This window comes from Streptomyces sp. NPDC039465, from assembly GCF_055639315.1.
Genome location: NZ_JBVKAP010000005.1, coordinates 445,606 through 542,314, shown reverse-complemented (window position 1 = coordinate 542,314; position 96,709 = coordinate 445,606). Strand labels below are relative to the sequence as shown.

General features: G+C 71.7%; 92 protein-coding genes (1 of these 92 cut by a window edge). 40 read left to right on the top strand and 52 right to left on the bottom strand.

Annotation, left to right across the window (positions count from 1 at the left end; genetic code table 11):
- Positions 1 to 130 precede the first annotated feature (130 nt).
- The 5 genes from ACZ7LT_RS20470 to ACZ7LT_RS20450 all read right to left on the bottom strand — a co-directional run bounded on the left by ACZ7LT_RS20470 (position 131) and on the right by ACZ7LT_RS20450 (position 5,804).
- On the bottom strand, positions 131 to 826 hold the full coding sequence (locus tag ACZ7LT_RS20470; protein WP_471237450.1) for a hypothetical protein: 696 nt from the start codon (positions 824 to 826) through the stop codon (positions 131 to 133).
- Complete coding sequence (locus ACZ7LT_RS20465; RefSeq protein ID WP_471237449.1) at positions 823 to 2,211, bottom strand: AI-2E family transporter; 1,389 nt, start codon at positions 2,209 to 2,211, stop codon at positions 823 to 825. The genes ACZ7LT_RS20470 and ACZ7LT_RS20465 overlap by 4 nt, the downstream gene beginning before the upstream one ends.
- 97 nt (positions 2,212 to 2,308) lie before the next feature.
- Complete coding sequence (locus tag ACZ7LT_RS20460; protein ID WP_471237448.1) at positions 2,309 to 3,007, bottom strand: aggregation-promoting factor C-terminal-like domain-containing protein; 699 nt, start codon at positions 3,005 to 3,007, stop codon at positions 2,309 to 2,311.
- 366 nt (positions 3,008 to 3,373) lie between these two features.
- Entirely contained in the window at positions 3,374 to 4,696 is a 1,323-nt protein-coding gene (locus ACZ7LT_RS20455; RefSeq protein WP_471237447.1) for a PhoH family protein, read from the bottom strand.
- Positions 4,697 to 5,042: 346 nt separating this feature from the next.
- The gene (locus ACZ7LT_RS20450) at positions 5,043 to 5,804 is read right to left on the bottom strand and encodes an isoprenyl transferase (protein ID WP_471237446.1); all 762 of its coding nucleotides are present in this window, start codon (positions 5,802 to 5,804) and stop codon (positions 5,043 to 5,045) included.
- Positions 5,805 to 5,914: 110 nt separating this feature from the next.
- Here ACZ7LT_RS20450 and mgrA point away from each other — a divergent pair, with 110 nt between their 5' ends.
- Entirely contained in the window at positions 5,915 to 6,952 is a 1,038-nt protein-coding gene (gene mgrA, locus ACZ7LT_RS20445; RefSeq protein WP_471237445.1) for an L-glyceraldehyde 3-phosphate reductase, read from the top strand.
- Positions 6,953 to 7,206: 254 nt separating this feature from the next.
- Here mgrA and ACZ7LT_RS20440 read toward each other — a convergent pair whose 3' ends face one another.
- The 3 genes from ACZ7LT_RS20440 to ACZ7LT_RS20430 all read right to left on the bottom strand — a co-directional run bounded on the left by ACZ7LT_RS20440 (position 7,207) and on the right by ACZ7LT_RS20430 (position 10,036).
- Positions 7,207 to 7,572, bottom strand: coding sequence for a winged helix-turn-helix transcriptional regulator (locus tag ACZ7LT_RS20440; protein WP_471237444.1), 366 nt, complete (start codon positions 7,570 to 7,572; stop codon positions 7,207 to 7,209).
- Positions 7,573 to 7,641: 69 nt separating this feature from the next.
- A complete protein-coding gene (locus tag ACZ7LT_RS20435; protein ID WP_471237443.1) occupies positions 7,642 to 9,189 on the bottom strand; it encodes a DUF2079 domain-containing protein in 1,548 nt (515 codons plus the stop codon).
- A 61-nt stretch (positions 9,190 to 9,250) separates the two neighbouring features.
- Entirely contained in the window at positions 9,251 to 10,036 is a 786-nt protein-coding gene (locus ACZ7LT_RS20430; RefSeq protein WP_471237442.1) for a prepilin peptidase, read from the bottom strand.
- A gap of 104 nt (positions 10,037 to 10,140) precedes the next feature.
- Between ACZ7LT_RS20430 and ACZ7LT_RS20425 the strand changes: the two genes are divergently transcribed.
- Entirely contained in the window at positions 10,141 to 10,518 is a 378-nt protein-coding gene (locus tag ACZ7LT_RS20425) for a DUF192 domain-containing protein (protein ID WP_471237441.1), read from the top strand.
- Positions 10,519 to 10,530: 12 nt separating this feature from the next.
- On the opposite strand, the gene ACZ7LT_RS20420 is transcribed toward ACZ7LT_RS20425, so the two are convergent.
- From ACZ7LT_RS20420 to ACZ7LT_RS20395, 6 genes are all read right to left on the bottom strand, one after another.
- Positions 10,531 to 11,292 carry a hypothetical protein gene (locus tag ACZ7LT_RS20420; RefSeq protein ID WP_471237440.1) on the bottom strand — a complete coding sequence of 254 codons (762 nt, stop codon included), beginning with the start codon at positions 11,290 to 11,292 and terminating at the stop codon, positions 10,531 to 10,533.
- Positions 11,293 to 11,358: 66 nt separating this feature from the next.
- Entirely contained in the window at positions 11,359 to 12,453 is a 1,095-nt protein-coding gene (locus tag ACZ7LT_RS20415; RefSeq protein ID WP_471237439.1) for a hypothetical protein, read from the bottom strand.
- Positions 12,454 to 12,487: 34 nt separating this feature from the next.
- Positions 12,488 to 13,333 carry a hypothetical protein gene (locus ACZ7LT_RS20410; protein WP_471237438.1) on the bottom strand — a complete coding sequence of 282 codons (846 nt, stop codon included), beginning with the start codon at positions 13,331 to 13,333 and terminating at the stop codon, positions 12,488 to 12,490.
- A complete protein-coding gene (locus ACZ7LT_RS20405) occupies positions 13,330 to 15,132 on the bottom strand; it encodes a HEAT repeat domain-containing protein (RefSeq protein WP_471237437.1) in 1,803 nt (600 codons plus the stop codon). Before ACZ7LT_RS20405 ends, ACZ7LT_RS20410 begins: the two co-directional genes overlap by 4 nt.
- A complete protein-coding gene (locus ACZ7LT_RS20400; protein ID WP_471237436.1) occupies positions 15,129 to 15,563 on the bottom strand; it encodes a DUF7674 family protein in 435 nt (144 codons plus the stop codon). Before ACZ7LT_RS20400 ends, ACZ7LT_RS20405 begins: the two co-directional genes overlap by 4 nt.
- Positions 15,563 to 17,206, bottom strand: a complete 1,644-nt coding sequence (locus ACZ7LT_RS20395) for a polymorphic toxin-type HINT domain-containing protein (protein WP_471237435.1) — start codon at positions 17,204 to 17,206, stop codon at positions 15,563 to 15,565. The genes ACZ7LT_RS20400 and ACZ7LT_RS20395 overlap by 1 nt, the downstream gene beginning before the upstream one ends.
- A 118-nt stretch (positions 17,207 to 17,324) precedes the next feature.
- Between ACZ7LT_RS20395 and ACZ7LT_RS20390 the strand changes: the two genes are divergently transcribed.
- Positions 17,325 to 18,266 (top strand): hypothetical protein, encoded by a 942-nt coding sequence (locus ACZ7LT_RS20390; RefSeq protein ID WP_471237434.1) that lies wholly within the window; start codon positions 17,325 to 17,327, stop codon positions 18,264 to 18,266.
- 986 nt (positions 18,267 to 19,252) lie between these two features.
- Here ACZ7LT_RS20390 and ACZ7LT_RS20385 read toward each other — a convergent pair.
- The 15 genes from ACZ7LT_RS20385 to ACZ7LT_RS20315 form a co-directional block, all read right to left on the bottom strand.
- Positions 19,253 to 20,470 carry a hypothetical protein gene (locus tag ACZ7LT_RS20385; RefSeq protein ID WP_471237433.1) on the bottom strand — a complete coding sequence of 406 codons (1,218 nt, stop codon included), beginning with the start codon at positions 20,468 to 20,470 and terminating at the stop codon, positions 19,253 to 19,255.
- 94 nt (positions 20,471 to 20,564) lie between these two features.
- Complete coding sequence (locus ACZ7LT_RS20380) at positions 20,565 to 21,203, bottom strand: OmpA family protein (protein WP_471237432.1); 639 nt, start codon at positions 21,201 to 21,203, stop codon at positions 20,565 to 20,567.
- 12 nt (positions 21,204 to 21,215) lie between these two features.
- Positions 21,216 to 21,794 carry a hypothetical protein gene (locus ACZ7LT_RS20375; RefSeq protein ID WP_471237431.1) on the bottom strand — a complete coding sequence of 193 codons (579 nt, stop codon included), beginning with the start codon at positions 21,792 to 21,794 and terminating at the stop codon, positions 21,216 to 21,218.
- Between the two features lie 32 nt (positions 21,795 to 21,826).
- Positions 21,827 to 22,510, bottom strand: a complete 684-nt coding sequence (locus ACZ7LT_RS20370) for a pilus assembly protein TadG-related protein (RefSeq protein WP_471237430.1) — start codon at positions 22,508 to 22,510, stop codon at positions 21,827 to 21,829.
- A complete protein-coding gene (locus ACZ7LT_RS20365) occupies positions 22,510 to 22,764 on the bottom strand; it encodes a Flp family type IVb pilin (RefSeq protein WP_471237429.1) in 255 nt (84 codons plus the stop codon). The genes ACZ7LT_RS20370 and ACZ7LT_RS20365 overlap by 1 nt, the downstream gene beginning before the upstream one ends.
- Positions 22,765 to 22,977: 213 nt before the next feature.
- A complete protein-coding gene (locus ACZ7LT_RS20360; RefSeq protein ID WP_471237428.1) occupies positions 22,978 to 23,958 on the bottom strand; it encodes a response regulator in 981 nt (326 codons plus the stop codon).
- Positions 23,959 to 24,014: 56 nt separating this feature from the next.
- Positions 24,015 to 25,250 carry a sensor histidine kinase gene (locus tag ACZ7LT_RS20355; protein ID WP_471237476.1) on the bottom strand — a complete coding sequence of 412 codons (1,236 nt, stop codon included), beginning with the start codon at positions 25,248 to 25,250 and terminating at the stop codon, positions 24,015 to 24,017.
- A gap of 280 nt (positions 25,251 to 25,530) precedes the next feature.
- Positions 25,531 to 26,418 carry a DUF5936 domain-containing protein gene (locus ACZ7LT_RS20350; RefSeq protein ID WP_471237427.1) on the bottom strand — a complete coding sequence of 296 codons (888 nt, stop codon included), beginning with the start codon at positions 26,416 to 26,418 and terminating at the stop codon, positions 25,531 to 25,533.
- A 32-nt stretch (positions 26,419 to 26,450) separates the two neighbouring features.
- Entirely contained in the window at positions 26,451 to 27,392 is a 942-nt protein-coding gene (locus tag ACZ7LT_RS20345) for a type II secretion system F family protein (RefSeq protein ID WP_471237426.1), read from the bottom strand.
- Positions 27,393 to 27,402: 10 nt separating this feature from the next.
- Positions 27,403 to 28,740 (bottom strand): CpaF family protein, encoded by a 1,338-nt coding sequence (locus ACZ7LT_RS20340; RefSeq protein WP_471237425.1) that lies wholly within the window; start codon positions 28,738 to 28,740, stop codon positions 27,403 to 27,405.
- 60 nt (positions 28,741 to 28,800) lie between these two features.
- Complete coding sequence (locus tag ACZ7LT_RS20335; protein WP_471237424.1) at positions 28,801 to 29,175, bottom strand: TadE/TadG family type IV pilus assembly protein; 375 nt, start codon at positions 29,173 to 29,175, stop codon at positions 28,801 to 28,803.
- 1 nt (position 29,176) lies between these two features.
- A complete protein-coding gene (locus tag ACZ7LT_RS20330) occupies positions 29,177 to 29,533 on the bottom strand; it encodes a TadE/TadG family type IV pilus assembly protein (RefSeq protein ID WP_471237423.1) in 357 nt (118 codons plus the stop codon).
- Between the two features lie 231 nt (positions 29,534 to 29,764).
- Positions 29,765 to 31,027: an AAA family ATPase gene (locus ACZ7LT_RS20325; protein WP_471237422.1), complete on the bottom strand. Its 1,263-nt coding sequence runs from the start codon at positions 31,025 to 31,027 to the stop codon at positions 29,765 to 29,767.
- Between the two features lie 7 nt (positions 31,028 to 31,034).
- Entirely contained in the window at positions 31,035 to 31,742 is a 708-nt protein-coding gene (cpaB, locus tag ACZ7LT_RS20320; protein WP_189204102.1) for a Flp pilus assembly protein CpaB, read from the bottom strand.
- A gap of 87 nt (positions 31,743 to 31,829) precedes the next feature.
- Entirely contained in the window at positions 31,830 to 32,684 is an 855-nt protein-coding gene (locus tag ACZ7LT_RS20315; RefSeq protein ID WP_471237421.1) for a hypothetical protein, read from the bottom strand.
- Positions 32,685 to 33,180: 496 nt separating this feature from the next.
- Here ACZ7LT_RS20315 and ACZ7LT_RS20310 point away from each other — a divergent pair, with 496 nt between their 5' ends.
- From ACZ7LT_RS20310 to ACZ7LT_RS20275, 8 genes are all read left to right on the top strand, one after another.
- Positions 33,181 to 34,734, top strand: a complete 1,554-nt coding sequence (locus ACZ7LT_RS20310; protein ID WP_471237420.1) for a hypothetical protein — start codon at positions 33,181 to 33,183, stop codon at positions 34,732 to 34,734.
- A 46-nt stretch (positions 34,735 to 34,780) separates the two neighbouring features.
- On the top strand, positions 34,781 to 35,353 hold the full coding sequence (locus ACZ7LT_RS20305; RefSeq protein WP_471237419.1) for a hypothetical protein: 573 nt from the start codon (positions 34,781 to 34,783) through the stop codon (positions 35,351 to 35,353).
- A 2-nt stretch (positions 35,354 to 35,355) separates the two neighbouring features.
- Positions 35,356 to 35,778 carry a DUF3592 domain-containing protein gene (locus ACZ7LT_RS20300; protein ID WP_471237418.1) on the top strand — a complete coding sequence of 141 codons (423 nt, stop codon included), beginning with the start codon at positions 35,356 to 35,358 and terminating at the stop codon, positions 35,776 to 35,778.
- A gap of 36 nt (positions 35,779 to 35,814) precedes the next feature.
- Entirely contained in the window at positions 35,815 to 36,264 is a 450-nt protein-coding gene (locus tag ACZ7LT_RS20295) for a hypothetical protein (protein ID WP_471237417.1), read from the top strand.
- Between the two features lie 173 nt (positions 36,265 to 36,437).
- Positions 36,438 to 38,162 (top strand): chitinase, encoded by a 1,725-nt coding sequence (locus tag ACZ7LT_RS20290; RefSeq protein ID WP_471237416.1) that lies wholly within the window; start codon positions 36,438 to 36,440, stop codon positions 38,160 to 38,162.
- Between the two features lie 150 nt (positions 38,163 to 38,312).
- Positions 38,313 to 39,662: a M14 family metallopeptidase gene (locus ACZ7LT_RS20285; protein WP_471237415.1), complete on the top strand. Its 1,350-nt coding sequence runs from the start codon at positions 38,313 to 38,315 to the stop codon at positions 39,660 to 39,662.
- A gap of 117 nt (positions 39,663 to 39,779) precedes the next feature.
- Entirely contained in the window at positions 39,780 to 41,756 is a 1,977-nt protein-coding gene (locus ACZ7LT_RS20280; RefSeq protein ID WP_471237414.1) for a serine/threonine-protein kinase, read from the top strand.
- Positions 41,738 to 42,517, top strand: a complete 780-nt coding sequence (locus ACZ7LT_RS20275; protein ID WP_471237413.1) for a hypothetical protein — start codon at positions 41,738 to 41,740, stop codon at positions 42,515 to 42,517. The genes ACZ7LT_RS20280 and ACZ7LT_RS20275 overlap by 19 nt, the downstream gene beginning before the upstream one ends.
- Positions 42,518 to 42,521: 4 nt before the next feature.
- Here the strand turns inward: ACZ7LT_RS20275 and ACZ7LT_RS20270 are convergent, their stop codons facing one another.
- The 3 genes from ACZ7LT_RS20270 to ACZ7LT_RS20260 are packed head-to-tail and all read right to left on the bottom strand — an operon-like array spanning position 42,522 to position 44,814.
- On the bottom strand, positions 42,522 to 42,932 hold the full coding sequence (locus ACZ7LT_RS20270) for a RidA family protein (RefSeq protein ID WP_471237412.1): 411 nt from the start codon (positions 42,930 to 42,932) through the stop codon (positions 42,522 to 42,524).
- A complete protein-coding gene (locus ACZ7LT_RS20265; RefSeq protein ID WP_471237411.1) occupies positions 42,929 to 43,693 on the bottom strand; it encodes an IclR family transcriptional regulator in 765 nt (254 codons plus the stop codon). Before ACZ7LT_RS20265 ends, ACZ7LT_RS20270 begins: the two co-directional genes overlap by 4 nt.
- Complete coding sequence (locus tag ACZ7LT_RS20260) at positions 43,690 to 44,814, bottom strand: sugar kinase (RefSeq protein WP_471237410.1); 1,125 nt, start codon at positions 44,812 to 44,814, stop codon at positions 43,690 to 43,692. Before ACZ7LT_RS20260 ends, ACZ7LT_RS20265 begins: the two co-directional genes overlap by 4 nt.
- 136 nt (positions 44,815 to 44,950) lie before the next feature.
- Between ACZ7LT_RS20260 and ACZ7LT_RS20255 the strand changes: the two genes are divergently transcribed.
- On the top strand, positions 44,951 to 46,216 hold the full coding sequence (locus tag ACZ7LT_RS20255) for an alanine racemase (RefSeq protein ID WP_471237409.1): 1,266 nt from the start codon (positions 44,951 to 44,953) through the stop codon (positions 46,214 to 46,216).
- 9 nt (positions 46,217 to 46,225) lie between these two features.
- Positions 46,226 to 47,839 carry an N-acyl-D-amino-acid deacylase family protein gene (locus tag ACZ7LT_RS20250; protein WP_471237408.1) on the top strand — a complete coding sequence of 538 codons (1,614 nt, stop codon included), beginning with the start codon at positions 46,226 to 46,228 and terminating at the stop codon, positions 47,837 to 47,839.
- Here the strand turns inward: ACZ7LT_RS20250 and mptB are convergent.
- Positions 47,778 to 49,247 (bottom strand): polyprenol phosphomannose-dependent alpha 1,6 mannosyltransferase MptB, encoded by a 1,470-nt coding sequence (gene mptB, locus ACZ7LT_RS20245; RefSeq protein ID WP_471237407.1) that lies wholly within the window; start codon positions 49,245 to 49,247, stop codon positions 47,778 to 47,780. The genes ACZ7LT_RS20250 and mptB overlap by 62 nt on opposite strands.
- Positions 49,248 to 49,392: 145 nt before the next feature.
- Here mptB and ACZ7LT_RS20240 point away from each other — a divergent pair, with 145 nt between their 5' ends.
- Both ACZ7LT_RS20240 and ACZ7LT_RS20235 read left to right on the top strand, forming a co-directional pair.
- The gene (locus ACZ7LT_RS20240; RefSeq protein ID WP_471237406.1) at positions 49,393 to 50,604 is read left to right on the top strand and encodes a pyridoxal phosphate-dependent aminotransferase; all 1,212 of its coding nucleotides are present in this window, start codon (positions 49,393 to 49,395) and stop codon (positions 50,602 to 50,604) included.
- 101 nt (positions 50,605 to 50,705) lie between these two features.
- On the top strand, positions 50,706 to 51,098 hold the full coding sequence (locus ACZ7LT_RS20235) for an SCO4983 family protein (protein WP_471237405.1): 393 nt from the start codon (positions 50,706 to 50,708) through the stop codon (positions 51,096 to 51,098).
- A gap of 212 nt (positions 51,099 to 51,310) precedes the next feature.
- On the opposite strand, the gene ACZ7LT_RS20230 is transcribed toward ACZ7LT_RS20235, so the two are convergent.
- Positions 51,311 to 53,134 (bottom strand): phosphoenolpyruvate carboxykinase (GTP), encoded by a 1,824-nt coding sequence (locus ACZ7LT_RS20230; RefSeq protein ID WP_471237404.1) that lies wholly within the window; start codon positions 53,132 to 53,134, stop codon positions 51,311 to 51,313.
- 195 nt (positions 53,135 to 53,329) lie between these two features.
- Between ACZ7LT_RS20230 and trhA the strand changes: the two genes are divergently transcribed.
- Positions 53,330 to 54,016 carry a PAQR family membrane homeostasis protein TrhA gene (gene trhA, locus ACZ7LT_RS20225; protein ID WP_471237403.1) on the top strand — a complete coding sequence of 229 codons (687 nt, stop codon included), beginning with the start codon at positions 53,330 to 53,332 and terminating at the stop codon, positions 54,014 to 54,016.
- A gap of 8 nt (positions 54,017 to 54,024) precedes the next feature.
- On the top strand, positions 54,025 to 54,636 hold the full coding sequence (locus tag ACZ7LT_RS20220; protein WP_471237402.1) for a TetR/AcrR family transcriptional regulator: 612 nt from the start codon (positions 54,025 to 54,027) through the stop codon (positions 54,634 to 54,636).
- A gap of 70 nt (positions 54,637 to 54,706) precedes the next feature.
- On the opposite strand, the gene ACZ7LT_RS20215 is transcribed toward ACZ7LT_RS20220, so the two are convergent.
- Both ACZ7LT_RS20215 and ACZ7LT_RS20210 read right to left on the bottom strand, forming a co-directional pair.
- Positions 54,707 to 55,372 carry a vitamin K epoxide reductase family protein gene (locus tag ACZ7LT_RS20215; RefSeq protein ID WP_471237401.1) on the bottom strand — a complete coding sequence of 222 codons (666 nt, stop codon included), beginning with the start codon at positions 55,370 to 55,372 and terminating at the stop codon, positions 54,707 to 54,709.
- 13 nt (positions 55,373 to 55,385) lie between these two features.
- A complete protein-coding gene (locus tag ACZ7LT_RS20210) occupies positions 55,386 to 55,889 on the bottom strand; it encodes a DUF5949 family protein (protein WP_471237400.1) in 504 nt (167 codons plus the stop codon).
- A 206-nt stretch (positions 55,890 to 56,095) separates the two neighbouring features.
- Here ACZ7LT_RS20210 and ACZ7LT_RS20205 point away from each other — a divergent pair, with 206 nt between their 5' ends.
- Together ACZ7LT_RS20205 and ACZ7LT_RS20200 are read left to right on the top strand one after the other, a co-directional pair.
- On the top strand, positions 56,096 to 56,503 hold the full coding sequence (locus ACZ7LT_RS20205; RefSeq protein ID WP_471237399.1) for a tyrosinase family oxidase copper chaperone: 408 nt from the start codon (positions 56,096 to 56,098) through the stop codon (positions 56,501 to 56,503).
- Complete coding sequence (locus tag ACZ7LT_RS20200; RefSeq protein WP_471237398.1) at positions 56,487 to 57,350, top strand: tyrosinase family protein; 864 nt, start codon at positions 56,487 to 56,489, stop codon at positions 57,348 to 57,350. Before ACZ7LT_RS20205 ends, ACZ7LT_RS20200 begins: the two co-directional genes overlap by 17 nt.
- A 72-nt stretch (positions 57,351 to 57,422) precedes the next feature.
- Here the strand turns inward: ACZ7LT_RS20200 and ACZ7LT_RS20195 are convergent, their stop codons facing one another.
- From ACZ7LT_RS20195 to ACZ7LT_RS20180, 4 genes are all read right to left on the bottom strand, one after another.
- Positions 57,423 to 57,695: a chaplin gene (locus tag ACZ7LT_RS20195; protein WP_471237397.1), complete on the bottom strand. Its 273-nt coding sequence runs from the start codon at positions 57,693 to 57,695 to the stop codon at positions 57,423 to 57,425.
- Between the two features lie 293 nt (positions 57,696 to 57,988).
- Positions 57,989 to 58,495, bottom strand: a complete 507-nt coding sequence (locus ACZ7LT_RS20190; RefSeq protein WP_471237396.1) for a hypothetical protein — start codon at positions 58,493 to 58,495, stop codon at positions 57,989 to 57,991.
- A gap of 224 nt (positions 58,496 to 58,719) precedes the next feature.
- Positions 58,720 to 58,983: a hypothetical protein gene (locus ACZ7LT_RS20185; RefSeq protein ID WP_471237395.1), complete on the bottom strand. Its 264-nt coding sequence runs from the start codon at positions 58,981 to 58,983 to the stop codon at positions 58,720 to 58,722.
- 381 nt (positions 58,984 to 59,364) lie between these two features.
- Entirely contained in the window at positions 59,365 to 59,604 is a 240-nt protein-coding gene (locus ACZ7LT_RS20180; RefSeq protein WP_471237394.1) for a chaplin, read from the bottom strand.
- A gap of 446 nt (positions 59,605 to 60,050) precedes the next feature.
- Between ACZ7LT_RS20180 and ACZ7LT_RS20175 the strand changes: the two genes are divergently transcribed.
- From ACZ7LT_RS20175 to ACZ7LT_RS20140, 8 genes are read left to right on the top strand one after another with little or no spacing between them, the layout of a single operon-like run.
- Positions 60,051 to 61,223 (top strand): glycosyltransferase, encoded by a 1,173-nt coding sequence (locus ACZ7LT_RS20175; RefSeq protein WP_471237393.1) that lies wholly within the window; start codon positions 60,051 to 60,053, stop codon positions 61,221 to 61,223.
- A complete protein-coding gene (locus ACZ7LT_RS20170; RefSeq protein ID WP_471237392.1) occupies positions 61,220 to 62,695 on the top strand; it encodes a sugar transferase in 1,476 nt (491 codons plus the stop codon). Before ACZ7LT_RS20175 ends, ACZ7LT_RS20170 begins: the two co-directional genes overlap by 4 nt.
- A 2-nt stretch (positions 62,696 to 62,697) precedes the next feature.
- Positions 62,698 to 64,050 (top strand): O-antigen ligase family protein, encoded by a 1,353-nt coding sequence (locus ACZ7LT_RS20165; RefSeq protein ID WP_471237391.1) that lies wholly within the window; start codon positions 62,698 to 62,700, stop codon positions 64,048 to 64,050.
- Positions 64,043 to 65,746: a lipid II flippase MurJ gene (locus tag ACZ7LT_RS20160; protein WP_471237390.1), complete on the top strand. Its 1,704-nt coding sequence runs from the start codon at positions 64,043 to 64,045 to the stop codon at positions 65,744 to 65,746. Before ACZ7LT_RS20165 ends, ACZ7LT_RS20160 begins: the two co-directional genes overlap by 8 nt.
- Positions 65,715 to 66,434: a polysaccharide deacetylase family protein gene (locus ACZ7LT_RS20155; RefSeq protein WP_471237475.1), complete on the top strand. Its 720-nt coding sequence runs from the start codon at positions 65,715 to 65,717 to the stop codon at positions 66,432 to 66,434. Before ACZ7LT_RS20160 ends, ACZ7LT_RS20155 begins: the two co-directional genes overlap by 32 nt.
- Entirely contained in the window at positions 66,431 to 67,582 is a 1,152-nt protein-coding gene (locus ACZ7LT_RS20150) for a glycosyltransferase (protein WP_471237389.1), read from the top strand. The genes ACZ7LT_RS20155 and ACZ7LT_RS20150 overlap by 4 nt, the downstream gene beginning before the upstream one ends.
- Positions 67,579 to 68,232 carry a YveK family protein gene (locus ACZ7LT_RS20145; protein WP_471237388.1) on the top strand — a complete coding sequence of 218 codons (654 nt, stop codon included), beginning with the start codon at positions 67,579 to 67,581 and terminating at the stop codon, positions 68,230 to 68,232. The genes ACZ7LT_RS20150 and ACZ7LT_RS20145 overlap by 4 nt, the downstream gene beginning before the upstream one ends.
- Positions 68,229 to 69,365 carry a GNAT family N-acetyltransferase gene (locus ACZ7LT_RS20140; protein WP_471237387.1) on the top strand — a complete coding sequence of 379 codons (1,137 nt, stop codon included), beginning with the start codon at positions 68,229 to 68,231 and terminating at the stop codon, positions 69,363 to 69,365. Before ACZ7LT_RS20145 ends, ACZ7LT_RS20140 begins: the two co-directional genes overlap by 4 nt.
- Positions 69,366 to 69,396: 31 nt before the next feature.
- On the opposite strand, the gene ACZ7LT_RS20135 is transcribed toward ACZ7LT_RS20140, so the two are convergent.
- From ACZ7LT_RS20135 to ACZ7LT_RS20120, 4 genes are all read right to left on the bottom strand, one after another.
- On the bottom strand, positions 69,397 to 70,623 hold the full coding sequence (locus ACZ7LT_RS20135; protein WP_471237386.1) for a glycoside hydrolase family 26 protein: 1,227 nt from the start codon (positions 70,621 to 70,623) through the stop codon (positions 69,397 to 69,399).
- Between the two features lie 218 nt (positions 70,624 to 70,841).
- Entirely contained in the window at positions 70,842 to 71,078 is a 237-nt protein-coding gene (locus ACZ7LT_RS20130; RefSeq protein WP_471237385.1) for a chaplin, read from the bottom strand.
- Positions 71,079 to 71,310: 232 nt separating this feature from the next.
- Complete coding sequence (locus tag ACZ7LT_RS20125) at positions 71,311 to 73,350, bottom strand: thioredoxin domain-containing protein (protein ID WP_471237384.1); 2,040 nt, start codon at positions 73,348 to 73,350, stop codon at positions 71,311 to 71,313.
- A gap of 189 nt (positions 73,351 to 73,539) precedes the next feature.
- On the bottom strand, positions 73,540 to 73,941 hold the full coding sequence (locus tag ACZ7LT_RS20120) for a rodlin (RefSeq protein ID WP_471237383.1): 402 nt from the start codon (positions 73,939 to 73,941) through the stop codon (positions 73,540 to 73,542).
- Between the two features lie 284 nt (positions 73,942 to 74,225).
- On the opposite strand from ACZ7LT_RS20120, the gene ACZ7LT_RS20115 reads away from it, so the two are divergent.
- The gene (locus ACZ7LT_RS20115) at positions 74,226 to 77,459 is read left to right on the top strand and encodes a tetratricopeptide repeat protein (RefSeq protein WP_471237382.1); all 3,234 of its coding nucleotides are present in this window, start codon (positions 74,226 to 74,228) and stop codon (positions 77,457 to 77,459) included.
- A 107-nt stretch (positions 77,460 to 77,566) separates the two neighbouring features.
- On the opposite strand, the gene ACZ7LT_RS20110 is transcribed toward ACZ7LT_RS20115, so the two are convergent.
- A complete protein-coding gene (locus tag ACZ7LT_RS20110; protein WP_471237381.1) occupies positions 77,567 to 77,812 on the bottom strand; it encodes a hypothetical protein in 246 nt (81 codons plus the stop codon).
- Complete coding sequence (mca, locus tag ACZ7LT_RS20105; RefSeq protein ID WP_471237380.1) at positions 77,805 to 78,686, bottom strand: mycothiol conjugate amidase Mca; 882 nt, start codon at positions 78,684 to 78,686, stop codon at positions 77,805 to 77,807. The genes ACZ7LT_RS20110 and mca overlap by 8 nt, the downstream gene beginning before the upstream one ends.
- 98 nt (positions 78,687 to 78,784) lie before the next feature.
- Between mca and ACZ7LT_RS20100 the strand changes: the two genes are divergently transcribed.
- The 4 genes from ACZ7LT_RS20100 to ACZ7LT_RS20085 all read left to right on the top strand — a co-directional run bounded on the left by ACZ7LT_RS20100 (position 78,785) and on the right by ACZ7LT_RS20085 (position 84,673).
- Positions 78,785 to 79,186: a DUF4307 domain-containing protein gene (locus ACZ7LT_RS20100; RefSeq protein ID WP_471237379.1), complete on the top strand. Its 402-nt coding sequence runs from the start codon at positions 78,785 to 78,787 to the stop codon at positions 79,184 to 79,186.
- Between the two features lie 177 nt (positions 79,187 to 79,363).
- Positions 79,364 to 79,861 (top strand): transcription elongation factor GreA, encoded by a 498-nt coding sequence (gene greA, locus ACZ7LT_RS20095; protein WP_471237378.1) that lies wholly within the window; start codon positions 79,364 to 79,366, stop codon positions 79,859 to 79,861.
- 114 nt (positions 79,862 to 79,975) lie between these two features.
- Entirely contained in the window at positions 79,976 to 82,360 is a 2,385-nt protein-coding gene (locus tag ACZ7LT_RS20090) for a protein kinase domain-containing protein (protein WP_471237377.1), read from the top strand.
- A gap of 21 nt (positions 82,361 to 82,381) precedes the next feature.
- Positions 82,382 to 84,673 (top strand): protein kinase domain-containing protein, encoded by a 2,292-nt coding sequence (locus ACZ7LT_RS20085; RefSeq protein WP_471237376.1) that lies wholly within the window; start codon positions 82,382 to 82,384, stop codon positions 84,671 to 84,673.
- 14 nt (positions 84,674 to 84,687) lie between these two features.
- Here the strand turns inward: ACZ7LT_RS20085 and ACZ7LT_RS20080 are convergent, their stop codons facing one another.
- The 3 genes from ACZ7LT_RS20080 to ilvA all read right to left on the bottom strand — a co-directional run bounded on the left by ACZ7LT_RS20080 (position 84,688) and on the right by ilvA (position 87,978).
- Positions 84,688 to 85,533, bottom strand: coding sequence for an ABC transporter permease (locus ACZ7LT_RS20080; protein ID WP_471237375.1), 846 nt, complete (start codon positions 85,531 to 85,533; stop codon positions 84,688 to 84,690).
- On the bottom strand, positions 85,530 to 86,567 hold the full coding sequence (locus ACZ7LT_RS20075; protein WP_471237374.1) for an ATP-binding cassette domain-containing protein: 1,038 nt from the start codon (positions 86,565 to 86,567) through the stop codon (positions 85,530 to 85,532). The genes ACZ7LT_RS20080 and ACZ7LT_RS20075 overlap by 4 nt, the downstream gene beginning before the upstream one ends.
- 181 nt (positions 86,568 to 86,748) lie before the next feature.
- Positions 86,749 to 87,978, bottom strand: coding sequence for a threonine ammonia-lyase (ilvA, locus tag ACZ7LT_RS20070; RefSeq protein ID WP_471237373.1), 1,230 nt, complete (start codon positions 87,976 to 87,978; stop codon positions 86,749 to 86,751).
- A gap of 146 nt (positions 87,979 to 88,124) precedes the next feature.
- Between ilvA and ACZ7LT_RS20065 the strand changes: the two genes are divergently transcribed.
- The 4 genes from ACZ7LT_RS20065 (at position 88,125) to ACZ7LT_RS20050 (ending at position 89,664) form a co-directional block, all read left to right on the top strand.
- Positions 88,125 to 88,637 (top strand): MarR family winged helix-turn-helix transcriptional regulator, encoded by a 513-nt coding sequence (locus ACZ7LT_RS20065; protein WP_471237372.1) that lies wholly within the window; start codon positions 88,125 to 88,127, stop codon positions 88,635 to 88,637.
- 79 nt (positions 88,638 to 88,716) lie between these two features.
- Positions 88,717 to 89,172, top strand: a complete 456-nt coding sequence (locus ACZ7LT_RS20060) for a sigma factor-like helix-turn-helix DNA-binding protein (RefSeq protein WP_471237371.1) — start codon at positions 88,717 to 88,719, stop codon at positions 89,170 to 89,172.
- Positions 89,169 to 89,420 (top strand): hypothetical protein, encoded by a 252-nt coding sequence (locus tag ACZ7LT_RS20055; RefSeq protein ID WP_471237370.1) that lies wholly within the window; start codon positions 89,169 to 89,171, stop codon positions 89,418 to 89,420. Before ACZ7LT_RS20060 ends, ACZ7LT_RS20055 begins: the two co-directional genes overlap by 4 nt.
- A gap of 52 nt (positions 89,421 to 89,472) precedes the next feature.
- Positions 89,473 to 89,664 (top strand): DUF1059 domain-containing protein, encoded by a 192-nt coding sequence (locus ACZ7LT_RS20050; protein WP_028797892.1) that lies wholly within the window; start codon positions 89,473 to 89,475, stop codon positions 89,662 to 89,664.
- Between the two features lie 88 nt (positions 89,665 to 89,752).
- On the opposite strand, the gene ACZ7LT_RS20045 is transcribed toward ACZ7LT_RS20050, so the two are convergent.
- Positions 89,753 to 90,907, bottom strand: a complete 1,155-nt coding sequence (locus tag ACZ7LT_RS20045) for a cystathionine gamma-synthase (RefSeq protein WP_471237369.1) — start codon at positions 90,905 to 90,907, stop codon at positions 89,753 to 89,755.
- 58 nt (positions 90,908 to 90,965) lie between these two features.
- Between ACZ7LT_RS20045 and ACZ7LT_RS20040 the strand changes: the two genes are divergently transcribed.
- The 4 genes from ACZ7LT_RS20040 to msrA all read left to right on the top strand — a co-directional run bounded on the left by ACZ7LT_RS20040 (position 90,966) and on the right by msrA (position 95,759).
- Positions 90,966 to 92,072 carry a hypothetical protein gene (locus tag ACZ7LT_RS20040; RefSeq protein WP_471237368.1) on the top strand — a complete coding sequence of 369 codons (1,107 nt, stop codon included), beginning with the start codon at positions 90,966 to 90,968 and terminating at the stop codon, positions 92,070 to 92,072.
- A gap of 164 nt (positions 92,073 to 92,236) precedes the next feature.
- Positions 92,237 to 93,874: a M48 family metallopeptidase gene (locus ACZ7LT_RS20035; protein WP_471237367.1), complete on the top strand. Its 1,638-nt coding sequence runs from the start codon at positions 92,237 to 92,239 to the stop codon at positions 93,872 to 93,874.
- A gap of 78 nt (positions 93,875 to 93,952) precedes the next feature.
- Positions 93,953 to 95,026, top strand: coding sequence for a hypothetical protein (locus tag ACZ7LT_RS20030; protein ID WP_471237366.1), 1,074 nt, complete (start codon positions 93,953 to 93,955; stop codon positions 95,024 to 95,026).
- Positions 95,027 to 95,096: 70 nt separating this feature from the next.
- Positions 95,097 to 95,759, top strand: coding sequence for a peptide-methionine (S)-S-oxide reductase MsrA (gene msrA, locus ACZ7LT_RS20025; protein WP_471237365.1), 663 nt, complete (start codon positions 95,097 to 95,099; stop codon positions 95,757 to 95,759).
- Between the two features lie 31 nt (positions 95,760 to 95,790).
- Here the strand turns inward: msrA and ACZ7LT_RS20020 are convergent, their stop codons facing one another.
- Both ACZ7LT_RS20020 and ACZ7LT_RS20015 read right to left on the bottom strand, forming a co-directional pair.
- The gene (locus ACZ7LT_RS20020) at positions 95,791 to 96,267 is read right to left on the bottom strand and encodes a hypothetical protein (RefSeq protein ID WP_471237364.1); all 477 of its coding nucleotides are present in this window, start codon (positions 96,265 to 96,267) and stop codon (positions 95,791 to 95,793) included.
- A gap of 95 nt (positions 96,268 to 96,362) precedes the next feature.
- Positions 96,363 to 96,709: the 3' portion of a response regulator gene (locus ACZ7LT_RS20015; RefSeq protein WP_471237363.1), read on the bottom strand. 289 nt of this gene lie beyond the right edge of the window; only the last 347 of its 636 coding nucleotides appear in the window; the start codon falls outside the window, past its right edge; it ends in the stop codon at positions 96,363 to 96,365.

Below are 96,709 nucleotides of genomic sequence, written 5' to 3'. Positions count from 1 at the left end.
AACGCTCGGCTGGGAAACCCCAGCCGAGCGCCTGCATAAACTGCTCGCGGCCTGATCAACACGACCACGTGTTGCAACGACCCCTAGAAACCGCCATGTGTCCCGGGGCCCTTCCGTCATCCACGCCGCGTCACTTCTTCAACTTCGTCATCAGGGCCCGGGCGTCCTCCATCAGGAACTCCTCGATGCCGCTGAGATCGACGGGCTCGGCCGGCGGCTTGACCTCGCCGTCCTCCCACTGCTCGATGACGCTGATGCTCAGCGAGAGCTCCGCCTGCCCGTCCAGGATGTCCAGCCCGGCTGTCTTGCCAGCCTCGTCGTACGGGGTCTTGAACGCCGCTTCCCCCAGGCCCTCGACCCGATCCGCCGACGTACTGCCCTGGAACTCCTCCAGTCGGACCTGGAATTCGGGCCCCGGGTCGGTCACCTTGTGCAAGATGTACGACACCGTCACCGTGTAGCCGAACTCATCGGTCCCCAGCGTCAGCGAACAGTGCGCCCGGTCGAGCACCGGATGCTCATCCATCTCCGGGCTGCTGGCGGTCACCTTCTTGCCGAGGGCGGTGGAGACGGCCTTCAGGTCGGTCTCCAGGCAGAGGTTACGGATGGAGCGGTAGCCGCCGAGGTCCACGCCCCGGCTCTCGTACGCGTACAGCCCGCCCGCCCACACGGCGGAGGCGACCACCGCGCCGCCGACCGCCCACAGCCACGGCCGGCGCGGCCGCGGGGCCGGCGGGGTCTCCGTGTCGAGGGTGTCGGGGCCGCCGGACGCGGTGCGCGGCTCGGGGAAGGTGACGCCGCCGACGAGTTCGGGCTCGGATATCACTCGCCGTTCCTCTCGGGGGATCCGGGCGGCGGGGTCGGCGCCACGTCGAGCGCGGTCGCCCCGCGCGGCTCGGGCGCGGCCCGCAACGCCTGCTCCTCGCTGTACGCGCGGAGGTAGCCGACCACGGTGTTGGTGACCGCGACCAGCGGCACCGCCACGACCGCGCCGCCGATACCCGCCGTCAGACCGCCCGCCGCGACGGCGAGCACCACCGCGAGGGGATGGACCCGTACCGCCCGGCCCAGGATGAACGGCTGGAGCACATGGCCCTCGATCTGCTGCACGGCCAGCACCACGACCAGCACCATCAGCGCCGTGAACACGCCCTCGGTGACCAGGGCCACGACGACCGCCAGCGCACCGGAGACCACCGCGCCGACCAGCGGGATGAAGGAGAACAGGAAGATGAAGACCGCCAGCGGCACGGCCAGCGGCACACCGAGGAAGTAGATGCCGACACCGATGAAGATCGCGTCGATGAGCGCCACGATCACCGTGCCCCGCACATAGGCGGTGAGCGTGCGCCAGGCCCGCGGCCCCGCGCCCGCGACACCCGGCCGGGCCTGGGCGGGCACCAGCTTGAGCACCCACTGCCACACCTTCTTCCCGTCGTAGAGCAGGAAGAGCGTGGAGAACATCGCGAGCAGGATCCCCGTCAGCGCCTCGACGACGACGGTCACACCCTGGAGACCGGCGGTGGTGATCTGCTCCGTGTTGGCACCGATGGCGTCGCTGAGGTTCTTGGCGATGTCGTTGATCTGCTGCTCGGTCACATGGAACGGACTGTCGAGCAGCCAGCGCTTGAGCTCCTCGATACCGTCCCTGACCCGGTCGGAGAGCGTGTCGACGTTGTCCATGACCTGCCACACCACGAACCAGCCGACCAGCCCCATCACGACGAAGCCGAGGACGGCGGTGACGGCGGTGGCCAGCCCCCGCGGCAGCCCGTACTTCCTCAGCCGGGACACGGTGGGCTGGAGCATGGCGGTGACGAGCAGCGCGGCGACGAACGCGAGGACGACGAGCTGCACGGAGCTGATGGCCTTCATCAGCACCCAGAGCGTCCCGGCCAGGACGAGCAGCCGCCAGCCGGCCTCGGCGGCGACCCGCATCCCCCAGGGGATGGCGGCCGCGGGATCGGGGCGGGCCGCGACGGCCGGCGCGTAGGCGGGCGGCGCCGGAACACGTCCGGCTTCGGAGCCGCCCGGGGCGCCGCCTTCGGTGGCGGACGGCTCCTCCGGCGCGGGAACGGCGGGGGCTCTCGCGGGGACGGGCGGGACGTCGAGCTCTTCCTCCGCCGCGGCGGCGCGGCGCTCTTCCAACCGCTTGCCCATCCGTGACAGTCCGGCGCCGAGCCGGTCCAGCCACCCTGGCAGTCTCGCCATGATCTTCCTTCTTCCCCCTGCCATGTCCCCGGAACCGTACACGCACGGAGCCCCTCACCGTAGGACGGCAAGGGGCTCCGGGACGTTGAGCGTGGGCCTAGTACCAGTGGTTGGCCTGCCAGAACGACCACGCGCCACAGGGGCTGTCGTAGCGGTTGTTCATGTAGTTGAGGCCCCACTTGATCTGGGTCGCCGGGTTGGTCTGCCAGTCGGCGCCCGCGGAGCTCATCTTGTGGCCCGGCAGCGCCTGGACGAGACCGTAGGCACCGGAGGACGCGTTCTGCGCCCGGTAGTTCCAGCCGGACTCGCGCTCCACGATGTTGCTGAAGCACTGGAACTGGTCGCCGGGGATCATCTGGCGAGCGATCGCCTTGACCTCAGCGATGCTGTAGGAGCCCTGCGCGGCGAAGCTGGACGCGTCACGGACGGAGTCGCGGTTGGCCCGCTCCTCCTTCTCCTTGCGGTCCTTCTCCGCCTTCTCCGCGGCTTCCTTCTTGGACTTGGCGTCCTTGGCGGCCTGCAGACGGGCGGCTTCCTCGGCGGACTTCTTCGCGGCCGAGTCGGCCGCGGCGGCCTGTGCGTCGGCCTGCTGCGACAGCGACGAGACCTGAACCTGCGCCTGCTCGCCGCCGGGAATGTCCGCCAGGAGCGTCGTGTCGGCAGCGGCCGCCTCGAAGTTGTCGCCATTGGCGTCCGAGGCCTGCGTGTTGCCCGCGGCAACACCCACGACAGCGCCGACAGTGGTGACCGCAGTGGCAGATGCCACCGCGAATCCCCGGACCGAGATCCGGCTCACACGGTTTCCTTCCAGCATCGCCCGCACGGGTGACCTCGCGGGCGAAATCGTGCCCCTTGCGCTGGTCTTCGACGTACTTGGGTCACTGAAGACACGGGCCCGTGGTGCTGTGGGCGGCATACGGCTAACGCTTGTTGAGTTGTGTGGTGCGGCACCCCTGAGGGTGCACGTGTGCCGTATGCGGGGCCTGACGGAAGCAAGACTCTGCCGGAAGCCGACGCCGCGAGGCAATTCTGTCTCGCGTGGGAAAGCTCACACCCCGCCGACCCCAGGGATTTCGCCGAATCGGGCGCACAACACGACGCCGCCCGGCTAAGCTGCTGCGCTTCGCCGGGCGGCGCCAACTCCCAAACGGGAGAAGGAAGGTCAGATCTGGCCGTCCTCCAGCATTTCGGTCACGAGCGCCGCAATCTGGGACCGCTCGGACCGGGTGAGGGTGACATGCGCGAAGAGCGGATGCCCCTTCAGTTTCTCGACGACGGCGACGACTCCGTCGTACCGGCCGACCCGGAGGTTGTCCCGCTGGGCCACGTCATGGGTCAGAACAACCCGGGAATTGGCCCCGATCCGGGACAACACGGTCAGCAGGACGTTCCGCTCCAGCGACTGCGCCTCGTCCACGATGACGAACGCGTCATGCAGCGAACGGCCCCGGATGTGCGTCAGCGGCAGCACCTCCAGCATCCCGCGGCCCAGCACCTCCTCGATCACCTCACGGCTCGCCACCGCCGAGAGTGTGTCGAAGACCGCCTGCGCCCACGGGCTCATCTTCTCGGCCTCGGTGCCCGGCAGGTACCCCAGCTCCTGCCCGCCCACCGCGTACAGCGGACGGAACACCATCACCTTCTGGTGCTGCCGGCGCTCCAGAACCGCCTCCAGACCGGCGCAGAGCGCCAGCGCCGACTTACCCGTACCGGCCCGGCCGCCCATGGAGACGATCCCGACCTCCGGATCGAGCAGCAGATCGAGCGCGATGCGCTGCTCGGCACTGCGGCCGTGGATGCCGAACGCCTCACGGTCCCCACGGACCAGCCGGACATTCTTGTCCGGCGAGATCCGGCCGAGCGCCTTGCCCCGTTCCGACTGGAGCACCAGGCCCGTGTGGACGGGCAGCTCGGCCGCCTCCGGGACGTACAGCGTCTCCTGGTCGTAGAGGAGGTCGATCTGATCGGCGGAGAGAGCCAGCTCGGACATCCCCGTCCAGCCGGAGTCCGTGATGGCGAGCTCCGCGCGGTACTCCTCGGCGAGCAGCCCGACGGAGGACGCCTTGATACGGAGGGGCAGGTCCTTGGAGACGACCGTGACGTCGTACCCCTCGGCCTGGAGATTGCGCGCTACGGCCAGAATCCGTGAGTCGTTGTCCCCCAACCGGTAGCCGGCGGGCAGAACGCCGGGGTCGGAATGGTTGAGTTCGACACGGAGGGTCCCGCCCAGGTCCCCCACGGGGAGCGGGGCGTCGAGGCGGCCGTACCGGACCCGGAAGTCGTCCAGCAGGCGCAGCGCCTGCCGGGCGAAGTACCCGAGCTCGGGGTGATGCCTCTTGGCCTCCAACTCGGTGACCACGACGATCGGGAGCACGACCTCGTGCTCGTCGAAGCGGGCCATCGCGTTGGGGTCGGCCAGCAGGACGCTGGTGTCGAGAACGTAGGTGCGCCTGTCGGACATGCGGCGCTTTGTGCTGGTCACCACGGAAGGACGTACCCCCTCGGCTGAGGTCGGGGAGCAACTGCGACGGCGTCGCAGGGGGATGGGGCCGGGCTCTGGCCACGATGCGCGGGCCGCGAGCCGGCCCACCGCTTCGTCCGTACTCGTCCTGCACGGTCGTCCTGGTGCAAAGGGCCTCCCGGGTGGGCGGTCTCCATGCCGCTCACTCTGCAGGTGGTATTCCCTCGAACAAGCTCAGCCATGCCATGGCATATGACGACGCGTTGGTGAACAGGCGGTGACCTGCGCCGCAGGTGCTCCGGGGGTCCCGTGGGACGCGGTGGATCAGGCGCCGATCAGACGGCGATCCGATGCCCGATCCGATGCCCGATCAGGTGCCGTACCGCCGGTGCCGCGCCGCGTAGTCACGCAGCGCGCGCAGGAAGTCGACCTTGCGGAACGCCGGCCAGTGGACTTCGCAGAAGTAGTACTCCGAGTGGGCGCTCTGCCAGAGCATGAACCCGGACAGCCGCTGCTCCCCGCTGGTACGGATCACCAGATCCGGGTCGGGCTGACCGCGCGTGTAGAGGTGCTCGGAGATGTGATCGATGTCGACGACCTCGGCGAGCTCCTCGAAGCTGGTGCCCTTCGACGCGTGCTCCAGAAGAAGGGAGCGGACGGCGTCCGCGATCTCCTGCCGGCCGCCGTAGCCCACGGCGACGTTCACGAGTATCCCCGTGTTGTCGTGGGTGGACTGCTCAGCCTCCTTCAGCACGGCCTGGGTACGGGCGGGCAGCAGGTCGAGCGTGCCGACGTGGTGCACCCGCCAGCGGCCGTCGGCCGCCAGGTCGCGGACGGCGTCCTCGATGATGCCGAGCAGCGGGACGAGCTGCTCCTCGGGCCGGTTCAGATTGTCCGTGGAGAGCATCCAGAGCGTGACGACCTCGACGTCGGTCTCGGCACACCAGCCGAGCAGCTCCTGGATCTTGCTCGCACCGGCCTTGTGCCCCTGCTCGGGAGTACCGCCGGACGCCTTGGCCCAGCGACGGTTGCCGTCGAGGATGACACCGATGTGCTTGGGCACCTGGTCGTGATCGAGACGGCCTTCCACCCGGCGTGCGTAGAGCCCGTACACCAGGTCGCGCAGGTTCACTGTTCCTAACCCCTCCATGCTGCGGCGGCCCCCGAAGCCGCCACATTACTGCGCAAGGGCGGAATGCTCCCAGCCCGGTCCTGTCACAAGTCCGTGATAAGGAGAGATACGTGACTGATTACCCGCTCTACCGCGCCGCCGCACAGCGCTACGACTCCATGGAGTACCGCCGCACCGGCCGCAGCGGCCTCAAGCTCCCGGCGATCTCGCTCGGCCTCTGGCACAACTTCGGCGACGACCGCGCGCTCGAGACGCAGCGCGCGATCCTGCGCCGCGCCTTCGACCTCGGGGTGACCCACTTCGACCTGGCGAACAACTACGGGCCGCCCCCCGGCTCCGCCGAGCTGAACTTCGGCAAGATCTTCGCGCAGGATTTCGCGACGTACCGGGACGAGCTGGTCATTTCGACCAAAGCCGGCTATGAGATGCACCCGGGGCCGTACGGCGAGTGGGGCTCACGCAAGTACCTGCTGTCCTCGCTCGACGCCTCCCTGAAGCGGATGGGCGTCGACTACGTCGACATCTTCTACTCGCACCGCTTCGACCCGCACACTCCGCTCGAGGAGACGATGGGGGCGCTGGCCTCCGCCGTACAGCAGGGCAAGGCGCTGTACGTGGGCGTGTCCTCGTACAACAGCGAGCAGACCGCCGAGGCGGCCCGGCTGCTCACCGACATGGGGGTCCGTCCCCTCATCCACCAGCCCTCCTACTCGATGATCAATCGCTGGACCGAGGAGGACGGGCTGCTCGACACCCTGGAGGAGGCGGGCATGGGTTGCATCTCCTTCGTGCCGCTCGCCCAGGGTCTGCTCACCAACAAGTACCTGGGCGGCATCCCGGAGGGATCGCGCGCCACGCAGGGCAAGTCCCTCGACCCGAACCTGCTCTCCGACGAGGTGCTGCGGCGGCTGCGCGGGCTCGGTGAGATCGCCGAGCGACGCGGCCAGACGCTGGCTCAGCTCGCGCTCAACTGGGTGCTGCGCGACGAGCGGATGACCTCCGCGCTGATCGGCGCGTCGAGCGTGGCGCAGCTGGAGGAGAACGTGGCGGCGCTCGCCGGATCGCCGCTGTCCGCCGAGGAGTTGAAGGAGATCGACACCTTCGCCGTGGACACCGAGGGCACCAACATCTGGGCCGGGCGCGGCTGAAACGAAAAACGGGCCGGTCCGTGGGGGGGATACGGACCGGCCCGAGGGGGGGTTTCCACCATAACCCTTCGTAAGTGATGCTGGGTGCCACCGTGCGCCGCCAATACGCTCTGGAATATGCGCACCCCGTGGGAACACCGGCTTCCGGGCCGGTAAAACCGTCCGCGGCCCGGGCGTGGCGCCCGGCGTGTCCCTCCCAGGAGGGACCCGGGACCGGATGCGCCCGGTTGACGGCGGAATACGGGCGGCTACGGTCAGGCGGCCGGTTCCCCGGCCCGTTGTGCCGCCTTGGCCGCGAGGATCTGGGTCATGAAGGTGTCACCCCACTGGCCGAGCGGCTCCAGGGCCTTGTTGAGGGCCTCACCGAGCTCGGTCAGTGAGTACTCCACCCGCGGCGGCACCTCGCGGTAGACCTCGCGGTTCACCACACCGTCCGACTCCAGCTCACGCAGCTGCTGGATCAGCATCTTCTCGCTCACCCCGGGCAGATTCCGGCGCAGCTCACCGAAGCGCAGGGTGCCCTCGTGGAGCGCCCACAGGATCATCGGCTTCCACTTGCCGCCGACGACATCGACCGCCGCGTCGAGACCGCAGTGGTACGCCACCTTGCCCTTGGCCATCGCCAACTCCTCAGCTGCGCACGACACTTTCCGGATCGACAGTACGCCGTCGCGTTCATCGGTCATCCGTCAGCGGTCGGCCGTCGGTGGGGTACGGCGCAGGAGCGTGATGCCGTCGCGGCGGGCGACGACCTTGTAGCCGTACTTGTCCTGGGCGGCGGCCAGCTCTGCCTGTTGCTGTTCGATCGGGTAGGGCCAGTGACCCGTCTTGTACGGCCATGCCTCCGGGGCCTTGCTGTCGTGGACGATCCACTCGGTTGTGGGGGGCGGGAACTGCTTGAGGTCGTACCGGTAGAGCTTGCTGTCCACCGGGAAGGTCGGGAAGACGACGACCGTGCAGCGTGAGGTGAGCTGGGGGATCAGCCGGTTGGAGGCGGCGACGCTCGCTCCGTCCGGGATCTTCGCCAGCAGCGCCCGGGCGGCCTCGATGTGCGGGGTGGTGCGCCAGGTGGCCCGCTGGGCGAGCTGGGCCAGGGGGAAGGCCGGCAGCAGCAGGACCGTGACGCCGAGGACGGTGAGCAGCGAGGCGCGCAGGTGGCGGGCGGCGAGGGGATGGTCGCTGCGGCGCCAGACGGAGAGGGCGTCGATGAGGCCGGCGAAGACGATGGGCATGAGGACCGCGCTGTAGTGGAAGGCGGTGCCCCAGTGGAAGCCGTTCTGCGACAGCATCCGCCAGGCGAGCGTGGGGACGGCGAGGAGCGCGAGCGGGGAGCGCAGGGCGAGCAGGGCGGACGGGGCGAAGACGAGGACGAGGGTCATCGGCTTGATGTCGGGCCGTAGGGCGTCGAGCGGGGCGTGGGCGAGCAGGCTGAGGAACGAGCCGTAGTGGTCGGAGAGGTTCTCCCCGTGTGCGTAGGAGCCGCCGGGGTTGAAGGCTGGCAGCAGGTAGGTGATCTCGATGTAGGAGCCGAGGAGTCCTGCGGCGGCGGTGGCGAGGCCGAGTCGGCGGGGTCCTTTGACGGCGATCAGGATGCCGAGGGCGGCGAGGGTGAGGCCGAGGTCCTCCTTGACGAGGAGGAGGGGGGCGGCCCAGGCGACGGCCGGGATCCAGCGTCGGCGGGCGAGTGCTTCGAGGGCGAAGGCGAGCAGGGGGACGGCGAGGGCGACCTCGTGGAAGTCGAAGGCGGCGGCGGAGGCGATGCCCCAGCTCAGTCCGTACCCGGCGGCGACGGTGTGGGCGGCGGGGCGGCCGAGGGCGCGGGCGGCCCAGCGGGCGAGGGGGACGACGGCGACGGCGAGGAGGGCGGACTGGGCGAGGAGGAGGCAGAGGGGTGAGGGCCAGAGGCGGTAGAGGGGGGCGAGGGTGGCTACGAGGGGGTGGAAGTGGTCGCCGAGGAGGTTGAAGTGTTCGCCGCGCAAGGGGACGACGGGGGCGCGGAGTTGGGCGTAGGCGCGGAGGGCTTGTTCGAAGATGCCGAGGTCGTAGCCGGTGGTGCGCATGAGGAGGTGGCGGCGTACGGCGACGGTGGCGTAGAGCGCGCAGAGGGTGGCGGCCCATCCCCAGGGGAGGAGGGCCGCCGTTAGCCGGGTGCCCGGACGTTTCGAGGTGGGGCGGGCCGGAGGTGGGGTGGTGCTGCCGGTCCCCTGCCTGGCCTCATTGTCTGGGATTGTCCGCATACGTCCGGATGGTATGCGGGACCGTCCCGGGGTTGGTGTCCTCGACTCGCCCGTAGGCGGGTCAGGGTGTGGGGGTGGCGGCCAGGGCGCCGAGCAGGAGTCCGGCGAAGGCGCCCGCGATCATGAAGGGGCCGAAGGGGATCGCGCTCTTTCGGCCGGCGCGGCGCAGGAGCACGAGGGTGAGCCCGTAGAGGGAGCCGAGCAGGAAGCCCGCGAAGGCGCCGAGGAAGAGGATGCCCCAGCCGTACCAGCCGAGGGTGACGCCGAGGGAGAGGGCGAGTTTGACGTCGCCGAAGCCGAGGCCGTTGGGGTTGATGAGGAAGAGCGCGAAGTACGCGGCACCGAGGGCGAGTCCGCCGAGCAGGGCGGTGGGCCAGGAGCCCGCCTCGCCGGGGAGCAGTTCGGCGGCGCCGAGGAGCAGGGGCCCGGCGGCGGCGAGGGGCAGGGTGAGCTGGTCGGGGAGGCGGTGGACGCGCCGGTCGACGGTGGCGAGCAGGACGGCGAAGGGGGTGAGGACCAGCCAGACGGCCAGTTCGGGGCGGGGTCCGGTGGCGGCGGTGAGGGCGGCGCAGGTGACGGCGGTGAGCAGGGGGACGAGGAGGGGGGTGCGGGTGGCGGGTGGCGCGGTGGTGGTGAGGGGGTGTCCGGCGGGGACGGGTGTGGTGCAGGCGGTGCAGTGGGCGCGGCCGAGCCAGCCTCGGGCGGCGCCGGTGAAGGGGTGCCCGGCGGGGCAGGTGTCCCGCCATGGCTCGTCAGGCTCGACGGAGAGGCGGTACGCGGCGCGGGGTACGAGCAGCCCGGTGACGGCGCCCCACAGGGCGGCGAGGGCGATCAGCGTGACGTACACGGGGCGATCTTAGGGCCGGTCGGCGGGCCGGGTCATGGGTCCAGGGGCCCACTGTGCGTGAAGCGGGGCCCAGGGCCGGGGCGGTGGCGCTACCTTCGTCCCCCATGGGGAACTGGCGTAATGGCATGGGCACGATGACGGTCCAGGGGCAGGGCGACGCTCGGGAGGGCGGGGGTACGGGCGCGGTGCCGGTGGAGATCGCGGCGTCGTACCGGGCGCGTTCGCGTGGTCTGCTGGGCCGGGACGGGATCGACGGGGCTCTCATGATCACCCCGTGCAACAGCGTGCACACCTTCCGGATGCGGTTCGCCATCGATGTGGCGTATCTGGACAAGGAGTTCCGGGTCGTCGATGTGGTGACGATGAAGCCGGGCCGGCTGGGCATGATCCGGCCGCGCGCCCGCCATGTGCTGGAGGCGGAGGCGGGCGCGATGGCGGGCTGGGGGCTGCGGCGGGGGGTGCGGGTGACGGTCCGGCCGTAGGGGCCGGGGCGGCTAGCGGAGTTTGCCGGTCTGGGCCGTCAGGAGCGCGACGGGGATGGTGGGGGTGGCCGGGCCTTCGAAGTTCGCGGTGTAGAAGGTGGCGACGGTGGGTCCGGAGCGGACGATCTGGAAGACCAGCGGTACGGCTTCGCCTTGGAAGTCGGCGGTGAGCTGGTAGGCGAAGCTGTCGTCGCCGGCCTTGGGGAGCGGGAGTTCCTTCACCTTCTTGTACGTGGAGGTGGTGGCGCCGTCGCGGGTGAGGAACCCGCCCGCGCAGGCGGTGGCGGCCGCGCGCACCCGGCTGAGGACGGTCGCGGCGCCCGCGCCGTGGCTGGTGAGGAATTCGGAGACGGCGGGGCGGCCGTTCTTGACGCCGACGATCTGGCGGTACGCGGAGGCCTGTGCGGCGGGCTCCGGTTTGCCGTTGAGGACGGCGATGAGCGGGGCGCACTCGGCCTTCTCGGCGATCTCGCCCTGGGCGGGCGGGCCCTCCATGGTGGTGACGGTGTAGCCGGGGACGTCGGCGGTGGCGAGGATGGCCTTGTCCAGCTGGGCCTTGGTGAGTGGGGTGCCGGTGGCGGCGGGCGCGGGTGCGGTGGTGCTCGGCGAGGCGCTCGGCGGCTGCTCGGTGGTGCGGGGCCCGGTGCTCGCCTTGCCCGTGTCGGACGGGCCGGTGTCGTTCTTCCGGTCGCCGTCCTCGCAGCCGGCCGTGAGTCCCATGGCGAGCGCGACGGCCGCGGCCGCCGTGATGATCCGCGTGCTCCGTCGTGTCATGCGCGGCACGCTAACAGCGCGCTTCCGGCGGCCGCATGGGCCCAGGGGCCCAACGTCCGCCGCCGGTCAGGGCGGGCCGGAGCCGAGGAGGGTGAAGGCGCCGTACGCACCGGAGGCGAGGGCGAGAGCGGCGAGGACGGGGATCCGGGTGCGGAGCCGGGCGAGGGCCACGGCGGCGGGGAGCAGCAGGGGGAAGGCGGGCATGATCAGGCGCGGCCGGGAGCCGAAGTAGGCGGCGCCGATGAGGGAGATGACGACGACGGCGATGGTGTAGACGAGGACGGGCAGCGGCTGTCTCTGGCGTACGCACAGGGCCACGAGCCAGCCGAGGAGGGCGAGCGCGGCGGCCAGGCCGAGGGCGGCGAGGGGCGGCTGGTTCCAGATGAACCGGGCGAGGGCGGCGCCGCCGTCGATGCTGTTGCCCCAGGCGGCCTGGACGTCGAAGTAGGCGGTGGGGCTGTTCTCGCGGATGCCGACGTAGACGATGTACGCGAGCCAGCCGAGGGGTGCGAGGAGGACTCCGGCGACCGTACGGGCGCGGAGGCGGCGTTCCTTGACGAGGCCGGCCAGGGCGGTGACGCCGAGGGCGGCGACGAGCGCGGCGGCGGAGGGGCGGGTGAGTCCGGCGAGCGCGCTCAGGGCGCCGGCGAGGATCCAGCGGTCGCGCAGGACGGCGTACAGCGACCAGGCGGCGAGGGCGGTGAAGAGGGTCTCGGTGTACGCCATGGACTGGACGAACGCGGTGGGGTACACGCCCCAGAGGACGGCGAGCACGATCCCGGCGTCGCGTCCGGCGATGTGGGCGCCGACGGCGTAGATGCCCCAGGCGGCGGCGAGCGAGGCGGCCCAGGCGACGAGGAGTCCGGCGGTGGCGGCGTCGAGCGGGAGGAGTGTGGACAGGCCACGTTCGAGGGCGGGCAGGAGGGGGAAGAAGGCGAGGTCGGAGTGGCGGCTGCCGTCGGGGAGGGTGGTGGTGTGGCCGTAGCCGTGTTCGGCGATCCGGACGTACCAGACGGAGTCCCAGCGGCCCTTGAGCAGGTGCAGTGCGTCCTTGCCGGCGTGGGCGGCGGCGACGGCGAGGACGGCCAGGCCGGTGAGCCGTACGGCGGCGTACCCCCACAGGGCGGGGGCGGCGCGGGTGAGCGAGGGGGCCTGGGGCATGCGGTCGATTATGTCCGGGTGGTGCGGGAGGGGATTACGGCCAGGGGGTGCGGCGGGGGGTGCGGGTGCGCCACCAGGGGCCGGCGGGATCGGTGCCGTCGAGGGTGCCTTCGGCGGTGCCTTCCGTCGTGTCGACCGTGAGCGTGCGGAAGAGGGCGTCGATCCGGGCGACGGCGGCGAGCAGCGGTGTGCGTTCGTGCTGCGGGCAGGTGGCGATCTCGCGCGCGAAGTGGTCACGGGCGGCGAGGTCGTGTGCGTACAGCTCGGGGAGGTAGCGGCCGGCCGGGGGCCAGCCGGCGGCCATCCGGCGCACCATCCGTTCCCAGATGGTCAGGGACACGGCGGCGGGGGTGGACAGGCCGATGGCGTCGGCGAGGGGCGTGGGACCGGGGTACTCCCGCAGGATTTCGGCGAGGGGGGTGACCTCGGCGTGCGGGAAGGCGAGGGAGGACGCCTCGACGGCGTCGACGGTGTGGACGGGCGGGTCGTCGTCGGTGGTGGCGAGCCGGGCGCGGGTGACCACGCCGCTCGGGTCGGCGAGCCAGTAGGTCTGGGGGTCGATGCGGTCGTCGGGGTAGAGGATTCCGGCGCCGGTCCGGTGGGCGAGGGCGGCGGCCAGTTCGGGCTCTCCGGCGGGTACGGCAGCATCGTCCCGTACCCGCTCGTCCCCCTGTACCTGGATGTCGAGGCTCAGCGCGAGGTCGCCGCGCAGGTCGTGGTAAGTGCACAGGACCGGGGCGTGCCAGTCGCGGCCGTCCTGGTCGGCGTCGGCGTGGCGGAGGTCGACGTGGGTGGGGGGTACGTGGAGGGCGGCCGCGATGGCGGCGGTGAGCGCGGGCGGGTCGAGGTGCCGGCTGAGCAGCAGGTTGGCGATCATCATCGGTTCAGCGGTCCGGCCGGCCCGGGGCGCGCGTGGTCGAGGACGGCCGTGGCCAGGGCGCGGGCGGTGTAGTCGATGTGCGGGGTGCCATTGTCGAAGAGCTGGGAGGCCGCCCGGCGGGGTGAGCGGGCGATCCGTTCGACGGCGGGGCGGGCGATGTCCGGCAGGAGGTGCATTTCGGCGAGCGCGCGCAGGGCGTCGAAGTGGGGTTCGTAGAGGTTCTGGGCCTGGGCGAGCAGTGTGGCGAGGGGGCCTGCCGTGTCGTGTGTACGGCCGGTGATGCGCCAGAGCGCGGCGGCGGCCGCGGCGCGGGTCTCGCGTGATCCGGTCGTGAGGTGGGGTTCGATCAGCGGCAGCAGCTCGGTGGCGGCGGGGCCGAGCCGGCCGGCGACGTGCAGGGCCCAGCGTCCCTTCTCCTCGGTCAGTTCCTGGCGGGCGAGGGCGAGGGCGGGTGTGTGGTCGCCGGTCAGGCGGGCGTATGCGGTGGCCGCGCGGGTGCTGCCGTGGTGGGCGGCCTCGCGCAGGGTGTCGACGGTGGCGGGGGTGGCGGCGGCGCCGAGGACGGCGAGGGCGTCGGCCGAGTGCGGCAGGAGCCGGACCAGTGCGCTTTCGCAGTGGGCGACGAGCGCCGGGAAGGGGATGAGGGCGTCGGCCCAGGCGGCGCGGGGGCGGTCGGCGGCCTTGGCGGCGACCGGTTCGGCGGCGGCGCCGAACACCTCGACGGCCGCGGTGAGGACGGCGGCGGTCATGTCGTGGTCCGGAAGGTCGTCGAGCAGGCGCAGGACGTGGCCGAGGGCGTCGGGTGTGCGTAGCCGTACGGCGGCGAGGGCGGCGGCGACGCGCAGGTCCGCGTTGGCGGTGTGGCCGGCGTGCTCGGCGTCGAGGAATGGGGCCAGGTAGGGGGCGTCGGCGCCGCCGGGGAGCTGGGCGGCGAGCCGGGCGATGGTCTGGAGCTGGTACGGATGCTCGATGTCGGCGGTGAAGTGGGGCAGCAGTTCGCGTTCGCGGTCCCGCCAGGTGGCGTCGACGTCCATGGCGAGGGGCAGGCCGCGGTCGATCCCCCGCAGGGCGGCGTCGGGATCGTCGAGGAGCCGGTCGCCGAGGGTGCGGTAGGGCGCGGGCCACACCTCGCCGTACTGCTGGACCGGGTGCTCGCCGTACGCGTCGAGCGCGGCGTCGACCAGGTCGGCGGGGAGCGGGAGGGGGGCGGTGCGCAGCAGGTCGGTGGCGGCGGCGAGGCGGACGCGGGGCTCTGGGTCGTCGAGCAGGGCCCGGTCGCGTGCCGTGCGGGTCCGGTCGTCGAGGTCGAGGAGGCCGAGGGCAGTGGCGAGGTCGGCGCGTACGTCCGCGTCCTGTTCGATGTCGAACCGGGCGCGCAGCAGAGGCATCAGGGGCAGCGCGGCGTGCCCGGCGGCGGCGATGAGCCAGACCATGGCCTGGCGTACGCCGGGGTCCTCGTCGGTGACGAGGGGGAGCAGCGTGGGCAGGGTCTCGGCGACGGCGCGGTCCATGGCGGCCCGCTCGTCGCGGTAGGCGGCGCCGTCGGCGCAGCCGCCGATGAGCCAGAGGAGTTGGGTGCGGTGGCCCGGGCCGTGGAGGGCGAGGCGGGCGAGTTCGGGCAGCGCGGCGGCGCTGGCGGAGTAGATGTCTCCCTGGTGGAAGAGGGAGGAGACGAGCTCCTCCATGGCCTGCTCGCGCACGGCCTCGTCGTCGGAGCCCATGTCCTTGAGGAGGCCGGGTATGTCGTCGGCGGGGCCGTAGGCGTGCGTCAGGGCGGACCAGTCGGGGGTGTCGGTCACCCCTTGGGCCTGATCCGGGCGAAGGTGGCGGCCATGCGCGGGGGGAGGTGGCGGACGATGTCGTGGCCGGGCCGTCCGGGGTAGGGCAGATCGTTGAGGAACGAGGTCACGATCACGGCCTGGACCTCGGGTGTGTCGCTGCCGGTGCGCTCCTCGAGGAAGTCGAGAGTGCGTCGCCAGTCGGGTACGTCGGACTCCTGGCCCAGGAAGGCCTGGACGGTCTCCTCGACGACGTCCATGAAGAAGACGTGGGGCAGCACGCCGTTCTCGTTGAAGACGTGGGCTTCGTAGGCGTCGGCGAAGCCGGGGAGTTCGGCGACGAGCTCCTCGACGAGGCGCACGTCGGGAGAGGGGGCCGGGGCGGGGCCCCCCGGCGCGCCGGGGGGCTGGGGGGTGGTGCCGTTCGTCGGGGGCACGTCGGGGGTCGTCATCAGCAGTCCAGTCCGGGGTAGTTCTTGTGGCCCTTGTACTTACCCTCGATGGCGTCGTCCAAGGCCTTGATCAGCGTCCTGGCCAACTGCTCGTCCTCGGGCGTCCGGATCAGGGGTTCCTTACGGGCGCCCTTGCGGGGCTTCCACTCGGTGGCGGTGAGGAAGTTCTTCAGCGAGTCCCTCATCTCCTTCGCCTTGCCGACGTGGTCCTTGCCCTCGACCTTGGGGCCGCCGTTGGCCTCGTAGTCGGCGGCGGCCATCGCGCTTCCGTCACCGATCTGGTCCGGGCTGCCCACCCCCTTGTAGAGGGTGTTGATGATGTTCTGCAGCTTCTGGTGCTGGGCCGTCGGTGTCGGCGCGCCGTCCTGGTTGTGCACCAGGATTCCGCTGGCCGCGGCCACCACATAGTACGTATGGATGTCGGCGACGGTCAGGTCGTGCGTGGTCTGCCGCTCGGTGAACCGGGAGACCGCGACGACCGGGAGCGCGACCCCCTTGTCGCTGCGCAGCGTGTCGCCGCGCCGGATCTCGCCGGCGTCGCGCCAGCGTCCCTGGTCCATGACCCAGAAGGGGTGGGTGTCGGTGACGGTGAGCACGGCCGGGCCGCCGACGGTACGGACGGTGAGCCGGGTGAAGTCCTTGTCGTCGTGGGTGGTGATGGCCTGCTCGACGGGGCGGGCGGCCGTACGTCCCGTGTACGGCTCGGTCGCCAGGACCTGGTCGCCGACCTGGACCCGCTCGATGGCGATGCGGCGGCCGTCGGCGAGGAGTACGGGGGTGCCGGGCGGGAAGCTGTGCCGGACCGGGCAGGTGGTGGGCTTGTTGCCCGGCTTCTCATCCTCCTTCGGAGGATCCTTCTTCTCGGCGTCGAGTTTCCTCTTGGCGTCGTCGGCCTTCTTCTGCGCGTCGCTGACCTTGTTGCGGTTCTTGATGAGGTTCTTGAGGCTGTCGTAGAGGTCGCCGCCGTGCTTCTTGAGCTTCTTGATGAGCTCGGCGGCCTTCTTCCACTTCCAGGGCGCGCCGTACTTGGCCGCGAGTTTGCCGATGGCGCCGCCGATGAGGCTGGTGAGGACGTTGATGAGCGTTTCGGTGCAGGCGCCCATGTCGCCCTTGGTGATGCAGTCGAACGCCGCCTTGATGCCGAGCTCCTCGGCGAGGATCTTGGCGAGTTCCTCGGCGGCCTGCTTGGCCTTGTCGGTGTCGGCCTGCTGCTGCTTCTTGGCGTTCTCCAGGTCCTGGAGGGCCTTTTCGTAGTCGATCTGGGCCTGGGACTTGGGCTGCGCGCTGCCGTTGCCGTCGGTGGCGGGTTTGGTGGCGCCGGGGTCGTCGCCCTGGGCCTGGGGGCCTTCGCCGCCACAGTTGCCGCTGCTGGTGACCTTGCAGACCTGGGTGCCGATCTTCTGGGTCAGCTCGGCGCCGAGGCCGGTCGCCACGAGGGCGCCGACGATGGCGGTGACGATGACGACCAGGCCGAGGTACTCCAGGGCGCCCTGGCCGCGTTGCCCGTGCCTGAGGCGGCCGAGGCGGCCTCGCCCGCGCGGGCGGCGTGGCCGCGTGCGCAGGCCGAGCAGCCTGGCTTCCGTGCGCGGCCCGTGCCGGCGCCACCATCGATCGACCGAACGCACCATCCCCGTAGGCGACATGCACACGACGCTAGGGGCGTGGCGCGGTTTCGTCTTGGGCCTGCGGGCCCAAGGCTGGGCCCAACGGCGGTTGTCCACAGGGGATGCGGTGGCGGACGAGAGCCGGGATCGTTGGTCCATGGCAGAACTGACGGCGGTGGCCCGGGGTGGTGTGCTGCTCACCGCGCGCGCCCTGGAGGCGGGCTGGTCCCAGGGGCGGTTGAGGAGCGCGCTGCGCCGCGAGGGGCGGGAGCGGGTCTGCCCGGGGGCGTGGGCGGCTCCGGGCCGGCCCGTGGACTGGCTGACGCGCGCGAGGGCGTTGCAGGCGGTGCGGCCGACGCTGGTGTGCAGCCACCGCTCGGCGGCGTACGTACACCGGATCGAGGTGCTGGGCGGCGACCGGCGGCCTCATGCGCGTTCGTCCGTCGTCGAGCTCACGTCCCTGGGGGTGAGTGGCGGTCACGGCCAGGACATCCGTGTGCACCGGGGCGCGCTTTCGCCCGGCGACTGGTCGCTGCGCCGGGGCCTGCGGGTGACGACCCCGGCTCGTACGGTCGCGGATCTGATACGGCGCGGCTCACGCGAGGAGGCGGTCGTCGCGGCGGACTCAGCGCTCTCCCGTCGCGTGGTGGGCGGCGTCCGCCGCCCGGCGCCCGTCCACCCCGACGAGCTGCGCACGGAACTCGCGTCCCGACGCCCGGGCGCCCGCCGGGCCCGCCGGTGGCTGCGCCTGACGGACCCGGCGGCGGGCTCCCCGGCGGAGACCCTCGCCCGCCTGCACATGCACGACGCGGGGCTCCACCCCGAGTCCCAGCCACGGCTCCACACCCCGGACGGCCGTGGCATCCGCCCCGACTTCCTCTTCCGCGCGGCGGGCCTGGTGGTGGAGATCGAGGGCCACCCCTTCCACGGCACCCGCGAGGCACACGAACGCGACACCCGCCGTTTCAACGCCCTCCCCGACTGCCCGGGCGTCCGCCGCGTCCTGCGCTTCACGGCGACGGAGGTCTTCCACCGCCCGGCGGCCATGATCGCCACGATCCAGGCGACGCTGAGGCGGTTGGGGGAGGCGGGGGCATGAGGGGTTACCGCTTCTTTGGCGGTCGGGGTGGGCCGGGGGCGTGAGCTTCTGGTGGGTCCGCCCTCTTTCCGAGCGTGGCTCCCTCCGGTGCCCTTTCAAGGGCGCTCCCTTCGGTCGCGTCGCTGCGCGATGGGCTGCGCCCACCCTTGGCAGGCCACCTCCGTCCGCCTTTTCACACTCGGAGGGCGGCCCGGGGGGTGGGGTCCCCCGCCCAGCGATGTTTGTGCCTGGGGTGGGATGGGCGTCTGCGGGTCAGAACTGCGCATGAGTGGAATGGGGCTTCTGGGCTGCGCTTAGCGGCGACCGGCCGTCGGTTGGTTGGGGCACAAGCACTGGGCTGATGCCCGGTGGGGGGCCGGCCCCGGGTCGAGGGCGTCGTTGGGCGCGGGCGACGCAAACCGCACGCTAAGTGAGCCCGGTCGGCGAGTGGCCGCCTCTGGCGTCACACAAGACGCCCCTAGCCTCTTGAACGGTAAACCGGGGGACGTAATGCGCCGCAGTTCAACCGTGAAGGGGTTCAGGGTGCCTCCTGTGACGCAAGAGGCACCCATCCGACGGGGGTCTTCATTCCGCGCGCGTTTTTGTTCGCCTGACGCTCATCGGAGGCCTTCGCCTCGGGCCGGGCCACCCACCGGGCACCAGCCACGTGCCTGCACCCCAGCCAACAACGGGCCGAGCCCGCTTAGCTGAGCCCAGAAGCCCCATTCCACTCACGCGCATCACTGACCCGCAGACGCCCATCCCACCCCCGGCACGAAGCAAGGCCCCGCGTGGGACCCCACCCCTCGGACCGCCCTCCGTGTGTGAAAAGGCGGACGGAGGCGGGCGGTCAAGGGTGGAGCGAAGCGACATCGGCGAAGCCGACGCCGAAGGCGCCCTTGAGGGGCCGCCGGAGGGAGCCACACTCGGAAAGAGGGCGGACCCACCAGAAGCTCACGGTCCCGGCCCACCGCGACCCCCAAAGAAACCCGCACCCCCGCCCCCGCTCACCCCCGGCGGCGGGCCAGGAGCCACCACGCGGCGAGGCCTGCCACCAGGGCCGTACCGACCCCGATGCCCGTCAGGCCGAAGGCCCGCATCGCAGGGTCGTCCGCGCCACGAGCCTCGTCTCCGAGGGCGAAGCCGGCCGCCTCCGCGTCTCCGTCGTACGCGGGTCCCGCCCCGCCTTCGCCCTTGACGGACACGTCCAAGGTCAGCGGTACGGCGTCGGGCACCGTGCGGTCCAGGGAGACCTGTACGTAGTACCAGCCCTCGAACCGCATGGCCCGGACCGCGTCCGACCCGCCCTCGGTGCGGTTCGCGTACGCCGCCGGAGCCGTGCCGAGCCCGACCGACGCCGGTTTGCCCGTGTAGTTGTCCTTCTTGCCCTCGACCAGGCCACGGGCGGGGTTGTAGAGCTCGACCCGGAAGCCGTTGATGGCGGCGAAGCGGTCCGCCCCGGGCAGATTGGCCAGCTGCGCGTTGACGAACAGCTGCTGCCCCCACGTCACGGGAACCCGGTAGAAGCGGCTCTCCCCCGGCTTCATCTCGTCCCGCCAGGCCCCGCCTTTCACCGCCGCCGCGTCGTTGAACCCCGTCCCACCGGTGATCCCCCTCGGCCCGCCGCCGGCGGGCGCCGGGGGCTCGGTGCTCCAGCCGGTGGGAACGCTGGGGACGGCGGAGCCGGGCTTCAGAGGGGGCTCGGCCTTGTAGGTGAGCTCCATCGGCCACCGCCGAGGGGTCGTACGGCCTCGCCCTCTGCCCTCTACTTCAAGGAGGTACTCCCCGGCCTTGTTGCAGGACCTCCCCGGCTCGATACGCCGACTGACGTAGTCGGCGATGGGCCGGGCCGACTCCCCCAGGAACTCCAGGGTCGTCCCGTCACTGCACGGCGTCCCGTCGGCCTTCGCCAACGAGAGCCGGATGCCGTCGAGGACACCGACGACGGTCCCCGGCGGTGGCGCGAGGACCGCCGAGAGATAGACGTTCGACGTGCCGTCCAGCCTGACGCGGTAGTACTTCTTCTCGCCGGCGACGGCGGTGTCCGTGTACGTCCCGGGCTGCTTGAGCAGCGGCCCTTCGGCGCTGGACGCCGCGCCGGAGACCGGTTGGGCGTCCTGTGCCATGCGGTACGCGGGCACGCGGTCGGCAGCCTCCGGGGAAGGGGTCGCCACCGCTGCGCCCTGGGCCAGAACGGCGCCCACGGCAGCGGTCGCGGTGGTCACGCCCCTCCACACCATCGCGCTCGCTCCTCCGTGACGCCGACCGGTAGGGCGACGGCCCACTGGCCGCCGGCCGTCGACTCGGCATCGTAGTGATTCAGTTGCCCGCCGTGCGGGGGAAGGTGACCTCGACCCGGCGGTTCTTCTTGCGTCCCTCTTCAGTTGAGTTGTCGGCGATCGGGTAGTCCTCGCTGTATCCCCGGATCTCGAACTTCTTCCCGGGGTCGAGGTCCTTCGCCAACTGCTTCTGGACCGCCTCGGCCCGCTGCTTCGACAGCGTCAGACCATGCTCGTACGAGCCGAGGTTGTCGGTGAAGCCGAAGACGCGCACCGTGCTCGCGCGCTGCTTGTTAATCTCCGCAGCGATCGCCGCGATCCGGGCGTTGGCCGCGCTGCTGAGCGTGGCGCTGTCCTTCCCGAAGAGCACCTCTGCCTGGAGGGCGAAGGTGACGTCGACGTTGGTGTCCTCGCGTCGCTGCTCACCGCCCTGCTCCTCGACGACCTGCTTGATGTCGAGGACCTTCGCCGGAGCGAGCGTGGCCCCGTCGGGGAGCATCAGCTCCGGTGAGTTCGTGTCGATCTTCGGTGGCGGGGAACTGGACGTCGAGCCGGGCGGATCGTCGGCGTAGGAGGTGCCTGCGGTGGAGAAGGTGAGTGCGGAGGCGGTGATGACGGTGGCGGTCAGCACGGCGATGCAGCGCCGGCGGCCGGCGGCGGGGAAGTGGATGGTCGTCATGGCAGCACCCGATCAGGACAGCTTGATGGTGCCGGGGCGGAAGGTGGGCAGCTGGAGCAAGACGTCCGTGGTGCTTGCGGGCGGGGCGGGGAACTGCATGAAGACGGATGTCGAAGCGCCCGCGGCGAGGCTGGAGAGCCCTGTCGTGGTCAGTGGGCGACCGTCCGTGTCGCGTAGCACGTAGTAGCGCTTCTTGCCGGCGGCGTCCACCAGGGTGGCGCCGCCCAGGGAGTTGCCGTGCTTCAGAATCTCGGTTTCGTTGCCCCGAAGCTCTGCCGGAACAGCCTTGGGCTTGTCTGCAGTATTCGCCAGCTTGCCGGAGACCGTGAGGAATCCACCGCCATCGCGCTTCGCAGAGTGGATGGTGATTTCGAGACCCCCTTGGCCCTTCAGGACGGCGAGAGTCTCTGTGGGCTCCTCAGTCTGTGGCGCTTTGCCGTTCCCACTCGCCTTCGCGGAGGTTGTCGCGGCAGGCTTCTCCTCTTGCCCGTTACTCTCTCCACCGCAGCCGGATACGGCGAGGGCCAATCCCGCCACGATCGCGACCGCGGCAACCCCCCTGCGGGCCTTCGTTACGTACCGAGCACTCATGAAACGCGGTTCCTTTTCTCGTCGTTCGCTTGTCAGTCGGCCAGTCGGACAGTGAAGAGATCAGCAGCGTCGGGAAGCTTCGGGCGTTTCGGGTCGATGTCCCACGGGACACCGTCGCACGAGAGGCCGAGAATCGGTTTCGGGTCATCGTCCGTGTCGTCGCCCGGCCCCTCATCCTCACCCGGGTCCGGAGCTTCGGTCGGGTCCGGCAGCGGGGACGGCTTCGGCGGGTCGAAGGTGCACCGGGGCTTGATAACCGCCTTGGCCTCGGCGGTCGCATGCTGGTTCTCCGTGCCTGGGATGACGGACTCGCCGACCGTGCCGAGAGTACGCACCTTGACGCTGAACCCCTCTTCCCCACCCCATCGGGGTAGTCGGTCGCAGCCGTTCACCCCTTCGACGAGCTTGGCGTCGTTGCGGCCGGCGAACGATGCGGCCGCAGCGCACGCTGTGTGCTGGCCGAAGCGCTCACCCCTGAGATAGCCGTCCCACTCAGCTGGGTTAAGAATGACCTTCAGCCAGCCGTCCCTCAGTTGTTCCCGAGCGTCCTGCGCTGCCGCGAGTGCTGCCGCGTCGGCCGCCGTCTGGGCGCCGTTGCGGGTCGCAGCCGCCTGCCCTACCGCGAAGTAGGCGAACGCGAGAAAGAGCAGACCCCCCACCACCGTGATGTAGATGGGGAAGGCCTGCCCTCTGTCGCCGGATCGGCGTATGACCACTACTCGCCTTCGCCGCCACCGGTCAGCTCGGTGATCTTCGTGGTGATGGCCGTCTTGATCGAGGTGCCGATGTCCGTACCCGTGATCGCCACCACGATCGCCACGACCACCACGATGATGCCCAGGTACTCGACCGCCGTCTGTCCCCGGTCCTTCGCCTCGTAGCGGGCCTTCACCCGGTCCACGGCGGTGTTCGTCCAGTGACCCACGTACACCTTGGCCGTGGTCGCGGACTTCAGCATGACGTCGCTCATGGTGTTCCCCTCCAGGTCCGGCCGACCGCTGGTCGGCCGACGCGTAAGTCTCTGTGGTGCCTTCCGCGGTTCCGGCTTCCTCCTGGCCGGTGCCGCTTTCGACACGAGAAACGTACGCCGGGGCACCCGTCCCACCAGAGGGTCCGTGGGCCCAAACCCGGGCCCAATCGCGGGCCCAGGTCAGCGGGTTGGTGCGCTGGGACTTGTGGGGGGTCATCGGGGGGTACCTCCGTGGGCGGTGCCCAGCCAGGCTGCGATGGCCTCGCTGCGGCTGACGCTGTGGAGCTTGGAGAAGATGCGGTTGATGTGGTTCTTCACGGTCTTCTCGCTGATGAAGCAGGTGGCGGCGATTTGCTGGTTACTCATGCCTGATGCGATCAGGTCCATCACCTCCACCTCCCTCGAACTCAGGCCGTATGCCTCCCTGTTACGCTGCCCCGACTGTGACATGACAGGTTGCACATGCGAAGCGTTTTGCTGAGACTGCAATGAATTCGAGACACTTGGCGTCTCCGGAGTGTGTGCAGACGCACTGTGCCGTGGTTGGGGCTGGTACGGGGGATGGCTCCCGCCTTCGTACGGCACCCCGGACGCGTACACCGCCCCCAGCCCCTCCGGCAGCCGACCCGGGAGCGGGCCGCCCGGGGATGGCTCCTGGCTGCGGACCTGGGCCAGCAGGGCGCTGGCCGCCGTGGCCGTGAAGTGGGCCCGGCCCTCCTTGATGTCGCGGATCGCGCCCACCAGTTGGTCGGCCGTGAACTCGCCGTGGACCAGGTAGCCGCCCGCGCCCAGGCGCAGGGCCTCCTGGACGATGGAGCTCTCCCTGCTGTACGTCAGCATCATCACCGGGGCGATGCGTACGAGGTACGGCAGCGCGGAGATGCCGTCGACGCCGGGCATCCGGACGTCGAGGAGCACCACGTCCGGCTGGTGCTGCTGGGCCGCCTCCAGGGCTTGGCGGCCGTCGGCGGCCTCCGCGACGACCTCGATGTCGTCGCGGCCGCCGAGCAGGACCGTGAGGCCGGCCCGTACGACGGGGTTGTCGTCGGCGACGACCACCCTCAGCGGGGCCGCCTGGGCCCAGGGGGCCTGGGTGAGTTCCGAGCGGGGTTCGGGGGTGTACGAGGACGTGTGCTGAGAGACGTGGGACGACACCGATCGCTGTCCGGCGGTGTGGGAAACGTCGTCCGGCATGGTGCGGCCTCCTCTCGCGGGGTGGGGGACGGGTCATTGGGTACGGGCAGAAGCGGTCAGGTCAGGGGCGGTCCTGTAGGCGCGGGCGGGGGCGTGCCGGGGGGCAGGGCGCCGGCGGGGAGTTCGAGTCGTACTTCGGTGCCGCGGGTCGCCTTCCCCCGGCCGATGCGGATCCGGGCGCCGATGCCTGCCGCGCGTTCGACCATGCCCACCAGGCCGAAGTGGCCGGCCCTGCGCAGGTCGTCGAGGGTGGTTCCCGGGGGCAGGCCGCGCCCGTCGTCGTACACGCTGATGCGTACGTATCCGGAGACGACCCCGGAGGAGACCTCGACGTGGGTGGGGCGGGCGTGGCGGTGGGCGTTCTCCATCGCCTCGGAGGCGATGGTCAGCAGCTGTCGCGCGACGGCCTGGGGCACGGCGGGAACGGCGCTCTCGCCGACGGTCCGGTACGTGGCGCGCAGGCCGCTTCGGCGGGCGAAGTCGTCGACGCGGGCGGCCAGCTCCTCGCCCACGTCCACTCCGCCGCCGGTGTCGGAGCGGCGGCGCAGGTCGGAGAGGAGTTCGCGGGATTCGGCGGCGGCGCGGCGGGCGGAGCGGGCGACGAGGTCGGCCTGGTGTTTGACGGTGAGGGGGTCCATGCGGTCGGCGGAGGCGGCGAGGCCGTCGGCCGCGAGCGCCAGGCCGTGCAGGGTCTTGGCGACGGAGTCGTGCATCTCGCGGGCCAGCCGGGCCCGCTCGCCCTCCACGGCCTCGGTGACGGCGAGGCGGGCGCGGACTTCGGTGAGTGCCTGGGTGGCGGTGCCGAAGCGCAGGAGAAGGTTGCGCAGGGTGACGCCGACGGCGCCGGCCACGACACACAGGCCCGGCATGAGGGTCGATTCGCCGAACGACGCGTCGATCTTGGGGTCGGCGGTGTACAGGGCGATGAGGATCAGGGACTGGAGGCTGGCGAAGAAGGCGGCGCCGCGCCAGCTGTAGACGATGCCCGCGAGCAGGGGCGTGCAGACGCTGACGTATCCGAGAGGGCTCTGCGGGCCGGCGGTCACGAGGAGCAGGGCGCCGATGACGGTGTCGGCGGCGAGCAGGGGCGGGTATTTGAGCAGGAGTGGGCCGAAGCGTTCCCAGTCCCGGAAGGGGAGGTACGAGCCCATGAAGGTGACCAGGACGGCGCCGCCGACGAGCTGGCTGGCCAGGCCCGGAGCGGCGTTGAGCAGGGCGACCGGGGCCGACAGGGCGATCATGGCGAGGCGGAAGCCGAAGACCTGCCGGCACATGGCCTGCAACGCGCTCACCTGGATGTTGAGGGCGGGGGTGGGCACGGGTGTGGGGGTTGGGCCCTCTACGTTGCCCAGCTGGCGCGGGGACCCCGGGGAGGTCCCGAGCCGGAGCCGGGACCCGGACCCCAGACGGAGCCGTGAGCCGCGTCCGAGCCCGGCCCCCTTCCTGAGCCGGGACCCCAGCCCGCGCCGGGCCACGAGCCCTCCCCGAGCCCCCAGGCCCGCCTTCATCCCCGCGTACGGCCCCGCTGGAGGGCCGGACGCCAGGTGAGGTCTGCGGATCGCCACGTCCGCCTCACTCCCCCGTGAACGAGCCGAAGTTGGTGCCCGTACCGAGGAAGAGGCCCGCGCCCAGCAGGATGACCGTCGCGGGGACCATCAGCGAGGTGATCACGAGGGTGGCCTTGGGGACGGCCTTGGCGGCCTTGCGGCGGGCGTTCTGGGCGTCGGTGCGGCGCATGTCGTTGGCGATCTGGATGAGGGTGTCGACGATGGGTGCGCCGAGCTCCTCGCCCTGCTGGAGTGCGGTGACGAACTGGGCGACCTGTTCGGAGTCGTTGCGCCGGCGCAGTTCGTCGAAGGCCTGGCGGCGGCTGACGCCCATGTCCATCTGGCGCAGGGTGATGCGCAGCTCGTCGGACCAGGGGCCTTCGTACTTCTCGGCCACCCGGTCGAGGGCCTGGCGGAAGCCGAGGCCGGCGCTGACGACGACGGCGAGGACGTCGAGGAAGTCGGGCAGGGTGCGTTCGATCTGGTCGCGGCGGACGCGGATGGCGGACCAGATGCCGACCTCTGTCCAGAAGGCGCCGAACGCGAGGAGGAGCAGGGCGACGAAGACGCTGCCCTTGGAGAGCATGACCAGTCCGCCGAGCGCGCCGAGGAAGCCGTAGACGGCGCGGCGGGCGCCGTAGCGGTCGATGGTGAGGCCGCCGGGGTTGCCGGCGAGGTCGATCTTGCGGCGGACCTCGTTGACCCGCTTGGGGCCCATGAGGCGCAGTACGGCGGGTGAGTAGCGCATGCCGATGCGGTCGACGAGGGAGTCGACGGCGCCGGTGCGGGAGGACCCGATCTCCAGGGCGAGGGCGAGATCGCCGGGGAGCTTGGCTTCGGCGCGGTACATCCGGATTCCGTAGAAGACGCCGGCCACCGAGAGGCCGATGATCAGAGCGAGCAGCAGTTCCATTGGGTCCTCCTTCCTTGACGCCGGTCAGGCGCTCAGACGTCGATCTTCGAGAAGCGGCGGATGATGACGAAGCCGACCGCGTAGAGGGCGAAGGCGACGACGACGGCGACCTGGCCGATGCTGGAGCCGGTCATCTTGTCGAGGGCGCCGGGTTGCATGTTGTCGATGAGGAGGAGCGAGCCGACGCCGATGACGGGGACGGAGTACGCGGTCATGCTGACCTGCGACAGCTGGGTGCGGACCTCTCGTCGGGTCTCCTTGCGTTCCTCGAGGGTCTCGGTGAGGTTGCGCAGGGAGCCGACGACGGTGCCGCCGGCGCGGTTGGACAGGACGAGGGTGGTGACCAGGACGACGAGTTCGCGTGAGGGCAGCCGCTGGGCGAGTTCGCCGAGTGCCTCGTCGATGGAGCGTCCGACGGCGAGCTGGTCGGCGACCTTCTTGAGTTCGTCGCCTGCGGGCGCTTCGAGTTCGTCGGCGGCCATGCTCAGGGCCATGCGCAGGGCGAGGCCGGCCTGGGTGGCGTTGGCGAGGATGCGGGAGAGTTCGGGGAGCTGGTTGATGAACTTCTCGATGCGCTTCTGCCGCTGCCAGTTGAGGAAGGCCATGGCGACGTAGATGCCGAGCAGTCCGCACAGGGGGCCGAAGAACGAGGCCAGCATGGCCTGTCCGATCATCCACAGGGCGGCCACGGTGATCACCATGTAGACGACGAATTCGCCGGGTGTGAGGTCGAGGCCGGTGGAGGCGATGCGCAGTTCCAGCTTCTTGCCGAGCTGGGTGCGGCGCACGCGCCGGTCGATGCCGCGGAAGCGGCGGCGTCGGCGGCCCGGGAGGGCGATCTGGCCGGTCTGGGAGAGCCGTTCGACGAGGGCGGCGCGCTGGGCGGCGCCGGAGGAGTAGGAGTGGAGGCCGACCACGCCCAGCACGCAGCAGAGCATGGTGCCGCCGATCGTCAGCAGGGCGAGGTTGTTCATGTCCGGCTCCCTACTGGGCTTCTCTGAGGGCGAGCTCTTCGGCGGTCGATGCGACGCCGAAGGCCTGCGGGATGGGCTGACTGGCCATGTAGAGCCGCTCGGCGACGCGGCGCGGGAGCGGGTGGTACTCGAAGGTGCCGTAGACCCTGCCGTCGGCGGCCATGGGCTGGGCGTGGAAGCGGCAGACGGTGGCGATGGCGAAGCGTTCGCGGCCGCGGGAGGCGAGGACGCCGATCTCGCTGATCTTGCGGGTGCCGTCGGCGTTACGGGTGAGCTGGACGATGACGTCGACGGCGCTGTTGATCTGGTCCTGGAGCGCCTCGAAGGGGATCTTGACCTCGGACATGGAGGCGAGGGTCTGCAGGCGCATGAGCGCGTCCTCGGCGCTGTTGGCGTGGACGGTGGCGAGGGAGCCGTCGTGACCGGTGGACATGGCCTGGAGCATGTCGAGGGTCTCGCCGCCTCGGACCTCACCGACGATGATGCGGTCGGGGCGCATGCGCAGGGAGTTGCGGACCAGGTCGCGGATGGTGATCTGGCCTTTGCCTTCGACGTTCGGGGGGCGGGTCTCCAGGCGGATGACGTGTGACTGCTGGAGCTGGAGTTCGGCGGAGTCCTCGATGGTGATGACGCGTTCGCCTTCGGGGATGAGTCCGGAGAGCGCGTTGAGGAGGGTCGTCTTTCCGGTGCCGGTGGCGCCGGAGACGATGACGTTGAACTTCGCCTGGACGAGGCCGGAGAGCAGGATCAGCATCTGCTCGTCCAGGGAGCCGAGGCCGATCATCTCGTGCAGGGTGTAGGCGCGGGGGAAGCGCCGGATGGTGAGGGTCGCGCCGGAGAGCGAGAGCGGCGGGATGATGACGTTGACGCGTTCCCCGGAGGGCAGTCGGGCGTCGACCATCGGGTTCGCCTCGTCGACGCGCCGGTTGACGGTGGAGACGATGCGTTCGATGGTCTGCATCAGCTGGTCGTGGGAGGCGAAGCGGAGCGGGAGGAGTTCGACCCGGCCGGCACGTTCGATGAAGATCTGGTCGGGGCCGTTGACCATGATTTCGGTGATGGAGGCGTCTTCGAGGAGGGGTTCGAGGACGCCGAGGCCGAGGGCCTCGTCGACGACGCGGCGGATCAGCTGGGCCCGTTCGACGGTGGAGAGGACGGGGCCTTCGCGGCTGATGATGTGACCGAGGACGCGTTCGAGCCGGGCGCGCCGTTCGGCGGCGGCGAGCGCGGACATTTCGGCGAGGTCGATCTCCTCCAGCAGTTTGGCGCGGAAGGCGGCGACCAGATGGCCGTCCTCGCGCCCGCCGCTGTCCTCCTCAGGGGCGGTGATGCGTGCCCGCAGACTCATGGATCGTGTGCTCCTCAGTCCGTACGTGCTCAATGGGTCGGCTCGGTCGGCGCGGTCGGCCTAGTCGGTGGGGAGGGTCGCGGTTCTCGCCACGTCCCCCGGTTCGAAGCCGGGGATCACCGAGGGGATCCGTACGGTCGCCTCCGCCTCCACCTCGTCTCCTCCCCACGGCTGCTCCACGCGTACGTCGACATCGAGCCAGTCGCTCACCGCTTCCTCACCGGCCCGCTTCGGCGACATGTCCGTCCCGTCGTGGGTGGCGGTACGGGCCGCCACCCGGGCCGCCGTCCCGGCCTGCTGGGCGGCGTAGGCGGCGAGGCCCATCTGTACGCCGACCAGAGCGAGGAGCAGCAGGATGGGGAGGAAGCCGAGGTATTCGACGGCGACCTGCCCGCGGTCCCCGCCGCGCCGCGCCCGCTTCTTCGGCCCGCTCATGTCAGTACCTCTCTTCCAGTACGGCGGAGGCCTCCGCCGTGACCGTGAAGGGGAAGTCGATGGCGCCGGGGAAGAGCACGGGGACCCGCAGGGCGACGGTGGCGTCGACCATGTGGTCGGCCCCGTCGGTGGTGCAGTCGGCCACGTCGTGGCGGATCCAGGAGGCGGGGAGCTTGTCGCGGGCCGACTCCTCGCAGGTCGCCTGCCGGTAGGTGGCGTGGGTGAGGGCGGCGTCGCGGGCGGCCTCGTCGGCGGCGTTGCCGGCCAGCGTGAAGGTGTACCCGACCAGCACGAACTGCCACAGCAGGACGAGCGTCAGCAGGATCAGCGGGACGGTACCGAGGAACTCGACGGCCACCTGACCGCGGTCCCGCCGCGCCGCTCGGCGTACGGACTCGTGCGGCGCCGCTCGGCGTACGAGCTCCCGACGTGCCCCTTGGCATACGGACCCGTGCCGTGCCGCTCGGCGTACGGACTCGTGCCGCACCCCCCTGCGTACGGACTCACGCCAGGCAGGGCGCCGTGCGCGGTCCCGCCCTGTCTCTCGGCGTATGCCCTCCGCTGCTGCCATCCCCCGATGCCCCATGGGTCAGCTCGCCCCCTCGTTCCTCGACGGGCGTCGGCGGAATCCCACGGAGCCCCGGTCGTTGCGCGCCTTTCCCTGCTTCTCCGGGCCCGCCGGTGCCTTCACCAGTCCGAGCTCGCCCGCCAGTCCCCACAGTGCCTGCTTCACCGTGGACTTGGCGTCCAGTTCATGCATCCTCCCCGCGTCCACCACACCCTGGAGTTCCTTGAAGGCGGCGGGGATCGCGATGCCGGCCATGCGGGTGCCGGTGATCTTCTGGATCAGCGGCGGCTGGATCTCGGTCGAGCGGTTGTAGCGGTTGACGAGGGTGAGGGTCTCCTCCGCCTTGCGGATCTGGAGGCGGTCCCACATCCGGACGATGCGCTTGGCCGCGCGGACCGCGACGACGTCGGGGGTGGTGACCAGCAGCGCGATGTCGGCCATTTCGACGGCGGCGGCGTTGGCGCCGTTCATCTGGGTGCCGCAGTCGACGACGACGATCTCGTAGCGGGAGCGCAGGGCGCTGATGATCTGGCGTACGGACCGCTCGGAGACCTCTTCGCCGCGTTCGCCCTCGCCGGGGGCGAGGAGCAGGGCCATGCCGGTCTCGTGGGTGAAGACGGCGTCCTGGAGCACGCGCGGGGATATGTCGGTGATGGCGGCCAGGTCGACGACGGAGCGGCGGAACTGTACGTCCAGGTAGGAGGCGACGTCGCCGGCCTGGAGGTCCAAGTCGGCGAGGGCGACGGTGCGGCCGGAGGTGCGGGCCGCGAGGGCGAGCTGGACGGCGGTGACGGTGGTGCCGACGCCGCCCTTGGCGCCGGTGACCGTGACGACCGTACCGCCGGGTCCGGTGAAGACGTCGGCGCCGGAGCCGAGGTGGCGGCGGACGCCGACGGACCATTGGGCGGCGGCCTGGACGCGGTGGGCGAGCTCCTCGTAGCTGAGGGGCAGGGCGGCGAGGCCGCGGGCGCCGGAGTCCATGGCGGCGGAGAAGAGGCCGGGGCTGGCGTCGGCGGTGATGAGCACGACCCCGACGGCGGGGAAGCGCAGGGCCACCTCCCGGATCAGTTCCAGCGCCGGGACCGGACCGATCCGCTCGTGGACCAGCACGACTTCGGGCAGCTCGTCGAGGGACTCCCCGGCCAGCCGGGCGAGGGTGTCGATGAGCTGGGTGGAGTCGGTGACCGGAGCCGCCGGCTCCGCGTCGGGCAGCTGGCTGAGCAGAGTGGTGACGGACCGGGCCGCGTCGGGGTCCCCGACGGCCGGGAGGATTCTGGTCGTCATCCCATCCTCACTTGTCCTTGTCGAGCGTGTACGTGCGGTCGCCCGGGCGGATGGTGGTGTCGCTGCCGGGGGCGACCAGCGCGAGGCGGACATGCTGGGCGAACGACTCGGCGTAGGCGACGCGCTGGGTGTTGAGGGTGTTGAGGGCGAAGGTGATCGGTACGGCTTCGGAGCCGCGGCCGCCCCGGTCGTCCTTGTCGGGGTTTAGGGCGGTGAGTTTGCCGACGTCGAGGACCTTGGCGTTGTTGACGATGATCTTCGACTGGGCGGGTTCGCCCTCGCGCTCGCCGGCGAAGGTGGCGTAGATGTTCACCGTCGCGCCGGGGGTGATCTTGCCGGCCACGCCGGTGGCGGCGTCGATCATGATGGCGATCTCCTGTTCGCCGGGCTGGAGGGCCGGGCGTTTGACGATCATGTCGTTCTGCAGGAGCGAGCCGGGTTGCAGCCGGGTGATGGCGATCTTGCCGTTGATGTCGGAGATATCCGTGACGGCGTTCTTCGAGAGCCAGCGCTTGGGCATCGTGATCTTCTCGAACTGGCCGGTGTTGAGCGCCGTGTAGGGCACCACTTCGCTCTTGACGCGGTACGCCGACACTTCGGGGCCGACCTTGGAGTTCGCGTCGCTGATCACCGAGAGCACACCGGCGAAGGCACCGAAGGCGCACAGGACGGACAGCAGCAGGAGTATGACGCCGCGGCGCTGGCGGGAGTTCATGGCCGTACAACCTCGATCGGATGCCGTGAGCGGACGGGGGACGTACAGGGCACGAGAGGGACGAGGGGGCGAGCGGTCGCCCCCTCCTTATGGGACACGGTCGGGGGGCGTGTGGTTCTCGGCCGTGGGGAGCGGCGCGGAGCAGAAGCCGCAGCGGTCGCCTATGAGTTCCATGCCGCACCAGTGGCATTTCTCGCGCCGTACGGAGGCAACCAGTTGGTAGAGGACGGAGATGTCCGGGAGGTAGGCGGCGAACTCCACCAGCTTGCCGGTGCCCCACCAGCGGGGTGAGTCGGCGGGGAGTGCCGCTTCCTGGATGCCCTGGACCTGCCACGCGGGGGCGAGGACGGTGGTGGGCCAGTCGGACTGCAACTGGCCTTTGGCCAGCAGGAGCTGGGTGGTGAACTCCGGTCCCGCGAGGGCTTCGGTGTCCGGGGCGATCTTGAGGAGCTGGGGGGTGGGGGCGGCGAGTACGGCGAACTGCGTGCCGGGCATCCAGCCCTTGAGGTGGGTCTTGAGGCTGACGGGTACGCGGTCGAGCCGGGCGACGGAGTTGAGGACGGCTCCCGCGTAGATGTAGTGGGAGAGCAGTCGGGCCGCGGAGGCGACGACGCCGGGGCTGAAGTCGCAGATGGAGAGCTGGCGCAACTGCCGTACGAGGACGGCGATCCCGAGCGGCGGGAGGCTGGACTTGAGCAGGGCGACCCGGTCGCTCTCCATGATGGAGCGGACGGCGTGCAGCCGCTGCTCAAGGGCGGGGTCGACCGATGACGGGCACACCACGACGACGTATCCGTGCTGCTCCAGCAGGATCTGCATGTCGGCCAGCGCGGATTCCAGGGGCTGGACGTCCGGCGCCCGGAACACGGCTGCTGTGGGTGTCTGTTGGTCGGTCGGCGGAAGCACCAGGTCAGCACTGGTGACCGCAATCGCTGTCGGCACTTCTGGTTCCCCGTCCACTCCGGTCTCCGGTACTCCGGTGACCGCAGATCGTGTACTGCGCAGTGCGGCTGCATCTGCACTTTAGCCACGACTTACTGGGCAGTGAACACCCAATCTTTGACCCCAGGAACCAACTTGAGCATCTTTCGCCATCAAAGTCGGACAGAGCGGGCGGCACCTTCGGTAAACATTCGATCCCCTTCGTGATCCATTCGAAAGGTGAAGGGGAAACGACCGCGGAATTGCGCCGGTGAATCACCCGGCGAAGGCGGTTCCCCGATGACGTTCATATGAATGCGGAATCACGCGTTCGGGTGGTTTAAAGGGTGCGGATCATTGGGGCCCGACCCAGGATGAGTTGGGCCCCGCAGTGGGCCCGAGGGCCCATGCCTCCTGCCGTACGCCTCACTAGGCTCGCCGCCGACCAGCGGCCACAGGGGCACCCGCCCCGGGGGTGGCCTTCGGGCTCGGCGGCAGTGACACGGAGGGCATCGGAATGACTGAGGGGGGCCGGATACCGCCGGCGCGGGGGCTGCTGCGGTCGGACCGGGGCGCCACCGCCACCGAGTACATGGGGACCGTCGTGGTGGCCGCCGCTGTCATCGGCGCGCTGACGACCACCGGCATCGGGGCGCAGATCGCCGGCAAGATCGCCGCCGAGATCTGCCGGCTCACCGGCGGCACCAACTGCGGCGGCGGGACCCAGGACACCGCCGCGCCACCCCAGGACGGCGATTTCGAGCCACCGCTCTGCCAGATCTCCGCGATCAGCGACAAGGCCGGCGCCAAGGCGAAGTTCCTGTTCATCGAATGGGGACAGGAGTACGGCTTCCAGGAGCAGCGTTTCAAGACGAAGACCGACATCAACAAGGACGGGGTGGTCAACGACAAGGACGAGCTCATCATGGTCACCTTCACCGATGCCGCGTCGCTCGGGGCGAAGAAGGACTTCTCCCCCAAGGCCAAGATAGGCAAGCTCGGCTCGGACAAGATCGAGCTGGGTGCCGGAATCAAGGTCACCAACGGAGACACCTGGGTCTTCGAGAGCGAGGACGAGGCCAAACGCTTCCGGGACGACATCGAGAAGCTCAAGATGTACGAGATCCGGCGCAAGTCCCCCGGCGGCGCCGAGGCCAGCGTCGGCGACAGCATCCTCTACTGGTTCGGCAAGGGTCCCCTCAAGGACGAGGAGGAGACCCGCAAGCGGATCGAGCGGGATCTCGGCAACAACCGGCAGATCAGCTACGGCAAGATCGGCGTCGAGGGATCGGTGGCCGGCGGCATCAAGATCTCGGCCGGGGACGACAAGAAGCTCAGCGCCACGCTGGGCGGCAACGCCAAGATCACCCCCGAGGTGACCTGGACCGACAACAAGTACAAGAACAACAAGTCCTACACCTACTCCGCCTCGATCGAGTACGGCACGAAGGTCGGCTACGAGGCGGGCGCGATCAACGGCGAGTCCTCCGCCAACACCACCCAGACCGGCACGATCACGGTCACCAAGGACAAGACCACCGGGAAGATCATCCGCATCGACATGATCCGGACCGTCGAGAAGGGCGCGACCAAGGACGGCGCCAAGGTCAAGGGCGACAACGGCAAGAAGGACGACGACAAGAAGGACGGCAGCGTCGGCGGGAAGGGCACCGACACCGAGACCGGTATCGACGTCTACACCAACACCGTCACCTTCCCCACCGGCCCCGAGGGCGACGCCGACCGCGCGGTCGCCGAGAAGTGGCTGGACGGCTACGGCGACAACACCGCGCCCTTCACCTACATGTTCGACGAGCACGCCCCCACCAAACGGCCGGGCGCCGACGACCCCTTCGGTCAGCTGCTCTTCGACAAGGGCAAGTCCAGCAAGACGCGGTACACCGGCACGACGGACGCGGCGGAGTACGGCTTCGATCTGAACCTCGGCCTCAGCCTCGGCTTCTCGGTGAGCACCGAGAAGAAGGAGGAAATGCTCAACGACGCGCAGTTCCTGGGCGCGCCCCGAGGCGACCAGCGGTCATATGTTCCGTACAGCTACTGTGCGAACTGATCCGGACGACCGTGCACGCCACCCGTACGACAGAAGTGGGGAAGCCATGATCATCAGGACCGGCCGGCGCGCCGCGGCGGCCGTCGGCGCCGCGCTCCTCGCGAGCGCCGTCCTCACCGGCTGCGGGGGCGAGGACGCCGCCACGGCCGTGGTGCCTCAGGGCTGGGGGGAGCTGCGGACGGCCGGGGTCGACGTCGCGTACCCCAAGGGGTTCAAGGAGCAGGGCGCGGGTGAGCGGAGCAAGTACAACGCCGCCGCGGCCACGCTCACCGAGGGGGGCCGGACCGTCGGCATGATCACGGTCCAGCTGGACTTCACCAACGCCGACTCGGCCGAGGAGGCGGCGATCGGGGCCGAGGCGGGGGTGCAGTTGGGCTCCACGATCGAGGGTACGAAGGACGTCGAGATCGCGGGGGCGGACGATGCCAAGCGGGTCGACTTCGCGTTCACCTCCAGCGGCAAGGAGAACACCCCGGTCGCCGGGACGCGGGTGCGCGGCACGATCGTGACCGGTCTCGACTCCAAGGACGTGACGTTCGCAGTGCGGATCGACGCCCAGAAGGGCGTCCTCGACGACGCCGACCTCCAGAAGATCATCGAGTCGATCGAGGTGCACTAGGGATGCGGGTCCCGGGCGGCGAGTACCTCCTCTACGGGTTCCTGGCGGCGTTCTTCGGGTTCATCGCGGTGAGGTACGCGCTGCGGCTGGCGACGGTGGTGCGGACGCTGCGCCGCGGGGTGCGCACCACCGGGGAGTGTGTGCGGATCCGCCGTCCGCACAGCGACTCCGACGCCCGGGAGTACCACTTCGCCTTCCGTACCGAGGACGGCAGGACCGTCGAGTTCGAGGACTTCGCCGGCTTTGCGATGCGCACCGGTACGGCCGTCACCGTCACCTACGATCCGGCGGCCCCGGAGCGTACGGCGACCATCGCGGGCCGGGGCAGCTGGTCGCCGGTGCTGTCGAGTACCGCGCTGGTCGCCGGATGCGGGCTCGGCTTCCTGGTCTTCACCACCGTGCTGCTCTACGAGATCTTCGGCTGATCCCCCTTCCCCCCACCTCGTACTCCAGGGATTTCCATGTCGTACTACGGACACCACCACTCGCCCGCCCGCCCCGCGGGGAAGCCGTTCTTCGCGCTGATGAAGGCGTGGGGGGCGGGCCTCGTGGTCCTGATGCTCACGTCGTACGTCCAGGTCGCCTATTTCTACGAGACGTTCGCGAGCCCGGAGCGTCTGGAGAGCTTCGGCGGTGTGATGTGGCTGGTCCATCTGCCGAACGCGGTGTGCATCGCGCTGTCGGTGTGGGTGGCCGCGCGGGTGCACGCGGAGCCGTACCGGGACTCGCCGGTGCAGCACATGAGTGCGGCGTTCGCGGTGCCGGTGGTCGCGCAGCTGGTGTCGTACGCGATCGCGGCGGGCCTGCCGTGGCGTGATCTGGGGGTGATGAGTGTGGCGATGTCGCTCGCGGTGCTGGTGGTGGGGTGTGCGGCGGGGTACGTCGGAGACCGGTTGCGCGCCGAGGAGTGAGTGACAAGAAGGCTGTTTCGGGCCAGGGCCTCCGCCGCGGCGGGGGCCCTTTCGCGTGCGGGCTTGCGTCAGAGGTCTTGACAACCCCATTGGTCTGGACCACCTTGTAGCCCCAGCGGTGGCCACCGTTCCCTCCCCCTCCACACCCCCAACTCCCCCACCGGAGGCCGTCAGTGGACCGCACCACACACACGCCCCACGCCCGCCCGCGCAGACGCGCGCACGCCCTGCTCGGCGGCGCCCTGGCCCTCGCCGTCGGGTCCGGGCTCGCCCTCGTCGGCGGCGCCGGGGTCGCGCGGGCCGCCGATGTGAACGTCGCCAAGAACGCCGGCTTCGAGGCCGGGCTGAGCAACTGGAGCTGTTCGGCGGGCAGCGGGACGGTCGTGTCCTCGCCCGTACGCACCGGCGCCGGCGCCCTCAAGGCGACCCCGGCCGGGCAGGACAATGCCCGGTGCGGCCAGGTCGTGACCGTGAAGCCGAGCTCGACGTACACGCTCAGCGCCTGGGTGCGCGGCGGGTACGCCTACCTCGGCGCGAGCGGCACGGGCACCACCGACGTGTCGACCTGGACGCCGGACAGCACCACCTGGAAGCAGCTGACCACCACGTTCACCACCGGCGCGAACACCACGTCGGTGACGGTGTACACGCACGGCTGGTACGGGCAGAGCGCGTACCACGTCGACGACGTGTCGGTCTTCGGGCCGGACGGGGGCGGCGGGCAGGACCCCGACCCGGTCGTGCCGCCCGCGCCCGCCGGGCTCGCGGTGGGCGCGGTCACCTCCTCGTCCGTCGCGCTGAGCTGGAACGGCGCGAGCGGCGCCACCGGCTACCACGTCTACCGCGACGGCACGAAGGTCCAGTCGGTGACCGGGACGTCGGCGACCGTGAGCGGGCTCGCCGCGGACACCGCGTACCAGTTCCAGGTCTCGTCGACCAACGCGGCCGGTGAGTCCGTGAAGTCGGCTGCGGTGAACGGGCGGACCAGCCCCGGCGGCCAGAACCCGAACCCGGCGGTGCCCCGGCACGCCCTGACCGGCTACTGGCAGAACTTCAACAACGGCGCCACCGTGCAGAAGCTGCGGGACGTGCAGGCGCAGTACGACATCATCGCCGTGTCGTTCGCCGACTCGACCGCGACGCCGGGCCAGATCGTCTTCAGCCTCGACCCGGCCGTCGGCTACGCCTCGGTCGCCGACTTCAAGGCGGACATCGCGGCGAAGAAGGCCGCCGGCAAGTCGGTGATCATTTCGGTGGGCGGCGAGAAGGGCAACGTCACCATCAACAGCGACGCCTCCGCGACGGCGTTCGCGAACAGCGCGTACGCCCTGATGCAGGAGTACGGCTTCAGCGGGGTCGACATCGACCTGGAGCACGGCATCAACTCCACGTACCTGACGAAGGCGCTGCGTCAGCTCTCCGCCAAGGCGGGGGCGGGGATGGTGCTCACGATGGCCCCGCAGACCATCGACATGCAGAACACCGGCACCGAGTACTTCAAGACGGCGCTGGCGGTCAAGGACATCCTCACGGTCGTCAACATGCAGTACTACAACAGCGGTTCGATGCTGGGCTGCGACGGCAAGGTGTACGCGCAGGGCTCGGTGGACTTCCTGACCGCGCTCGCCTGCATCCAGCTGGAGGGCGGCCTGGACGCCTCGCAGGTCGGGCTCGGGGTGCCCGCATCGACGCGGGGCGCGGGCAGCGGCTACGTCGACCCGTCGATCGTGAAGAACGCGCTCGACTGCCTGACCCGGGGGACGGGCTGCGGCTCCTTCAAGCCGTCGAAGACCTACCCGGCGCTGCGCGGCGCGATGACCTGGTCCACCAACTGGGACGCGACCGCCGGGAACGCCTGGTCCAACGCGGTCGGCCCGCACGTGCACAACCTCCCGTAGCGCTACGGGTGATGCGGTGGCGCCACCCCTGACCCGGGCGGCGCCACTGGCCGAACCACCCCTCTTGACCGGAGCATGCCAACGCCCCATCCTGTGGCGGAACCGCACCATCACGTCGCACACCCCCACACTCCCCACCCAGGAGACAGCATGCGACTACGCATCCGCGGAAGAAGGTCCGCCACCCTCGCGGCCCTTCTGGCGGTCGCCCTGGCGGCGCCGCTCTCCGCCACCGACTCCTCGGCCGGATCCGGTCCGGCCACGGCCGCGGCGAGCTCCGCCGCGGCCGCCGAGGAGACGATCCGGCAGTACGAGATCCACGGCCCGTCCACCCCGGCCGACCGTACCGCCGTCGCGGCCACCGGCGTCTCCGTCGACGAGGCCGACGACCACGCGATCGTCGTCAGCGCCAACGAAGCCCAGCTGCGCAAGCTCAAGGCCCTCGGCTACGCCCCCAAGGCGCTGCCCGCCCCGCCCGCCCGCACCGGCGGCGCGGGCGTGAAGCCCATGGACTTCCCGTCGGCCGACTCGCGCTACCACAACTACGCCGAGATGAACACGGAGATCAACCAGCGTCTCGCGCAGTACCCGAACATCATGAGCAAGCGGGTCATCGGCAAGACGTACCAGGGCCGGGACATCGTCGCCATCAAGATCAGCGACAACGTCGCCACCGACGAGAACGAGCCCGAGGTCCTCTTCACCCACCACCAGCACGCCCGTGAACACCTCACGGTCGAGATGGCGCTCTACCTGCTGCGGGAGTTCGGCGCGGGCTACGGCTCCGACAGCCGGATCACCAACGCCGTCAACAACCGCGAGATCTGGATCGTGCCGGACCTCAACCCGGACGGCGGCGAGTACGACATCGCCTCCGGCTCGTACCGCAGCTGGCGCAAGAACCGCCAGCCCAACACCGGCTCCAGCTACGTCGGTACGGACATGAACCGCAACTGGGACTACAAGTGGGGCTGCTGCGGCGGCTCCTCGGGCTCCTTCAGTTCCGAGACCTACCGCGGCAAGAACCCCGAGTCGGCCCCCGAGGTGAAGGTCGTCGCCGACTTCGTCCGCTCCCGGGTCGTCGGCGGAAAGCAGCAGATCAAGGCCGGCATCGACTTCCACACCTACAGCGAGCTGGTGCTCTGGCCGTTCGGGTACACCAACGCGGACACCGCGCCCGGCATGACCCAGGACGACCGCAACGCCTTCGCCGCCGTGGGCCAGAAGATGGCCGCCAGCAACGGCTACACCCCCGAGCAGTCCAGCGACCTCTACATCACCGACGGGTCGATCGACGACTGGCTGTGGGGCGCGCAGAAGATCTTCGGCTACACCTTCGAGATGTATCCGTCCGGCTGGGGCGGCGGCGGTTTCTACCCGCCCGACGAGGTGATCGAGCGCGAGACGAGCCGTAACCGCGACGCCGTGCTCCAGCTCGTGGAGAACGCCGACTGCATGTACCGCTCCATCGGCAAGGAACAGCAGTACTGCACCAGTTGATGTTCCGCGTGGGTCTCTCTGTCCCAGTTCCGTCCCGGACAGGGAGACCCATGGAACACCCGCCCACACCGTGGCACTGTGGTGACGCAGGAATGCTGCGGCAGGGGGAGGTGCGGCATGGCTGGGGCACGCGTGCAGCCGCTCGGCTCGGACGATCCGGAGCGGCTCGGTCAGTACCAACTGCTCGGCCGGCTGGGATCCGGCGGTATGGGCAGGGTCTATCTCGGACGGACCGGAGGCGGACGGCTCGTGGCCGTCAAGACCCTCCTCGCCGAAGGCGTCGTGTCGGACACCGACCGCCGCCGCTTCGCCCGCGAGGTGGCGCTCGCCCAGCGGGTCAACAGCACCTACACCGCCCGGGTCCTGGAGGCGGACGCGGCCGCCGAGCGCCCCTGGATGGCGATCGAGTACATCGCCGCCCCCTCGCTCGCCGAACTGGTCCGCACCGAAGGTGTGCTGCCCGCCTCGGCCGTACGGTGGGTGGCCGCCGGCACCGCCGAGGCGCTGGTCACCCTGCACCGCCAGGGGATCGTGCACCGCGACGTCAAACCGCAGAACATCCTGCTGCCGCTGGCCGGGCCCCGGCTGATCGACTTCGGCATCTCGCACGCCAGCGACATCACCCGCACCCAGCTCACCCTCGGCACGATCGCGTTCACCTCGCCCGAGCAGGCCCGCGGCGAGGAGTCCACGGCCGCCGCGGACGTCTACTCGCTCGGCGCGACCCTCTTCCATCTGGCGGTGGGCCGGCCGCCGTACCCGGAGGACGGCGACACCCTGCGGCTGCTGTCGCGGGTGCAGCGCGGCGAGCTGGACCTGACCGGCCTGCCCAAGGAACTCACCCCGCTGATCCGCCCCTGCCTCGCCGCCCGGCCCGAAGGCAGACCCAGCCCCGGCGACGTGCTCGACCAGTTCACCGCCTCCCTGTCCGGGCTGCCGCACTCCCCCGGCGGCGGCCGCTGGCTGCCGCCGCGCTGGACGGACCTGATCGGCGCGTACGCGACGCAGGGCCGCCAGTTCCAGAGCGGGCCCGGCACCGGCGGCCCCGAGGCGCTCACCGTCGACCAGCGCACCGGAGCCGTACCGCCGCCCGGCCCCACCCGGATGTACACGCAGGACCGGGCCCGCGCCGAGAGGGAACAGCGCGAGCAGCGCGAAAGGGAGCTGCGGGCCGAGCGGGAGCGGGCGGCGGCCCTCCTGGCCGACAGGGCCCGCCAGGCCCGCGAGGAGGCCGAGCGGGCCCGCGCCGCCCATGAGCGCGGCCGCGCCCGGGCGGGCTCGGCGCCTGGTCAGGGGTCGCCGCCGCGCACCCCGAGGCCCGTCCCGGTGCCGGCCCCGGCTCCGCCGCCCCAGTCCCCCAAGTCCGGGATCACCGGCGGCACGGTCCTCGCCGTCATCATCGGGATCGCCGTCATGCTCTACTTCCTCAACAACGGCTCCGACTCGGACGGTTCGAAGACCTCTGCCAGCTCAGGCGGCTCCGGGTACACCTCGTCCAGCGGATACACCACCTCCAGCGGCGGCTCGTCCTCAGGAGGCTCGTCCTCGGGCGGTTACCGCTACACCCCGCCGCCGAGCCCCACGCCCGACAGCACGGACCTGGCCTTCCGCAGCGTCGACACCGGCGACTGCCTCAACGTCTACGACGACGGCTACGGCCGCTGGTCCAGCTCCACCCCGCACGTCGTCGGCTGCGGCGCCGCCAACGCCTATCTCCGGGTGACCAGGGCGAGCGAGGGGGTCAACTTCGGCAGCTGCCCGACCGGCACGGGACGGCACTACTGGTACCACTCGGGATCGCGGTACTCCTTCGCCACCTCGCTGTGCGTGGAGCGGCAGTTCCACAAGGGCGAGTGCTTCGTCGCCAAACGCAACGGCACCACCATCAGCGACTCCCGGCTGATGGGCGTCTGGAGCTGCAACGCGACCAAGGTACCCTCCGGCTACAACACGATTCTGCAGATCACCGGCTACTACAAGGCGCAGAAGTCCTATCCGAACGGCTTCTGTTCCCGCAGCCGGGACGACCGCAACTACTACTGGTGGTACGAGGTCGACGGGGGAAGGAACGTCCTGTGCACGACGACGGTGTGACGCTCGCCGCGATACTGGTCGCGGCGGCCGTGGGCTCGCTCGCCTGGCTGGTACTGCGCCGCTTCCAGGCCCTCGCGGCCGCCCGCCGCCCGGGCGTGGCCGCCGACTCCCCGTACGCCCCGGAGTCCGCCGAACCCCTGCTCGTCGCCCAGCTCATGGCCGGTCCGCCGCGGGTCGCGCTGACCCGGCTCTACCAGCTGCACGCCGCCGGATCGCCGCCCGGCAAGAAGGTGAAGATGTCGGCCCTCGCGACCGCGAAGGAGACCGACGCCCTCGATCTGCGGCTGGTCGAACACGGTCTGCTGGGCCCCGCCCGGCCGCTGCTGCGCTGGAGGTTCGCCTGGCGGCTGCACATCGTCCTGTGCGCCGTGTGTGCCTTCCTCGGCACCGGGCTGTACGAGGAGCGCGGCGGCGCCGCCTGGCTCAACCCGCTCTCGTACACGGCGCTCGGGCTGCTCCTCGCCGGGCTCGTGCTCGCCCCCCGGGGCCGTCTGCCCGTGGTCGGGCGGCGGACCCCGGCGGCCGACGCGCTGCTCGCGCGGCTGGGCGAGATCCACGGCCCGGTCACCGAATCCTCCTGGGCCGACGAGGCGGCCTGCGGGCTGCACGCCGACCCTGGCGGCATGCGGGTGGCGCTGTACGGCACGGCCGGGATCCGCAACGAACGGCTGCGCCGCGAGGTCCGCAAGGCCCGTGACCGCAGCTCCTCTTCGGGCGGCGGCTGCGGCGGGGGTGGCTGCGGCGGCGGCTGCGGCGGCTGAGCGGTCAGCCCAGCACGGCGAGCGCGTCGATCTCGATGAGGAGCCCGGCCGGCAGGCCGACGTAGACGGTGGTGCGGGCGGCGGCGGGGGCCTTGAGGCCCTGCTCCTCGAAGTACGCGTTGTAGATCTCGTTCATCTCGGCGAAGTGGTCCACGTCCGTGAGGTAGACGCGCATCATCATCACGTCGTCCCAGCTCGCGCCGCCCTCCTCCAGGATCGCCTTGACGTTGGCGAAGGTCTGGAGGGTCTGCTCGCGCAGGGTGGCCCCGGCGACGGTCGGGGCCTGCCCCTCGACCGCGGGGAGGAAGCCGACCTGTCCGGCGACCTGGAGGATGTTGCCCTTCTTGACACCGTGCGAGAACTTCGCGGGCGGGGCGGTGTGGGTGGCGGGGGTGAGCGCGATCTTCTCGGTCATGCGTGATCCTTCGGGGGTGGGGTGGCGCCTGAGTACTCGCGGCTGATGGCGTCGGCGGTGCGGCGCACCAGGGGGAGCAGGGTGAGGAGTTCCTCGGCGGTGACGACGACGTTCGGGGCCGAGACCGACATGGCGGCGACGGCCCGGCCGTCGGCGCCGCGGATCGGGGCGCCGACGCAGTTGATGGACTCCTCGTGGCCGCCGAGGTCGGTGGCCCAGCCCTGTTCGCGTACGGTCGCCAGCTCCCGGAGGAAGGCGGCCGCGTCGGGGATCGAACGGGGCGTGTACATGGGGTAGTCGAGCTTGTGGGCGAGGGCGGTCCGCTCGCGCTCGGGCAGGTCTGCGAGGAGCAGCTTGGCGACGGCCGCGACGGTAATGGCGACGGGCTTGCCGATGCGGGAGTACATCCGGACCGGGTAGCGGCTCTCGACCTTGTCGATGTAGAGGACCTCGCCCTCCTCGTACACGGCCAGGTGGACGGTGTGGCCGGTCTTCTCGTTGAGGGCGACGAGGTGGGGGTGGGCGATCTCGCGGACGTCGAGGTTCTCGACGGCCTCCTGGGCGAGGGCGAAGAGACGGGCGCCGAGGCGGTAGCGCTGGTCCTGCTGGCGGTAGACCAGGCCGTGTTCGTGGAGGGTGCGCAGCAGCCGCAGGGCGGTGGACTTGTGGACGCCGAGCGTTTCGGCGACCTGTCCGAGGTCGGCGGGGCCCTGCGCGAGCAGCGGCAGGATGCTCAGCGCGCGGTCGACGGTCTGGCTCATGGCGTACGTCCCTCCTGGTCGGCCGCCGTCCAGCCGGGGCCGAGGTGCAGTCTGCCCCAGGCGTCCGCGTCGAGCGCGACGAGGCGGTCGGCGTGGGCGCGCCCGGGCGGGGCGGCAAGGTCCCCGGGGACGGTGAGGGTGGCGGCGGCCGCGAGGTGTCCGTGGCGGAGCCGCGCCCTCATGTCGAGGCCGCGGAGGGTGGCGGAGAGGAACCCGGCGGCGAAGGCGTCCCCGGCGCCGATGGTGGAGACGACGTCGACGCGGGGCGGGCGTTCGAGGTGGGTGATGCCGTCGGCGTCCTCGATGTCCGCGAGGGCCTCGGGGCTCCGGTCGCTGACCTCGGCGCCGCCCTTGCCGAGCTTGAGGACGACGAGCTCGGGCCGGTGGAGGGCGTCGCAGACGGCCCGCGCGCCGTGCAGCCCCCACAGCCGCCGCGCCTCGTCGGCGCCGACGAAGACGAGGTCGGCACGGTTGGCGAGGTCGAGCAGCACCTCGGGTGCGGTGCTGTCGCGCCAGAGCGCGGGGCGGTGGTTGACGTCGAAGGAGATCAGGGGGCGGCCGGGCCGGGGCTCGGTGAGCTCGCGGACGAGGGCGAGGCAGTCGGCGGAAAGCGCGGCGGTGATGCCGGTGAGGTGCAGGATCCGGGCGCCGGCGACGGTGTCGTACGGGACGGTCGTCGGCGACATGGCGGAGGCGGCGGAACCGGCCCGGTGGTAGACCACCTCGTGGGCGTCGGTGGCCCGGTCGGCGTCGGTGCGGAAGTAGACGCCGGTCGGGCGGTGCGGGTCGCGCGCGACGGCGGTGACGTCGACGCCGTGGCCGCCGATCGTCTCGACGAGGTGGTCGCCGAAGCCGTCCCGGCCCACCCTGCCGACCCAGGCGACGCGGTGTCCGGCGGCGGCCAGCGCGCAGGCGACGTTGGACTCGGCGCCACCGATCGCGCGGGTGAAGGAGGGCACGTCGGCGAGGCGGCCGGGCCGGGAGGGCAGGAAGGTGACCATGGACTCGCCGAGACAGACGACGTCGAAGCGCGGGGGCGCTTCGGCGACCCCGGCGGGCCCGGCCGTGCCGGGGTCCCCGGCAGGGCGGGCGGGCCCTCCCGCGGGCGGGTCTCCGTTCACGCTCGGGCTCCCTGCGGCTCGGCTTCTGCTGCGGGTCCATTGACCCGGCGTCGGCCCGGATGTTAGACAGCTGTCAGCAGTATGCGCAATGGCCGTTGCATATAACGCAACGCAGCGGCTCCGAGGAGGAGGACCCATGCCCGACCTGGCGAGCGAGCGCGTCGACCACCGCTTCAAGGGCCTGCCCCCGGACGCCGAGGGCCTGACCGTCGGCGAACTCGCGGCTCAGCGCCGCAACCTCTTCTCCGGCGGCTTCACCACCCCCGTCCTCGCCCTCTCCGCCGAGTCCGTCGAGCACAACCTCCGCCTCCTGGAGACCTACGCCGAGCGCCACGGCCTCGCCTTCGCCCCGCACGGCAAGACGTCTATGGCCCCGCAGTTGTTCCACCGTCAGCTGGAGTACGGCGCCTGGGGCATCACCGCGGCCGTCCCCCACCAGGTCCGCGTCTACCGCGCCCACGGCATCGACCGGATCTTCCTCGCCAACGAGGTCGTCGACCCGGTCGCCCTGCGCTGGCTCGCCGCCGAGCTGGACGCCCACCCGGACTTCCACCTCATCTGCTACGTCGACTCCGTGCGGGGCGTCGAGCTCATGGCCGAGACCCTGCGCGCGGCGGGAGCGCGGCGCCCGCTGGACGTCGTGGTCGAGCTGGGCGCCGGCGAGGCCGGGCGCACGGGCGTGCGGACCGAGGCCGGGTGCGAGGCCGTCGCCGACGCCGTGGCGGCCACGGACCGGCTGCGCCTGGTGGGCGTGGCGGGGTACGAGGCCACGATGCCGGGGGCCGACGCCGAGCGCGTACGGGAGTGGCTGAACCGGCTCGTCGGGCTCGCGGCCGCCTTCGACAAGGCGGGCCGGTTCGCGCCCGACCTGCCGGAGATCGTCGTCAGCGCCGGCGGCAGCGAGTGGTTCGACACGGTCGCCGACGTCTTCGCCGAGGTCCCGGAGCTGTCCCGGCCGGTCCTCAAGCTGCTGCGCTCGGGCGCGTACGTCTCCCACGACGACGGCCAGTACCGCGAGAGGACACCCTTCAACCGGATCCCCGAAGAGGGCGCGCTCCACCCCGCGTTCCGGCTCTGGTCGCAGGTCGTCTCCCGGCCCACCCCCGAGCAGGCCTTCACCAACGCGGGCAAGCGCGACGCCCCTCACGACCTCCACCTCCCCGAGGCCCAGGTGGTGCGCGACGCCCGCACCGGCGAGCTCCGCCCCGCCGAGGGCGTCACGGTCACCGCCCTCTCCGACCAGCACATCTGGCTGCGCACCGAGCCGGGCGCGGACGTGGAGGTCGGCGACTGGGTCGGCATGGGCCTGTCGCACCCCTGCACCTCCTTCGACAAGTGGCAGCTCATCCCGCTCGTCGAGGCGGACGGCACGGTCGTCGACTACATCCGTACGTTCTTCTAGGAGCCCGCCGTGGATCTCGTCCTGCGTGACGCCGAGGTCTTCGACGGCAGCGGCGGTGACTCCTACCGCGCCGACGTGGCCGTCGACGGCGGCCGGATCGCCGCCATCGTCAAGGAAGGCGCGGCGGCCGGCTGCCAGCGCCCCACCGCACGGCGGATCCTGGACGCCGAAGGCCTCGCCCTGTCCCCCGGCTTCATCGACATGCATGCCCACAGCGACCTCGCGCTGCTCCGCGACCCGGACCACAGCGCCAAGGCCGCCCAGGGCGTGACCCTCGAAGTCCTCGGCCAGGACGGTCTTTCGTACGCACCGGCCGACGACCGCACGCTGGAGAAGGTCCGTACGGCGATCAGCGGCTGGAACGGTGGCGCCCCCGGGGACACGGACGTCGACTTCGACTGGCGGACGGTCGGCGAATACCTGGACCGGCTCGACCGGGGCGTGGCCGTCAACGCCGCCTACCTCGTCCCCCAGGGCACGGTCCGGATGTACGCCGTCGGCTGGGAGGACCGGCCCGCCACCGGCGCCGAGCTGGACCGGATGCGGGCGCTGGTCGCCGAGGGCCTGGAGCAGGGCGCGGTCGGCATGTCCTCCGGACTCACCTACACCCCCGGCATGTACGCGGACGACGCCGAACTGACCGAGCTGTGCCGCGTCGTCGCCCGCTATTGCGGCTACTACTGCCCGCACCACCGCTCCTACGGCGCGGGCGCGCTCCAGGCGTACGAGGAGATGATCGCCCTCACTCGCGCCGCCGGGTGCGCCCTGCACCTGGCGCACGCCACGATGAACTTCGGCGTGAACAAGGACCGGGCGCCCGAGCTGCTCGCCCTGCTCGACAAGGCCCTGGACGCGGGCGCGGACATCACCCTGGACACGTATCCGTACACACCGGGCTGCACGACGCTGGTCGCGATGCTGCCCAGCTGGGCGGCCGACGGCGGCCCCGAGGCGATCCTCGCCCGGCTGCGGGACGAGGAGAGCGCCGAGCAGATACGTCACACCCTGGAGGAGACCGGCTCGGACGGCTGCCACGGCGTGCCGATCGAGTGGGACACCATCGAGATCTCCGGCGTCCTCGACCAGTGCCTCGCGTCATCGGTGGGCAGCACGGTCAAGGAGCTGGCCGACGCGCGCGGCCGGACGCCGTGGGCCACCGCCCGCGAGCTGCTGATCGCCGACCGGCTCGGGACGACGATCCTCCAGCACGTCGGCCACGAGGAGAACGTCCGGGCGATCATGCGCCACCGCGTCCACACCGGCGGCTCCGACGGCATCCTCCAGGGCGCCAAGCCGCACCCGCGGGCGTACGGCACCTTCCCGCACTACCTGGGGCACTACGCCCGGGAGCTCGGCGTCCTGTCGCTGGAGGAGACGGTCCGCCATCTGACCGGTCGGCCCGCCGCGCGGCTGCGGCTGCCCGACCGGGGTCTGGTCCGGGAGGGCTTCCGCGCGGATCTGGTCCTCTTCGATCCGGCGACGGTCGCGGCGGGCGCCACGTTCGACGCGCCGCGCACCGCGCCGACCGGGATCCCGCACGTCCTGATCGACGGCAGGTTCGTCATCGAGGACGGACGGCGGACGGACGTCCTGGCCGGGCGGTCGGTGCGCCGGACTCCGTAGGCCGGCCGGGGGGCCACGGCTCGCGCCGCGCCCACACCACGCCCAGGGCGCACACCACCCCGGCGAGCACGAAGCCGTAGGCGGGGGTGTGCCCGGACGGCTGGGTCTCGTACACCAGCGCCGCCGACAGCACGGTCAGCAGCTGCCCGAGCCGGGTGTGCCAGGCCGTCGCGGCGACCACGGTCGTGCCCCACAGCACGTACCACGGCTGCACCATCGGCGAGAGCGCGACCAGCACGAGCAGCGCGACGCCGAGGGCGTGCACGGGGTCGGGCCGGCGCCGGGCGAGGTACAGGATGATCGCCGCGGCGGCGAGCAGACCGGCCTTCTGCACGACCGCCTTCACCGGGTCCGGGTCCGTGCCCAGCAGCAGCCGTCCCAGCTCGCCGAGGCCGAGGCCGACGTCGCTGGTGAGGGAGAGCGCGGTGTGGATGGTCCCGGCGACGCTCTGGGTGCGCAGCCAGCCGAAGCCGGTCCCGGCGAGGATGGTCGCGGCGGCGGCGACCGCCCCGGCCACCAGCCCGGGCAGGACGAACGCCTTCGCCAGGCGGGCCGGCAGCGGCCCCCGGGCGGTCCGTACCAGCAGCACGCCCAGGAAGAGCAGGGTCAGCGCGGCCGGGGACTTGACCATCATGGCGAGCCCGACGAGGGCGCCGGCGAGCACCCACCGCCCGCGCAGCGTCCACACGACCGCCCAGAGCACCAGGGCGGCCATCAGCCCGTCGTTGTGCATCCCGCCGACGACATGGATCAGGAGCAGCGGGTTGAGCGCGCCGAGCCACAGCGCCCCGGCGGGAGCGGTGCCGCGGGCCTGCGCGAGCCGCAGCAGGCCCCAGGCGATCAAGGCGAGCGCGGCCAGCGCGAGCAGGCGCATGCCGAGGACGGCGGGGACGAGAGTGCCGCCGGTGAGGGTGACGACGGCCTGGGCGAGGACGAGGAAGACGGGGCCGTAGGGGGCGGGGGTGTCGGTCCAGTGCCCGCCGACGCTCGCGGCGGCGTCGCCACCGAGCCCGCCGGGGTCGAGGACGGACGGTCCCAGGCGGTAGACGTCGTGCCCTTCGAGGACCATCGCGCCCTGGGCGATGTAGCTGTACACGTCGGCGCTGTACAGGGGCGGGGCGAGCACCAGCGGCGCGGTCCACCAGCCGAGGGTGACCAGCGTCTCGCGTACGGAGACGACGGCGCCGCCCGCGAGCAGCCGCCCGTACCGCCACCAGGCGAGGACGAGCGCGGTCAGGCCGAGGGTGGCGAGGACGGTGGCCGCGACGGTGGTCGCGGAACCGTAGCGCACCCACAGTCCCCACGGCTCCCGGGCCGGGAGGGTTCCGGCGGCGTAGCCGCCCACGGCGACGGCGGCCGCGCCTGCCGCGCCCAGCCTGCGGCACGCCGCGACACTCAACACCCACATGGCAGGTCAACCTATCGGCGTATCGACGTGGCGACCTTCAAGGGGCTTCCCGGCCCCGTCGCGCGCGTCTTCGCCGGGGTCCGGGCGCGTCCCTTGTGTCCCAAAACACGAGGCGCCTGCGACCGGGCCCCCGTAAGCTCTCGGCATGCAGGTGATCCAGTCGACGAAGCTCGCCAACGTCTGTTACGAGATCCGTGGTCCGGTGCTCGAGGAGGCGATGCGACTGGAGGCCGCGGGCCATCGCATCCTCAAGCTCAACACCGGCAACCCCGCCGCCTTCGGCTTCGAGTGCCCGCCGGCGATCCTCGAGGACGTGCTGCGCAATCTGCACGACGCGCACGGCTACGGCGACGCGAAGGGCCTGCTCTCGGCCCGCCGGGCGATCATGAGCCACTACGAGACCAAGGGCATCCCGCTCTCCGTCGAGGACATCTACCTCGGCAACGGCGTCTCCGAGCTGATCCAGATGTCGATGCAGGCGCTGCTCGACGACGGCGACGAGGTCCTCGTCCCGGCCCCCGACTATCCGCTGTGGACGGCGTCGGTCTCCCTCGCGGGCGGTACGGCCGTGCACTACCGCTGCGACGAGCAGGCCGAGTGGATGCCGGACCTCGCCGACATCGAGCGGAAGATCACCGACCGCACCAAGGCGATCGTCATCATCAACCCGAACAATCCGACGGGTGCGGTGTACGACGACGCGATGCTGCGCTCCCTGACGGAGATCGCCCGCCGGCACAATCTGGTGGTCTGCTCGGACGAGATCTACGACAAGATCCTCTACGACGGGGTCACCCACACCCCGACCGCGGCGATCGCGCCCGACCTGCTCGTGCTCACCTTCAACGGCATGAGCAAGAACTACCGGGTCGCGGGCTTCCGCTCCGGCTGGCTGGCGGTCTGCGGGCCCAAGGCCCATGCCTCCTCGTACATCGAGGGCCTGACGATCCTGGCCAACATGCGGCTGTGCGCCAACATGCCCGCGCAGCACGCGGTGGCCGCCGCCCTGCAGGGCCGGCAGTCGATCGAGGACCTGGTCAAGCCGGGCGGGCGGCTCCTGGAGCAGCGCGACACGGCGTACGAGCTGCTGACCCGGATCCCGGGCGTGACCTGTGTGAAGCCCAAGGGCGCGCTGTATCTCTTCCCGCGTCTCGACCCGGACGTCTACAAGATCAAGGACGACCGTCAGATGGTCGTGGACCTGCTGCGGGCCGAAAAGATCATGGTGGTGCACGGCACCGGCTTCAACTGGCACGAGCCCGACCACTTCCGGATCGTGACCCTGCCGAACGCCAAGGACCTCGCCGACGCGGTCACCCGGATCGGGAACTTCCTGGAGGGGTACGGCCAGCCGTAACCCCTGCGCGCCCCCGGCCCACCCCCCTTAGGTACCGGACTCGGCTCAACTTTAGATTGAATCTAAGCTAGGATGGCCACAGAGCTACAGGAGGCCGTCCCATGTACGAACCGATCCGCACGAAGTCGGTCCACCGGATGGCCGACGACGACCGCGACAGCTACCCGCACCGCTCCCGCGAGGAGGAGCTGGACATCCAGCTCGCCGGCCATCTCGCCGCGCTCCTCGCCGTCACCGACGAACTCGGCGACACGGCAGCGGCCGAGCGCATCGCCCAGCAGGTGGCCAGGCTGCGGGGCGCCCCGCCGGCCCGGCACGCCGGCCTGAGCGGCTCCGGGCACACCACCCTGCACCGGCGCGCGCACGCCCTCGCGGGCCGCGCCCTGGTCGTCGCCGCCTCCCGGGCGGACACCGCGGTGGCGATCCTCGCCGCCGAGCGCATGGACGCGCACACCGCCGCGCTGGCCGCATCCGATCTGGTCGGCGCCCCCTGACGGCCCCGGTCCGCGCGCCCGAGCGGCGCGCGGACCGGGCGCCACCCAGCATCTGGAGCGTCAGCTCACCGCGCTGCACGAGGAGATGGCAACAACCGGCCCCCGAAGCCGTGAGGGGGCTTCGGGGGCCGGTTCGTGTCGTGGCGGGCCGTCGTGACCCCACTGGTCAGGGCGGTTGTCGTGGGCAACCCGCCACGAGTCTCAGGGTGGGATCAGCCCAGGCGCTCGACCAGCGCGCGGTACTCGTCCCACATCTCCTTCGGCGTGTGGTCGCCGAAGGTGTTGAGGTGCTCGGGGACCAGTGCGGCCTCCTCGCGCCAGACGTCGGTGTCGACCTTGAGCAGGAACTCCAGGTCGTCCTCCGACAGGTCCAGACCCTCGGTGTCCAGGGCGTCCTTGGTGGGCAGGATGCCGATCGGCGTCTCGACGCCCTCGGCCTTGCCCTCCAGGCGCTCCACGATCCACTTCAGGACACGGCTGTTCTCACCGAAGCCGGGCCAGACGAACTTGCCCGCGTCGTTCTTGCGGAACCAGTTGACGTAGTAGATCTTCGGGAGCTTGGCAGCATCGGCCTGGGCGCCGACCTTGACCCAGTGGCCCATGTAGTCGCCCATGTTGTAGCCGCAGAACGGCAGCATGGCGAACGGGTCGCGGCGCAGCTCGCCGACCTTGCCCTCGGCGGCGGCGGTCTTCTCGGAGGCGACGTTCGCGCCGAGGAAGACACCGTGCTGCCAGTCGAAGGACTCGGTGACCAGCGGGACGGCGGAGGCGCGGCGGCCGCCGAAGAGGATCGCCGAGATCGGCACGCCCTTGGGGTCCTCCCACTCCGGCGCGATGATCGGGCACTGGGAGGCGGGGACCGTGAAGCGGGCGTTGGGGTGGGCCGCCGGCGTCTCCGAGTCCGGAGTCCAGTCGTTGCCCTTCCAGTCCGTGAGGTGCCCCGGCGCCTCCTCGGTCATGCCCTCCCACCACACGTCGTTGTCGTCGGTGAGCGCGACGTTGGTGAAGACGGCGTTGCCCCACAGGGTCTTCATCGCGTTGGCGTTGGTGTGCTCACCGGTGCCCGGCGCGACACCGAAGAAGCCGGCCTCGGGGTTGATCGCGTAGAGGCGGCCGTCCTCGCCGAAGCGCATCCAGGCGATGTCGTCGCCGATGGTCTCGACCGTCCAGCCGGAGATCGTGGGCTCCAGCATGGCGAGGTTGGTCTTGCCACAGGCGGACGGGAAGGCGGCGGCGACGTACTTCGACTCACCCTGCGGCGGGGTGAGCTTGAGGATCAGCATGTGCTCGGCGAGCCAGCCCTCGTCGCGGGCCATGACGGAGGCGATGCGCAGCGCGTAGCACTTCTTGCCGAGCAGGGCGTTGCCGCCGTAGCCCGAGCCGTACGACCAGATCTCGCGCGTCTCGGGGAAGTGCGAGATGTACTTGGTGGAGTTGCACGGCCACGGCACATCCTCCTGGCCCTCTTCCAGGGGGGCGCCGAGGGTGTGGACGGCCTTGACGAAGAAGCCGTCGGTGCCGAGCTCGTCCAGCACGGCCTGGCCCATGCGGGTCATGGTGCGCATCGAGACGGCGACGTACGCCGAGTCGGTGATCTCCACACCGATCGCGGACAGCGGGGAGCCGAGGGGGCCCATGCAGAAGGGGACGACGTACATCGTCCGGCCCTTCATGGAGCCACGGAAGATGCCTTTCTCACCCGCGAAGATGTCCTTCATCTCGGCGGGGGCCTTCCAGTGGTTGGTCGGGCCCGCGTCCTCCTCCTTCTCGGAGCAGATGAAGGTCCGGTCCTCGACACGCGCGACATCGGTCGGGTCGGACGCCGCGTAGTACGAGTTCGGCCGCTTGATCGGGTCGAGCTTGCGGAACGTGCCCTTGGCCACGAGCTCCCCGCACAGGCGCTCGTACTCGGCCTCGGAACCGTCACACCAGACGACGTTGTCCGGCTGCGTGATTGCTGCGATCTCGTCGACCCAGGAGAGGAGTCCCTGGTGGGTGGTGGGGACGGTGGTGGGAGCCGCGTTGTCGCGCGCCACGATTGCTCCTTGTTGAGGGGTTTTTTAGGTGTATGCCCCGTGGGGGCCGCGACCCGGATGCGTCGTAGCGCTCATCCGGTGCCGACCGCACTCATTTGATCATCCGACGTTGATGCGCATATGTCCAGGGGGCCGCCCACGTGAGCATCGCCACTCATGCAAGTCCCCTACGGTCGCCTCGCTACCATGCGGAGCATGGATGCAGCCGTACCCGAAGTGACCGGGACCGAGTCCTCTCAGCCGCCTCTGGTGAAGCCGCGGCTGCGCGGCTGGCTGCACGCCGGCATGTTTCCCGCCGCGCTGATCTCGGGACTCGTACTCACCGCGCTGGCCGATTCCACCCGCGGCCGGGTCGCCTGTGGCATCTACGCGCTCACCGCCTGTCTGCTCTTCGGTGTGAGCGCGCTGTACCACCGGGGGACCTGGGGCCCGCGTGCCACGGCGGTGCTGCGCCGGCTCGACCACGCCAACATCTTCCTGATCATCGCGGGTACGTATACCCCGCTGACGCTCCTCCTTCTCCCCGACTCCACCGGCCGGGTCCTGCTCTGGGCGGTCTGGGCGGCGGCCGTCGCCGGCATAGCGTTCCGGGTCTTCTGGGTCGGCGCCCCGCGCTGGCTCTACACCCCCTGCTACATCGCGATGGGTTGGGCGGCCGTCTTCTTCCTCCCCGACTTCCTGCGCACGGGCGGCATCGCCGTCCTCGTGCTGGTCGTCGTCGGCGGCCTGCTCTACAGCGCGGGCGGGGTGATCTACGGCATGAAGCGCCCCAACCCCTCCCCGCGCTGGTTCGGCTTCCACGAGGTCTTCCACTCCCTCACCCTCGCGGCCTTCGTCGTCCACTACGTCGGTATCTCGCTGGTGGCCTACCAGCACGCCTGAGCCGGACAATGACGGCCATGCCCGCCGAATCCCCCGAACCGCTGAGCCTGCGCGAGCGCAAGAAGCTCAAGACCCGCCTGGCGATCCGGAAGGCCACCTACCGGCTGCTCGCCACCCAGGGGTACGACGCGACCACCGTCGAGCAGATCGCCGAGGCCGCCGAGGTCTCCCCCAGCACCGTGGTGCGCTACTTCCCGGTGAAGGAGGACATCCTCCTCACCGACGAGCACGACGCCGCCCTGGAGGCCAGGCTGCGGGCCCGCCCCGCCGACGAGGAGCCGCTGGAGTCCCTGCGGGCGGTGGTGACCGAGGCGGTGCGGACGGCGCTGGCCCAGGAGCCGGAGGAGACCCGGCTGCGGGCCCGGCTGATGGTGGAGATCCCGGCGGTACGGGCCCGGCTCACCGAAACCACGGCCGAGACCGCACAGCTGCTGGCCCGCGCCATCGCCGACCGCACCGGCCGGGCCGCCGACGACCTGGAGGTACGGGTCTTCACGGCGGCGGTCCTCGCCGCGCTACGGGAGGCCACGCTCTGCTGGGCCGAGCGCGGCCAGGGCGACGACCTCCTCGCCCTGCTCGACCGGACCGTCGACACCCTCAAGGGCGGCCTGTCCCTGTGAAGAGGCCGGACACGAGAAGGCCGCGAGCCGCGCGATCGGCGCGGCCCGCGGCCCGGTGAGCACGCCCACCTCAACTGGTCCAGAAGTCCCACCATCGGGTGAGGATCAGCATCCCGACGATCCCGATGTGGAGGACCGGCAGGACGAAGGCGAACTCCTCGAAGAACCGCCGCACCCCGGCAGGCGCGGGCAGCGCTCCGGTACGGACGTTGTGCGCCGTGACGTACCAGAACATGACGATCGTGGCGGCCCAGGCCAGGCAGCACCACAGGCACAGCGAGTGGATCTCGTACAGCGACTGGTACTGGAGCCAGGTGCAGAAGCCGACACCGAAGAGGGTCCCGGCGTTGAGCCCCAGCCAGTACCAGCGCCGTGGGCGCGCCCCGGCGAGCAGGGCGGCGCCGATGGCGACCACCATGCCGTAGGTGACCAGGCCCAGCATCGGGTTGGGGAAGCCGAACACCGACGCCTGCGCGCTCTTCATGATGTTGCCGCAGGACACGACCGGGTTGAGGCTGCACCCGGGCCGGAAGCTGGGGTCCTCGAGCAGCTTGAACTTGTCCAGCGTGATCACCCACGCGGCCAGTACCCCGGCCGCGCCCGTGACCACCAGGAGCCATGCGAACGCGCGGCCCGCCCCCACACCCTCGCCCCGGGCCCCACGCCCGGCGCCGGTGTCCCGCCGCCCGGACGGTCCCGGGGAGGACACCTCGTCCCGCACGCTCGCATAGGTCATCGCGCGGCCCCCGTCAGCCCCGCACCCGCCGGACGGGAAGCATCACGTGCGCACCGGCCGTCACGACCTTCTCGTCGGTGACGAAGGCCCGCAGCTGCTCCTCCGTGATCGGCTCTCCCGGCACCGCGTCGGGCCAGGGGCGTGTGGAGACGATGAGGAAGACCTGACCGTTCTCGTGGGCGGCCTTCTCCCACTGCGCCGGCACCGGGCACTGCACCTTCATGAACGGCAGGGTGAGCACAGCCTGTTGGGCTTCGACGAGGAGGTGGGCGGCGACCGCGGTCTCCTGGGCGGCGTTGACCACCCGGTCCCCGATCGGCAGGCCCACGTCCTCCAGGGCCGCCCGCATGGCCGCCTCACCGGCCTCGGGACCGTCCCGGCCGTCCCCGAGCGAATACACCATCAGGAAGGGAACGATGGAGTCGTCGGGGGTGGGCCCGTTGGTCCACGGAACGATGGTGAGCGTGCCCAGCGGCGAGGCGCTGCGCTCGGCGGAAACTGCGTGGGGTGAGGTCATGCGTCCGGATGCTAGTGGTCCGGCGGGGGGCCTTCCGCGCCGGTTTCACCCGATCGGCCGAGTCCGTGCGGCAATGCGCCCACCAGCCCACTTCGTACAGATGTGCGCCGCAACGAATCGGCGGCGTTGTCGTTGGGCCCACAGGGCGTTCACGCCCCTCGTTGATACGTCCATATGCCGGGTTCGACCGGCACAGGAGGTCACGCATGCTGTCGCGCCGGGCCGCGCTGCGCACACTCTTCACCCTGGCCGCAGCCGCCTTCACCGGCGGCGCCCTGGCCCGTATCGTCACCACTCCCCGCCCGGCGGGAGCCGAAGCCGACGCCGCGCCCGCTTCGTTCGCCTTCGACGAGACGTACCGCGGCCGCCGCATCCAGGGCGGGCCGCTCACGCCGCGCGGCTCCGCCGAGGTCCTGATCGACGGCCGGCCCCTGCATCTGATGCGGCGCGCCGACGGCAGCTATCTGAGCGCCGTCGACCACTACGAGTCGTGTGCGACCCCGCTGGCCGCGGCGCGCGCGGCGGTGGACCGGCTGGGTTCGGCCCGGCTGTCGCCGGAGGCGGCCATCCATGGCGTACGGAGCGGAGGGGACCCGCGTGGTGTACACGCGTAAGAACCAGCGTGATCTGACCCGCACCGAGCGGCGGAAGTTCGTCGCGGCGGTGCTGGAGCTCAAACGCCAGGGCCGGTACGACGAGTTCGTGCGCCGGCACATCGACCACTACGTCGCGGACGGCGACGACCGTCTGCGGGTCGCGCACATGGCGCCGACGTTCTTCCCCTGGCACCGCCGGTTCCTGCTCGACTTCGAGCAGGCGCTACGGGCGGTCGACCCGTCGGTGTCGGTGCCGTACTGGGACTGGACCCGTGACAACACCCCCGCCGCGTCCCTGTTCGGCGAGGACTTCATGGGCGGTAACGGCCGCCGCGGCGACCTTCAGGTGACGACGGGGCCGTTCGCCCTGCGCGGCGGGCAGTGGCCGATCAAGCACTCGATGACCGAGGACCGCTTCCTCACCCGCGACTTCGGTCGGCCCCGGGATCCGATCGAGCTGCCGTCGAAGGCGGAGCTGGAGCGGGCGATGGCGGACCCGGTGTACGACACCGAGCCCTGGGACTCCACCAGCCGCTCGGGTTTCCGCAACCTCCTGGAGGGATGGGGGCCGGGGCGGGGGCGCTGGCTGAACCACAACCGGGTGCACCGCTGGGTGGGCGGGATGATGCTGAGCGGCGGCTCGGTCAACGACCCGCTGTTCTGGCTCCACCACTCCTTCGTCGATCTCCTGTGGACCCGCTGGCAGCGCCGCCACCCGCGCTCCGGCTTTCTGCCGGCGACCCCGCCGACCCTCGGTTCGCCGGGCTATCGCCGGGTCGTGGCCCGCGACGAGAAGATGCCGCCCTGGAACATCACCCCGGCCTCGATGCTCGACCACAGCCGGATCTACCGGTACGCGGAGTGAGGGCGCCGGACCGAGAACGGCGAAGCCCCCCGGCTCGGTGAGCCGGGGGGCCGTTTGCGCTCGCGGGCGGTGTCAGCTGCCGTAGCCGTCGTGGCCGCCGTGGCCGTCGGCGTTGATGCACGTGTTGCCGAAGGCCGGGTTCAGCAGGCCGGGGGCGTTAATGGTGTTGCCGCAGAAGTTGATCGGGATGTGCACCGGCGCCTGGACCAGGTTGCCGGAGGCGATACCGGGCGAGTTGGCGGCGACACCCTTGGCGCCGGAGTCGGCGATGGCCATACCGGCTCCGCTGAGGGCAACGGCACCCGTACCGGCGAGAACAGCGGCCGCCTTCGCGATGCGAGACATCAATAACTCCTTGAGCGTGGAAAGGTGACCGCGATGCGCGGTCATCATGCTCGTTCAACGCGGCTTTGGGGCAGGGGTAACGGTCTGGCGAGATTCCCGTCCACGAATGGAGGAAGGCCCGCAAGTCCGGCGGATCGTCCGCCGCTGGAAACGGTGGAACGAACTTTCGGACGTGCGGGCCGAGGCCATGCGACAAGCCTTACGTGGAACGAGCAACGACCCTTCGGGTAGTGGGGAAGAATCGTGTCTTCATGCATTCCCCACATTCGCCCCGCGCCGCTGCTTCCGGTCGGTTACGGCGCCATGCCCAGGTTGGAGTCGAGACCGCCGCGCAGATCGGGGGCGAGGAAGCCGGCCTTCGGCAGCGCGTAGCCCGGCAGCCCCAGGTATTCGGCCCGCGGGCCGGTGAGCGGTGCGACGACCTGGGCGCCGGGGGTCGCGAGGTTCATGTCGGAGCCCGGCGAGGTGAGCAGCGCCCGGCCCGGCTGGACTTCGTCGATCGTGTCCGGCGCCGGTGCCTCGACGACGGTCCGCGGGAGCTCGCTGGAGAGGGGGAGCTGCGGCAGCGAGACGCCGGGGACCCCCTGGGCCATGCCCTGGTGGAACTCGGTCGGTGCGCCCGGCACCGGCACCGGAACGCCGGTGCTCAGGGTGGGTTCCTTCAGCGCGGGGGAGACCGACTCCAGGCCTTCCAGCGGCACGGTGACCGGCGCATGGGCGGCGGCCGCGGGGGTGGCCATGGCGGCGGAGGCGAGGCACGACACGAGAATTCCCAGGCCGGCTTGAGATCGCAGGTTCATTACTGCGTACGCCCTTCACGAGCTTTTGACTACGGTGCGGTACTGGCTGTGCCCTGCGAAACGAGCGCATCGCCGAGAACGTCGCCAAATTCCCCCGGGTGCAGCAATGGCCCTGTCGAAAAACATATCGGCCCCCACTCCTGGAAGAGCGAAGGCCGACATGAATAAATGACCGGTCTGCGACGCGTACGGGCGTCGCGGGAGGCGGGAGCGACAGGGTGCGCCTACTTGCCCGGGATGGGGAGGCCGCCGACCAGCGGGAGGTTGGGCTTGGCCTCCTTCAGGTCGCCCGCCGTCTCGGTGACGGTGTTGACGACGGACCCGTCGGTGGCGCTGCTCAGCGCTTCAGGCGCGATCGGCTTGCTGGTCAGGGTGTCGAGGCCGCCGTCCAGGCTGGTGGGCACCGACGGCGTGGCAAAGGCCGGGGCGGCAGCGGCCAGGGCCATCATGGAACCGGCGACGACCGCGGCAACCTTGGTGGGCTTCATGGAATGAGTCCTTCCTGGTACGTCTCTTCGCGAGCAAGTCAGGTTCTACACAAGCCTCTTGGAGACTTCCTGTACGTCGTTCTCCTTCTGTAACGAGCCCTGCGCGTGGCGGAAACCCCAAGGGAAGGTATTTCTCTGTACTGCACCCGAATGACGGGAGCCGGTCCTATTCTCAGAATTTCAGAACATGATCGCGCCGGCCCGGGGGATCCGGACCGGCGCGATGTTCACCGCCGGGGCGACCTTGGTCACGTCGAGGGAGGTCGCCGCGATCAGGTCCACCACCGAACGAGCGAAAGGCCGGTGCGCCGCTTCCCTTTGCGGGGAATGCGGCGGCACCGGCCTTATCACGACGCGCTCACGCGGCTGTCGTGAGCGGCGTCAGTAGTTGACGCAGGTGTTGCCGAAGGTCGGGTTCAGCAGGCCGACGGCGTTAATGGTGTTGCCGCAGAGGTTGATCGGGATGTGCAGCGGCACCTGGACCAGGTTGCCGGAGGCGATACCGGGCGAGTTGGCGGCGACACCCTGGGCGGCGCTGTTGGCGGCGGCGACACCGGCGCCACCCGCGACGGACGCGGCGGCAGCCGCGGACAGGACAACAGCCTTCGCGATACGGGACATGGAAAACCGCTCCTCGGATGCGATCGTTTCGATGACAGTGCGGGCTGTTTCGCCCGGTGCAATCAAGAACGCCCGATGATGAGATTGGTTGCTCTCCCGAACGGGTGACGCAGATGCTTCCGAACGCCGGGTTAGCCTGAGTGGGCAGTTAATGCTGACCGTCGCGGCGTGTTGGAGTCATAAAGTTCGCGAACAGCGTTTCCGTGTCGCCGTGTCTCACTCATCAAAGCGGAGAACCTGCATGCGGAATTCAGTGGTTCTTGCTGTGCGTCACACGGACGCTGCACCGGAAGCGGCCGACCCCTCGAACAACTTTACGAAACCAGGCCCTGCTGATTTGAGAGTTAGTCAGATCGGGCGATTTCCTGCCCATCACAACACCCTGGTGTGCGACTCCCACGTTTTCGATCTGCGGACCTCACTGCGCAAGGGAGCCGATCGGATCAATGTCACGCTTACCGCACGGCCCTGACGTGCACCCTCCACGCCGGTCGGGCACCTCCGACTTCACTGCCCTGCATGTGGTCCAGCCCGTCGAGGGCGGAGTCGCGCGCGTCGTCGTCGACCTGGTCCGGGCGCAGATCGCCGACGGGATGCGGGTCGCGGTCGCCTGCCCGCCCGGGACACCGCTGGCCGCCGCGGTGCGCGAGGGCGGCGCCGAACCGTACGCCTGGGAGGCCGGCCGTGACCCCGGTCCCGGTCTGCTCCGCGAGTGCCGGCGGATCACCGAACTCGTCCGGCTGATCCGCCCCGACGTCGTGCACGCGCACAGCGCCAAGGCTGGTCTGGCCGCCCGGATCGCCGTACGGGGACGCATCCCGACGGTGTATCAGCCGCACGCCTGGTCCTTCGAGGCGGTCGACGGAACGACCGCCGCCCTGGCCCTGCGCTGGGAACGGTGGGCCGCCCGCTGGACCTCCCGGATCGTGTGTGTGAGCGACGCCGAGCGGCGTACCGGTGAGCGGGCCGGGGTCCGCGCCGCCTGGTCGGTCGTGCACAACGGGGTCGACGTGGCGCGCTTCGGCGCCGAGACCGACCCGCCGATCGCCGCCTTCGACGGCCCGACCGTGGTGTGCGTGGGGCGGCTGTGCCGGCAGAAGGGACAGGACGTCCTGCTGCGGGCCTGGCGGCAGGTCCTCGCCGAACTCCCGGAGGCCAGGCTTGTGCTGGTCGGGGACGGCCCGGACAGCGAGCGGCTGCGCGCCGCCGCCCCGCCGTCGGTGGTCCTCGCCGGCGCGGTCGACGACACCGCCCCCTGGTATCGCGCGGCGGATCTGGTCGTCCTGCCGTCCCGCTGGGAGGGCATGGCGCTCGCGCCCCTGGAGGCGATGGCGAGCGGACGGCCCGTGCTGGTGAGCGAGGTGGACGGGGCGCGCGAGAGCCTGCCGCCCGGTCACGCGCCCCACTGCCTGGTCCCGCCGGAGGACCCGGCCGCGCTGGCGGCGGCCCTGGTCCGGCTGCTCGCGCGGCCGGAGCTGCTCCACACCCTGGGCCGCGAGGCCCGACAGCACGTAGTCAGCAGATTCGACCTGCGGCGCACCGGCGCGGCCATCGCGGAGGTCTACCGCACGGTGGCCGGCTCGCCGTGCCCCGAGCTCAGAGAGCCGATTTCCCAGTGACAACGGAAAGCACCAGTTTTCCCCCCTCGCCCGGGCACCTGTCGTCGACGGCGGGCCCGGCCCACGGCGTCACCTCGCTCGCGCCGCCGCGCGGTGCGTCCGACCGGCCGGTCCTGCCGGCGCGCCGGCCCGTGCCGGTACGGTCGGTCGCCTCCCCGCTGGTCGCCGTGGACTGCACGGCCGTGCTCCTGGCGGCGATGCTGCTCGCCGAACCGCAGCGGCACGTCTGGTTCCTGGTCCAGCTGACGTTCTCCGTCCTCGCGTTGAACGCGTACGCCGGTCTGCACCGGCCCGCCGCGATCTCCTCGGTGCTCGACGAACTGCCCGCCCTGGCCACCCGCGCCTTGGTCGCCTGGTGCGTGGCGGCGGCCGTCCTCGCCGCGTACGCGCCCGCCCAGGCCATCGCCCTGCCGGCGCTCGGCTCGGCGTACGGCACGCATCTGGCCGTCGTCTGTCTGTGCCGTGGGGTGATCCACGGCCGCAGGCGGCGGGCGGCCCGGGCCCATCCGCGCTCGGCGCTGGTCGTCGGCGCGCATCCGGCCGCGCGGCGGCTGGCCACCGCGCTGGTCCAGCATCCGGAGTACGGGATCAGGCCCGTCGGCATCGTCGGCCCCCGGAAGGGCAGCGCTGCACCGGAGGACGGCCTGGCGCTGCTGCCCGTGCTCTCCTCCCCCGAGGAGGTCCACCGGGCGATCATCCAGAACACCGTGCGTGAGGCGGTGTTCGTCGGGGACGACCTGCCGGGGCAGACCGGTCTTGTCTCGCTTCTCCAGTACTACGGCTGCGCCACCTGGCGGATCGCGGACCCGTCCGGGGATCCCGGGCGGCGCTCGGCCATGAACGAGCACCTGTGGGGGTACGCCTGCCGGCGCATCACCCCCGGGCGGCCGCGGCGCGGCCGGACCGCCAAGCGGCTCCTGGACATCGCCGGCGCCGGTCTGATGCTGGCCGCCGCCGCGCCCGTACTGCTGGTGTGCGCGGCGGCGGTCCGGCTCTCGGACGGGCCCGGGGTGCTGTTCCGGCAGGAGCGGGTGGGGCAGCACGGGCGGCTGTTCACGCTGCTGAAGTTCCGTACGCTGCGTCCGTCCGACGAGACCGAGTCGGCGACCCGCTGGAGCGTGGCGAACGACACCCGGATGAGCGCGGTCGGCCGGTTCCTGCGCCGCAGCTCCCTCGACGAGCTGCCGCAGCTGTGGAACGTGCTGCGCGGTGACATGAGCCTGGTCGGGCCGCGCCCCGAACGCCCCTTCTTCGTCGCCAAGTTCAGCCGGATCCACGCCGGATACGCGGCTCGGCACCGGATGCCGGTGGGGCTGACCGGGCTCGCGCAGGTGCACGGGCTGCGCGGTGACACCTCGATCGAGGACCGCTGCCGGTTCGACAACCACTACATCGACACCTGGTCGCTGTGGCAGGACATCTGCATCCTGCTGCGCACGGCCGCCTCGCTGGTCCGACCGGCGGGGAGCTGAGGATGGCGGGGGGAGCGCTCGCGGCCCTGCCGCCCCGTCAGGTGCGGTGGGGCCGGGCGCGGGCGGCCTGGCCGCTGGTGCCCGTACTGGCGGTGATCGCCCTGCTGACCGTCCCGGCCGGGGGCGGGGCGCCGGGAGGTTCGGCCGGTACGGGCACGGTGGCCGACGCGGCCTCGGGGCTGCTCGTCCTCGTCGCCCTGGTGCGGCTGGGGCGGGAGGGGGCGCGGCCGCTGACCCGGACGGCCGCGGTGGTGCTCGGGCTGCCGGTGCTGGGCATCTGCCTGGCCGCGATCACCTCGTACGATCCGGCCGCCAGCCTGCCCGGGGTGGCCCGCTACATCCAGGTCTTCGTCCTCGTCCCGGCCGCGGTGGTGCTCACCGTCCGCTCCCGGCGGGACTTCGCCGTGGTGGCGTGGGGTCTGGTGGCGCTCGCGCTGGTCCAGGGGGCGGTCGGGGTGACGCAGTATCTGACCGGTACCGGCGCCTCGTACATGGGTGAGGACATCCGGGCGGTGGGCACCTTCGGGCCGACCGATGTGATGGGCATGGCGACGGTCGTCGCCTTCGGTCTCGTGGCCGCCGTGGGGATCGGGCTCGGTACGGGCAGCGCGCGGGAGCGCACGGCGGCGCTGGTGTGCGCGGGGCTGCTGACCGTACCGCTGGTGCTGTCGTTCAGCCGGGGCGCCTGGATCGCCACGGTCCTGGCGTGCGCGGCGCAGCTGGTCCTCGGCGGGGTGCGGCGGGCGGGCCGGGTCGCGCTGGCCGTCGGGGCGCTCGCGGTGGTCCTGGTCGGCGGGCTGGGGATCGGCTCGCAGCTGGTGAAGGAGCGGGCGGCCAGCATCACGCAGGTGACCGACGCGCCCGACCAGTCGGTGACCGACCGGTACACGATGTGGGCGGCGGCGGCCCGGATGTGGCGGGACGAGCCCGTCACCGGTGTGGGCCTCAAGGGCTTCGCGCACCACCGCGACAGCAACGCCTCGCTCGCCCTGTCCTCCGGCAGTGACACGGCGGGCGCAGGCCAGGCCTTCCAGCGCCAGGAGCTCCTGTCGCCGCACAACATGTATCTGCTGGTCCTCAGCGAGCAGGGCCTGCTGGGGCTGGTCGCGCTCGCGGGCAGCTGGGCGGCGCTGCTCGTGCTGGCGGTGCGGCGCCTGCCGGGCGCCCGCCGCGCCGGGCGGGGCGCGGACTGCGCGCTGGTCGCGGTGGGGCTCCTGCTGTGGCAGGTGGTCGACTTCGTGTACGCGGACATCGGCGGGCCCTCGACGGTGCTGACGGCGGTGGTGTTCGGCCTGGCGGCGTCGTGGGCGCTGGCGCCGTCCGCGTACGGCTGGGGGACGGCCCGTCATGGCTGACACGCGACCGGCCGCCCCGCCCCGCCGCGCCGGCCGGTCCTGGGCGCCGTCCCAGGGGTTCCTGGCGAAGGCGGCGCTGATCACGGCGGTGCTGACGGCGGTCGGCTCGCTGCTGGGGCTCGTGCGGGACCAGATCCTGGCGCACTTCTTCGGGGCGGGCCCGGACACGGACGCGTTCCTGGTCGCCTGGACGGTGCCGGAGTTCGCGTCGACGCTGCTGATCGAGGACGCGATGGCGCTGATCCTCGTGCCCGCGTTCAGCCGGGCGCTCGCCCAGCGGCATGCGGGCGGGGCCGCCGATCCGGTCCGGGCGCTGGTGCGGTCGACGCTGCCGCGGCTCGCGCTCGGCACGGGCGCGGTGGCCGCCCTGTTCGCGGCGGGCGCGCCGTGGGTCGTACGGGCGCTGGCGCCCGGTCTCGCCGAGCCGGGCCTCGCCGTGGACTGCACCCGGCTGACCGCGACCTGTGTGTTCACCTTCGCCCTGGCCGGGTACTGCAGCGCGGCGCTGCGGGCACACGGCCGGTTCCTGGAGCCGGCGGCGATCTACACCGCGTACAACACCGGGATCATCGCGACGGTGGTGCTGCTGTGCCGTGCGTGGGGGGTGCGGGCCGCGGCGGCGGGGGTGGCGATCGGCGGAGCGCTGATGGTGCTGATCCAGGCGCCGTCGCTGGTACGGAAGCTGACGCGGCGCCATGTGGGCGGCACGGTGACGGGCGGGGAGGGGCACCGGGTGGTGCTCGCGCTGGTCGCCCCCGTCATCGCGTTCGCCGCCGGGCGCCAGTCGCAGGTCCTCGTGGAGCGGTTCCTCGCCGCGCCGCTGCCCTCCGGGGCGATCTCGCATCTGAACTACGCGCAGAAGGTCGCGCAGATGCCGATGATCCTCTCGCTCATACTCTGCACGGTCAGTTTCCCGGTCGTCGCGCGGGCGCTGGCCGCCGGCGACACCGAGCTGGCCCGTCGCCGGGTCGAGCGGGATCTGTTGCTGGCGGCCGTGGTGGTGCTCGCGGGCGCGGCGGCGGTGATCGCGGGCGCCCCGGCCATCGTCGACGTGCTGTTCCAGCGCGGTGCGTTCGACCGCTCCGACACCGCGGCGACCGCGGCCGTGATGCGGGTCTACGCCCTGGGGCTGCTCGGGCAGACCCTGGTCGGAGCGCTCGTGCGCTGCTACTTCTCCGCCGCGCGGCCGCTGTGGTACCCGGCGGCCGTGATGCTGACGGGGCTGGTGGCGACCGCGCTGGCCGGTGCCCTGTGGGTGGGGCCGTGGGGTGTGCGCGGCATCGCCGCCGCGAACGCGCTCGGCATCACGCTGACCGCCGCGCTGCTCCTGGCCGGGATCCGCGGGCAGAGCATCCCGCTGCGCACCGGCGCGGTCTGCGCCGGTCTCGCCCGGCTCGGCCTGGCGGCGGCCGGTGCATGTCTGGTCGCCCACCGCTGCTCGGCCGCCGTGGACCGGCCGCTGCTCGCCGCGGTCACCGCCTGCGCGGTGGTCACCGTCACCTTCCCTCTCCTCGCCTGGGCCGTCCGGGCGCCGGAGGTCCCGTCCCTGATCCGCTCCGCTGCACGGAGGCTCGCTCATGTCCGCTGTCACGGCTCCCGACCGCTCCCGGACCGGGACGCGACGGACCCGTCGTCTGCTGCCGAGACCACCCCTGTGGGTGGCGATGTACCACGCCGTCGCCGACCCGACGGATGATCCGTACCGGGTGGCCGTCTCCCCGGTGACCTTGGCCCGGCAGCTGCACTGGCTCAGCGACCGGGGACTGCGCGGCGTCGGGGTGGGTGAACTGCTCGACGCCACGGCCCAGGGGCGGGCGGCCGGGCTGGTCGGGCTGACCTTCGACGACGGGTACGCCGACTTCCTGGACTGCGCCGTGCCACTGCTGCGCCGCCACGGCTTCACGGCCACGGTGTTCGTGCTGCCCGGCCGGGCGGGCGGGGCCAACGACTGGGACGAGCGGGGGCCGCGCAGGCGCCTGCTCGACGAGGACGGCATCCGCAAGGCGGCCGCGGCCGGGATGGAGGTGGCCTCGCACGGGCTGCTGCATGTGTCGCTGGCCGGAGCCGACGACCGGGTCCTCACCGAGGAGACCGGCCGCAGCCGCGAGCTGCTCCACGAGATCACCGGCCGCGCCCCGGACGGCTTCTGCTACCCGTACGGAGACGTCGACGCCCGGGCCATGAACGCCGTACGCGACGCGGGCTACCGCTACGCCTGCGCCGTCAACCCCAAGGGGCTGAGCGGGGTGTTCGCCCTCCCCCGGGTCCACATCGGCGAGCAGGACAACGCCTGGCGGCTCACCGCCAAACGCGCCCTGCACGCGCTGCGGCGCCGCCACCCAGCCGATCTGCCCCTGCCCCGCCCCGAGCGGGTGGCCCGATGAGGACGCTGCACATCATCACCGGCCTCGGCATCGGCGGGGCCGAGCAGCAGCTGCGGCTGCTGCTGCGCCATCTGCCGACCAGCAGCAGCGTCGTGACGCTGACGAACCCGGGACCGGTCGCGCGGGGCATCGAGGCCGACGGCATCCCGGTGACCCATCTGGGCATGGCCGGCAACCGCGACCTCGGCGCGCTGCCGCGGCTCACCCGTCTCGTCCGTCAGGGCCGCTACGACCTCGTGCACACCCACCTCTACCGGGCCTGCCTCTACGGCCGGATCGCCGCCCGTCTCGCCGGAGTGCGCCCGGTCATCGCCACCGAGCACTCCCTCGGCGACGCCCAGATCGAGGGCCGCCCGCTGACCTCCGGGGCCCGGGCGCTCTATCTGGCCGGGGAGCGGCTCGGCACGTCCACGGTCGCCGTCTCGCCGTCGGTGGCCCGGCGTCTTGAGAAGTGGGGCGTACGGCGTTCCCGTATCCATGTCGTGCCCAACGGCATCGAGGTGGCGCGGTTCGCCTTCGACCCGGCGGCGCGGCGGGCGGCCCGGGAGCGGCTCGGGCTCGCGCCGGACGCGTTCGTCGTCGGCGGGGTGGGCCGGCTCGCCGTGGGCAAGCGTTTCGACCGGCTCGTACGGGCCATGGCGACGCTGCCCGAGGCGCGGCTGCTCCTGGTCGGCGAGGGCGACCAGAGCGAGGAGCTGCTGCGGACCGCCGGGGAGTGCGGGGCGGCCGACCGGGTGCTGCTGCCGGGCCGCTGCGAGGATCCGCCGCCCGCCGGGGCCGCCCCGGACGCCCTGACCCTTCCGTCGCTGCTCGCCGCGATGGACGTGTTCGTCTCGACCTCCCCGGACGAGGCGTTCGGTCTGGCGGTCGTGGAGGCGCTCGCCGCCGGACTGCCGGTGCTGTACGTCGCCTGCCCCGCCGTCGACGACCTGCCGCCGGGTTCGGTGCCGGGCGCCCGGCGGATCGGCCCGTCGGTGCCCGAACTGGTCGCCGCCCTGCGGGAGGTCCGCCCCGCGGGCGGCGCCCGTCTCCCCCAGCCCGCGGCCGTGCGCCGCTACGACATCGCGGCCGGCGCGCGGCGGCTGATGTCGCTCTACGAGAACGCCGTCCACGGCACGCCCCTGCCCCACGAGGTGAGTTGTTCATGAACGTTGTCCTGTCCCGGGCTTCGGCCCCGTGGCGCAAGCCCGGCCGCCGGTGGGTGGTGCCCGGCGCCGTCCTGCTCGGTGCGGCGGCGGGCGCCGGGTACGGGCTGGTGCAGACGCCGCAGTACGCGGCGACCAGCTACGTGATCGTCGTGCCCGCCGACAAGTCCGACCCGGCGGCGGCGGTCGGCTTCGCCACCGCCTACGGCCGGGTCGCCCTCGACCTCGCCGTCATCGGCGACGCGCCGGTGTGGGCGGGGGTCCCGGCCCGTACGCTCCGCGAGAGCGTGCAGACGGTGACGTCCCCGGACGCTCCGATGATCGCGGTCACGGCCCGGTCCCCGCAGCCGTCGAAGGCGGTCGCGATGGCCGACGGTGTGGCGCGGGCGCTGGTCGTCAACAGCACCCACACCCAGGGCGGTACGGGCGTGAAGGTGCTGCCGTTCTCCCGTGCCACCACGCCGACCGCTCCCGTCTCGCCGTCCACCCCGCTCGCCGCGCTGGTCGGCGGCAGCGCGGGCGGGCTCCTCGGCTGTCTCGCCCTGCTCGTGCGGCCGCGCCGTACGGGCTCCGGGGAGCGGTACGCGGCCGTGCCGGGGCCGGCCGGAGCGCAGAGCCAGGCCGCCCAGGCGCCGCAGCCGGAGACGGTGTGAGAGCCGCCGCGGCCGTGGCGGACGCCCCGTCCGTGCCGCTGTCGGTGTCCGTGGTCCGCGACGGGGACGCGTTCGCTGCGCTGGCCGAGGAGTGGACCGCTCTGCACGCGCGATGCGCGACGGCCACCCCGTTCCAGAGCCACGCCTGGCTGTACTCCTGGTGGATGTCGTACGGCGTCCCGGGCGCCCTGCGGGTGGTGCTGGTGCGCCGCGGCGGGAGCCTCGTGGCGGCGGCCCCGCTGATGCGGGCGCCGGGCGTGCTGCCCCGGCTCACCCCGCTCGGCGGCGCGATCAGCGACTTCAGCGACGTGCTGCTCGACGACGGCTGCCCGCAGGCGGCGGCCGCGCTCGCCGGGGCGCTGGGGGATGCGGCCCGGACGGCCCTGATCGAGCTGCGGGAGGTACGGCCGGGGGCGTCGGTGGAGCGGGTCTGCGCGCACTGGCGGGGGCCCAAGTGGTGGCTCGCGGACTCCCGTTGTATGGAGCTGCCCGGTCTTCCCCTGGACGAGCTGCTGGCGCGGCTGCCCAGCTCGACGGCGCAGCGGCTGCGCGCCAAGCTCCGCAAGGTCGACGCGGCGGGTCTGGAGGCCCGGGCGGTGACGGCGTCCGAGGTGGAGGCCGCGCTGAGGCGGCTCCTGACGCTGCACCGGGCGCAGTGGGAGGGGCGTGGGGTCAACGTCGAGCACACCCGGGCGCGCTTCGCCGAGCATCTGACCCGGGCCGTTCGGTCGATGGTGGCGGCCGGTGAGGCGCGGGTGACGGAGTTCCGGCTGGACGGGGACGTGGTGGCGGTGGATCTCTCCCTGCTGTCCCCACGGCTGTCGGGCGGCTATCTCTACGGCGCCGATCCGGTGCTGAGGGCGCGGAAGGTGGACGTGTCCGCGCTGCTGCTGCGCAACGGCGTGCGGGAGACCAGCGCGAGCGGCCGCGCCACGCTGAGCATGCTGCGGGGTACGGAAACGTACAAGAACCACTGGCGGCCCGAGACGGTCGTCAATCGGCGACTGCTGCTCTCCCGCCGCCGGCTGGGGCCCGTCCTGCTGCTGCGCGCGGCGGGGGCGGGGGTCCGGCAGTGGGCGGCGGACCGGCTGCGGGACCGGGCCTGGGTGCGGCGGCTGCGCGGCGGCGGATGACCTCCGCCGCCGCGGGTGGGTGCGCGCCGGTTCAGCGTCGGCGCTCCCACCAGTCGAAGTCGAATCGGATGCAGAGCTTGCCGCCGATCCACTGCTCGACCCAGGAACCGAGCTCGATCGGCATGCACTTCACCGAAGGGTCGGGCACCGGTGTGGGAGTCGGCGTCGGAGTGTCCTCCGGGGACGGCGTCGGCGTGGGGGTGTCCTCCGGGGACGGCGTCGGGGTGGGGACCGGGATCGTCGGCGCGGGCTGCGGCTCACGGTCGAAGAGCAGCGTCCGGAACACCTTCGACGACCGGGGGTTGTCGTCGCACTGCCAGATGCCGTGCGGGCAGTAGTCGGTGATCGTGTGGTACAGCGGCGGATGCTTTTCCATCCAGTTCAGCATGCGCCGCATGTATTCGGGGTTGTCGCCGTTGCGGAACAGGCCCCATTCCGGATAGGAGATCGGCTTTCCGTGCTCCTTCGCGAAATCCACGTGTTTCTGCAGCCCATACGGCTCGGTCACATGCTGGTCGAAGGTCGTGCCGGGCGGCTGGTCGTACGAGTCCATTCCGATGACGTCGACGACATCGTCGCCGGGGTAGCACTCGGTCCAGGGGATGGCGTCCCGGCCCCGGCTGGGCGCGAAGTCGAAACGGAATTTCTGGCCCGGGACGGCGCGCATGGTGGTGACGATGCGCTTCCAGTACGCCTTCCAGGCCGCCGGGTCGGGTCCGCACCGGTGGGTGTAGGTGATGCCGTTCATCTCCCAGCCGAGGACGAGGACGGTGTCCGCGGCGTTCAGGTCGACCAGGCGTTCGGCGAGTTTACGGAAGTGGTGGTCGTAGACGCCCCGCGCGCCGAGCTGGAGGTGGCGGCGGACTTCGGCGTCGGAGACCCCGGCCTCGTTGCGCTCCAGCATCGGGACGTTCAGCACGAACAGCCGGTCGCGCTGTTCGCCGCGCCACTCGGCCCAGCGCTCCAGGAAATTGGGGGACCCTTCGATGTTGGACCACAGGTCGCCGGGGAGGTAGGTGTGGCCGACGCGCAGTTCGGTTCCGCCGAGCCAGCGCTCCAGCTGCGCGAGGCGGGTGACGCCCTGGGGGCCGTAGTGGAGGTAGGCACCGAGCGCGGTGGCCACGGGTGGGTCGGGATCCCGGCTCGTGGGGGATTCGGTGGCGTGGCTCGGAGAGGACACGACAGAACCCGAGACAAGGAGACCGGCGGTGAACACCCCCAGCCAGGCGCTGGTTGTCTTTCGAGGGCGGTATCCCATGGGTGCTCTCCTTCACAAGCCGCCACAGTCTGTTGATCTGATCCTCCGAAAGTATTCCTAATAAGCCGATCGAGAATGCGGTCTCGCCTGACAGTTGGTCCATCAGGGGATTCCATCGCCCGGTTGGCGGGGTGTCAGAGCATGACAAAGGCCGGTCCCGGATCACTGGTGTGATCCGGGACCGGCCCTAGGGCTACGCCCCGGTGCGGGGCGCCGCGTCAGTAGGAGTTGACGCAGACGTTCCCGAAGGTGGGGTTGAGCACCCCGACGAGGTTGATGCTGTTGCCGCAGAAGTTGATCGGGATGTGGAGGGGTGCCTGGATGACGTTGCCCGACCCGATTCCCGGCGAATTGAACGCCACACCCTTGGCGTCCGCGTCGGCGACAGCAGGAGCGGCGCCACCCAGGGCCATGGCGAGTCCGGCGACGGCGACAGCGGCCTTCTTGCACAGCATTTCGGCTGGTTCCTTTCCGCGGCGGAGGAAATCACGACTTTCGCGATTCCCGGTGCCTGAGGCCCGTAATCTCCGCTGCACACATCACAACGACCATGCCAGGCAAAGGAAACCGCGCGACGCCCGCCCGCGCCGATCACTCATTTGACCCAGTGAATTCCTACGAACGGCGCGGCATTCGGCGGCACGCCGCACGCCTATTCGACATTCGGCGTCCGGCATCCGGCACGGCTCAGGTCGACCGGGTGTCCGACAGGGTCCGGTCCAGCACCGCGGGATCCGTCGTCGGCGCGTCGCAGGTGAAGTGGCGGCAGACGTACGCGGCCGGGGCGCCGTCGACCAGCGGACGGTCCTTCAGCAACGGGAACTCCTCGCTGTCCGGCGTGCCGAAGGCGACCACCGCGCCGGGGGCCGTACCGAGCAGAGCCGTACGCCACAGCCCGCGCGCCCGCTCGTCGTCGCCCTCCCCCACCACCGCGACCTCCCGCGGCCCGTCGAGCAGCGCCTCGGCCACCGCCAGCCCCCAGCCGATGAACCGGGGCGCGCGAGGCCCGAGCGCCTTGACGACGGCCAGCGCCCCCTCGGCCGCACCGCGGTGCGCCTCTGAGCCGGTGTGCGCCGCGTACGAGAGGAGCGCGCCGGCCGCGGCGGTCCAGCCGGAGGGGGCGGCGGTGTCGGTGGGGTCCTGGGGGCGGCGGATCAGCGGCTCGGCGTCATGGGCGGTGTCGTACAGCGCCCCGCCCTCGGCGACGAACTGGTCGAGGACGATGTCCAGCAGGAAGCCCGCGAACTCCAGCCAGACGCCCTCCCCGGTGGCCCCGGCGAGGGCGAGGAAGCCCTCGGCGACATCGGCGTAGTCCTCCAGGACGCCCGCGTGGGTGCCGGTCCTGCCGTCCTTGGAAGTGCGGGCGAGTCGGGCGCCGGTGTCCATGTGGAGACGTACGAGCAGGTCGGCGGCCTCGGTCGCGCGCTCGATCAGGTCCGGCCGGTCGAAGTAGGCGCCGGCCTCGGCGAGGGCGGCGACGGCCAGGCCGTTCCAGGCTGCGACGATCTTGTCGTCACGGCCCGGGCGTTCGCGCCGCTCACGGGCGAGGAAGAGACGGGACTTGATGAAGGCGATCCGGTCGGCGTCCATGACCCCTACGTCCTGCGGGAGTTGCAGCACGGAGGCGCCCTCCTCGAAGGTGCCCTTGTCGGTGACACCGAAGTAGTGGGCGGCGTAGCGGGCATCCTCGTCGCCGAGGACGTCGGCGAGCTGAGCCGGGGTCCAGACGTAGTACGCGCCCTCGACGTGCCTGCCCGTCCCGTCGTCGCTGTCGGCGTCGAGGGCCGAGGCGAAACCGCCCTCGGGCGTGCGCAGTTCGCGGACCATGAAGTCGGCGGTCTCCAGGGCGATCCGGCGGGCGAGATCGCTGCCGGTGGCGCGCCACAGGTGGGCGTAGACCCGGCAGAGCAGGGCGTTGTCGTACAGCATCTTCTCGAAGTGCGGCACCACCCACTCCCGGTCGACGGAGTAGCGGGCGAAGCCGCCGCCGAGCTGGTCGTAGATGCCGCCGCGGGCCATGGCCTCGCAGGTGTCGGCGGCCATCTGCAGGGCGCCCTCGGAGCCGGTACGGGCGTGGTGGCGCAGCAGGAACTCGAGGGCCATGGACGGCGGAAACTTGGGTGCGCCGCCGAAGCCGCCGTGCCGGCCGTCGTACTCCCTGGTCAGACCGAGCAGCGCCTGCGCGAGCTCCTCCTCGTCGGGGACGCCCGCGCCGCCGTACGCCAGGGAACGGCCCGCGAGATCGCGGACGATCTTCGTGGCGACCTCGGCGACCTCCTCGCGCCGGTCCGTCCACGCGCTGCGGACGCCTTCGAGCACCTGCCGGAAGGACGGCATGCCGTGGCGCGGCTCCGGCGGGAAGTACGTACCGAAGTAGAACGGCTCCCCATCGGGTGTCATGAACACCGACATGGGCCAGCCGCCCTGCCCGGTCGCCGCCTGCACGGCCTCCATGTAGACGGCATCGACATCGGGCCGCTCCTCGCGGTCCACCTTCACGGGCACGAAGTGCTCGTTCAGGAAGGCGGCCGTCTCGGCGTCCTCGAAGCTTTCGTGCGCCATCACGTGGCACCAGTGGCAGGCGCTGTATCCCACGCTCAGATAGACGGGCACATTGCGCCGACGGGCCTCGTCGAAGGCGGCGCGCTCCCAGGGCCACCAGTCGACGGGGTTGTCCGCGTGCTGCAGGAGGTACGGGGAGGTGGCGTGTGCGAGTCGGTTGGGCATGTTCCAATCCTGGCGCACCGGGCTGGGCCGTGCCCATCCGCCACGGGGAGTGGGGGAGCGGATACACGAAGCGGCCCCGTCCCCCGCATGAGCTGCGAAGAACGGAGCCGCTTCACGGCTGTTCCGTCCGGTCCGGCTGGAGGCCGGGACCGGAAGGCCCGAGGGCCGGGCCGACAGCAGGCGTCGGCGTCACTTGCCGGCGTTGCCGTTGCCCGAGAGGACCTCGCCCAGGATGTGCGACAGGGCGTTGTCGCCGTTCTGCTGCACAGAGTTCTGGGTGCAGGTCTGGTTCAGCTGCGGGTTGCCCAGGAGGTCCTGGACCGCAACCGCGGCGCCGATGGCGGCGACCGGGACCTGCGTCTGGATCTTCTGGATGTCGAAGCAGTGCAGGACACCACCGTTGATCAGGCCGAAGTTCGGGCTGAAGTGGCCGTCGGTGGAGTTGCTGCCGATCGACTGCTTGGAGAGGTTGCCGGCAACCACCGCGCTGTTGCCGTCGTCACCGGCCGCCATCGCCTGGGTCGCCGTCGTCGCGGAGATACCGACGACGGAGGCCGCAACTGCCGCCGTGGCAAGAACCTTCTTGATCACGAGTCTTCCTTCTTGAGCTGGAGGGCCCTCTGGATTGCTTCATTGCCGAAGCACGCTGCTCAACCGTCGCGGCGGGGATTGGTTCTGGGGCTTCACTCGGATGCCGCATTCGGCAGATCAACGCCAGGACGTGCGAAGAATCGTTGTCCCGCCGACATGGAGCAGGATGAGCCGAGGCGATGGCGCGAGCGGCGGACCCTCGCGCCGGACGGTGAACCGCAGGACACTTGATCCGGCGTGACGCCGTCATGGCGTCGCGGCGGGGACTCGCGGAGGGGGACCACATGCGGGACAGCCATCGCGTGGAGGCCGAGCGGCTGTTGGTGCGCGCCGTGGAGGAGGAGGTGCGGCGCTCCGGGGGCCGCTCCGACTCGGCGGTGCTGCTGGCGCGCGGCCGGGCCGCGCTGGACAGCCTGGCGGACGGGGCGAGTGAGGAGTACGCGGCGTATCTGCGCGCCCTGGAGGAGGCGGAGGCCGGGCAGCTGACGCTCGCCGAGCGGCTGCGCAAGGAATCCGTGGGAACCCCCGCGCTGGTGACGGCCGTTGCCGCGGCCGCGGCAGTCGGCGCGGATGTCGCGCTCGGTACGGCCGCGGGGGTGGCCCTGGGCGCCGGTGCGGTCGTCGCGGTCGCGGGGGCGGCGGCGACCGTGGTGAAGGTGACCGCCTCGCACTGGCCGGCCGCACACCGCAGGGCCGGGGCGATGGGCCGGCCCGGCGGGCCGGAGCAGCTGCGGCTCCAGTGGCTGACGGCCCTGGAGGTGCGGGGCATCCGGCCGTTCCTCGACCAGCAGCGGATGCTGCTCGCCACGAAGCGGGCCGCGCCGAAGGGGCCGGCGCTGCGCGGCGCCGACAAGAGCGCGGAGGCGCGGCGCCGTACGGTACTCGCCCAGTCGTTCGGGCATCTGCCGGATCCGGGCGGCCCGTTCGCGGGGCGGCGCCAGGAGCTGGCGCAGATCGCGCAGTGGGTGCACGCGGCGCGCGCGTCGAGCGAGACCCGGCCGACGGTGGTGGTCCTGTACGGCGAGCCGGGCTCGGGCCGCACCACGCTGGCCGTACGGGCCGCGCATCAGCTGCGCGACCAGTTCCGCGGCGCCTGCGTCGTCGACCTGCGCGGGGCCGGCCCCGGTGAGCAGCCGCTGCCGACCCGGGACGCGCTGCTGCATCTGCTGAACCGGCTGGGCGCCCCGCGTGAGCAGCTGCTGTTCCGGGAGCGGTCCTCGGCCGAGCAGCAGGTGCGCAGGCTGGGCGAGTTGTACCACCAGCAGCTGGCCGGGCTGCCGGTGGCGGTGGTGCTGGACGACGCGCGTGACGCCGGGCAGGTGCGCACCCTCATCCCCGAGCGTTCCGAGAGCCTGGTGCTGGTGACCGCGCGGGAGCCGCTGGACCTCGGGGTGGACGTCGCGGCGTGGGTGCACCAGCTGCCGGTGGCGGCGCTGGACACGGCGGGGACGGAGGAGCTGCTGCGGGCGGTGGCCGACGAGCCGGACGAGGGGCCGTACGACGCCGTGGCGGCCGAGCGGATCCGGGAGCTGTGCGGCGGTCTGCCGCTGGCGCTGCGGGTGGCCGGGTCGGCGCAGGGCGGCCGTTCGCTCGGGCGGCTCGCGTCTTTGCTGGACCGGCCCGGCGGGCCGCTGGAGCGCGCGCTGTCCTTCCGGTACGCCACCGACCTCGGCGAGGACGGGCGGCGGCTGCTGCGCCGGCTCTCGCTGGCCGGGCGGGCGTCGCTCGGCGCGGCGGCCGCGGCGGCCCTCCTCGGGCTCTCCGACGAGCAGGAGGCCCAGCGGCCGCTGCGGGAGCTGTGCCGGGCGGGGCTCCTCGACCATGTGCGCGGGGGTCCGGCCACGCCGCGGGGCGGAGGGGGAGAGCGGTACCGGCTGCACGACTCCGTACGGGCCTTCGCGGCGGCCCGGCTCACCGCGGAGGAGGAGACGGCGGAGATCACGGCCGCGCAGGAGCGGCTGATCCGGAACTATGCGGAGCTCGCGGACTCGGTGATCCGGATGGTCGACGGGAAGATGTCGACCCGGGCCGGGCAGTTCGGCGGGCACGGCTTCCCCTCGCTGGACGCGGCGCTGCGCTGGCTGGACGACGAGTCGAGCTTCATCACGTCGGCGCTGCGGCACGCCGAGGGCGTGGACCAGCAGACGGTGCTCGGTCTGCTCGGCGCGCTGTGCGACTACTGCCTGCTGCGCGGGGACCTGTACCGGCTGGGTGAGATCAACGAGCTGACCGAGGCGGTGGACCAGGGGCTGCTGGTGCGCTCGGTGCAGTGGCGTACGGGTATCGCGGCGCGCCAGCTCGGCGAGCTCGACAAGGCCCGTACGACGCTGACCTCGGTGGTCTCGCTGTACCAGGAGGCGCACCAGGACGCGGGGGCGGCGCTGGCGCTCTGCTCGCTCGGCATCACGCTGCACCACCAGGGCCGGCTGGCCGAGGCCTCGGCGAAGCTGCGGGAGGCGCTGGAGCTCCAGGCGCCGGCCGATCTCGCCGCCGACCGGGCCTGGACGCTGCACGCGCTCGGCGGGGTGGAGCGGGACCGGGCCCATCTCGCGGAGGCGCTGACGCTGCTGGGGACCGCGCTGGAGCTGCACCGGGAGGCGGAGTCGCTGCACGGCGAGGCGTGGACCCACTTCCACCTGGGGCAGGTCTTCCTGCGCATGGGCGAGGTGGAGCGGGCCGAGGCGGAGCTGAACCAGGCGCTCGACCAGTACGACCGCACCCACGACGCGCGCGGCGAGGCCTGGGCGCTCACCCAGCTGGCCCGGGCCCGCCTGGTGGACGGCGAGCCGGGCGCTGCGGTCGAGGGGCTGCGGGAGGCGCTGGCGCGCCACCGCGAGCAGGAGGACGCGCGCGGCGAGGCGTGGACGCTGTACTACCTGGGGCAGGCGCTGGAGGAGGACGGCGACCGGGACCAGGCGGTACGGGAGCTGGAGCGGGCGCGGAGCATGTTCTCGCGGATGCGGGACGTGTACGGACTGGCCTGCGCCCGGCACCACTCGGGCCGGGTCACCCGCGACCAGCGCGCCGCCCAGACCGGCAACCTGCGCAACTCCGGCTTCGCCCGTCAGCTCCTGGTCGACGCCCGGGCCGACTTCCACCGCGTCGGGGTGGCCCACGGGGAGGCGTGGAGCTGCCTGGAACTGGCGATCGTCGACGCGGGCAACAACCGCGCCCCGCAGGCGCTGGAGCTGTGCGACACGGCCGAGGCGCTGTTCCGTTCGTACGACGACCGCCGGGGCGCGGACTGGGCCGGCTTCCTGCGCTGCACGCTGCTGCCGTACGCCTCGCCGGGCGGGGTGGAGGTCGGCACGGTGGTCGCCGAGGAGGAGCTGTCCCGGCTGACCGCGGACCGCCACCCGAGCCGCGACGCCGCGCTGGAGGACTGCGCGGAGGCGTACCGGCTGATCCTGGAGCGCGGGGTGCAGCTGGAGGCGGGCTGGCAGGCCTGGCGCCTGGGCATGGTGCCGAACCGCCACGCGCGCGAGGTGATGGGGGTGCCGGTGCCGGAGCCCAAGTGAGGGCGGGGCGCGGCCGTCCACGCGGGACGCGGAGCGGGCGCGGCCCGCGTGCGGGCACGCCAACGGCGCCATGGCACCCGAGGGGTGTCATGGCGCCGTGGTGTCCGCTACGGCCGGGGGGCCGCCTCGCCCGGCTTCGTGGTGGGTGCGGCGGGGGCCGAGGGATCCGGGGCCTCCTCGAAGGTGACCCGGCCCATGTGGCGGTTCATCGACTTCATCAGCAGCCAGACGCCCGCGGCCATCACGGCGAAGACGACGAAACCGAGGAGCCCGGGGGTCACCTTGTTCTCGTCGATCTCCTTGGCGAGAGGGACGAGCTGGGTCAGTGCCAGGTGTGCGCTCATGCTAGGCATTGTCCCGGATGCCCGCGAAGAGGTCGTCCTCGGGGAGGGAGGTGTCCACCAGGGACTTGGCGAGCTCGTACTCCTCGGTGGGCCAGACCTCCTTCTGGATCTCCATCGGGACGCGGAACCAGCCACCGTCCGGGTCGATCTGGGTGCGGTGCGCGATCAGGGCCTTGTCGCGGGTCTCGAAGAAGTCGGCGCAGGGCACGTGCGTGGTCAGCGTCCGCTCGGTGCGCTCGAACTCCTTCCAGCGCTCCAGCCACTCGCCGTACGGGGACTCCAGGCCGCGCTGGAGCAGCGCGTCGTGCAGGGCCTGGGTGCGCGGCCGGTTGAAGCCCTGGTTGTAGTAGACCTTCAGCGGCTGCCAGACCGGGCCGAACTCCGGCTCCGGGTACTTCTCCGCGTCCGTCGCGCCCTCGAACGCCACCATCGTGATCTTGTGGGTCATGATGTGGTCGGGGTGCGGGTAGCCGCCGTTCTCGTCGTAGGTCGTGATGACCTGCGGGCGGAAGGCGCGGATCTTGCGGACCAGTTCACCGGCCGCCTTGTCGATGTCCTCCAGCGCGAAGCAGCCTTCGGGCAGCGGCGGCAGCGGGTCGCCCTCGGGCAGGCCGGAGTCGACGAAGCCCAGCCACTCCTGCTTGATCCCGAGGATCTCGCGGGCCTCGTCCATCTCCTTGCGGCGCACCTCGTGGATGTTCTCCTCGATGTACTTGTCGCCCTGGAGCTTGGGGTTGAGGATGGAGCCGCGCTCGCCTCCCGTGCAGGTCACGACCAGCACGTCCACCCCCTCGGACACATACTTGGCCATCGTGGCCGCGCCCTTCGACGATTCGTCGTCGGGGTGGGCGTGCACGGCCATCAGGCGCAGCTGCTCAGTCAAGACTCGATCCTCAGTGATTCGTCGCATCGGGCAACTCTTATAGTGACGGAATCGGGGGCGGGAAAATTCCTGCTGTCCGTACGTCGAGAGGAACGATCATGAGCGCGGTGCGCGAGGGCCTGCCCGAGGCCCGTTACGGCCGCTCGGCGGACGAGCGCGCCGACCGCAAGCTCAAGATCACCGGTTCCGTGCTCGGGGTGCTGTTCCTCGCGATGATCGGCTGGTTCGGCTACGACTACATCGCCGGTCAGGCCGTCAGCGCCGAGGTGATCAAGTGGGACGTGGCGAGCGACCGCGAGGTCAAGGTCCATCTGGAAGTCCGTAAGGACAAGGACGCCAAGGGCTCCTGCACCCTGCGCTCCCGCGCGGAGAACGGCGCCGAGGTCGGCCGCAAGGATGTCCGTTTCGACCAGCCCGTCGAGCGGATCGACCAGATCGTGACGGTACGGACGACCGCCGAGGCCACCAGTGCCGAGCTGGTGGGTTGTACCGCCGAGTAGCGATCATCCGGCCGGCGGCGCGTCGACCCCGCTGACCTGGCTTGACGTAATTCTGATGGCTTTCGTCCTCCCCCTTTCCGCCGGGAATTGTTAGGCTCGTGGTTTCGCCCACTCAGGAAGGAACATCCTTCTGGGTAGGGCGATGCTTTGTATTCCCAGTACCTACGAGGAGCACCTGTGACCCAGACCAGCGACAACGTCACCTGGCTCACCCAGGAGGCGTACAACCAGCTCAAGGCCGAGCTGGAGTACCTGTCTGGTCCCGCGCGAACCGAGATCGCCGCCAAGATCGCGGCGGCGCGCGAGGAGGGCGACCTGCGCGAGAACGGCGGGTACCACGCGGCCAAGGAGGAGCAGGGCAAGCAGGAGCTCCGCGTCCGCCAGCTGACGCAGCTCCTGGAGCACGCCAAGGTGGGCGAGTCTCCCGCCGACGACGGTGTCGTCGAGCCCGGCATGGTCGTCACGATCGCCTTCGACGGCGACGAGGACGACACGATGACGTTCCTCCTCGCCTCTCGCGAGTACGCGAGCGGCGACATCGAGACCTACTCCCCGCAGTCGCCCCTCGGCGTCGGCGTGCACGGTAAGAAGGTCGGCGAGGACGCGCAGTACGAGCTGCCGAACGGCAAGACCGCCACGGTGAAGATCCTCGACGCGAAGCCGTACGGCGGCTGAGCCTCCGCATCCCCTGGCATCAGCCCGGAAGGGCCGGACCGCATCTGCGGTCCGGCCCTTCTGCATGTACATGGAATGATGCGCTCGGGAGATCAATCGTGGACGGGGGAACACGTGTTGGGACCGCTGCGCGAGGGTGCGCCCCGGTGGATCGGACCGTACGAGGTGCTGGCGCGGCTCGGCGCCGGCGGCATGGGCGAGGTGTTCCTCGGGCGCGATCCGGCCGGTTCCTTCGTCGCCGTGAAGACCGTACGGCGGGACCTGGCGGGGGACGCCGCCTTCCGGGACCGCTTCCGGCGCGAGATCAAGGTCGCGCGGCTGGTCCGCAGCGGGTACGCGGCCGCTCCGGTGGGCGGTGACGCGGACGCCGAGGTGCCGTGGCTGGCGACGGCGTACATCGCCGGGCCCAGCGTCTCCCAGGTCGTGCGGCGCGGCGGCCCGCTGCCGGTGGAGACGGTACGGGCGCTGGGCGCCGGGCTCGCCCGGGCGCTGGCCGACCTGCACACGGCCGGGGTCCTGCACCGGGACCTGAAGCCGGGCAACGTCATGCTGGACGCGGCCGGGCCGCGCCTGATCGACTTCGGTATCGCCCGCAGCAACGGCGCCACGACGATGACGGCGACCGGGCTGATGGTCGGCACGCCCGCCTTCATGTCGCCCGAGCATGTGGCGGGGGCGCGCTCGGTGACGGGCGCGTCGGACGTCTTCTGCCTCGGCTCGGTCCTCTGTTACGCGGCCACGGGCCTCGACCCGTTCGGGGACGGGCCGGTGGCGGCCGTGCTGTACCGGGTCTCCCAGGCGGAGGCGGACCTCGCGGCCGTCCCGGAGGAGCTGCGGCCGGTCCTGGAGAGCTGTCTGGCCCTGGACCCGACGTCGCGGCCGAGCCCGGAGCGGCTGGTGGAGCTGCTGGGCGGGGAGCGGGCAGCGGCGCCCTGGCCGCAGGGCGTCCTGGGCCACATCGCGGAGTACGAGCGGGAGCTGGCGCAGGTCGCGGCCGCCGGGGTGCCGCTGCTGGCGGCCCCGGCCGCGCCCGGCCCGCAGGACCTGCTGCACCAGCTCCCGACGATGGCCCCGCCGCTCCCCCCGCCCCCGTCCGCCCCGGCGCCGGGACCCCGGAAGCGGCGGCGGGGGCTGGTGGCGGCCCTGGTCGCGCTCGCGGTGGTGGGCGGCGCGGGGCTCGGGTACTACGTGCTGAATGTGGACGACGGGACGGGGACGAGGACACCGCCCGCGAAGAAGCCTCCGGTGGCGGCGGGGCCGGTGATCCCGGGCGTGGACGACCGGGGCCTCGCGGACGCGTCCGGGGTCGTGCCGCAGAACGCCGCGCAGCGGCCGGGCGGCTGGAAGCCGTGGCGGGCGAAGCTGTCCAAGCCCGCGTTCGGCTGCTCGGCGGGGACGACGGTGCTGGTGTGCCGGACGACGGACGGGCGGTACGAGGCGCTGGACACGGCGAGCGGGAAGCTGCTGTGGTCGGCGGACCTGGTCGAGGACGAGCGGGACGACCGCAGCTTCGTAGGACCGACCGGTGGCATCTTCATCGCCGGCGACACGGCGCGCCCGGTCGTCCACGCCTCCGTGGCCGTCCTCGCCTCCGGCGACAGGCTTCAGGTACGTGACGCCCGCACCGGCAAGGTCCGCTGGGAGAAGGAGGCCTGGGGCTCGCAGGGCATCGGCAGCCGGCCGCTGGTCGCGGACGGCATCGTCTTCGCCGCGACGAAGGCGTCGCCTGAGCCGGACACGGCGCGGGTCGGGATGACGGCGTTCTCCCTGGCCGACGGGAAGGAGCTGTGGACGGAGGTCCTGACGAGCGCCGAGATCCCGCGTTCGGAGATCCGGGAGTTCGAGCCCGTGGCCTACGCCAAGGGCTCGGTGTACGCCCTGAGCGACGGTGGCCTGATCGCCTACGACGCCAGGACCGGGGCGGTACGCGGCCAGGTCGACAAGGAGGCCAAGTTCTGTGAGCTGCTGAAGGTCGTCGGCACGCTCGCCTACTGCGCCGACATCGTGCACTCCGCGGGCGCGGAGGAAAGGCTGCGCGTCCTGGACGCGGCCACGCTCGGCTCCAAGGGGAGCCTGCCCGCGCCGGTCGAGAAGCTACGGCCGGATGTCATCGGCCCGACAGCGGCGGTCGGCTTCGCCGACGGCCTGAGAATCCACGATCCGCGCGACGGCAAACAGCTGGGGCGGTACGCGGTGAAGGCCGCTCCCGCGGGCCTGGAGCAGGCGTTGTCGACGCCCCTCATCGCCGGTGACCAGGTGGTGTACGCGGACTTCTCCTCGCTGTTCACCGTACGGCTCGCCAAGGACGGCAAACCCGCCGGCCTGGTCGTCACACCGGTGCCGGGCGCTCCCGGGCCACGTGCCGAGAAGGGGTTCGACCCGATGGACGGTCAGTCCTTCGACGACATGATCCGTGGCACCGAGGTCCTGCCGATCGGCGGGATCGCGCACCTCGTGTACGACCAAGGCGTCGTCGTCTCCATGGAACTGCCCAAGTAACGCACCGAGAGGACCCGTTCCGTGCTGGAAGCACTGCCCGCCGGGCAGCCCCCGCGTCTCGTCGGCCCGTACCGGCTGCTCGCCCGGCTCGGGGCGGGCGGCATGGGCGAGGTGCATCTGGCGTGCCGGGCGGACGCGCCGACGGACGATCCGTACCGGATGGTGGCGGTGAAGACCGTCCGCGAGGACCTGGAGGTCGACGGCGACTTCCGCACCCGCTTCCGGCGGGAGATCACGGCGGCGCGGGCGGTGCGCAGCCCGTACGCGGCGCTGCTCGTGGACGGGGACGCGGACGCGGCCGCGCCGTGGCTGGCGACCGAGTACGTGCCCGGTCCCTCGCTCGCCGAGGCGGTGACGAGGACCGGTCCGCTGCCTGTCGAGGCGGTACGGGCGCTGGGCGCCGCGCTCGCCCGTGCGCTGGAGGCCGTGCACGCGGCGAAGGTGCTGCACCGGGACCTCAAGCCGGCGAATGTACTGCTGGGCGCGGGCGGGCCGAAGCTGATCGACTTCGGTATCGCGCAGGCCTTCGAGGCGACCGCGCTGACCTCGACCGGGCTGGTGATCGGCTCGCCCGGTTTCATGTCGCCGGAGCATCTGGTCGGCAGCCGGGCGGTGGTTCCGGTGTCGGACGTGTTCTGCCTGGGCGCGGTGCTGGCGTTCGCGGCGAGTGGGCGCGGTCCTTTCCACGACGACGAGATGGCGTCGGTGATCTTCCGGATCAGCCGCGCGGATGCCGAACTGTCGGGTGTGCCACACGAGTTGCGGCCGGTTGTGGAGCGCTGTCTACGCCTGGATCCGGCCGAGCGGCCGACGGCGGCGGAGCTGGCGGGGCTGCTGGCCCCTGAGATCCCGGTGGCGTTCCCGTGGCCGGGCGGGGTGCTGTCGCTGCTCTCGGAGTACGGGGACTCGGCGCGCCGGATCGGGGCGGCGGCCGCGTCCGGGGCGGGCGTGGCGGACCTGCCGACGGTCGCGCCGCGGGCGCCGTACTCCCCCACGGCGATGACCTCCCGGCCTCACGTCACGGCGGAGGCGCCGCGCACGCGGCGTCGGCCGTGGGCGGTGGTGGCGGCCGGTGCCGTGGCGGTCGCGGCGCTGGCGGGCGCGGGTGTGGTGATGCTCGACGACGGAGAAGGAGCAGGAGGCTCGGCAGGCCCGACGCCGGGGGCCTCCGGCGGCGCGTCCCCCATCGCCGGGGACAAGCCCGCCACCCTGAACCGGCTCATCCCTCCGTACGGCGGCGAGGGCCACACCGCCGACTACGGCAAGGACGGCGAGGCGCGTACCGCTCGGCCCGCCGGCTGGTCGCCCTGGATGACGAAGGTCGACGAGGGCGTCGGCCCCTGCACGCTCTCGCCCACCGTGCTGGTGTGCTCGGGCCCGGGCGGCGCGGTCGTGGCCCTGGGCGCGGCCGACGGCAAGCGGCTGTGGGCGAAGCCCGGCCGGGGCGAGGCACCGCGGCCGTCCGCGCAGTATCCGGCGGTCGTCGGCGACCAGGTCTTCGTCACGGGCCCGGACGGCGTCACCGCGTACGGACTCGCCGACGGCAAGGAGCGGGGCCGGATGCCCAAGCCGGACGGGCCGTGGGCGTTGAAGGGCACCGACGCGCTGGGCGGTGTCCTCTACACGACGTACGTGAACACGAGCGACGAGAAGTCGGGCCTGGTCACGGCGGTGCAGCTGACCGGCGGCGGCAAGGAGTCGTGGAAGTCGCCGCTCGACGCCATCCCGGAGTCGCCGGTCGCCGCGGGCGGGCGGGTGTACGTGCCGGGGAACGGCACGCCGATCGCGCTGGACGCCCGGACCGGCAAGGAGACGGCGCGCGGGGCGAGTGTGAACGGCTGCTATGCGGTGGTCGTGCACAAGGAGTCCGTGCTGTGCCAGGCCGGGGAGAGCGGCGGGGTCGCCGTGCTCGACGCGAAGACCTTGAAGCCGAAGCACACGCTCGGCGCGGGTCTTCAGCTGACGGCCGGCCCCGCCGTCAACGCCCAGGGGATCGTGGCGCTGAGCGACGGCCGCGCCTTTCGCACGTACGAGCTGGAGAGCGGCCGGGAGCGGTGGAGCCGGCCGTCCAACGGCATGGACGAGGAGGTGTACTTCGCGGGTGACCAGGTGCTGTTCACCAGTGGCTCCAGGGTCACGTCGCTGCCGCTGGACAACCCGCCGAGCGAGTCGGAGCGTTACGACACCATCGACATGAAGATCAACGACAGCGCCATCGCCGCCGAGGACGGCGCCGTCGGCGTTCTGGCCGCCGGAGGGGCGCTGTTCCTCACCCTCTTCGACGGCCAGATCGTCTCCGGTTACGCCCCCTGAGATCCGCGGCCGGCTCAGGCCGTCGCCGAGCGGTACTTCCGTACCGCCAGCGTCCGGAACACCAGGATGATCAGCACCGACCAGATGATCGACGCCCACACCGGATACTGCATCGGCCAGGCGTCCGACGGCGAGACGCCCGGGTTGCCGAAGAGTTCACGGCAGGCCTGGACCGTCGCGCTGAAGGGGTTCCATTCGGCGATGTGCCGCAGCCAGGGCGTCATCTGGCTGGAGTCCACGAACGCGTTCGAGATGAACGTGACCGGGAAGAGCCAGATCAGGCCGCCGGACGTGGCCGCCTCCGGGGTGCGGACCGAGAGGCCGATCAGGGCGCCGATCCAGGAGAAGGCGTAGCCGAGCAGGAGCAGCAGGGCGAAGGCGGCCAGCGCCTTGGGGATGCCGTTGTGGACGCGCCAGCCGACCAGGAGGGCCACGATCGCGAGGACGACGACGGTGAGCGCGGTCTGGACGAGGTCGGCGAGGGTGCGGCCGGTGAGGACCGCGCCGCGGGCCATCGGCAGGGCCCGGAAGCGGTCGATGAGGCCCTTGTGCATGTCGTCGGCGATGCCCGCGCCCGCGCCCGCCGTGGCGAAGGTGACGGTCTGGGCGAAGATGCCGGCCATCAGGAATTCGCGGTAGACGGCCGGGGAGGTCGTGCCGCCGATGTTCATGGAGCCGCCGAAGACGTAGCTGAACAGCACCACGAACATGATCGGCTGGATCAGTCCGAAGATGACCATCTCCGGGATCCGGCTCATGCGGATCAGGTTGCGCTTGGCCACCACGAGCGAGTCGGTGATCGACTGGGAGATGCCGCCGCGCGGCCTGGGGGCCGTGACGGCGTCGGTCACTGCGGTCACTTGGCCGCCTCCTTCCGGCTCTTCCCGCGGTCGCGGTCCTTGGCGTCCGTCGGCGCTTCGCCGTTCTCGTCCTCGGCCCGTTCGGCGGCGTGGCCGGTGAGGGAGATGAAGACGTCGTCGAGGGTGGGGCGGCGCAGGCCGATGTCGTCGATCTCGACGCCGACGGTGTCCAGGTCGCGGATGACCTCGGCGAGGAGCTTGGCGCCGCCGGTGACCGGCACGGTCAGTTTGCGGGTGTGCTCCTCGACGGAGACCTCGCCGTGGCCGATGCCGGAGAGTCCGTAGCGGCCCAGGACGTCACGGGCGGGGGCGATCATCTCGTGGTCGTGGACGACGACTTCGACCCGCTCGCCGCCGGTCTGCGCCTTGAGCTGGTCGGAGGTGCCGCGGGCGATGACCTTGCCGTGGTCGACGACGCAGATGTCGTGGGCGAGGTGGTCGGCCTCCTCCAGGTACTGGGTGGTGAGCAGCAGGGTCGTGCCGCCCGCGACCAGTTCCTGGATGATGCCCCACAGTGCCTGGCGGTTGCGGGGGTCGAGGCCGGTGGTCGGCTCGTCCATGAACATCACGGGCGGCGACACGACGAGGGCGGCGGCCAGGTCGAGGCGGCGGCGCATGCCGCCGGAGTACGTCTTGGCGGTGCGGTCGGCGGCATCGGCGAGGTTGAAACGTTCCAGCAGTTCGTCCGCCCGCTTCTTCGCCGCCTTGGCGTTCATCTGGTAGAGCCTGCCGACCATCTGGAGGTTCTCACGGCCGGTCAGATACTCGTCGACGGCGGCGAACTGGCCCGACAGACCTATGGACCGGCGCACTTCGTTGGGGTGCTTGAGCACATCCATCCCGGCGACCATGGCCTTGCCGCTGTCGGGCTGGAGCAGGGTGGTGAGGACGCGTACGGTCGTGGTCTTCCCGGCGCCGTTGGGGCCGAGCAGGCCGAGGACGGTGCCTTCGGGAACGTCGAGGTCGACGCCGTCCAGGGCCCTTACGTCACCGAAGGTCTTGACCAGACCTTCGGCGTGGATCGCGCCTGGCATGTGGGTTCTCCCAGGGTGGCAGGTGCAGAGCTCAGATGATCTTCGGTTTTCGATCTTTCGTTTCTTTTGGGCGTTTTCTCGCCAAAGCTTAGGGACGCGAGCAGGCGACCGCCCGCCGTATGGGTGATCTGAGCCAGACCGTAACGCGATACATCGCGACCCACAAGGGCCGTGTCGCGACTCATGCCATGACCGTGTACCCGGCCTCCCGCAGCGCCGCCGCGACCTCCCCGCAGTGCTCGGGGCCCTTCGTCTCCAGATGGAGCTCCACCTCGACCTCGGTCAGCCCCAGCCGCGGATCGGTCCGCACATGCCCCACGTCCAGGACGTTGGCGTCGACCACCGACAGCACCCCCAGCAGGTTCGCCAGCGCGCCCGGCCGGTCCGTCAGCCGCAGCCGCAGCGACAGGTAGCGCCCCGCCGCCGCCATACCGTGGCGCAGGATGCGCTGCATCAGCAGCGGGTCCACATTGCCGCCGGAGAGCACCGCGACGACCGGCCCGCGGAACGCCTCCGGCGCGGCGAGCAACGCCGCCACCGGGCTCGCCCCGGCCGGCTCGACCACCAGCTTCGCCCGCTCCAGGCAGAGCAGCAGCGCCGACGACAGGGCGTCCTCGGAGACCGTACGGATCTCGTCGACGAACTCCTCGACCAGCGGGAACGTCACGTCCCCGGGGCGGCCCACCTTGATGCCGTCCGCCATCGTCTGCGGCGACTCCAGCGCCATCGGACGGCCCGCCTTCAGCGAGGGCGGATAGGCCGCCGCGCCCGCCGCCTGCACCCCGACCACCCGGACATCGGGCCGGAGCGACTTCACCGCGACCCCGATCCCGGCCGCCAGACCGCCGCCGCCGACCCCGACGACGATCGTGCGCACCTCCGGGCACTGCTCCAGGATCTCCAGACCGACCGTGCCCTGCCCGGCGATGATGTCGGGGTGGTCGAAGGGGTGGATGAAGACCGCGCCGGTGTTGTGCGCGTACTCCTCCGCGGCGGCGAGGGTCTCGTCGACCACATGACCGTGCAGCCGGACCTCGGCGCCGTAGTCACGGGTCGCCGCGACCTTCGGCAGCGGGGCGCCGACGGGCATGAAGACCGTGGAACGGACCCCGAGGAGCGAGGAGGCGAGCGCGACGCCCTGGGCGTGGTTCCCGGCCGACGCGGCGACGACCCCGGCCGCCCGCTCCTCGGGCCGCAGCCCCGCGATCCGTACGTACGCGCCGCGCAGCTTGAACGATCCGGTCCGCTGGAGGTTCTCGCACTTGAGGTGGACCGGGGCTCCCACCAGGCGGGACAGGTAGCGGCTGCCTTCCATCGGCGTGAGGCGCGAGACGCCCGAGAGCATCTTCTGGGCCCCCCGTACGTCATCGAGGATCAGGGGGTGCAAGGGGCCAGTCCTACGGAAGGTCATGACATCAAGTCTCGCAGCTCACCGGGTACGGGGCCGCCCGGCCACCGGGCGCTCACACGGGTTTGTGCAGCGCCGGTACGGACCCGCCCCGGTCCGCGTACTCTGTCCCCCACCAACCGACCACCGCACGAGAGAGCCCCCTTGCCATGCCCACATCTCAGGACATGACGACTGAGCTTGACCCCGGTCTCCTCGATGCCCTCCAGCACCAGGTGGCCGTCTTCGCCCGCCGCGCGGAGCAGACGCGTCTGGGCGGCACGGGCCAGCTCCGCAACTCCATGGACCGGGCCGCCTATCTGCTCCTGAACCGGCTGGACCAGGAGGGCCCGATGGGCGTCAAGGCGCTCGCGGCCGGAATGGGGATCGACTCCTCGACCGTGACCCGGCAGGTCGCGCCGCTCGTCGACACCGGACTGGTCAAGCGCACCTCCCACCCCGAGGACGGCCGCGCGGTCGTCCTCCAGCTGTCCCCGCGCGGGCTGTCCCGCCTGGAGGAGGTCCGCTCCTCCCGCCGCCAGCTGATGGCCCAGGTCACGGACGGCTGGACGGCGCAGGAGCGGGAGTCCTTCTGCACCCTGCTGACGCGCTTCAACTCCGCGCTCTCCGCCCGCCAGTCGGGCCTGCCGCCCGCGGAGCCGCAGACTCCGCAGGCCGGCTGAGACCGGGGCCCGCACCAGGGCCGAACCGGGCCGTACCGACCTCTTGACCGGGTGCCCGCCGCTGGCCCCAAATGAGGACGTGCGAGAGCGGCAGGCATCCGAGGAGCGCCTCCGCGCCCGGGAGTTCGAAGCCTTCGTCGCGGGCGTGGCCGGCCGGCTGCTGCATGCCGCGACCCTGCTGACCGCCGAGGAGCCGCACCGCAACCCCCGCGCGCGGGGCCTGCTGACGGCCGCCCTCGCGCACACCTACGCCGGGTGGGACCGGCTGCGCGGCGAGGATCCGTACGACAGGGCCCGCCAGGAGCTCGCGACCCGTTTCGCCCGCACCGCCTGGCGCCACCACCGGGGCCGGGGCGGCGGGGTGCTGTCCCGGCTCTCCCCGCAGGAGCGGCTGATCCTCGTGCTGCGGCTGTACGAAGGGGTGGCCGAGGAGCAGACGGCGGCGCTCCTCGGGCTGCCGGCGGAGAGGGTACGGGCGATCTGCGCGCGGGCCGTCAGCGCGATGCGCACGGCCGGGCCGAGGGTGGCGCTGTGAGCGGGGGCAACCGGCGCGAGGAGGAGGTCCGGCGGATGCTGGACGGCCCGCATCCGCAGGTGCCGGCCGATCTGGCCGAGCGGGCCGCCGAGCGCGGTTCGGTGCTGCTGCGCCGCCACCGGCTGGTGCGGCGCACGGGCTGGCTGCTGCTGTCCGCGGCGGTGGTCGCGTTCGTGGTGTGGGCGTCGGTCGCGGAGCCGTGGGCGGTGCCGCCGCTGGAGACGTCGCCGCCGCTCGAAGGCTGGTGAGGACGGGCCTAGCCTGGAAGGAGCGGCACGCATCCAGTCAGAGGAGGCCGCCATGACCAGGAAAGTCGCCGACTGCCGTAAGTCCCCGAGCGTCATGAACTGCACCCTCGTCATCGCCGGCGAGGAGGAGGAAGTCATCCGGGCCGCCACCGAGCACGCGATCTCGGTCCACGGCCACGAGGACTCCCCCGAGCTGCGGAAGATGGTCAAGGAGTCGCTGGAGGACGAGAAGGTCAGCGCCTGAGCCGGCCCGGGGTTCAGCACACGGGCCCCGGGATCACGCGCACCGGCCCCGGGCTTGGGACTACTCCCGGGGCCGATGGTGAAAAACGCTAGCCGAGCGCCTCGCGCAGGTCGGCCAGCAGGTCGTCGGCGTTCTCGATACCGACGGAGAGGCGTACGAGATCGGCCGGGACCTCCAGGGCCGAGCCCGCCACACTGGCGTGCGTCATCCGGCCCGGGTGCTCGATCAGGGACTCGACACCGCCCAGGGACTCGCCCAGGGTGAAGAGCTTGGCGCGGTTGCAGACCTCGACGGCCGCCTCCTCGCCGCCCTGGACGCGGAAGGAGATCATGCCGCCGAAGGCCTTCATCTGCTTGGCGGCGATCTCGTGGCCCGGGTGGTCCTCAAGGCCCGGGTAGAGGACCTGGGTGACCTTCGGGTGCTGGGTGAGCATCTCGGCGACCCGGCCCGCGTTCTCGCTGTGCCGGTCCATGCGCACCGCGAGGGTCTTGATGCCGCGCAGCACGATCCACGAGTCGAAGGGGCCGGCGACCGCGCCCATCGCGTTCTGGTGGTAGGCGAGCTCCTCGCCGAGCGTCTCGTCGGCCGTCACCAGCGCGCCGCCGACGACGTCGGAGTGGCCGCCCATGTACTTGGTCAGCGAGTGCACGACGACATCGGCGCCGAGCGCCAGCGGCTGCTGGAGGTAGGGGCTCGCGAAGGTGTTGTCGACGACCAGCTTGGCGCCGGCGGTGCGGGCCACGTCGGCGACGGCCGCGATGTCGGTGATGCCGAGGAGCGGGTTCGACGGCGTCTCGACCCAGATGACCTTCGTACGGTCGTTGACCGCCGCCCGCACCGACGCCAGGTCGGAGGTGTCGGCGACGGAGAAGTCCACGCCCCAGCGCTGCACGACCTTGGCGAAGAGCCGGAACGTGCCGCCGTAGGCGTCGTTCGGGATGACCACGTGGTCGCCGGGGACGAGCAGCGTACGGAGCAGGCAGTCCTCGGCCGCGAGGCCGGAGGCGAAGGCGAGACCGCGCCGGCCGCCCTCCAGCGCCGCCAGGTTCTCCTCCAGGGCGGTACGGGTCGGGTTGGCGCTGCGGCTGTATTCGTATCCGCCGCGCAGACCACCCACACCGTCCTGCTTGTAGGTGGACACCTGGTAGATGGGCGGGACGACCGCGCCGGTCAGCGGGTCGGCGGTGTTGCCCGCGTGGATCGCGCGGGTCTCGAAGCTCTGGTGGGTGTGCTGGTCGCTCATGCGCCTGAGCGTAGTCCCGGTCACCGCCGGTTCCCGAGCCGTCCGGGACAATGGCGTCATGGAGATTCTCTGGTTCCTGATCGCGATGGCGATGCTGGTCGCGGCGCTCGGCCCCCTTCTGAGGCGCCGCCGGGGTGGTGGCATCCAGCTGGCCGCGCCCGGTTCGCCGGACGCCGCGGACCCGGGCGCCTATGGTTTCGTACGGCAGGAGCAGCTGGACGTCCGGCTGCCCGGCCCTGACCAGGACCTCCTGGACGTACTGGACCTGGTGCAGCGCACGCAGGACTGGCGGGCCGCCTCCCAGCTGCTCGCCGGGACGCCGAAGGACGGCGAGGCACGCTGGCAGCGGGTGCAGGCCTTCGCGGGCGCGGCGTCGCTCGAGCTCCAGGAGCAGCCCGGCACCGGTGGGGCGTGGCTGCGGGCGTGGCGGGCCGAGGCGCCGAAGGACGCGGGCGGGGCGGCCGTGCACGCGGAGTTCCTGGTGCAGCAGGCGTGGCGGTCGTCGACGGCCGGCACCGACGACTTCCGGATCATCCTCGAAGAGGCCAGGGCGGCCTGCGACCAGGCGGCGCTGCTCGCGCCCGGCGACCCGGTGCCGTACATCGTGGAGCTGGCCGTCGCCCGTGGACTGGCCTACGCCCCCGAGCAGTTCGACCAGGTGTGGGCGAAGGTGATGGACCGGGCGCCGCAGCACATGGGCGCGCATCTGGCGGCGCTGCACTACTGGTGCGAGAAGTGGCACGGCTCGCGCGACGACGCGGACCGCTTCGCCCGCTCGGCCGCCGCCCGCGCCCCGCAGGGCTCCCTGCTGGCGGCGCTGCCGCTGTTCGCGGTCTACGAGCATCTGCCCGAGATCACGCTGGTGCAGGGCTTCTACCAGACGGCGGTGGTGTCGCAGGCGATGGAGGGCGCGCTGTACGCGGTGCACTCGGCCCGCCCGGACGACCCGATGCTGGCGCATGTGCGCCATCTCCTGGTGATGTTCCTGGTCCGGGCGGAACGCTGGTCTGAGGCGATGCACCAACTGATCCATGTGGACGGCCACATCGGGGCGCTGCCGTGGACGGTCAGCGTGGACCCGCCCGCCGAGTACACGATCTACCGCAACCTCGCGGTGGCGGGGTTCGAGGCGAACGGCGGGAGCCCGGCGACGCTGCGGCACTGACGGGAGGCCCGCTCAGCCCCTTTCCGCGGGATCGCGGCCCGCTTCAACAGGATTGCGGGCCGCCGTCGCACTGTTGGATACTCCCCGTCCCCCACCAGCTCGGCATGGACATTGCCAGCAGCTCATGTGGTGGGGGACGTTCCCGTGGGGGGTTCCGAAACACCATGAGGGCAAGCCTGCGCGCCCTGCGCGCCCTCGTCCTGCTCGCCGGCTTCTATCTGCTCGGCTTCATCCTGCTGGCCGTGCTGGCCGGCATCGACTACGCGCTCTATCTGTGGGTGCCCGGCGCGGTGGCCGCCAAGCTCTACGTCGTCTCCTTCCTGCTCGTCGTCCCGGTCGTCCGCGGCCTGTTCATGCTCCGTACGCCCAAGGGCGAGCCGATACCGGGCCTGTCCGTCACCGAAGCGGACGAACCGCGGCTGTGGGCGGCCGTCCACGACCTGGCCGCCCAGGTCGGCACCCGCCCTCCGGCCGAGATCGTGCTCACCGCCGACGTCAACGCGGCCGTCACCGAGGACGCCCGCCTCCTCGGCCTGCTGCCCGGTCCGCGCCGCCTCTACCTCGGCGTGCCCCTGATGCAGGGCCTCAGCGAGGGTCGGCTCCGGGCCGTACTCGCACACGAGCTGGGCCACTTCTCGAACGCCGACACCCGCCTCGGGGCGCTCACCTGGCGCGGCCGCGCCCAGGTCATGCGCACCATCGCGCACTTCGAGGAGCGGGCCGCGAAGACGGCGGCCAAGGAGCAGGCCCGCCAGGAGCAGAAGAACGCCAGGGCCGTCGCCAAGGGCAAGCGGGCCAAGGAGGTCGACACCGGCGGCGCCGGGTTCACCTACCGGACGATGGCGAAGATCTACAAGGCGTACGCCAAGCTCTACCTGCGCGCCACGCTCGCCGGGTCCCGCCGGGCGGAGTACGCCGCCGACCTGGCCGCCGCCCGGATCGCAGGCCGGGACGCCGCCGCGGGCGCGCTCCGGGAGATCCCGGCGCTCGACGCCGCCCACGACTTCTACATGGGCTCTTACGCGACGCTGGGCGCCGGAGCCCGGCTGCTGCCGCCGCGCGGCGAGGTGTTCGGCGGCTTCGACCGGATGCTGGACGCGCGGGCGCTCGAACTCGTCGAGATGCGCGACGACCTGCCGACCGAGCCCGCCTCGCCGTACGACTCCCACCCGCCGATCGCCGACCGCGTCCGCCGAATCGAGGAGCTGCCCGCCGACGGCCGGACCGACGAGGCGCTGGGCGCGGCCATCGGGCAGCTGGTCTCCCCGGAGCGTACGCTCGCCGCCCTCGAGGACGCCGTCCTCGTCCCGGACGTGCTCACCTTCCGGCGCGCCGCCGACTGGCAGGAGCTGCTGGACGGCTCGATGGTCTCGCGGCTGAACGCGCTGGACACGCCCCTGCACCAGGCGCTGTGGATGCACACGAAGGAGCGCCCGACGACGGCCGCGCTGCTGAAGGTCATCGACGACGGCCAGCTGTGGAAGCTGGCCGAGCGGCTGCCGCTCTCGCAGGAGGCGGCGACCGCGACCGGGCGGGCGTTCCGGGAGTTCGTACGGCCCCCGCTGCGCAAGGCGGTCAACGCCATGGCGCTGGCCGACCTCGCTGCCCACGGCCGGCTCCGCTGGGAGTTCTCGTGGTCGCGGGCGGCGACCGTGCGCCTGCCTTCGAGCCCCGACGGCACGGAGACGGACCTCGACGCGGCGGTGGACGCGGCGGTGGACGCGGCGCTCGCGGACCGGCCGGACACGGGCCCGCTGCGCGCCCTGCTGACGCCGGGCGCCTCTCCTCAGCTGGACGCCTGAGCTCTCCCCCGCATTTCTCCCCTGATCTTCTCCCCTGAGTTTCTCCCCTGAGTTTCTCCCCCGAACCAAGGAGCCTTCATGGCCCGACTCATCCCGCTCATCGTCATCGGTGTGGCGGTCTATTTCTGGCTGAAGAGCCGCCGCAGCGCCGCGTCCGTGAGCTCCTCGCCGGACCTCGACACGAGCGGCGAGCGGCGCTCGGTCGAGCTCGGTTTCCTGCCGAAGGACCGGATCGACGGCGACCTGCCCGGCCCCCGCTCCCCCGAGCTCGCCGCGGCGCTGGCCGCCGCGAAGGCCGGTGAGTGGGAGCCCGCCGCCTCGCTCCTGACCGCCGTGGGCAAGGACTGGCAGCGCCGCTCGCACCACACCGCCGCGCTCGGATCCGTGGCCGCCGAGGACGACACGTGGCTCCTCGCCTGGGAGTCGGCCCGGCCCGACGACCCGGACGCCGCCGTGATCCGGGCCAGGAGCAGCGTGTCCCTGGCCGGGAAGGTGCGCGGCGCCGGGCGGGCCAAGGACACCAGCTGGGAGCAGTTCCACGGCTTCCACCGGATCATGAGGCAGGCCCAGACCGAGGCGGCCCGCGCCGCGGAGCTGGCCTCCGACGACGACCCGACGCCGGCCGTCGCCGACATCTGGACCGGGATCGCGCTCGGCCGCCCGCACGACGAGATGCGCGCGCTGTTCGCCGAGATCACCGCCCGGGACCCGTACCACTACGAGGCCCACTACCACGCCCTGCAGTACTGGTGCCAGAAGTGGTGCGGCTCGGTGGAGCTGGCCACGGCGTTCGCGGCGGAGGCGGCCGCGTCGGCACCGATGGGCAGCCTGCTGCGGGCGTTCCCGCTGATCTGCTGGTACGAGCACGAGGCCTTCGGCCACACCTCCCGCGGCTTCCGTACCCCCGAGGTGTCGGCCATGGTCGACGCGCTCGCCGCCGACGTCGCGGCCGCCGACCCCGGCCACCTGCGGCTGCCCGAGGTGCGGCTGCTGCTCGTCTGGTACCTGGTGAAGCTGCGCCGCTACCCCGAGGCGCTGGAGCAGTTCCGGCTCGTGGACGGCTACGCGGGCGCGTTCCCGTGGTCCTACTTCCCCGACCCGGTGGCGAAGTACGTGGCGGCCCGCGAGGAGACCGTGCGGAAGGCCCGCTGACCGGCCGAGGAATGCGGGACGGGCCGGGCACGTTGTGCCGTACGGACCCGACTCCCCGAGGAGCCCCCGTATGTTCCTGTCCCGCACCCCCGTCCTCCCCACCCCGGAGCAGGCCCTGAAGGGCCGCGCGACCCCCGAGTTCCTGGTTCCGTCCCGGCACACGGTCCTCGGCAACCCGCTGCTCGGCCCGTACCCCGAGGGGCTTGAGGTCACGGACTTCGGTCTCGGCTGCTTCTGGGGCGCCGAGCGGAAGTTCTGGCAGACGCCGGGGGTGTGGACGACCCTCGTCGGCTACCAGGGCGGCTACACCGAGAACCCCGCGTACGAGGAGGTCTGCTCGGGCCTGACGGGTCACACGGAGGCGGTCCGGGTCGTCTTCGACCCGTCCGTCGTCACCTACGAGCAGCTTCTGAAGCTCTTCTGGGAGTCCCACGACCCGACCCAGGGTTTTCGCCAGGGCAACGACGTCGGCACCCAGTACCGCTCGGCCGTCTACACCCACTCCCCGGCGCAGGCGTCGGCGGCCGAGGCGTCCCGTGAGGCCTACCAGAAGGTCCTGACAGGCTCCGGTTACGCGACGATCACCACCGAGATCCTGCCGGCGGAGGGCCGCCCCTTCTACCCGGCGGAGCCGTACCACCAGCAGTACCTGGACAAGAACCCGGGCGGCTACTGCGGCATCGGCGGCACGGGCGTCTCGTGCCCGATCGGGGTGGCGAAGGCGGACGGCTGACGGCGGTCAGGCGTTCTGGGCCGCCGCGCGGTCAGCGGTCGCCCGTGGTGCCCTCCGGGAGGCTGTCGGCGACATAGGCGTCCAGGTCCGGGGTGTCCGGGGCCAGGATGTGGCGGACCCAGGCGTCCCGTTCGTGGAGCAGCGGCGGGAGTTCCCAGACGCAGCCGATCCAGGGGCGGTTCGTGCGGACGAAGTGGGTCGGGTCGTGGTCGGGGCAGTCCAGTGCGGGCTGCCCGGCCGCCGCGCCGGTGAAGTGCAGGACGTTGTCCCAGACCCAGCTGTAGACGTTGAGGTAGGCGCCGTCGTCGTCCCCGCGGTGCAGGACGACGAAGGCGGCGGGCGGGGTCCCGTCCTGTTCCGGCAGCAGGTCGGGCAGGAGGGCGTAGGCCGCCTTCTCGACCTCCGGCGCGATGCCGGACGGGTCGGCGGTGACGTGGTAGCGCTTGATGCGGCGGCCCGCCACGTCGATCGGCGGCGGGACCGTGAGGTGCTTCTCGGCGAAAGGCATGCGAGGACCGTACGAGGGCTTCCCTGACACCTTGTGTCAGGGAAGCCCTCGTCGTCTGCTGCCGGTTCTGCTGCCGGCCGGGCGCCGCGGAGGTGTCACCGCCGCGGGTCGGCCAGGCCCGCCTCCCAGGCCCAGGCCGCGATGCCGACCCGGTTACGCACCTTCAACTTGGCCTGGATGTTGGCGAGATGGGTCTTCGCCGTGCCGGCCGAGATGAACAGCCGGTCGGCGATCTCGGCGTTGGTCAGGCCCTGGGCGACCAGGGCGACGATCTCCCGCTCGCGGGAGGTCAGGGGGTCGGCGGGCGGGGCCGCGGGAGGCGCCGTGAGGCGTCGCAGGAGGCGGACGGTGATCTGCGGGCTGATGAGGGTGTCGCCGGCCATCGCGGCGCGTACCGCCTCGATCAGCAGGGTGGGGCCGGAGCGTTTCAGCAGGAAGCCGC

Coding starts and splice junctions, on each gene's coding strand:
- ACZ7LT_RS20185 (WP_471237395.1), bottom strand. CDS start 58,983: ATGAAGCCCACCAAGGTTGCCGCGGTCGTCGCCGGTTCCATGATGGCC.
- ACZ7LT_RS20300 (WP_471237418.1), top strand. CDS start 35,356: ATGCGGGTCCCGGGCGGCGAGTACCTCCTCTACGGGTTCCTGGCGGCG.
- ACZ7LT_RS20395 (WP_471237435.1), bottom strand. CDS start 17,206: ATGTCGCCTACGGGGATGGTGCGTTCGGTCGATCGATGGTGGCGCCGG.
- mptB (WP_471237407.1), bottom strand. CDS start 49,247: ATGTGGGTGTTGAGTGTCGCGGCGTGCCGCAGGCTGGGCGCGGCAGGC.
- ACZ7LT_RS20145 (WP_471237388.1), top strand. CDS start 67,579: ATGAACGTTGTCCTGTCCCGGGCTTCGGCCCCGTGGCGCAAGCCCGGC.
- ACZ7LT_RS20465 (WP_471237449.1), bottom strand. CDS start 2,211: ATGGCGAGACTGCCAGGGTGGCTGGACCGGCTCGGCGCCGGACTGTCA.
- ACZ7LT_RS20350 (WP_471237427.1), bottom strand. CDS start 26,418: ATGGAACTGCTGCTCGCTCTGATCATCGGCCTCTCGGTGGCCGGCGTC.
- ACZ7LT_RS20190 (WP_471237396.1), bottom strand. CDS start 58,495: ATGAACCTGCGATCTCAAGCCGGCCTGGGAATTCTCGTGTCGTGCCTC.
- ACZ7LT_RS20360 (WP_471237428.1), bottom strand. CDS start 23,958: ATGCCGGACGACGTTTCCCACACCGCCGGACAGCGATCGGTGTCGTCC.
- ACZ7LT_RS20280 (WP_471237414.1), top strand. CDS start 39,780: ATGGCTGGGGCACGCGTGCAGCCGCTCGGCTCGGACGATCCGGAGCGG.
- ACZ7LT_RS20305 (WP_471237419.1), top strand. CDS start 34,781: ATGATCATCAGGACCGGCCGGCGCGCCGCGGCGGCCGTCGGCGCCGCG.
- ACZ7LT_RS20295 (WP_471237417.1), top strand. CDS start 35,815: ATGTCGTACTACGGACACCACCACTCGCCCGCCCGCCCCGCGGGGAAG.
- ACZ7LT_RS20075 (WP_471237374.1), bottom strand. CDS start 86,567: ATGCCAGGCGCGATCCACGCCGAAGGTCTGGTCAAGACCTTCGGTGAC.
- cpaB (WP_189204102.1), bottom strand. CDS start 31,742: ATGAACTCCCGCCAGCGCCGCGGCGTCATACTCCTGCTGCTGTCCGTC.
- ACZ7LT_RS20335 (WP_471237424.1), bottom strand. CDS start 29,175: ATGAGCGGGCCGAAGAAGCGGGCGCGGCGCGGCGGGGACCGCGGGCAG.
- ACZ7LT_RS20310 (WP_471237420.1), top strand. CDS start 33,181: ATGACTGAGGGGGGCCGGATACCGCCGGCGCGGGGGCTGCTGCGGTCG.
- ACZ7LT_RS20155 (WP_471237475.1), top strand. CDS start 65,715: ATGTACCACGCCGTCGCCGACCCGACGGATGATCCGTACCGGGTGGCC.
- ACZ7LT_RS20235 (WP_471237405.1), top strand. CDS start 50,706: ATGTACGAACCGATCCGCACGAAGTCGGTCCACCGGATGGCCGACGAC.
- ACZ7LT_RS20040 (WP_471237368.1), top strand. CDS start 90,966: ATGGAGATTCTCTGGTTCCTGATCGCGATGGCGATGCTGGTCGCGGCG.
- ACZ7LT_RS20265 (WP_471237411.1), bottom strand. CDS start 43,693: ATGAGCCAGACCGTCGACCGCGCGCTGAGCATCCTGCCGCTGCTCGCG.
- ACZ7LT_RS20365 (WP_471237429.1), bottom strand. CDS start 22,764: ATGAGCGACGTCATGCTGAAGTCCGCGACCACGGCCAAGGTGTACGTG.
- ACZ7LT_RS20165 (WP_471237391.1), top strand. CDS start 62,698: ATGGCGGGGGGAGCGCTCGCGGCCCTGCCGCCCCGTCAGGTGCGGTGG.
- ACZ7LT_RS20030 (WP_471237366.1), top strand. CDS start 93,953: ATGGCCCGACTCATCCCGCTCATCGTCATCGGTGTGGCGGTCTATTTC.
- ACZ7LT_RS20045 (WP_471237369.1), bottom strand. CDS start 90,907: ATGAGCGACCAGCACACCCACCAGAGCTTCGAGACCCGCGCGATCCAC.
- ACZ7LT_RS20175 (WP_471237393.1), top strand. CDS start 60,051: ATGTCACGCTTACCGCACGGCCCTGACGTGCACCCTCCACGCCGGTCG.
- ACZ7LT_RS20345 (WP_471237426.1), bottom strand. CDS start 27,392: ATGAACAACCTCGCCCTGCTGACGATCGGCGGCACCATGCTCTGCTGC.
- ACZ7LT_RS20220 (WP_471237402.1), top strand. CDS start 54,025: ATGACGGCCATGCCCGCCGAATCCCCCGAACCGCTGAGCCTGCGCGAG.
- ACZ7LT_RS20150 (WP_471237389.1), top strand. CDS start 66,431: ATGAGGACGCTGCACATCATCACCGGCCTCGGCATCGGCGGGGCCGAG.
- ACZ7LT_RS20410 (WP_471237438.1), bottom strand. CDS start 13,333: ATGATGATCGCCAACCTGCTGCTCAGCCGGCACCTCGACCCGCCCGCG.
- ACZ7LT_RS20340 (WP_471237425.1), bottom strand. CDS start 28,740: ATGAGTCTGCGGGCACGCATCACCGCCCCTGAGGAGGACAGCGGCGGG.
- ACZ7LT_RS20400 (WP_471237436.1), bottom strand. CDS start 15,563: ATGACGACCCCCGACGTGCCCCCGACGAACGGCACCACCCCCCAGCCC.
- ACZ7LT_RS20180 (WP_471237394.1), bottom strand. CDS start 59,604: ATGTCCCGTATCGCGAAGGCTGTTGTCCTGTCCGCGGCTGCCGCCGCG.
- ACZ7LT_RS20130 (WP_471237385.1), bottom strand. CDS start 71,078: ATGCTGTGCAAGAAGGCCGCTGTCGCCGTCGCCGGACTCGCCATGGCC.
- ACZ7LT_RS20420 (WP_471237440.1), bottom strand. CDS start 11,292: ATGACACGACGGAGCACGCGGATCATCACGGCGGCCGCGGCCGTCGCG.
- ACZ7LT_RS20380 (WP_471237432.1), bottom strand. CDS start 21,203: ATGACGACCATCCACTTCCCCGCCGCCGGCCGCCGGCGCTGCATCGCC.
- ACZ7LT_RS20440 (WP_471237444.1), bottom strand. CDS start 7,572: ATGGCCAAGGGCAAGGTGGCGTACCACTGCGGTCTCGACGCGGCGGTC.
- ACZ7LT_RS20425 (WP_471237441.1), top strand. CDS start 10,141: ATGGGGAACTGGCGTAATGGCATGGGCACGATGACGGTCCAGGGGCAG.
- ACZ7LT_RS20115 (WP_471237382.1), top strand. CDS start 74,226: ATGCGGGACAGCCATCGCGTGGAGGCCGAGCGGCTGTTGGTGCGCGCC.
- ACZ7LT_RS20255 (WP_471237409.1), top strand. CDS start 44,951: ATGCCCGACCTGGCGAGCGAGCGCGTCGACCACCGCTTCAAGGGCCTG.
- ACZ7LT_RS20375 (WP_471237431.1), bottom strand. CDS start 21,794: ATGAGTGCTCGGTACGTAACGAAGGCCCGCAGGGGGGTTGCCGCGGTC.
- ACZ7LT_RS20050 (WP_028797892.1), top strand. CDS start 89,473: ATGACCAGGAAAGTCGCCGACTGCCGTAAGTCCCCGAGCGTCATGAAC.
- ACZ7LT_RS20035 (WP_471237367.1), top strand. CDS start 92,237: ATGAGGGCAAGCCTGCGCGCCCTGCGCGCCCTCGTCCTGCTCGCCGGC.
- ACZ7LT_RS20065 (WP_471237372.1), top strand. CDS start 88,125: ATGCCCACATCTCAGGACATGACGACTGAGCTTGACCCCGGTCTCCTC.
- ACZ7LT_RS20210 (WP_471237400.1), bottom strand. CDS start 55,889: ATGACCTCACCCCACGCAGTTTCCGCCGAGCGCAGCGCCTCGCCGCTG.
- ACZ7LT_RS20240 (WP_471237406.1), top strand. CDS start 49,393: ATGCAGGTGATCCAGTCGACGAAGCTCGCCAACGTCTGTTACGAGATC.
- ACZ7LT_RS20215 (WP_471237401.1), bottom strand. CDS start 55,372: ATGACCTATGCGAGCGTGCGGGACGAGGTGTCCTCCCCGGGACCGTCC.
- msrA (WP_471237365.1), top strand. CDS start 95,097: ATGTTCCTGTCCCGCACCCCCGTCCTCCCCACCCCGGAGCAGGCCCTG.
- ACZ7LT_RS20195 (WP_471237397.1), bottom strand. CDS start 57,695: ATGTCTCGCATCGCGAAGGCGGCCGCTGTTCTCGCCGGTACGGGTGCC.
- ACZ7LT_RS20415 (WP_471237439.1), bottom strand. CDS start 12,453: ATGCCCCAGGCCCCCTCGCTCACCCGCGCCGCCCCCGCCCTGTGGGGG.
- ACZ7LT_RS20390 (WP_471237434.1), top strand. CDS start 17,325: ATGGCAGAACTGACGGCGGTGGCCCGGGGTGGTGTGCTGCTCACCGCG.
- ACZ7LT_RS20435 (WP_471237443.1), bottom strand. CDS start 9,189: ATGCGGACAATCCCAGACAATGAGGCCAGGCAGGGGACCGGCAGCACC.
- ACZ7LT_RS20135 (WP_471237386.1), bottom strand. CDS start 70,623: ATGGGATACCGCCCTCGAAAGACAACCAGCGCCTGGCTGGGGGTGTTC.
- ilvA (WP_471237373.1), bottom strand. CDS start 87,978: ATGACCTTCCGTAGGACTGGCCCCTTGCACCCCCTGATCCTCGATGAC.
- ACZ7LT_RS20110 (WP_471237381.1), bottom strand. CDS start 77,812: ATGCCTAGCATGAGCGCACACCTGGCACTGACCCAGCTCGTCCCTCTC.
- ACZ7LT_RS20100 (WP_471237379.1), top strand. CDS start 78,785: ATGAGCGCGGTGCGCGAGGGCCTGCCCGAGGCCCGTTACGGCCGCTCG.
- ACZ7LT_RS20270 (WP_471237412.1), bottom strand. CDS start 42,932: ATGACCGAGAAGATCGCGCTCACCCCCGCCACCCACACCGCCCCGCCC.
- ACZ7LT_RS20285 (WP_471237415.1), top strand. CDS start 38,313: ATGCGACTACGCATCCGCGGAAGAAGGTCCGCCACCCTCGCGGCCCTT.
- ACZ7LT_RS20020 (WP_471237364.1), bottom strand. CDS start 96,267: ATGCCTTTCGCCGAGAAGCACCTCACGGTCCCGCCGCCGATCGACGTG.
- ACZ7LT_RS20325 (WP_471237422.1), bottom strand. CDS start 31,027: ATGACGACCAGAATCCTCCCGGCCGTCGGGGACCCCGACGCGGCCCGG.
- ACZ7LT_RS20160 (WP_471237390.1), top strand. CDS start 64,043: ATGGCTGACACGCGACCGGCCGCCCCGCCCCGCCGCGCCGGCCGGTCC.
- ACZ7LT_RS20205 (WP_471237399.1), top strand. CDS start 56,096: ATGCTGTCGCGCCGGGCCGCGCTGCGCACACTCTTCACCCTGGCCGCA.
- trhA (WP_471237403.1), top strand. CDS start 53,330: ATGGATGCAGCCGTACCCGAAGTGACCGGGACCGAGTCCTCTCAGCCG.
- ACZ7LT_RS20125 (WP_471237384.1), bottom strand. CDS start 73,350: ATGCCCAACCGACTCGCACACGCCACCTCCCCGTACCTCCTGCAGCAC.